The following is a 113,253-nucleotide window of genomic DNA, read 5'->3' on the forward strand; positions in this document are numbered from 1 at the left end:
CCTGGCCTTCCTGCGGGAGTACGAGGACGACCTGGTGCTGTGCGTGAACAACTTCTCGCGTTTCGCGCAGCCCACGGAGCTGGATCTGAGCGCCTTCGAAGGGCGCCACCCGGTCGAGCTGTTCGGCGGGGTGCGCTTCCCGGCCATCGGCGAACTGCCGTATCTGCTCACCCTCGGTGGCCACGGCTTCTACTGGTTCCGGCTCCGCAAGGACGCCGCGTAGAACCCCGGGGCGGGGCGGTTTCCCCCGCCCCGCCCCGGGGCACGCGACAGTAACACCGCGCCGACCCGGGGAAAGGACGCGACACCCATGTCGGAAGCCGCCACCCCTACCGTCACCGCTTCGCCCGGCCTCCTGGCGTCACTGGATCCCCTGTTGCGCGAGTGGCTGCCGCGGCAGCGCTGGTTCGCGGGCAAGGGCCGACCGGTCACCGGGTTCTCGCTGGTCGCGGCCACCGAGCTGCTGCCGTCCCCCAGGCTCCCGGCGCCGCTCGGGCAGGGCGGCGCCCCCGTCTCCCGCCTGGGCCTGTACCACCTGCTGGTGCGCGCCCACCAGCCGCTCGTGCCCGCCCCCGGCGCGCCCGAGCAGCCCGGCGACTGCTACCAGCTGCTCATAGGCGTGCGCGAGGCGCTGCCCCCCAGGCTGGCGCCCGCGCTCATCGGCCATGTGACCGAGGGACCGCTGGCCGGACGGACCGTCTACGACGCCCTGTACGACGCCCGGCCCGCCGAGGTGCTCCTGGAGGCGCTGCGCACCCGGGCGCGCATCGGCCGGCTGCGTTTCGAGCGGGAGACGGACCAGGAGATCCGCACCGGTCTGGTGCCCCGCCTGATGACCGCCGAGCAGTCGAACTCCTCGGTCGTCTACGGAGATACGTTCATCCTCAAGCTGCTGCGCCGGATCGTGCCCGGCGTCAACCCCGACCTGGAGCTGCCGCTGGCGCTGGCCCGCGCGGGCTGCCCCCGGGTCCCGGCGCCCACCGCGTGGATGACGGCGGACCTGGCGGGCCGGCCGTGGGTCCTCGGCGTGCTCCAGCCGTACGTGCAGGGCGCGACGGACGGCTGGGAGCTGGCGCTGCGGGAGCTGGCCAAGGGCGAGGACTTCGCCGCGGAGGCGCGGGCGCTGGGGCGGGCCACCGCCGAGGTGCACACCGCGCTCGCCCGTGCCCTGCCCACCGTCACCCTGGGCCACAGCCAGTTGCGGCAGCTGGTGGAGGGCATGGTCGAGCGGCTGGAGGCGGCCGTCCAGGCGGTGCCCGTGCTGCGGCCGTACGCGCCCGGGCTGCGCTCGGCGTTCACGGCGCTGGACGACCTGGCCGCCGAGGGGCACACCTGGACCGCCCAGCGCGTGCACGGCGACCTGCACCTCGGCCAGTGCCTGCGCTCCCCGTCCGGCGAGTGGTCCCTGATCGACTTCGAGGGCGAGCCGGCCCGGCCGCTGGCCGAGCGGCGCATGCCGCAGCCGCCGGTGCGGGACATCGCGGGCATGCTCCGCTCCTTCGACTACGCCGCGCACTCGGCCGAGTCGCCCGTGCCGGGCTGGGCCGAGACGTGCCGGGCCGCGTACTGCTCCGGGTACGCGGAGGTGAGCGGCCGGGATCCGCGCACCGACCCGGTGATGCTGCGCGCCTACGAGACGGACAAGGCGATCTACGAAGTCGTGTACGAGGCGCGGCACCGCCCCGACTGGCTCCCGGTCCCGCTGTCGGCGGTGCGCCGCCTGGCCACCGCCGGCGTCTGACCCGATCCACCCGACCCGATCCTCGCCGAGGAGGCTCCGTCCGTGACCCCCCGCCCTCCGTCCAGCGGTCCGCACCCGAAGAAGACGGCCGAGGAGGCCGGCGCCGAGCAGCCGGCGGCCACGAAGAAGACGGCAGCCGCGAAGAAGACGGCAGCCGCCGCCGGGAAGACGGCGCAGAAAGCGACGCGGAAGACGGCGGCGAAGGCCGCGGAGGCCGCGCCGGAGGCCGCGCTGCCGGAGCAGGCCACGACCAGGAGGACGGCGGCGCGGAAGACCGCCGCGCAGGGGGTTCCGGCCCAGAAGGCCGCCGCCGGGAAGACCGCGGCGAAGAAGACCGCGGCCAAGAAGACGCCGGCCAAGAAGACCGCGGCGCAGCGGACGGCGGCGGAGAAGACCGTCGCGAAGAAGGCCGCGGCCGAGGAGACCGCTGCCAAGAAGGCCACCGCGAAGAAGACCGCCCAGAAGGCCGCCGCGGGGAGGACGGCGGCCCGGCAGGCCGCGGTGCGGGAGCCGGTGGCCGCGGAGACGACGGCCGGGAGGACGACGGCGAGGAAGACGACGGCCAAGAAGGCACCGGCCAAGAAGGCGGCCGCGCGGAAGGCCACCGCGCCGGCGAAGGCGGCCGCGGCGGCGGAGCCCGTCCTCGCCGAGCCGCTGGAGGTCGCCGTCTCCCCCGCTCTCGACGCCGGTGACCGGGAGCGGCTGCTGCACGGCACGCACCACGATCCGCACTCCGTGCTCGGCGCCCACCCGGTGCCGGGCGGGGTCGCCTTCCGGGCGTTCCGGCCGTACGCGCGATCGGTGACCGTCGTCTCCGGGGAGGTGCGGGCCGAGCTGCACGACGACGGGGACGGGTTCTTCTCCGGGCTGCTGCCACTGACGGAGGTCCCGGCCTACCGGCTGCTGGTGGAGTACGAGGGGACGGTCCTGGACACCGAGGACGCGTACCGCTTCCTGCCCACGCTGGGCGACTTCGACCTGCACCTGATCGGTGAGGGCCGGCACGAGCAGCTGTGGCGGGCGCTCGGCGCGCACCCGATGACCCACCAGGGCGTGACCGGCACCCGGTTCGCGGTGTGGGCGCCGAACGCGCGCGGGGTGCGGGTGGCCGGCACCTTCAACTTCTGGGACGGCACCGGCTTCCCGATGCGGTCGCTCGGCTCCTCCGGCGTGTGGGAGCTGTTCGTGCCCGGCATCGGGGAGGGCGAGCTGTACAAGTTCGAGATCACCCGCCCCGACGGCTCCAGGACGCTGCGCGCCGACCCGCTGGCCCGCCGCACCGAGGTCCCGCCGGCCACCTCCTCCATCGTGCACGCCTCGCACTACGAGTGGGGCGACGAGGAGTGGCTGGCCGAGCGGGCCGGGACCCCGGCGCACGAGGCGCCCCTGTCGGTGTACGAGGTGCACCTGCCGTCCTGGCGCCCCGGGCTGACGTACCGCCGGCTGGCCGAGCAGCTGCCCGCCTACGTCAAGGACCTGGGGTTCACGCACGTGGAGCTGATGCCGGTCGCCGAGCACCCCTTCGGCGGCTCCTGGGGCTACCAGGTCACCGGTTTCTACGCCCCCACCGCCCGGCTGGGCACCCCCGACGACTTCAAGTACCTCGTGGACCGCCTGCACCAGGCCGGGATCGGCGTGATCATGGACTGGGTGCCGGCCCACTTCCCGCGCGACGACTGGGCGCTCGCCGAGTTCGACGGCCGCCCCCTGTACGAGCACGCGGACCCGCTGCGCGCCGCCCACCCCGACTGGGGCACCCTGGAGTTCGACTTCGGCCGCAACGAGGTGCGCAACTTCCTCGTCGCCAACGCCGTGTACTGGTGCGAGGAGTTCCACATCGACGGGCTGCGCGTGGACGCCGTCGCCTCGATGCTCTACCTCGACTACTCGCGCGAACCGGGCCAGTGGACCCCCAACGAGCGCGGCGGCCGGGAGAACCTGGACGCGGTGGCGTTCCTGCAGGAGATGAACGCGACCGTCTACCGGCGGTGCCCCGGCGTGGTGACGATCGCGGAGGAGTCCACCGCCTGGGACGGCGTCACCCGGGCCACCCACCACAAGGGCCCCAGCGGCTTCGGCGGGCTCGGGTTCGGGCTGAAGTGGAACATGGGCTGGATGCACGACTCGCTGCAGTACATGAGCCACGAGCCGGTCCACCGCAAGTACCACCACCACGAGATGACCTTCTCGATGGTGTACGCCTACAGCGAGAACTACGTGCTGCCGATCTCCCACGACGAGGTCGTGCACGGCAAGGGCTCGCTGGTGTCGAAGATGCCGGGCGACTGGTGGCAGCAGCGCGCCGACCACCGCGCCTACCTGGGCTTCATGTGGGCGCACCCGGGCAAGCAGCTGCTGTTCATGGGGCAGGAGTTCGCGCAGGGCGCGGAGTGGTCCGAGGCGCACGGCCCCGACTGGTGGCTGCTCGACCCGGGCTACGGCGCCGAACCGGACCACCGGGGGGTCAGGGACCTGGTCCGCGACCTCAACACCGTCTACCGCGCCACCCCCGCCCTGTGGCAGTACGACACCGACCCGGCCGGCTTCCAGTGGGTGGTGGGGGACGCCGCCGAGGACAACGTCCTCGCCTTCCTGCGGTTCGACGCGGACGGCGCCCCCCTGCTGGCGGTGTCGCACTTCTCCCCCGTGGTCCGCCACGACTACCGTCTCGGCGTCCCCGACGACGTGCCGGCCTGGCACGAGGTCCTGAACACCGACGCCGCGCGCTACGGCGGCAGCGACGTGACCAACCCCGACCCGGTCAAGCCCGAGCCGCAGGGCTGGCACGGCCGCCCGGCCAGCATCCGTCTGACGCTGCCGCCGCTGGCCACGGTGTGGCTGCGCCCGGCCTGACGGGCTCCGCTACCCCTCGGTCCCGGAGCCGTCCGCGAAGGCGTCCGCCAGCGCCTTCGGCAGGTCGCCGGTGTGCAGCACGCCCAGCCGCTGGGTGGCCCGCGTCAGCGCGACGTACAGGTCGCTGGTGCCGTACCGGCCGGGTTCGACGACCAGGACGGAGTCGAACTCCAGGCCCTTGGCCTGGCGCGGGTCCAGCAGGACGACCGTGCGGGTCAGGTCCGGCTCCGCACCCGCCGTCACGCCGTCCAGCCGGGCCGCCAGCCGCCGGTGGAGGTCGCGCGGCGCGATCACCGCGAGCCGTCCCTCGGCGGGGGTCAGCTCCTGCACGGCCTCGGCGACGGCGCCCGGAAGGTCGTCGGCGGCGCGGACCCAGGGCCGCACCCCCGCCGAGCGCACGGAGCTCGGCGGTTCGAAGTCCGGGTGCTCGGCACGGACCACGGCCGCCGCCACCTCCATGATCTCGGCGGGGGTGCGGTAGTTGACGCCGAGGCGGGTGTGCTCCCAGCGGTCCTCGACATAGGGTTCGAGGATCTTCGCCCAGGAGCCGACGCCGGCCGCCTCGGCCGTCTGCGCGGGGTCGCCGACCAGGGTCATCGAGCGGGTCGGGCAGCGCCGCATGAGCAGCCGCCACGCCATCGGCGACAGCTCCTGCGCCTCGTCGACGATGATGTGCCCGAACGCCCAGGTGCGGTCGGCCGCCGCGCGCTCGGCGGCGCTGCGGTGGTCCTCCTCCTCCTGGCGCTCGGCGAACCGCTCGGCGTCGATGATGTCGTGCGCGGACAGCACCTCCGACGCCTCGGGGTCGTCCTCCTCCTTGTCCTCGAACTCGTACGTCCGGGACGCGTACGACACGTCCAGCACGCCCTGGGCGTAGGCGATCCGCTCCCGCCGTTCCCGTTCCGCGCGCTCGCGCGCCGCCCGGTCGTCCTCGCCGAGGAGTTCGGCCGCCTCGTCGAGCAGGGGCACGTCCGCCACGGTCCACCGCCGGGTCACCGGGCGGCGGACGGCGTCCGCGTCCTCGGCGGGGAGGAAGTCCTCGGGGGCGGCGAGGAAGTCCGCGACGAGCTGCTGCGGGGTGAGTCTCGGCCACAGCTGGTCGATGGCGGCCCAGACCTCGGGGTTCTCGGCGAGTTCGTCGCGGATCTGGGTGAGGTCGCTCGCGTCGAGCAGGCTGGAGCCGTCGTAGGGGTCGGTGCCGATGCGTTCGGCGTACAGGTCGGTGAGCGTGTTGAGGATGTGGCCCTCGAAGTGCTCGCGCGCGAGGTTGTGCGGCAGCTTCGCGGCGCGGGCGCGCTCGCGGGCCACGCGCACCAGGCCGTCGTCCAGCATGAGGATCTCGCGGTCGTGCTCGATCGCGATGACCGGGTCGGGCAGCGCCTGCCGGCTGCGGACGACCTCGGCGAGCACGTCGGCCATCTCCGCGCGGCCCTTCACGGCGGCGGCCTCGGGGGTGTCGGCGGCCGTCGCCTTCACGCCGGGGAACAGCTCCCCGACGGTCGCCAGCAGCACGCCCGTCTCGCCCAGCGAGGGCAGCACCTCGCCGATGTAGCCGAGGAACGCCGGGTTCGGGCCGACGATGAGGACGGCCCGCTTGGCGAGCAGTTCCCGGTGCTCGTAGAGGAGGTAGGCGGCGCGGTGCAGCGCGACGGCCGTCTTGCCGGTACCGGGGCCGCCCTCGACGACCAGCACGCCGCGGTGCGGGGCGCGGATGATGCGGTCCTGGTCGGCCTGGATGGTCCGCACGATGTCGCCCATGCGGCCGGTGCGCGCGGAGTTCAGCGCGGCGAGCAGCACCGCGTCGCCGCTGGGGTCCTCGTGGCCGGTGCGGGTCGCGTCGCCGAGGTCGAGGATCTCGTCGTGCAGGGCGGTGACCCGGCGGCCGTCGGTGGAGATGTGGCGGCGGCGCCTCAGCCCCAGCGGGGTGTGGCCGGTGGCCAGGTAGAAGGGGCGGGCGACCTCGGCCCGCCAGTCGATCAGGATCGGGGTGTGCTCGGCGTCGTCGGCGCGCAGCCCGATGCGGCCGATGTGGTGGCTGGCGCCCGAGGCGAGGTCGATGCGGCCGAAGCACAGGGAGCCGTCCACCGCGTTCAGCGCGGCGAGCAGCCCCGAGCGCTCGGCGACGAGGATGTCCCGTTCCAGCCGGGCCTGCATGGGCGTGTGGCCCTGGGCGAGCGCGTCCGTGACGCCGGCCTCGGTGTCGCCGCGCAGCGCGTCCACGCGCGCGTACAGCTCGTCGATGAATTTCTGCTCCTGCCGGAATTCATCGTCCGGAAATTCGGTGTTTGACAATTCCGCTCCCGCCCGGATATACTATGCGTACTGAACTTCTCCGCGCCGCGGTCGACTTCTCGGCCGACTCGAAGTCGCGAATCAATGAGAATACGCAAGGAAATCCCCCGGGCGCAATTTCCGGGGGATTTCTTCGTGTCCGGGCGTCCGGAGCCGGTGAGGCCCCGCTACAGCACCTCGGCCACTTCCTCCAGCAGCCTGCGCTTGGGCCGCGCCCCCACCATCGACCTCACCGGCTCCCCGTCCCGGAACACCATGAACGTCGGCATCGACAGCACCCGGTAGGCGTTGGTGGTCGCCGGGTTGCGGTCCACGTCCAGCTGGACCACCTTCAGGCGCCCGTCCTCCTCGGCCGCGAGGGCGCTCAGCACCGGCGCCATCTGGCGGCACGGCGGGCACCAGTCGGCGGTGAACTCCACCAGTACCGGCAGCCCGGAGCCGATCACCTCCGCCGCGAAGTCCGCGTCGGTCACCTCCGTCACGCCCGCAGCCCTGCTCACAGCTTCCGCCCTCCCAGTTCGCACACCGGTTCCGGACCTCCCGGAACCGTCGCCCCGGCCGCCAGTTCGGCCTTCGTCAGCTGCGCCGCGACCTTGTCCCGCGCGGCCCTCAGCTCCTCGATCAATCCGTCCAGTTCCGCCAGCTTGCGCCGGTAGACCGCGAGCGACGCCGGGCACGAGTCGCCCTGCGGGTGCCCGGCCCGCAGACACTCCACGAAGGGCCGCGTCTCCTCCAGGCCGAACCCGACGTCCTGCAACGCCCTGATCTGCCGCAGCAGCCTCAGGTCGGACTCGTCGTACCTGCGGTGTCCGTTCTCGCCGCGCCGCGCGGGCAGCAGCCCCCGCGACTCGTAGTAGCGCAGCGCCCGCGTCGTGGTCCCGGCCCGTGCGGCCAGCTCACCGATTCGCATGCCGACGACCGTAAGCCTTGACGTCGGCGTCAGGGCAAGGGCGGCGGACCGGCCGGGGCCGCCTTCCGTCCGCCGCCCGCCGTTCCGGCTCCGGCGGCATAACGCGCGCCGGCAGGCCGTTCCCGGCGGCCCGCCGGGAACGCGGAAAGGCGGGTCCGCCCGCCGCGGTCGCATACCGACCGCGGCGGGCGGACCCGCCTTTCCGGCCACCGGGCTGGTGGCGGAGCCGGGCGGCCGAGCGACGGGGGGAGCGTCTCGGCCGCCCGGGGCATGTCCGGGCCGAAGCTTCTCAGGCCTTGGCCAGTTCCTTCTCGCCGCCCCGCTCCGGCGCCTCGGCCGGGGTCTCGCCGCCGTGGCCGTCATGACCGTCGTGGCCGCCGTGGCCGTCGTCCAGGAGGGTCTTCTCGTCGAAGGGGATCCGCCCGGCGAGGACCTGCTCGACCCGCGCCTTGTCGATCTCCTTCGTCCAGGTGCCGATCAGGACGGTGGCGACGGCGTTGCCCGCGAAGTTGGTCAGGGCGCGGGCCTCGCTCATGAAGCGGTCGATGCCGACGATCAGGCCGATGCCGTCCACCAGGGCCGGCTTGTGCGACTGCAGACCGCCGGCCAGGGTCGCCAGGCCCGCGCCGGTGACGCCGGCGGCGCCCTTGGAGGCGACCAGCAGGAAGAGCAGCAGCGGGATCTGCTCGCCGACCGACATCGGCGTGCCCATGGCGTCGGCGATGAACAGCGAGGCCATGGTCATGTAGATCATGGTGCCGTCGAGGTTGAAGGAGTAGCCGGTCGGGACGGTGATGCCGACCACCGGCTTGCTGACGCCCAGGTGCTCCATCTTCGCGATCAGCCGCGGCAGCGCGGACTCGGAGGAGGAGGTGGACAGGATCAGCAGGAACTCGCGTCCCAGGTACTTGAAGAGCGAGAAGGCGTTCACGCCGGAGACGATCCGCAGCAGCGCGCCGAGCACGACGAAGACGAACAGCACGCAGGTGACGTAGAAGCCGAGCATCAGCACGGCGAGGCTCTTGAGCGCGTCCACGCCGGCCGAGCCGGTGACGGCGGCGATCGCGCCGAAGGCGCCGATCGGGGCGGCCCACATCACCATCGCCAGGATGCGGAAGACGAGGCGCTGGATGTGCTCGATGCCGCGCAGGACCGGCTGTCCGGCCGGGCCCATGGCCTGCAGCGCGAAGCCGGCGAGCAGGGCGATCAGCAGGGTCTGCAGGACCTCGCCCTGGGTGAAGGCGGAGACGATCGTGGTCGGGATGATGCCGAGCAGGAACTCGGTGGTGTCCTTGGCCTCCGCGTCGACCTGCGCGTGGCCCGTCTCGCGCACGGCGTCGGTGACCGCCAGGCCCGTGCCGGGCTCCAGGACGTTGCCGACGACCAGGCCGATGGCGAGCGCGACCAGCGACATCACCAGGAAGTAGACCAGGGCGATACCGCCGACGGCCCCGACCTTGGCGGCTTTGCGCACCGAGCCGATGCCGAGCACGATCGTGCAGAAGATGATCGGCGAGATCATCATCTTGATCAGGTTCACGAAGCCGGTGCCGATCGGCTTCAGCTCGACCGCGAAGTCGGGCGCGGCCAGCCCGACGGCGATACCGAGGGCGACCGCGACGATCACCGCGATGTAGAGATAGTGCGTGCGGTCCCGTCCGGCACGGGGTGCGGCAGGTGCCGTATCGGCTGCGCTGGTCACGGCGGCCCTCCTTGACGACGTCGTCGGCATCACCGGCGTGCGGCTCACGTCCGGGGGTGTCCGGGAGCGGGTGCTCCCGGGGGATGCGGTTCGGGGAATGCCGTGACTATCTCCCGTCCTGTGAGCGCGGTCACCCTTCCGTTCATTTAGTTCACAATCAGCCAAGAGGCAGACTGACGACATGCGCATCCCGATCCCGCGCCCCCGCAGTCTGGCGGGCCAGCTCTTCGCCATGCAGGCCGTGCTGATAGCGGTCGTCGTGGCCGGGTACGCGCTGTTCACCTACCTCAGCGACCGCAGCCAGGCCGAGGAGGCCGCGGGCCGGCAGGCCGTGGCTGTGGCCCGCGCGGTCGCCGACTCGCCCTCCGTGCGGGAGGCGATCCGCACCCCGGACCCGACCGCCGAGCTCCAGCCGTACGCGCTGCGCGTGATGCGGGACACCGACGTGGACTTCGTCACGATCATGAGTCCGCGGGGCATCCGCTGGACCCACCCCGACCGGGAACGGATCGGCGGGCGCTTCCTGGGCCACACCGAGGAGGCCCTGCGCGGCCGGACCTTCACCGAGACCTACACCGGCACGCTCGGCCCCTCGGTCCGCGCGGTCACCCCGGTCCGGGACGGGGAGCGGATCGTCGGCCTGGTCAGCGCGGGCATCCGGGTCGAGGCGATCACCGAGCGGGTGCGGAGCCAGGTCGTCGCGCTGACCGGCGTCGCGGCGGGCGCGCTCGCGCTGGGCGCGGTCGGCACGTACGTCGTCAACGCCCGGCTGCGCCGCCACACCCACGGCATGAACGCGGCCGAGCTGAGCCGGATGCACGACTACCACCAGGCCGCGCTGCACGCGGTGCGCGAGGGGCTGCTGATGCTGGACGGGCAGTACCGGGTGGCGCTGATCAACGACGGGGGGCGGGAACTGCTGGGGGTGTCCGGCGACGTGGTGGGCCGGTCGGTCACCGAGCTCGGCCTTCCGGGGCCGCTGACCGGGGCGCTGCTGTCGTCCCGGCCGCGGGTGGACGAGGTCCATCTCACGGCGGACCGCGTCCTGGTGGTGAACACCTCGCCGGTCTCCGGCGGCGAGCGCCGCGGCACGGTCGTGACCCTGCGCGACGTGACCGAGCTGCAGTCCCTGATGGGCGAGCTGGACTCGGAGCGCGGCTTCACCCAGGCGCTGCGCTCCCAGGCCCACGAGGCGGCGAACCGCCTGCACACGGTGGTCTCGCTGATCGAGCTGGGCCGCGCCGAGGAGGCGGTGGAGTTCGCGACGGCGGAGCTGGAGCTGGCGCAGGCGCTGACCGACCAGGTGGTGGCGGCGGTGAGCGAGCCGGTGCTGGCCGCGCTGCTGCTCGGCAAGACGGCCCAGGCCAACGAGCGGGGCGTGGAGCTGGAGGTGTCCGGGGACAGCCGCCTGGACGACGGGCTGCTGACCGAGGCGCTGCCCGCGCGGGACCTGGTGACGATCCTGGGCAACCTGATCGACAACGCGGTGGACGCGGCGCAGGGCAGCGTCCGGGCGCGGGTGACGGTGACGGCATACACCGAAGACGCCGAAGACGCCGAAGACGCCGAGGCGGGCGCGGAACTGGTGCTGCGCGTGTCGGACACGGGCGACGGCGTCGACCCCGCACACGCCGAGGCGGTCTTCCGGCGCGGCTTCTCCACCAAGCCGGCGGGCCCGGGCGGCCGGGGCCTGGGCCTCGCGCTGGTCCGCCAGGCGGTGCACCGGCACGCGGGGACGCTGACGGTGACGCGGGCCGACGAGGGCGGGGCGGTGTTCGAGGCGCGGCTGCCGCTGCGGGCCGGGGGCGGGCCCGCGGCGGCGGGGCGGCCCCGGCCGGAGGGCGCGGTCCGTGGGGGCGGAGGCGGCAGATGACGACCGAGCAGCCCATTCGCGTCCTGGTCGTGGAGGACGACCCCGTGGCCGCCGACGCGCACGTGATGTACGTCGGCCGGGTGCCGGGCTTCACCGCCGTCGGCACCGCCCGTACGGGCGCGGAGGCGCGGCGCGTGCTCGACCGCACGGCGGTGGACCTGCTGCTGCTGGATCTGCACCTGCCGGACGTGCACGGGCTGCAGCTGGCGCGCTCGCTGCGGGCGGCCGGGCATCACGCGGACGTCATAGCGGTGACGTCGGCGCGGGACCTGGCGGTGGTGCGGGAGGGCGTGTCGCTGGGGGTCGTGCAGTACGTCCTGAAGCCGTTCACGTTCGCGACGCTGCGGGACCGGCTGGTGCGGTACGCGGAGTTCCGCGCGGCCGCGGGCGAGGCGAGCGGCCAGGACGAGGTGGACCGGGCGCTGGCGGCCCTGCGCGCGCCGGGACCGGCCGCGCTGCCGAAGGGCCTGAGCGCGCCGACGCTGGAACGGGTCACGGGCGCGCTGCGGGAGGCGGAGGAGGGCCTGACGGCGGCCGGTGTCGCGGAGGCCGTGGGCATCTCCCGGATCACGGCCCGGCGGTATCTGGAGCACCTGGTGGACGCGGGCCGGGCGGGACGGAACCCGCTGTACGGGCAGGTGGGGAGGCCGGAGCTGGTGTACCGGTGGGTGCGGGCGCCGTCCCGCTGAGCGGCGCGGTCCCCGCGGGCCGGCCCGAGAGCCGGGGACCGGCCCGAGAGCCCGGGGACCGGCCCGCACGTCCTGGAGCAGCGGCCCGCGGGACCGGTCCGCGGGACCGGGGGCCGGTCTAGAAGACCGACTCCGTCTCGTCCATGCGGTTCTCGGGCACCGTCTTCAGCTCGGTGACGGCCTCCGCGAGCGGCACCATCACGATGTCCGTGCCGCGCAGCGCCGTCATGTGCCCGAACTCGCCGCGGTGCGCGGCCTCCACCGCGTGCCAGCCGAAGCGGGTGGCGAGCACCCGGTCGTACGCGGTCGGCGTGCCGCCGCGCTGGACGTGACCGAGGATGACCGGCCTGGCCTCCTTGCCGAGCCGCCGCTCCAGCTCGCGGGCGAGGGCGGTGCCGATGCCCTGGAAGCGCTCGTGGCCGTACTGGTCGATCTCGCCGTGGCCGTAGTCCATGGTGCCGTCGGCGGGGTGGGCGCCCTCGGCGACGCAGATCACCGCGAACTTCTTGCCGCGGGCGAAGCGCTCCTCGACCATCTTGACCAGGTTGGCCGGGTCGAAGGGACGCTCGGGCAGGCAGATGCCGTGCGCACCGGCCGCCATGCCGGACTCCAGGGCGATCCAGCCCGCGTGCCGCCCCATGACCTCGACGACCATCACCCGCTGGTGGGACTCGGCCGTGGTCTTCAGGCGGTCCATCGCCTCCGTGGCGACGCCGACCGCCGTGTCGAAGCCGAAGGTGCGGTCCGTGGAGGAGATGTCGTTGTCGATCGTCTTCGGCACGCCCACCACCGGCAGCCCGGCGTCCGACAGCATGCGCGCCGCCGTCAGCGTGCCCTCGCCGCCTATCGGGATGAGGGCGTCGATGCCGAACTCGTGGATCATGTCGGAGGCGTTCTCGCAGGCCTCGCGCAGCCGGTCGCGCTCCAGCCGGGAGGAGCCGAGGATGGTGCCGCCGCGGGCCAGGATGCCGCTGACGGCGTTCAGGTCGAGGGGGCGGTAGCGGCCGTCCAGCAGGCCCGCGTAGCCGTCCTCGAAACCGATGACCTCGTCGCCGTAGTTGTCGACCGCTCGGTGCACGACCGACCGGATCACTGCGTTCAGGCCGGGGCAGTCGCCGCCTGCGGTGAGAACTCCGATACGCATCGTGCTGTGTCTCCTGCTCGCTGTGGATACCGGTGAGCCAGTGTCGATTCTGTCACGTCCCCGGGCCCGTCGCCGCCCCGACGCCAACGGCCGCCTTATCCATCGGCGGAGGTATTGTCAAGAGGGTTCTGCTCACCCCGGTGGGCGATTTCCGTGACCCGGAGGGGGACTTCACCGGCCCCGTCCCGGGCACGCGAGGACCGGCCGCGCCGGCCGGAACACCCTGTACAGCCCGGCGGACCCGCCGCCGGCCGGCCCCGACAGACGGAACGGAGAGCACGCGTGACGCGCAGCGTGTACGTGACCGGTATCGACCGCGGCGACGGCCGCCAGGTCGTCGAGCTGGGGGTCATGGAACTCCTGACCCGGCAGGTCGACCGGGTCGGTGTCTTCCGTCCCCTCGTCCACGACGGGCCCGACCGTCTCTTCGAGCTGCTGCGCGCCCGCTACCGGCTCGCCCAGGACCCGGCGACGGTCTACGGCATGGACTACCACGAGGCGTCCGCCCTCCAGGCCGAGCAGGGCACGGACGAGCTGGTGTCCGCCCTGGTCGGCCGGTTCCACCTGGTCGCCCGCGACTACGACGTCGTCCTGGTCCTGGGCACCGACTTCGCCGGCACCCAGCTGCCGGACGAGCTCTCCCTCAACGCCCGGCTCGCCAACGAGTTCGGCGCCTCCGTGATCCCGGTGGTGGGCGGGCGCGGGCAGAGCGCCGAGTCGGTGCTCGCCGAGACCCGCAACGCCTTCCGCGCCTACGACGGGCTGGGCTGCGACGTCCTCGCCATGGTCGCCAACCGGGTCGCCCGCGAGGACCGGGACGAGATCGCCGGGCAGCTCGCCGGCCGGCTCCCCGTCCCCTGCCACGTGCTGCCGGACGAGCCCGCGCTGTCCGCCCCGACCGTCGCCCAGGTCGTGCACGCCCTCGGCGCCAAGGTGGTGCTCGGCGACGACTCCGGGCTCGCCCGGGACGTGCTCGGCTTCGTCTTCGGCGGCGCCATGCTGCCGAACTTCCTGGGCGCCCTGACCCCGGGCTGCCTGGTCGTCACCCCCGGCGACCGGGCCGACCTGGTCGTCGGGTCGCTCGCCGCGCACAGCGCCGGCACCCCGCCGATAGCCGGCGTGCTGCTCACCCTGGGCGAGGTGCCGGGGGACGACATCCTGACCCTCGCCGCCCGCCTCGCCCCCGGCACCCCGGTGATCTCGGTGCCCGGCAACAGCTTCCCGACCGCCGAGCAGCTGTTCTCCCTGGAGGGCAAGCTGAACGCGGCCACCCCGCGCAAGGCGGAGACCGCGCTCGGCCTGTTCGAGCGGTACACCGACACCGCCGCCCTCGCCCGGCGCGTCTCGGCGCCCAGCAGCGACCGGGTCACGCCGATGATGTTCGAGCACAAGCTGCTGGAGCGGGCCCGCGCCGACCGGCGCCGCATCGTGCTGCCGGAGGGCACCGAGGAGCGGGTGCTGCACGCGGCCGAGGTGCTGCTGCGCCGCGGGGTGTGCGACCTGACCCTGCTCGGCCCCGCCGACCTGATCCGCAAGAAGGCCGCCGACCTCGGCGTCGACCTGGCGGGCTCCGAGCTGATCGACCCGGCCACCAGCGAGCTGCGCGACTCCTTCGCCGAGAAGTACGCGGCCCTGCGCGCCCATAAGGGCGTCACCGTCGAGCTGGCCTACGACGTCGTCTCCGACGTGAACTACTTCGGCACCCTGATGGTGCAGGAGGGCCTCGCCGACGGCATGGTGTCGGGGTCCGTGCACTCCACGGCCGCGACCATCCGCCCCGCCTTCGAGATCATCAAGACCAGGCCGGACTCCTCGATCGTCTCCTCCGTGTTCTTCATGTGCCTGGCGGACAAGGTCCTCGTCTACGGCGACTGCGCCGTGAACCCCGACCCGGACGCCGAGCAGCTCGCCGACATCGCCATCCAGTCGGCGGCCACCGCCGCGCAGTTCGGGGTCGAGCCGCGGATCGCGATGCTGTCGTACTCGACGGGCACGTCCGGCTCCGGCGCCGACGTCGACAAGGTGCGCGAGGCGACCGGCATCGCCCGCTCCCGGCGCCCCGACCTGAAGATCGAGGGGCCGATCCAGTACGACGCCGCCGTCGAGCCCTCCGTCGCGGCGACCAAGCTGCCGGACTCCGAGGTCGCCGGCCAGGCCAGCGTGCTGGTCTTCCCCGACCTCAACACCGGCAACAACACCTACAAGGCCGTGCAGCGCTCGGCCGGCGCGATCGCCGTCGGCCCGGTGCTGCAGGGCCTGCGCAAGCCCGTCAACGACCTGTCCCGGGGCGCCCTCGTCCAGGACATCGTCAACACCGTCGCCATCACCGCGATCCAGGCCCAGCAGTCCCCCAGCGAGAAGGCAGCCGCCCAGTGAGCCCTCACCCGTCGCCCGCCGTCCCGTCCGACGAGCCGCGCCCGGACTCCCTCGCCCCCCGCGTCCTCGTCCTCAACTCCGGCTCCTCGTCGGTGAAGTACCAGCTGCTCGACATGCGCGACCGCAGCCGGCTGGCCGTGGGCCTGGTCGAGCGGATCGGCGAGGAGACCTCCCGGCTGAGGCACACCCCGCTCGGCGGCCGGAGCCGGGAGTGGACGGGCTCCGTCGCCGACCACGAGGCCGCGCTGAAGGCCGTCGCGGAGGAGCTGGCCAGGGACGGGCTGGGACTGGACTCGCCCGAGCTGGCCGCGATCGGGCACCGGGTGGTGCACGGCGGCAAGCGGTTCACCGAGCCGACCGTGATCGACGACGCCGTGCTCGCCGAGATCGAGCGGCTGATCCCGGTGGCGCCGCTGCACAACCCGGCCAACCTGACCGGCATCCGCACCGCCCGGGCGCTGCGGCCCGACCTGCCGCAGGTCGCCGTCTTCGACACCGCCTTCCACACGACGATGCCGGAGGCGGCTGCCCGCTACGCCATCGACGTCGAGACCGCCGACCGGCACCGCATCCGGCGCTACGGCTTCCACGGCACCTCGCACGCCTACGTCTCCCGGGCGACGGCGGAGCTGCTCGGCAAGGCGCCGGAGGAGGTCAACGTCATCGTGCTGCACCTCGGCAACGGGGCGTCCGCCTCCGCCGTGCGGGCGGGCCGGTGCGTGGACACCTCCATGGGGCTGACGCCCTTGGAAGGGCTCGTGATGGGTACGCGCTCGGGAGACATGGACCCGGCCGTCATCTTCCATTTGATGCGCGTTGGCGGAATGTCCGCCGACGAGATCGACACTCTTCTCAACAAGAGGAGCGGCCTGATCGGCCTGTGCGGCGACAACGACATGCGGGAGATCCGGCGGCGTATCGACGAAGGGGACGAACGGGCCCGGCTGGCCTTCGACATCTACATTCACCGCCTGAAGAAGTACATAGGCGCCTATTACGCGGTGCTCGGCCGGGTGGACGCCCTCGCGTTCACCGCGGGGGTCGGCGAGAACGCGGCGCCGGTGCGGGAGGCCGCCGTGGCGGGCCTGGAGGGACTGGGCCTGGCGGTGGACCCCGAGCTCAACGCCGCGCGCGGCGACGAGCCGCGGATCGTCTCGCCCGCGCATGCGCGGGTGGCGGTCGCCGTGGTACCGACGGATGAGGAACTGGAGATCGCTGCGCAGACCTATGCACTGGTCGGAAAGAGGAACGGAAAGGCGTGACTCGCCTGAGCGTGAAGCCGCCCATTTGTATCTTCCGCCAGCCGGAATATTCCGTAGCGAAACAAACCGATAGGATCGCCCCATGCGCCGTTCGAAAATCGTCTGTACTCTCGGCCCCGCGGTCGACTCCCACGAGCAGCTCGTAGCGCTGATCGAAGCCGGCATGAACGTGGCCCGCTTCAACTTCAGCCACGGCACGCACGCCGAGCACCAGGGCCGGTACGACCGGCTCCGGGCCGCCGCCAAGGAGACCGGCCGGGCCGTCGGTGTCCTCGCCGACCTGCAGGGCCCGAAGATCCGCCTGGAGACCTTCGCCGAGGGCCCGGTCGAGCTGGTGCGCGGTGACGAGTTCACCATCACCACCGAGGACGTCCCGGGCGACAAGACGATCTGCGGCACCACCTACAAGGGCCTGCCCGGCGACGTGTCCAAGGGCGACCAGGTCCTCATCAACGACGGCAACGTCGAGCTGAAGGTCACCGAGGTCGACGGTCCCCGGGTGAAGACGATCGTCATCGAGGGCGGCGTCGTCTCCGACCACAAGGGCATCAACCTGCCCGGCGCGGCCGTGAACGTCCCGGCGCTGTCCGAGAAGGACGTCGAGGACCTGCGGTTCGCCCTGCGCATGGGCTGCGACCTGGTCGCCCTGTCCTTCGTCCGCGACGCCAAGGACATTCAGGACGTGCACCGCGTCATGGACGAGGAGGGCCGCCGCGTCCCGGTCATCGCCAAGGTGGAGAAGCCGCAGGCGGTGGAGAACATGGAGGACGTCGTGCTGGCGTTCGACGGCGTCATGGTCGCCCGCGGCGACCTGGCCGTCGAGTACCCGCTCGAGAAGGTCCCCATGGTGCAGAAGCGCCTGATCGAGCTGTGCCGGCGCAACGCCAAGCCGGTGATCGTCGCGACCCAGATGATGGAGTCGATGATCACCAACTCCCGGCCGACCCGCGCCGAGGCCTCCGACGTGGCCAACGCGATCCTGGACGGCGCCGACGCGGTCATGCTGTCGGCCGAGTCGAGCGTGGGCGCGTTCCCGATCGAGACCGTCAAGACGATGTCGAAGATCGTCCGGGCGGCCGAGCAGGAGCTGCTGTCCAAGGGCCTGCAGCCGCTGGTGCCGGGCAAGAAGCCGCGCACGCAGGGCGGTTCGGTGGCCCGTGCGGCCTGCGAGATCGCGGACTTCCTCGGCGGCAAGGGCCTGGTGGCCTTCACCCAGTCCGGTGACACCGCGCGCCGGCTGTGCCGCTACCGCGCCGCCCAGCCGATCATCGCGTTCACCACGGACGAGTCCACCCGCAACCAGATGACGCTGAGCTGGGGCGTGGAGCCGTACGTCGTGCCGTTCGTGAACAGCACCGACGAGATGGTCGACCTGGTCGACCAGGAGATGGTCAAGATGGGCCGCTTCAACGAGGGCGACATCGTGGTGATCACGGCCGGTTCGCCGCCCGGCGTCCCCGGCACCACCAACATGGTCCGCGTCCACCACCTGGGCGAGGGCAGCACCCGCCACTGAGCCGCCGCGGGCGCCCGTACGGCGCCGCGGGCGCACCCTGCCGGCCCTTCCGGCCAGGGGGCGCCCGCGGCGGTGCGGCTCCCGAGCGGGCTTCGGGTACGCGCGCCGGCGGATCACCGGCCGCGGAGCGTCACCCGGTGTCGTGACGGCGCGTCACCTGGTGTTGTACACGTGCATCCCGGGGATGTGCAGGGTGCCGCCGAACTGCGCGGCCTGCGTGACCCTCACGTCGGTGAAGTAGATCAGCGGGATGTTCAGCGGCGGCGGGTTCTCCGGGCTGAACGTGATCGGGATCAGGCCGAACAGGTTGCCGGAGATGCTCTCCGTGTACATCACGGTGTCGCCGTCGCGGATGGTCGACGTCGAGCCCTTGGCCCCCTGCACGTGGTAGGTGACCCCGGACTGCTCGTCCTTCACCAGCTGGTGCAGGTCGCCGATGTCGGTGCCGCCGGATATGACGTACTTCAGGACCTTCTTGCGCATCCCGCCCGCCGTCCGCACCTCGACGACGCCCTGGTAGTCCGCGTCCTTGAGCAGCAGCGAGCTGGCCTCCAGGTACCACGGGGCGTCCGCCACGGGGATCGGGTTGTCGACACCGCCCTCCGCGTCGGTGGCGACCGGGCAGTCCTCCGGGCCGGCGGTGGGGCTCGCCGAAGGGCTGGGCGTGGCCGTGGGCTCCGCGGCGGCCCTGCCGACGGCCTTCTCGACCGCCTCCTCCACCGCCTCCATCGCCTTCGCGGTGTCCCCGGTCGCCTCCCCGAGCTCCTTCGCGGTGTCCTCGCTCCCCTTGCCGGCGGGGTTCCCGGCCGCGTCCCCGGCCGTGCCGGCGACCTCGCCGGGGTTCTTCCCGGCGGGGCCGGAGGGCGGCGCGTCCCGGTCCGTGCCGGTGCCGTCCTCGGCCTCCGGGGCCGACGGCGCGGGGCTCGCACCCGGCACGGGGCTCGCACCCGGCACGGGGCTCGCACCCGGCACGGGGCGCGCGCCCGGCGAGGGCGGCGCGGTGCCGCCCCGGCCGCCGGTGAGGATGCCCGTGATCGTGTCGCCGATGTCCTCCAGCAGGTTCCCGTCGCCCGCCGGCTCCGCCGGGGCGGGCGTCGCCGTGCCGCCGGACCCGGCGGAGGTGCCCGCGGGGGCCGGCGGAGCCGGAGCGGACCCGGCCTCGTCGTCGGAACCTGAATCCGACGAAGAGGCCTTGCCGTCCGGGGCGCCCGGAGAACCCGAGGAACCGGCCGAACCGGAGGAACCGGCGGAGTCGCCCACGCCCGAGGAGCCCGAAGGGCCTGCGGACCCCGAAGGGCCCGCGGGATCCGAGGAGCCCGAGGGGTCCGAGGAGTCCGAGGGGCCCACCGTGGCCGAGGGCGACGGCGTCGCGTCGTCCGCCCCGTCGTCCGCCCCGTCGCTCGCGGAGGCCGACGGGGAGGGCGTGGCCGAGGCGCTCCCGCTCGCCTCCGGGTCCAGCGCCGCGACGCACTTCTCGTACTCGTCGGCCGTCAGCGTCCTCGACGGCGACGGCGTGTTGTTGTCGGCGACGGCGAGGGAGGCCGTGAAGCCCATCCCCATGAGGACCGCCGTCGGCATCGCGGCCATGGCCATCGCCTTGCCGGCGGGCATGTGGAACCTGGTGAACAGCGGCTTCCTGGGTGCCGCGTGGCGCGGCCCGGTTCTCGCACGGGGCGTCTCCGCGTCAGCCCCGTGCGTCACCTCGTCAGTCGGCACTGTGCCTCCCGTTCGCCCCGTTGGCCGGGCTCGTTCCTGACAGATCGTTCGGCTCGCCCGCCCCGTTCCCGGTGCTCCCGGCAGCGCCGTGCGCGCCCCCCGTGCCGTCCGTGCCCTCGGCGCCGTCCTTCGCCGGTTCCGGCGCGGGTGCCTCGCCCGGCGCCCACGACACGGCCATCGCGCCGCCGATGAGCGCGAGCAGGAAGCCGATGACGAAGCCGCCGAAGTTGGACACCGGGAGGGACACCAGCCCGAGCAGGATCGCCGCGACGCCCGCGAAGACCCGGATGTGCTTCTGGAACCACAGGCTGACGCCCAGGACGACCAGCAGCACGCCGATCACCAGGGAGCTGGCGCCCGCGGTGGTGGACATCGCCAGCGTCAGGTGACCGATCTGGAGGTGGGCGTACGGGAAGTACATGATCGGGAAGCCACCGAGCATGACGAACAGGCCGGCCCAGAACGGCCGCGTGCCCCGCCAGGCGCGGAACTGCAGCCTCCGGCGAGTGAACTGGCCGGATGCGGCAGGAGTCTCGGCGCTCATGGAAAAACAGCTCCCTGGTGCGGCGTTGCTGTGGTGAGGGTGTGTGAGGTGGATGTGGGGGGTGTGTGCACGGGCGGGCGAAGAGGGGACGGGCGGGGGCGCCTCAGGCTCCCCCGCCCGTCATCGAGTGCCTAGTAGCACTCGTGCACGCCCTTCTTCAGCGACATCTTCAGGCCCGGGAGCTTGAAGGTTCCGGCGGTGGTCGCCCACGCCGTCTGCTTCACGTCCGTCAGCCGGGCCGTCTCCGCCTGCTGGGCGAAACCGAACGGGTTCGCCTGCTTGTTCTGGACCTCCCCGGCCTTCATGCCGGGGCCGCGGCTGATGTCCTTGCCGGCCACGCCGATGTCGATGTTGCCGAACTCGGCGTCCGCGCCGAGGTCCTCGACGTCGATGTACAGGTTCTTGGCGTAGACCTGCCGGTCCGGGTTCGAGCTGTCACCCGCCGTCAGCTGCAGGCTGACGGACCCGAGCACCGGGATGCCCGGAGTGACGACGGACTGGCACATCTTCTGGATCCGGGCGGTCTCGAACACCGAGACCGCCACGGGGTGCTTCACCTCGTCACCGGTGAGGGTGTACCCCTGGTCGATCGCCCCGTACTGCGAGAAACCGGTGCCGTTGAGCTCCTTCGCCGTGACCTTGAACGACTGGCCCGACACGCTGAACGACGCGGCGAGAGCACCCTGCGCCAGGGCGACGCCTATCGCGGCCGTGGCGGCCACACTGGGCACCATCACGACGGCGAACCGCTTCCATCTGGTCCCGCCACGCACCTGGGACTCCATATTTCCTCCTTCTCGGACGTACATCTCCTGGCCCCGACGCGCCCCCGGACGGCGGCTCGGCCGGGCAGGGATGGGAGAAGTGCTACGTCCTCGGGAAGGAGAGCGCCCGCGCTCGGCGGCGCTGGACAGCGCCCGAATCACCGGCGATCACCCCCGAGCGACAACCACTGGTCGCGCCTGACACGCATCACGCACAACCTTGCTGGACAGGCTTCACCGAAGGGCGAAGACCCCCCTGTCCAAGAGCCGGCGTCACGGCCGCCCGCTCTGCTCGGTGGGGACCCAGAAAGTCCCGTGACCCGACCGGCTGCCGGGGGACGGGAATGGACCGAGCGTGGCCGATCGTGGTGCATTCTCGGCGCAGGCACAAGGGGGTTCGTTACTCACTGGTAACGACCGGATAACCGAACGACGACCCGCAGGCCTCGACCGGCGACGCTGGGTGTCAGCCGAGGTCAGAACAAAACCATCACTCAACGGACAGAACCCGACAGGCCGGAACCCTCGACTTACTCGCAGTAACAGCGGCCGCGATTGCCAAGATTTGGCAAAGCGCGGCCGCGTCCACCACCTGTCGGCAGATGTTCCACTCGGGTCTCAGCGGTCCGCCCCGTACGGGAACGGCCGGAACCGGGCCGTCGCCCCGGTCAGAACAGCGCCCGGGCGAGCGCCCGGCGCGCCGCGATCACCCGCGGGTCCTCGGCGCCGACCACCTCGAACAGCTCCAGCAGCCGCATCCGCGCGGCGTCCCGGTCGTCGCCCGCGGTGCGCCGCACCGTCTCGATGAGCCGCCCGAACGCGTCCTCGACGTGTCCGCCCACCAGGTCCAGGTCGGCGGCGGCGATCTGCGCCGTCACGTCGGCCGGCTTCTCGGCCGCCTCCGTGCGCACCCGCTGCGGGTCCAGGTCCTGCACCCGCTGCAGCAACTCGGCCTGGGCCAGGCCCAGTTTGGCCTCGGGGTGCGCGGGGTCCTCGGCGAGCACGTTCTTGTACGCCTGGATCGCGCCGCCGAGGTCGCCGGCGTCCAGCGCCTGCGCGGCGGCGTTGAGGGCGGCGTCGTACGGGCCGGCCGGCTGGGCGGGGGCCTGGCCGCCGGGCTCGGCCTCCGGGTCGACGGTGAGGCCGGTCAGGCCGAAGCGCTGCTCGGCGACCGCCACCAGCTGGTCCAGCGTCTGCCGGATCTGCGCCTCGCCGGCGGCGCCCTGGAAGAGCGGCAGCGCCTGGCCGGCGACGACCGCGAACACGGCCGGGATCCCCTGGATGCCGAACTGCTGCATCAGCATCTGGTTGGCGTCGACGTCGATCTTGGCGAGGAGGAAGCGCCCGTTGTACTCGACGGCGAGCCGCTCCAGGACGGGGCTCAGCTGCTTGCAGGGCTGGCACCACTCGGCCCAGAAGTCGATGACGACCGGGACCTCGGTGGACCGCTGCAGGACGTCGCGCTCGAAGGTGGCCTCGCTGACGTCGATGACGAGATCGGCCGGGGAGACGGCTCCCGGCCCGCCGCCCTGCCGGGCCGCTTCGGCGCGCGCCTGCTCCGCCTTCGCCTTGGCCTCCTGGGCCGCCTTCACCGCGGCGAGGTCGACGACTCCGCTCATGGACATGTTCCGTGGCTGCATGCGCCTATCCTCCCCCGTTCCGCGCGCGCATGTGAAAAGCGGTGTGAAAGCCGGTCCGTTCCGGTGGCGCCGGCCGGGTCCGGGCGTGTGACGAGCCGGGCCCCGGTGGTCGGGCGGGGCCGGCCCGTGCGGTCGAGCCGGATCGCGCCCGTGGTGTCACGGCCGGGCGGCCCCGTCTCGGTCGGCGCCGGGTCCCCACCCCGCGCCCGTGGTCGTCGCTCGCGTGCGCCGCGCGCGTACGTCGGTCACGTACGCCGCCGCCCCGCTTTCGCTACGAGTCGTAGCGTAATCCGGGGGCGGTCCTCCGGAACACCACTTTCCGGTGATCTCCCTCACGGCCACACGGAAACCGCCGGTTATGGTCGGGGGATGCAGAGCCGCACCCCCGCCGGCCGCGCCGGGCGTCCCCGCAGTGCCGCCGCGGACGCGGCGATCCTGGCCGCGACCCGGGCGGCCCTGGTCGAGCTGGGCTGGTCCGGGCTCACGCTGTCGGACGTGGCGGCGCGCGCCGGGGTGGCGAAGACGACCCTCTACCGCCGCTGGGCGGGCAAGAACGAGCTGGTGGTCGACGCGGTGGCGGAGCTCTTCGACGAGCTCCGGCTGCCCGACCGGGGCTCGCTGGCCGCCGACATCGAGGGCGTGGTCCTCCAGTTCGCCGCGATCCTGGCCCGCCCGGAGGCCGGCAGCGGGCTGATGGGGGTGGTGGCGGAGTCGACGCGGGACGACGCGCTGCGGGAGCGCATCCGCGCCTCGATCGTGCGCCGTCAGAAACGCCTCGTCCTGGCGGGCCGGGCCCGCGCCGAGCAGCGCGGCGAGCTGCCCCCGCAGGCGGACCCGGAGGCGGCGGCCCGCACGGTGGACCTGATCTTCGACATGGTCGCGGGCGCGGTGGTGCACCGCGCCCTGGTGAGCGCGGAACCCGCCGACGAGGCGTGGGCGCGCGACTTCACCAGGGTGCTTCTGCGAGGACTGACGGCCGCCGGGTGACGGCGCCCGGACCCGGAACCGGCCGAGTGGCGGTCCCGGGCCCGGGACGGCCGGGCAGCGGCCCAGGCCCGGGACCGGGCCGGTGGCGGTGTCAGAACCCGGCGGGCTCGGTGTAGACGCCCCACTCGTCGCGCAGCGCCCCGCAGATCTCGCCGAGCGTCGCCTCGGCCCGCACGGCCCGCAGCATCGGCTCGATCATGTTGGCGTCGGACCGGGCGGCGGCGACCATCGCTTCCAGGGCGGACCGTACGGCCGTCTCGTCCCGCGCGGCCCTGCGCTCGCGCAGCAGCCGGACCTGCTCGCGCTCCACCTCGTGGCTGACCCGCAGGATCTCCAGGTCTCCGGTGACGGACCCGGTGTGGACGTTGACGCCCACCACCTTCTTGTCGCCCTTCTCCAGCGCCTGCTGGTACCGGAAGGCGGACTCGGCGATCTCGCCGGTGAACCAGCCGTCCTCGATGCCCCGCAGGATCCCGGAGGTCATCGGCCCGATCGGGTGCCGTCCGTCCGGGTGGGCCCTGAGCCCGCGCTCCTTGATCTGCTCGAAGATCTTCTCGGCGTCGGCCTCGATCCGGTCGGTGAGCTGCTCGACGTACCACGAACCGCCCAGCGGGTCGGCCACGTTGGCGACGCCGGTCTCCTCCATCAGCACCTGCTGGGTCCGCAGGGCGATCTCCGCCGCCTGCTCGGAGGGCAGTGCGAGGGTCTCGTCCAGGGCGTTGGTGTGCAGGGAGTTGGTCCCGCCGAGCACGGCGGCGAGCGCCTCCACGGCGGTGCGCACGACGTTGTTGTACGGCTGCTGGGCGGTGAGCGAGACACCGGCGGTCTGCGTGTGGAAGCGCAGCCACTGCGCCTTCTCGCTCCTGGCCCCGTACACGTCCCGCATCCAGCGGGCCCAGATCCGCCGGGCCGCGCGGAACTTGGCGATCTCCTCGAAGAAGTCGACGTGCGCGTCGAAGAAGAAGGACAGGCCGGGCGCGAACACGTCCACGTCCAGGCCGCGGCTGAGCCCCAGCTCCACGTACCCGAAGCCGTCCGCCAGCGTGTACGCCAGCTCCTGCGCGGCCGTCGCGCCGGCCTCGCGGATGTGGTACCCGGAGACGGACAGCGGCTTGTAGGCGGGGATGTTGGCGCTGGTGTACTCCATCAGGTCGCCGATCAGCCGCAGATGGGGCTCGGGCTGGAAGAGCCACTCCTTCTGCGCGATGTACTCCTTGAAGATGTCGGTCTGCAGCGTGCCGTTGAGCGCCGCCGGATCGACGCCCTGCCGCTCGGCGGCGACGAGGTACATGCAGAAGACGGGCACGGCCGGCCCGCTGATCGTCATGGAGGTGGTGACGTCCCCGAGCGGGATGTCCCGGAACAGGACGTCCATGTCGGCCGCCGAGTCGATCGCCACCCCGCAGTGCCCGACCTCGCCCAGCGAGCGCGGGTCGTCGGAGTCGCGCCCCATGAGCGTCGGCATGTCGAAGGCGACGGAGAGCCCTCCGCCGCCCGCGGCCAGGATCATCTTGTAGCGCTCGTTGGTCTGCTCGGCGTTCCCGAACCCGGCGAACTGCCGGATGGTCCACGTGCGCCCCCGGTAGCCGGTCGGGTACAGCCCGCGCGTGAAGGGGAACTCCCCGGGCCAGCCGATCCGCTCGAACCCCTCGTACCGGTCCCCGGGCCGGGGCCCGTACACCGGCTCCACCGGATCACCGGAGAGCGTGGTGAAGTCCGCGTCGCGCTTGCGCGCCGCGTCGTACCGGGCCTGCCACCGCCGGCGGCCCTCCTCTATGGCGTCAGCGTCCATGCCTTCGAATTTACTAGGACGTCCTAGTAATTGTCGATGGCGGACCGCCGTACGGGTGCCCGTACGGCGGTGCGGGCCGCTTACGCCTTCGCGGCCGCGGGCGCGTCCTCGGCGACCTTGGCCTGAAGCTCGTGGCTGATCCGGCGCTCCACGAAGAAGGCGGCCGTCGGGATCGTCCCGGCCAGCAGCACCCACAGCTGCTTGCCGACCGGCCACTTCGCCTTGGAGCCCAGGTCGAAGGCGAAGACCAGGTAGAGGACGTACAGCCAGCCGTGCGCGATGCCGACGATCCGCGTGAAGCCGTCCGCGCCGTCGAGGTCCAGGACGTACTTGCCGATCACGCCCAGGGTCAGCAGGACCAGCAGGACACCGGTGACGTAGGCCATGACGCGGTAGCGGGTCAGCACGCTCTTTTTCATGCCCACGAGCCTAACCACCCGCTTGCGCGATCTTCCGGCGGGCCCGGCCCCGCCGTCAGTCCTCCTCGAAGTCCCCCGCCGCCAGCCGCAGCGGGCGGAGCATGGCGAAGATCTCCGCGCATTCCTCGGCGTCGTAGCAGCCGAGGCCGAAGTCCATGGCCATCAGGTCGCGGGTGGCCGCCTCGACGACCTCGCGGCCCTTGTCGGTGATGGTGGCGAGCGTGCCGCGCCCGTCGTTGGGGTTGGGGCGCTTGGCCACCAGGCCCGACCGCACCAGGCGGTCGACCGTGTTCGTCACCGAGGTGGGATGGACCATCAGCCGCTCGCCGATCTTGGACATCGGCAGCTCGCCGGACTTGGAGAAGGTGAGCAGCACCAGCGCCTCGTAGCGCGCGAACGTCAGTCCGTACGGCTTGACCACCGCGTCGACCTCGGCGAGCAGGATCTGCTGCGCCCGCATGATGGAGGTGATCGCCGCCATGGACGGCACGCTTCCCCAGCGCTGCTTCCACAGTTCGTCGGCGCGGGCGATGGGATCGAAGGAGAGACTGAGGGGCTTCGGCACGCCCCCGACCTTACCGACTGGTCATATGCCGGTCAGCCCTGTCTCGCCTTTCGGTCCCGGCCCCGCCTGCGCCCCGGTGCGCGCCGCGCCCGCGCGGCCGGCGTCCCGCGGCACGCCGCGGCCCGGCGGGGCGCGGGCGGCGGCGCGGCGGCGGGCGGGGCCGCGCGGGCGCCCCGGCCTATCCGGCGAGGTGGCGTTCCACCGTCTCCACCTTGGACGTGAGGCCGTCCGTCACTCCGGGGCGGATGTCCGCCTTGAGGACCAGGGAGACGCGCGGGGCCCGTGCCTCGACCGCGGCCACCGCCCGCCGGACGACGTCCATCACTTCGTCCCACTCGCCCTCGACCGAGGTGAACATCGCGTCCGTGCGGTTCGGCAGGCCCGACTCGCGGACCACGCGGACGGCGTCGGCGACGTACTCCCCCACGTCCTCGCCGACGCCGAGCGGCGTCACGGAGAAGGCGACGATCATGCGTTCACGATCCCTTCCTTGCGGGCGCGGGAGGCGATGACCGCGTCCTCGGCCTCACGGCGCAGCCTGCGGTCGGCGAAGAAGCCGCCGGTCGGCAGGACCGACAGGACGAAGTAGAGGGCGGCGGTCCGCAGCGGCCACTTGGCCCGGTTCCAGGCGTCGGCCCAGAAGATCACGTACAGGATGAACAGGATGCCGTGGACCGCGCCCATCACCGGCACGGCGTTGAAGTCCGTGGTCCGCTTCAGCACCGAGCAGACGAGCAGGAGGAGGAAGGAGATCGCCTCGGGGCCCGAGACCAGGCGGAGGCGGCGGAGGGCGGTGGCGGTCTTGATGTCCACGGGTCACCTTCGGAGGGGAGACGGTCTGGAGGTTTGTGAACGCAGGCACAAGCGTTCGTCCATTGTGGCAAACGCGGACCCGCCCCGGGCGCAGGGGGCCGCCCCGACGCCCCCGGGGGCGCGCTCGGGGACGGTCTCCCCCGGTGGGCCCTGTCGGCCGCGCCGGCCGGCGACTACCGTCACAGGCGTGGCGATGTTCCGACTTCAGAGCAGCAGAGTGCTCGCCGTCGACCTGGCCGGGGACGCCGTGAAGGCGAAGAACGGCTCGATGGTGGCGTACGACGGGGAGATGGCCTTCAAGAAGCTGAGCGGCGGCGGTGAGGGCCTGCGGGGGATGGTGACCCGGCGGCTCACCGGCGAGCAGATGACGGTGATGGAGGTGAAGGGGCACGGGACCTGCTGGTTCGCCGACCGGGCCAGTGAGATCAACCTGGTCGGCCTCCGGGGCGACAAGCTGTACGTGGAGTCGAGCAACTTCCTGGCGGCCGACGCCGGGCTGCGGACCGGCACCTCCTTCACCGGACTGCGCGGGGCCTCGCAGGGCAACGGGCTGTTCACCACGACCGTCGAGGGGCACGGGCAGGCGGCGATCCTGTCGGACGGGCCCGCGGTGGTGCTGCGGGTCGGCCCGCAGCACCCGCTGACCGTGGATCCGGGGGCGTACGTCGCCCACCAGGGGAACCTGCGCCAGTCGTTCCAGTCGGGTGTGACGTTCCGCACACTGATGGGCGAGGGCGGTGGCGAGGCCTTCCAGATCCGGTTCGAGGGGGACGGGCTGGTGTACGTCCAGCCGAGCGAGCGGAACACGATCGCGGGGGATGTCTGAGATGCCGTTCCGGGAGATCAACGCGAAGATGGTCGAGGCGACCGTGGCGCCCGGGCAGCGGCTGTTCAGCCAGCGCGGCGCGATGCTCGCCTACCGGGGTGAGGTGTCCTTCACCCCCAACACGGCCGGTGGACAGGGCGGGCTGATGTCGATGATCGGGAGGCGGGTCGCGGACGAGGACACGCCGCTGATGACCGTCGAGGGCGACGGCACGGTCCTGTTCGGGCACGGCGGCCACCACGTCCAGGTGATCCACCTCGCCGGCGACACCCTGTACGTCGAGGCGGACCGCCTGCTCGCCTTCGAGGGCACGCTCCAGCAGGGGACCGTGTTCCTCGGCGCGCAGGGCGGCGTCATGGGCATGGTGCGGGGGCAGGTCAGCGGGCAGGGGCTGTTCACCACCACCCTGAAGGGGCACGGCTCGGTGGCCGTGATGGCCCACGGCGGGGTGTTCGAGATCCCCATCACCCCGCAGCGCCCGGTGCACGTCGACCCGCAGGCGTACGTCGCCCATCACGGTGACGTCCGCAACAAGCTGTCCACGGCGCTGGGCTGGCGCGACATGGTCGGCCGCGGCTCGGGCGAGGCGTTCCAGCTGGAGCTGAGCGGCAGCGGCGCGGTGTACGTCCAGGCCTCGGAGGAGAAGCTGTGAACGCGTACGGAACCCCGGGCGGGCCGGTGGTGTTCGACCCCGTGACGCTGCCGTCCGACGACAACGTCAACCCGTACACCTTCTGCGTGGAGCTCAAGGGGAGCCAGTGGTTCCTGCAGAAGGGGAAGATGATCTCGTACTACGGGTCGATCGAGTTCGACGGGATCGGGCACGGCCGGCTGGACCGTCTGGTGCGCACGTCCTTCCATTCGCCTCTGCACGCGAGCGACTGGGTGGTGGCCCGGGGCTCGGGCAAGATGCTCCTCGCCGACCGGGCCTTCGACGTCAATTCCTACGACCTGGACGACGGCAACCTGACCATTCGCTCGGGCAACCTGCTCGCTTTTCAGCCAACCCTGTCGCTGAAGCAGTCGATCGTGCCGGGCTTTCTGACCCTCATCGGAACCGGAAAGTTCGTCGCCGCGTCCAACGGCCCGGTGGTGTTCATGGAGCCCCCGATCCGGGTGGACCCCCAGGCGCTCGTCGGCTGGGCCGACTGCCCCTCCCCCTGCCACCACTACGACCACGGGTACCTGACCGGCGTACTGGGCGGTCTGCGTGCGCTGACGGGTCTGGGCGGGGTCTCCGGGGAGGAGCACCAGTTCGAGTTCGTGGGGGCGGGGACGGTGCTGCTGCAGTCCAGCGAGACCCTGCGGGCGGAGCAGGACACGGGGGCGGTCCCGCAGGCGGCGGGGGTGCCCGGCGGCGGGGCGTCCGGCGGCCCCGGGCAGCAGTCCGGGACACCGCGCCTTCCCGGCCAGCTGGGGGACCTCCAGCGTCGCTTCGGGCTGTGAGCGGTAACCTGCGGAGTGTGACGTCGAACGCGTGCGCACTGCCCCAGGACAACCTTCATTAGTTCGCCTTTCAACTTCTTAGGTAGACTTCATTCATGGAGACCGAGACGGCCACGCGCTGGCTGACCGATACGGAGCAGGGTGCCTGGCGCGCCCACCTGGAGGTCAACAGGCTGTTGACGTACCAGCTCGAAAAGGATCTGCAGCCGTTCGGCCTGACGATGAACGACTACGAGATCCTGGTGAACCTCTCCGAGTCGGAGGACGTGCGGATGCGGATGAGCGACCTCGCGGCCGCCACCCTGCAGTCCAAGAGCCGCCTCTCGCACCAGATCACGCGCATGGAGAACGCGAACCTGGTCCGGCGGGAGAACTGCGAGTCCGACCGCCGCGGGCTCTACGCCGTCCTCACCGAGCACGGCAGGGAGACGATGAAGAAGGTCGCCCCGCACCACGTGGCGTCCGTGCGCAGGCACTTCATCGACCTGCTGTCGCCCGAGGCGCTGGTGGAGCTCGAGAAGGCCCTCAAGCCCATCGCGGAGCACCTGCGGGGGCAGCGCGGCCGGCCCTGACCCGGGCGGCCCTCACGGCCGGGCGAGCGGCAGGCGGAGCTCGAACAGGGCTCCGCCCGCCGGCGCGGCGCGGACCGTGAGCGTGCCCCCGTGCCGTGCGGCGACGTCCCGGGCGATGGCGAGGCCCAGCCCCGCCCCGCCGTCGTCGCGGCTGCGCGCGGCGTCGAGCCGCACGAACCGCTCGAAGATCCGCTCCCGGTCGGCCTCGGGCACCCCGTCCCCGTCGTCGGCGACCTCGACCACGGCGTGCTCCCCCGCCCGCCGCACCGTCACCTCCACCGCCGAGCGGGCGTGCCGCTGCCCGTTGTCGAGCAGATTGACCAGCACCCGCTCCAGCTGCCCCCGGGACCCGGTCACCCGCACGGCCTCGGCGCGCACGGTCACCCCCGTCCGCCCCGCGGCCGCCTCCCGCGCCAGCGCGGCGAGGTCGACGCGCGTGTCGGCGGGCCGCTCCCCCGCGTCCAGCCGGGCGAGCAGCAGCAGGTCGGCCGCGAGGCGCTGCAGTCGTACGGTGTCCTCGACGGCGCCGTCCAGGTCGAGCAGCTCCGGGTGGGCGGCGGCCACCTCCAGCTGGGTGCGCAGGGACGCGATGGGGCTGCGCAGCTCGTGGGAGGCGTCGGCGACGAACCGCCGCTGCCGTTCCACGGACGTCTCCAGCGCGGCCAGCGTCTCGTTGGTGGTCCGGGCGAGCCGGGCGACCTCGTCGTGCGTGCCCGGCACCGGCACGCGCCGCGCGAGGTCCGCGGAGGCCGTGATCGCGGCCATCTCGCGGCGGATGGACTCCACCGGGCGCAGCGCCCGCCGGGTGACCAGCCAGGTCACCGCCGCGACGACGCCGAGCAGCAGCGGGAAGCCGATCAGCATGGCGGTCAGCGCGGTGCGCACCGCACTGTGCTCGGCGGACAGCGGGGCGCCCGCGTACACGGTGAACCCGTCCCCGGCCGGGGTCCGCACGGGCACGGCGGCGAACCGGTAGTCCTCGGTGTCGCCGTCGAGCGTCGCGGAGCCGTTGGTGAAGGTGGTCCGCTCGCCGATCCCGCCGGGGTCCAGGGACTCGCCGGCCTCGGCGGAGTCGTCGCCGTCGTCGCCCTCGTCGTCCCCGGCATCCTCGCCGGCGGGCGCCGGCCGCGGCGTCACCGCGTCGGTGTCCGTGCCGCTGATCCGCTCCAGGTCGTCGCTGGCCGCGGCCAGCCGCCCGTCCTCGTCCACGACCTGCACCGGCCGGTCCTCCACGTCCAGCGACAGCTCGCCGTACGGCGTCCCGGCGGCCAGCTCGGCGGCGACCGCCCGTGCGGAGCGCTCCGCCTGGGTGCCGGCCTCGCCGATCAGGTTGGACCGCAGGGACAGCAGGACGGCGGCGCCGGCCGCCACCAGCGCCACGGCGACCACGAGGGTGGCGCCGAGCGTCGCCCGGGCCCGGACGGAGCCGAACAGGCGCCTCACGGTGCCGTCTCCAGCCGGTAGCCGGCGCCGCGCACGGTCCGGATCAGCCCGGCGCGCAGCTTGCGGCGCAGCGTGCTGACGTAGACCTCGACGATGTTCGGGTCGCCCTCGTAGGCGAAGTCCCAGACGTGCTCCAGGATCTCGGTCTTGGACACCACCTCGCCGGCCCGCACCACCAACTGCTCCAGGACGGCGAACTCCTTGGCGGTGAGGGTGACCTCGCTGCCGCCGAGGAAGACGCGGCGGGCCGCGGTGTCCACTCTCAGGTCGCCGTGCACATGGACCGGCGGGGCGCCGGCGCCCCGGCCGCGGCGCCGGAGCAGGGCTTTGACGCGGGCCACCAGGACGACGTACGAGAACGGCTTGGTGAGGTAGTCGTCCGCGCCCGTGTCGAGGCCCTCGGCCTCGTCGTACTCGCCGTCCTTGGCGGTGAGCATCAGGATCGGCACCTCGTGGCCGGCGGCGCGCAGGGCGGCGCAGACCCGGTAGCCGTTGAGGCCGGGCAGCATGATGTCGAGGATCACCAGGTCGTAGGCGCCCTCGGTGGCCCGGTGCAGGCCCTGCCGCCCGTCGTGGACGACGTCCACGGCGTAGCCCTCGGCCGTCAGGCCCCTGGCGAGCGACAGGGCGAGCCGCTTCTCGTCCTCCACGATCAGCAGTCGGAAGGGGCGGCGCGGGGCGCCGGCGGCGGGGTGGTGGGTGACGGGCGGGCGCATGGGTCCAGGGTGGCAAAGGCAAGCTGAAGATCCCTTCAGGTGGTTTCAGGTTCCTCTCAGCGTCGGTGGGCGACGGTGGTGGCGTCGCGGAGGAAACGACTGTGGAGGAACTCGTATGAAGCGCAACATCGTGATCGCCGCCGTCACGGCCGCCGCCCTGATCGGGGGCGGCACGGCCACGGCTCTCGCGGTGGCGGGGGACGACGGGGGGACGACGGCGCGGCAGGCGGACGTCCGGGAGGCGGACGACGACGGCCGGGACGGCGAGCGGGACGACGACCGCGGCCGGGAGGACGAGCGGGACGACGACGCGGCGCGGGCGGCGTCCGCCGGCGTGAGCGCGCCGGACGCCATCGCCGCCGCGCTGAAGCACACGCCGGGTACGGCCGTCTCCGCCGAACTGGACGAGGAGGACGACGGCGGGCGGACCGTCTGGGAGGTCGGCGTGCTCTCCGGGGGCGGCGACCGGCACAGCGTCCGGGTGGACCCGGGCAGCGGGAAGGTCCTCGGCTCGCACGCCGAGGACGAGGACGAGGACGACGCGGCCGGGGCGCGGGCCGCGCTCGAGGGGGCGTCGGTGACGGCCGCGGAGGCGGCGAAGGCGGCTGCCGGGCGGGGCGCGGTGACGTCCGTGGACCTGGACGACGACGGGACGGCGAAGGCCTGGGAGGTCGAGACGCGCCCCGCCTCCGGGCAGGAGGAGCGGGACTGGCGGGTCGACCTGAGGACGGGCGAGGTCACGGCGGACCGGCCCGACGACGACGCCGCCGACGCCGCCGCCGACGACGACTCGAACGGTTCGGCGGACTCCGGCGACGCCGACGACTCGGACGGCTCCAGCGGCTCCGACGACGACTGACCGGAGCCGCCTGCCGGGACCGGGACGGGACCGGGACCGGGGTGCGCCGCGTCCGCCCCGCCCGTCCCGTCGCCGCCGGTGGGTCAGTTCCCCTCCGTCAGCCCCGCCACCAGTTCGTCCGCCGCCCGGTAGGGATCCAGCTCGCCGGCGATGATCCGTTCCGCCAGCGCGCCGAGGCGGCGGTCGCCGTGGAGGTCGCCGATGCGTTCCCGCAGGGCCGTGACGGCGATGGTCTCCACCTCGCGGGCGGCGCGGGCCAGGCGGCGCTCGGCCAGGACGCCGCGCTCCTCCATCCACGCGCGGTGCTTCTCCAGGGCCTCGACCACCTCGTCGACGCCCTCGCCGCGCGCGGCGACCGTCTTGACGATCGGCGGGCGCCAGTCGCCGGGGGCGCGGGCCTCGCCGAGGCCCAGCATGTGGTTCAGCTCGCGGGCGGTCGCGTCCGCGCCGTCCCGGTCGGCCTTGTTGACCACGTACACGTCGCCGATCTCCAGGATGCCCGCCTTGGCCGCCTGGATGCCGTCGCCCATGCCCGGGGCCAGCAGGACCACCGAGGTGTCGGCCTGCGCGGCGATCTCCACCTCCGACTGGCCCACCCCGACCGTCTCCACCAGGATCACGTCGCAGCCCGCCGCGTCCAGCACGCGGATCGCCTGCGGCGCGGCCCACGCGAGGCCGCCCAGATGCCCCCGTGTGGCCATGGAGCGGATGTACACGCCGGGGTCCGACGCGTGCTCCGACATCCGCACCCGGTCGCCCAGGAGGGCCCCTCCCGAGAAGGGGGACGACGGGTCCACCGCCAGGACGCCGACCCGCCTGCCCTGCCTGCGGTACGCCGTCACCAGCGCCGACGTGGACGTCGACTTGCCGACGCCCGGCGAGCCCGTCAGACCGACGACGTACGCGTTGCCGGCCAGCGGCGCCAGGGCCGCCATGACCTCTCTGAGCTGGGGGGACGCCCCCTCCACCAGGGAGATCAACCGGGCCACGGCGCGTGGCCGGCCCTCCCTGGCCTGGGCCACCAGCGTGGGGACGTCCTGCATCACAGCTCCGTTCGCGGAAGGGGGCGGGTCGGGGACAACCGGGCCGGTTACGCCTCGGGCACCCGGAGGATCAGCGCGTCGCCCTGGCCGCCGCCGCCGCACAGCGCGGCCGCGCCGATCCCGCCGCCGCGCCGCTTCAGCTCCAGCGCCAGGTGGAGGACGAGACGGGCGCCGGACATCCCGATCGGGTGGCCCAGGGCGATGGCGCCGCCGTTGACGTTCACCTTTTCGGTGGAAACGCCCAGATCTTTCATCGACTGCACGGCGACCGCCGCGAACGCCTCGTTGATCTCGATGAGGTCGAGGTCGGAGACCTCCAGGCCCTCCTTCTTCAGGGCGTGCCGGATCGCGTTCGACGGCTGCGACTGGAGGGAGTTGTCCGGGCCCGCCACGTTGCCGTGCGCGCCGATCTCCGCGATCCAGTCCAGGCCGAGCTCCTGCGCCTTGGCCTTGCTCATCACGACCACGGCCGCCGCGCCGTCGGAGATCTGCGAGGACGAGCCGGCCGTGATCGTGCCGTCCGCGGAGAACGCGGGGCGCAGCCGGGCCAGGGACTCCACCGTGGTGTCGCCGCGGATGCCCTCGTCCTGGCCGAACAGCACCGGGTCGCCCTTGCGCTGCGGGATCTCCACCGGGGTGATCTCGGCCTCGAAGACGCCGTTCTTCTGCGCGGCGGCGGCCCGCTGGTGGGACAGGGCGGCGATCTCGTCCTGCTCCCGGCGGCCGATGCCGAGCCGCGTGTTGTGCTTCTCCGTCGACTCGCCCATGGCGATGCCCTCGAAGGAGTCGGTCAGGCCGTCGTGGGCCATGGCGTCGAGCATCTGGACCGCGCCGTACTTGAAGCCCTCGCGGGACTTCGGCAGCAGGTGGGGGGCGTTGGTCATGGACTCCTGACCGCCGGCGACGACCACGTCGAACTCACCCGCGCGGATCAGCTGGTCGGCCAGCGCGATCGCGTCCAGGCCGGACAGGCAGACCTTGTTGACCGTGAGTGCCGGGACGCTCATCGGGATGCCGGCCTTGACCGCGGCCTGGCGCGCCGGGATCTGCCCCGCCCCGGCCTGGAGCACCTGGCCCATGATCACGTACTGCACCTGGTCGCCCCCGATCCCCGCACGGTCGAGGGCGGCCTTGATCGCGAAGCCGCCGAGGTCGGCCGCGGAGAAGGACTTCAGCGAGCCGAGCAGCCGTCCCATCGGGGTCCGGGCACCCGCGACGATGACGGACGTCGTGCCGTTCGTTGCAGAAGACATGAGCTGCGATCCCCTTACCGGCCTGCGCGGCCGAGGAGTGAACGAGGGTTTACTTCGAATGTACTGAGGGGCGGTTCACACCGTCATCCAGCTGTCGGTGTGATCGCGCGCACGTTGCGTGACCACCTCCGGAGCGCTCCACTTGATCCATGCTGACGCGAATCGACCACATCGGGATCGCCTGCTTCGACCTCGACCGGACCGTCGAGTTCTACCGGGCCACCTACGGCTTCGAGGTGTTCCACACCGAGGTCAACGAGGAGCAGGGCGTGCGCGAGGCCATGCTCAAGATCAACGATACGTCCGACGGCGGTTCCTCGTACCTGCAGCTCCTCGAACCCACCCGGGAGGACTCCCCCGTCGCGAAGTGGCTCGCGAAGAACGGGGAGGGCGTCCACCACATCGCCTTCGGCACGGCGGACGTGGACGGCGACGCGGCCGCCGTCAGGGACAAGGGCGTACGCGTGCTGTACGAAGAGCCCCGGCGCGGCTCCATGGGGTCACGGATCACCTTCCTGCACCCCAAGGATTGTCATGGCGTACTGACAGAACTGGTCACTTCGGCCCCCGTTGAGTCACCTGAGCACTGACTCCCGCAGATAAGGGCCGGTAGGGTTGGGGGCGGTCGCCGCGCCCAACGGGCGACCGATGCCGGGGTCCGGGTCTCGGGGGACGAGCGTCGGGGCAGCAGCCCATGCTCCGCCGCCCATCTGACACCATTCCCCGGGGGCACCGTCCGGCGGATGGACGGAGCTCGTGTGGAGAGACTTGCGACCAGGGGACGGATGGGACCGCGCAGTGCGGGGCTACGAGAGCCAGGAGCGAGAGCCGGCGGCTGACGTCGACCACCTCTCTCGGTTCGAGGCCGAGATGAAACGGCTGAGGACCGAGCGGGAAAAGGCGATCCAGCACGCCGAGGACCTCGGCTACCAGGTCGAGGTGCTGCGCGCCAAGCTGCACGAGGCGCGGCGCACCATCATGTCCCGGCCCGCCTTCGACGGCGGCGACCTCGGCTGGCAGGCCGAGCAGTTGCTGCGCAACGCCCAGATGCAGGCCGACCAGATCCGGGCGGACGCCGAGCGCGAGCTGAGCCAGGCCCGCGCCCAGACCCAGCGGATCCTCCAGGAGCACGCCGAGCAGGCGGCCCGGCTCCAGGCCGAGCTGCACCAGGAGGCGGTGACGCGCCGCCAGCAGCTCGACCAGGAGCTGGCCGAGCGCCGGCAGACCGTCGAGTCGCACGTCAACGAGAACGTGGCGTGGGCGGAGCAGCTGCGCGCCCGCACCGAGCAGCAGGCCCGCCGCCTGCTGGAGGAGTCCCGCGCCGAGGCCGAGCAGGCCCTGGCGGCCGCGCGCGCCGAGGCCGAGCGGCTGACCGCCGAGGCGCGGCAGCGCCTGCGGAGCGAGGCCGAGGCGGCCCGCGCGGAGGCCGAGCAGATCCTGCGCCGGGCCCGCGCGGACGCCGAGCGGCTGCTGAACGCCGCCTCCACGCAGGCCCAGGAGGCCACCGACCACGCCGAGCGGCTGCGCACCTCCACCGCCACCGAGGCGGAGGCCGCGCGCCGTCAGGCCCAGGAGCTGAGCCGGGCCGCCGAGCAGCGGATGGCCGAGGCGGAGACCGCGCTGCGCGAGGCGCGCGCCGAGGCCGACAAGCTGCTCGCCGAGGCCAAGGAGGCCGCCGCCAAGGCGCTCGCCGGCGCCGAGTCGGCCAACGAGCAGCGCACCCGCGTGGCCAAGGAGCAGGTCGCCCGGCTGGTCCAGGAGGCCACGAAGGAGGCCGAGGCCACCAAGGCGGAGGCCGAGCAGCTCGTCGCCGACGCCCGCGCCGAGGCCGAGAAGATCGTCGCCGAGGCCGCCGAGAAGGCCCGGACGATCGCCGCCGAGGAGACCGCCACCCAGCTGTCCAAGGCGGCCAGGACCGCCGAGGACGTGCTCAACAAGGCGTCCGAGGACGCCAAGCAGACCACGCGGGCCGCCGCCGAGGAGGCCGAGCGGATCCGCACGGAGGCCGAGGCCGAGGCGGACCGGCTGCGCGCCGAGGCGCACGACATCGCCGAGCAGCTCAAGGGCGCCGCGAAGGACGACACCAAGGAGTACCGCGCCAAGACGGTCGAGCTGCAGGAGGAGGCCCGCCGGCTGCGCGGCGAGGCCGAGCAGCTGCGCGCCGAGGCGGCCGAGGAGGGCGAGCGGATCCGCGCCGAGGCCCGCAAGGAGGCCGTGGCGCAGATCGAGGAGGCCGCCAAGACGGCCGAGGAGCTGCTCGCCAAGGCCAAGGCGGACGCGGACGAGCTGCGCACCACCGCCCAGGCGGACAGCGAGAAGGTCCGCACCGAGGCCATCGAGCGGGCGACGGCGCTGCGCCGGCAGGCCGAGGAGACCCTGCAGCGCACCCGTCAGGAGGCCGAACGGCACCGCGAGGAGGCCGCCGAGCAGGCCGAGGCGCTCAAGGCGGACGCCGAGCGGGCGGCGCGCGAGCTGCGCGAGGACACCGAGCGGGCCCTGGCGGCCCGGCAGGAGGAGGCCGCCGGGGAGCTGGCCCGGCTGCAGCAGGAGGCCGAGGAGCGGCTCGCCGCCGCCGAGCGGGCGCTCGCCGAGGCCCGCGAGGAGGCCACGCGCCTCCGCCGCGAGGCCGCCGAGGAGACCGAGCGGCTGCGCGCCGAGGCCGGCGAGCGGATCCGTACGCTCCAGCAGCAGGCCGAGGCCGAGGCCGAGCGGCTGCGCACCGAGGCCGCCGCCGACGCCTCCGCCTCCCGCGCGGAGGGCGAGGCCGTCGCCGTGCGCCTGAGGTCGGAGGCCGCGGCCGAGGCGGAGCGGCTGAGGTCGGAGGCGCAGGACACCGCCGACCGGGTCCGTGCGGAGGCCCAGGCCGCCGCCGAGCGGCTCGCCGCCGAGGCGTCCGAGACGCTGGCCGCCGCCCAGGAGGAGGCCGCCCGGCGCCGCCGCGAGGCCGAGGAACTCCTCGGTTCCGCCCGGCAGGAGGCCGACCAGGAGCGTGAGCGGGCCCGCGAGCAGAGCGAGGAGCTGCTGGCCTCCGCCCGCAAGCGGGTGGAGGAGGCCCAGGCCGAGGCCGTGCGCCTGGTCGAGGAGGCCGACCGGCGCGCCGCGGAGCTGGTGTCCGCGGCCGAGCTCCACGCCCAGCAGGTGCGGGACTCGGTGGCCGGGCTGCACGAGCAGGCCCAGGAGGAGATCGCCGGGCTGCGCAGCGCCGCCGAGCACGCGGCGGAGCGCACCCGCCGGGAGGCCGAGGAGGAGGCGGACCGGGTCCGCTCCGACGCCTACGCCGAGCGGGAGCGGGCCGGCGAGGACGCGGGCCGCCTCCGGCGCGAGGCGCGGGAGGAGTCGGAGGCCGCCAAGGCGCTCGCCGAGCGCACCGTCTCCGAGGCGCTGGCGGAGGCCGAGCGGATCCGCGCGGACGTCGCCGAGCACGCCCAGCGGGTGCGCACGGAGGCCTCCGACACCATCGCGGAGGCCGAGCAGAGCGCCGCCCGCACCCGCGCGGACGCCCGCGAGGACGCCAACCGCATCCGGTCGGACGCGGCGACGCAGGCCGACACCCTCATCAGCGAGGCGCGCGCCGAGGCGGAGCGGCTCACGACGGAGACGGTCGCCGACACCGACCGGCTGCGCGCGGAGACGGTCGCCGAGGCCGAGCGGGTCCGCACCGAGGCCCTCGCCGAGGCCGAGCAGGTGCGGTCCGAGGCCCGTACCGAGGCCGAGCAGGCCCGCACCGAGGCGCGTACCGAGGCCGAGCGGGTCCGCACCGAGGCCGCCACCGAAGCCGAGCGGGTCCGCACCGAGGCCGCCACCGAGGCCGAGCGGGTGCGGTCCGAGGCCCGCACCGAGGCCGAGCGGCTGCTCGCGGACGCCACCGGGGACGCCGAGCGGCTGCGGGCCGAGGCCGCCGAGACGGTCGGCTCGGCGCAGCAGCACGCCGAGCGGCTGCGCGGCGAGGCCGAACGCGTCAAGGCCGACGCCGAGGCGGAGGCCGAGCGGCTGGTGGCCACCGCGCGCGAGGAGGCCGAGCGCACCCTGGACGAGGCCCGCAAGGACGCCAACAAGCGGCGTTCGGAGGCGGCCGAACAGGTCGACAAGCTCATCACGGAGACCACGGCGGAGGCCGACAAGCTGCTCACCGAGGCCCAGGCGCAGGCCCTGAAGACCACCGCGGACGCGGAGGCGCAGGCCGACACGATGGTCGGCGCGGCCCGCAAGGAGGCCGAGCGGATCGTCTCCGAGGCCACCGTCGAGGGCAACTCCCTGGTGGAGAAGGCCCGTGCGGACGCGGACGAACTGCTCGTCGGCGCCCGCCGGGACGCCACCCAGATCCGGGAGCGCGCCGAGGAGCTGCGCGACCGCATCACCACGGAGATCGAGGAGCTGCACGAGCGCGCCCGTCGCGAGGCGGCCGAGACGATGAAGTCCACCGGCGACCGCTGCGACGCGCTCATCAAGGCCGCCGAGGAGCAGCTCGCCAAGGCCGAGGCGAAGGCCAAGGAGATCGTCTCGGAGGCCAACTCCGAGGCCGGCAAGGTGCGCATCGCCGCCGTCAAGAAGGCCGAGGGGCTCTTGAAGGAGGCCGAGCAGAAGAAGGCCCGTCTCGTCAAGGAGGCCGAGGAGCTCAAGGCCGAGGCGATCCGCGAGGCGCGGCGCACGGTCGAGGAGGGCAAGCGCGAACTGGAGATCCTGGTGCGGCGCCGCGAGGACATCAACGCCGAGATCTCCCGTGTCCAGGACGTGCTGGAGGCGTTGGAGTCCTTCGAGGCCCCGCCCTCCGGCAAGGACACCGGGGTCAAGGCCGGCGCCGCCGCCGGCGCTACCCGTTCGGGTGGCAAGTCGTCGGAAAGCTAGCGAGGAGGGCCGATTCCGGTGTCTGCTGGATCCTTTGACCAACTGTTTGGCAAGCTGTCCGTCGGTTAGCCACCCAAAAGAGGTGTCATTCTCCAGATCAAACACGCATCCGCTCGATGACACGCCGCTTTGACCCCTAGGATTCCCCTTATCACCTCACCGGTCTCATTCGACAGGAACCCCATGAGCGACACTTCCCCCTACGGCTTCGAGCTTGTGCGGCGTGGGTACGACCGCGCTCAGGTGGACGAACGTATCTCCAAGCTCGTCTCCGACCGTGACCAGGCGCTCGCCCGCATCACCGCTCTGGAGAAGCGGATCGAGGAGCTCCACCTCGAGACGCAGAACGCCCAGGCCCAGGTCACCGACGCCGAGCCGTCGTACGCGGGCCTCGGCGCACGGGTCGAGAAGATCCTGCGTCTCGCCGAGGAAGAGGCCAAGGAGCTGCGCGAGGAGGCCCGGCGCGCGGCCGAGCAGCACCGGGAGCTCGCCGAGTCGGCGGCCCAGCAGGTGCGCAGCGACGCCGAGACGTACGCGGCCGAGCGCAAGGCGAAGGCCGAGGACGAGGGCCTGCGGATCGTCGAGAAGGCCAAGAGCGACGCCGCCCAGCTGCGGGCCGAGGCCCAGCGGGACGCGCAGTCCAAGCGCGAGGAGGCGGACGCCCTCTTCGAGGAGACCCGTGCCAAGGCCGCGCAGGCCGCAGCCGACTTCGAGACGAACCTCGCCAAGCGCCGCGAGCAGTCCGAGCGCGACCTGGCGTCCCGTCAGGCCAAGGCCGAGAAGCGGCTCGCCGAGATCGAGCACCGCGCCGAGCAGCTGCGCCTGGAGGCGGAGAAGCTGCGCACCGACGCCGAGCGCCGCGCCCGCCAGACCGTCGAGACGGCGCAGCGTCAGGCCGAGGACATCGTGGCCGACGCCAACGCCAAGGCCGACCGCATCCGCTCGGAGTCCGAGCGCGAGCTGGCCGCGCTGACCAACCGCCGCGACTCGATCAACGCGCAGCTGACCAACGTGCGCGAGATGCTCGCCACGCTCACCGGTGCCGCGGTGGCCGCCGCCGGCACGTCGAGCGACGACGAGTCGGTCTCCCGCGGGGTGCCCGCGCAGCAGTCCCGGTAACGCCCGGGCGTACAGCGGCTGAGAAGAGGCGGAGCCCGCTGCCACCGGGGTGGCAGCGGGCTCCGTCCCGTTTTAGCGTGTCGGCATGATCGAGCTGGCGGGACTGACCAAGCGGTACGGCGAGAAGGTCGCGGTCAACAACCTCACCTTCGCCGTCAGACCGGGCATGGTCACGGGCTTCCTGGGCCCCAACGGCGCCGGCAAGTCGACCACCATGCGGATGATCCTGGGCCTGGACCGGCCCACCGCCGGCGACGTGCGCGTCGACGGCAGGCCCTACGACCGGCTCAAGGACCCGCTGAAGTCCATCGGGGCGCTGCTGGAGGCCCGTGCGGTGCACGGCGGGCGCAGCGCCTACCACCATCTGCTGTGCCTGGCGCAGAGCAACGGCATCCCGAAGCGGCGGGTGCACGAGGTGCTCGACACCGTGGGCCTGACGGCGGTCGCGCGGAAGAAGGCCAGGTCGTTCTCGCTCGGCATGTCGCAGCGCCTCGGCATCGCCGCCGCGTTGCTGGGCGATCCGCGGATCCTGATGTTCGACGAGCCGGTCAACGGCCTCGACCCCGAGGGCATCCACTGGATCCGCACCCTGATGAAGTCGCTGGCCGCGCAGGGCCGGACGGTGTTCGTGTCGAGCCACCTGATGAGCGAGATGGCGCTGACCGCCGACCACCTCGTCGTCATCGGCCAGGGCCGGCTGCTCGCCGACACCTCCATGGCCGGCTTCATCGAGCAGAACTCGCGCAGTTGCGTCCGGATCCGCACCCCCCAGCCGGAGCGGCTGCTGGACGTGCTGCACGCGGCGGGGATCACGGCCGTGGCGACCGGCACCGGCGCCTTCGAGGTCGACGGCGGCAAACCCGAGCACATCGGCGAACTGGCCGCGCGGCACCAGGTGGTGCTGCACGAGCTGAGTCCCCGGCAGGCCTCGCTGGAGGAGGCGTTCATGCGGCTGACCGCGGAGTCGGTGGAATACCACGCCCACACCGGGACCCCGCCCGCCGCGCAGCGGTGGGGCGACGGCGGGGGAAGGAGCTGAACATGGCGGTCACCCAGGTCGTCCGGTCCGAATGGACCAAGATCCGGTCGGTGGCGTCCACCGTCTGGACGCTCTCCGTCGCCGTGGTCGTCACCGTCGCCCTCGGCATGCTGATCTCGGCGCTGTCGAGGAACGAGTTCGCCTCCATGAGCACGCGGGACAGGCTCTCCTTCGACCCGACGTTCACCAGCTTCGCGGGCATGAGCCTCGGCCAGCTGGCGATGATCGTGTTCGGGGTGCTCGTCGTGTCGAACGAGTACAGCACCGGCATGATCCGCACCTCGCTGGCCGCGGTCCCGCAGCGCGGCACCTTCCTGTTCGGCAAGATCGCGGTCGCCACCGCGCTGGCCCTCGTGGTCGGCCTGACCACCGCTTTCCTCGCCTTCTTCGTCGGGCAGGCGGTGCTCGGCGACCTCCGGGCGTCGATCGGGGACCCGGGCGTGCTGCGCGCGGTGATCGGCGGCGGGCTCTACATGACCCTCATCGCGACGTTCTCCATGGGCGTCGCCGCGATGCTGCGCTCGCCGATGCTCTCGCTCGGCGTCCTGATGCCGTTCTTCTTCCTCGTCTCCAGCATCCTGGGCAACGTCTCGGCGACCGAGGAGGTCGGCCGGTTCCTGCCCGACCAGGCCGGCAGCACGATCATGCAGGTGGTTCCCCCGGTCGGCGACGACACCCCGTACGGCCCCTGGGGCGGGCTCGGGATCATGGTGCTGTGGGTGGCCGCCGCCCTCGCCGGCGGTTACGTGCTGGTGAAGAAGCGGGACGCGTGAGGTTCTGCTCGCCCTTGGGCGGAACCGTCAGCGCCCCGATATCCTCCTAACCCTTACGGGGGGGCGTGTGCCCCGCTGTCCTGAGAACCTTCGCTGGGTACCTTCCGACGGGTGGGGAGCATGATCGAGGCAGTCGGCCTGACCAAGCGCTACGGCGACAAGACCGCTGTGCACAACCTGTCCTTCCAGGTACGGCCCGGCGCCGTCACCGGCTTCCTCGGGCCGAACGGCTCGGGCAAGTCGACGACGATGCGGATGATCCTCGGCCTGGACAACCCCACCGCCGGGCACGTCACGATCGGCGGCTACCCGTACCGCAAGCTGCCCAACGCCCCCCGCCAGGTCGGCGCCCTGCTCGACGCCAAGGCGGTGCACGGCGGCCGGTCCGCCCGCAACCACCTGCTGAGCCTCGCCCAGCTGTCCGGCATCCCGGCCCGGCGCGTGGACGAGGTGCTCGGCGTCGTCGGCCTGCACGACGTGGCGAAGAGACGGTCCAAGGGGTTCTCCCTCGGCATGGGCCAGCGGCTGGGCATCGCCGCCGCGCTGCTCGGCGACCCGCAGGTGCTGCTGTTCGACGAGCCGGTCAACGGCCTCGACCCCGAGGGCATCCTCTGGGTGCGGAACCTGATGAAGGCGCTGGCCGCCGAGGGGCGGACCGTGTTCGTCTCCAGTCACCTCATGAGCGAGATGGCGCTCACCGCCGATCACCTGATCGTCATCGGGCGCGGACAACTGCTCGCCGACATGAGCGTGAAGGACTTCATATCGGCCAATTCCGCCGACTTCGCGCGGGTGCGCACGCCCGGCACCGAGCCGCAGCAGCGCGAGAAGCTGTCGGGCGCGCTCACCGAGGCCGGCGGCCAGGTGCTGCCCGAGCAGGACGGCGCGCTGCGGGTGACGGGCCTGCCGCTGCCCCGCATCAGCGACATCGCGCACGAGGCCGGCGTACGGCTGTGGGAGCTGTCGCCGCATCAGGCCTCGCTGGAGGAGGCGTACATGCGGATGACGCAGGGGGTGGTCGACTACCGCTCGACCACCGACCAGAAGGAAGGGCTGCATCAGCCGCTGCCGCCCGGCGCGCAGCCGCCGGTGCCGGTGCCCGGGCAGGGCCAGCCGGGCTGGTACGCCCCGCCGCCGCCCCAGCCGGGCGGGCAGCCGTTCGCCGGGCCGCAGGGCGCGCCGGACCGGACGGGGCCGTACGGCGCCCCGGGCGCCCCCGCGGACGCGCCGGCCGCGCCCAACCCGTACGCGCAGCCCGCTCCCCCGGCACCGGCCCCGCAGCCCGCCGCCCCGACGACCGACGTGACCGAGCCCGAGGACGCCCGATGAGCACTCCGCAGCCCCCGATGCCGCAGGCCGCGCCCGCACCCCGGTGGCAGGCGGCGCCCGGCTCCCCGTTCCCCGTCTACACCTCGCCGATCCCGGTGGTGCGCACACACCTCGGGCACGCCGTCGCCTCCGAGTGGACGAAGATCCGCTCGGTGCGCTCGACCCTGTGGACGCTCGGCGTGTTCGTCCTGCTGGTCGTCGGCATCGGTCTGCTGACCGGTGTCGTGGTGGCGAGCTCCTCGTCCGACCTGTCCGGTGAGAACGCCCTGTCGCTGGGCTTCTTCGGGCTGCTGCTGGGCAGCATGTGCGTCATCACGCTCGGCGTGCTGACCACGGCCTCGGAGTACGGCACCGGCATGATCCGCACCACGATGACCGCCTGTCCCACTCGCGGCCGGGTGCTCGCGGCGAAGGCGATCGTGTTCTTCCTGACGGCGTTCGTGGTGACGCTGGTGTCCGTGTCCGTCGTCGCCTTCCTGCACGTGGCCATGCTGGGGGGCAACGGCGCCCGGGAGCCCTCCGGCGGGGAGTGGCTGAAGGGCACGGTCGGCGTCGCGCTCTACGTCGCGCTGCTCGGGATGCTCTCGCTCGCCGTCGGCTCGGTCGTCCGGCACTCGGCGGGCGCCATCACCATCATGATCGGAGCCGTGCTCGCGCCGCTGGTGATCGCGCTGTTCATGTTCTCCTCCTCGCTGGAGGACGTCCGCCAGGCCCTGTTCGAGTACTCGATCCCCAACCAGCTCAGCGTCTTCTACGCCAACTCCCTGAGCGAGTCGGGCCCGTCCGGCTGGGACCCGCTGTGGATCATGCTCGGCGTGACGGCCGTGGTGTTCGCCGGCGCCTTCGCGCTGCTGGAGAAGCGGGACGTGTAGGACGGGCGGACCCGGCTCAGAACCGGGGCGCGTTCCGGGACCGCTGCACCCGCGTGGTGCGGCGGTCCTTGGCGTTCCAGCACGCCTTGTGCCAGTGCCGGCGGTCGTCGACGCCCACGTACGACGGCCAGGCCACCACGTGCGGCACGCCGTCGGGGATCAACTGGTCGCAGCCGGGGCAGCGGTACGCCTTGCCCCGGGCGCTCGCGCCGGCCACGTGCCGCACGTTCCACTCCTCGCCCTGCCAGCTCTCCGTGGACTCCCAGCCGCCGTAGCGGCCGGGCCGGTCGTCCTCGGCGCTCCGGCCTGACCGGCCGACTCCCTTGGGTCGGTTGCGACGCGGGGACACAGGACACCTCACGGGGCTCTACGGGATGCACGGGCCCTGTCCAGCCTACGCGGCGCGGACAGGGGTACGCGTACACCACCGGCCGCCGAAGGTCCCCTCGCGGACCGGCGCGGACGCCCTCCGCGGCGTCCGGATCTCCGGACAATCCGCAAATCCCTTCGCAGAGCCGTGTCCTCGGCACGTGTCGGCCGGTTATGCCCGGTGGGGAGCTCCGTGTCGGAGCCGAGGAAGCAGGAAAAACGATGCGCGTAGGAAGTTTCGTGTTGGCGGCCCGGTTCCCCGGGCAGGGCGAGGGGGAGGCGCTGCACCGCGCGGTCCGCTCCGCCGAGGTCGCGGAGGAGGCGGGACTCGACACGGTCTGGCTGGCCGAGCACCACTTCGTGCCCTACGGCACCTGTCCGTCGGCCGTCACCCTGGCGGCGTTGCTGCTCGGCCGGACCCGCCGCCTCCGGGTCGGGACGGCGGTCAGCGTCCTGTCCACCACCCACCCCGTGACGCTCGGCGAGCAGGCCGCGCTGCTGCACGTGACGAGCGGCGGGCGGTTCTCGCTCGGCGTGGGGCGCGGCGGGCCGTGGGTCGACCTGGAGGTGTTCGGCGCGGGCCTGGAGGCGTACGAGAAGGGGTTCCCGGAGTCGCTCGACCTGCTGGTGCGCTGGCTGCGCGAACCCGTGGTCGGGGCTTCGGGGGAACGATTCGGCTTCCGTGAGGTGCCCGTCGTCCCCCGCCCGTCGGAGGCCCTGACGGACGCCGAGGGACCCGAGGTCGTCGTCGCCTGCACCTCCCCGGCGAGCGTGCGGCTCGCGGCCGAGCGCGGGCTGCCGATGCTGCTCGGCATGCACGTCGGCGACGAGGAGAAGGCCGAGATGGCCGCCCTGTGGCGGCGGCAGGCGCGGGCGGCCGGGCGGCCGGCGGAGGAGATCCACCACGCGGCCCATGTCTCGGCCGGCGTCTGCCAGATCGCGGACCGGCGCACGGACGCGGTGGAGACGCTGATGAAGGCGATGCCGGGCTGGCTGAAGCAGGGGCTGGACGCCCATGTCACGGTCGACGGCCGCCCCCGGCGGATGCGCGATCCGCTGGCGTACACCGAACTGCTCTGCGGGCTGCACCCGGTGGGCCCCCCGCGGCTCTGCGTCGACCGGCTCGCGGCGACCAGCGAACGGACCGGAATCTCCCGTTTCGCCCTGCTCGTCGAGGGCTCCGGGGATCTGGCGGCGACCGAGGAGAACGTACGGCGGCTGGGGGCCGAGGTCCTCCCGCACCTGAACTGACCGGGCCTTCCGCCGGGAACCACGGTGTCCCCCACGGAAGACCTGCCGCACCGGTACGAACCGCGCCCCCGTGTACGGGACGGCGACCCGAGGGCCGACCGCGTCAGCAGTCCCGGAGCTCCGGCGACTGGTTCAGCAACTGGCTGCGTACCGAGGTGAAACGCGCCAGCGTCTCGTCGACCGAGGAGTCGAGCGGGAACACCGCCACCCGGTGGCAGTTCTGGAAGGCCAGCCGCACACCGAAGTGTCTCTGCAGCGCGCCGCGTATCGCGTCGCTCGCGAGCGCACGCAGCAGCTGACCACGTGCCTGCTCGTCCGGCGGGGGCGTCTGGTTGTCGGCGAACTGGCCGCCGTCCACCTTCAGCTGTGCCACCAGAGAACTGATCATCTCCCACGCGTAGGGCAGGGAGGTCCGGACGCAGTCGACGAAGTCGGCTTCGTCGACCTCGCCTCGCTCGGCCTGTTCGAGCAGGGCCGGTGAGACGTCGAGCGACATGGGTTCTCCTCTCGCACCCCCGACCAGCAGGGGCTGCCTGACAGTAAGGGAAGCCCGCGATGCAGAACACGCTGTGTAAACATTCCGCGCCCTCCCGTTCAATACCGTAAGCAACGGGCGGTGGCCGCACCAGGCAAATGCCCGGATGCGCAAAGGTCGTTGGGCACACAATCGGCCACGGCGCGAACGAGGTCCTTCCGGCACAAGAGGGGCGGTCCGGCGCGCCTCCACCAGGGTGGCCGCGGTGGTCCGCCCGGCCTCCCGGGACCGGGCGGCGGCGGGTGCCGGGAGGGCGAATCGCGCTCACCGGGGCCCGTCGAGTAGCGTTGCCGACCATGCGTCTCGTCATTGCCCGCTGCTCCGTGGACTACGTCGGGCGGCTCACCGCCCACCTTCCCCCGGCCCCCCGCCTGATCCTGGTCAAGGCGGACGGCAGCGTCTCCATCCACGCCGACGACCGGGCCTACAAGCCCCTGAACTGGATGTCGCCGCCCTGCACGCTGAAGGAGGAGGCCGGTGGCTCCGACGGCGCCGCGGGGGTGTGGACCGTCGTCAACAAGGCGGGTGAGAAGCTCATCATCACGATGGAGGAGATCCTCCACGACTCCACGCACGAACTGGGCGTGGACCCCGGCCTGATCAAGGACGGTGTGGAGGCCCACCTCCAGGAACTGCTCGCCGACCGCATCGAGACCCTCGGCGAGGGCTACACCCTCATCCGCCGCGAGTACCCGACGGCCATCGGGCCGGTCGACATCCTGTGCCGGGACGCCGCGGGCCAGACCGTCGCCGTCGAGATCAAGCGGCGCGGCGAGATCGACGGCGTGGAACAGCTCACCCGCTACCTGGAGCTGCTGAACCGCGATCCCCGGCTCGCCCCGGTGCGCGGCATCTTCGCCGCCCAGGAGATCAAGCCCCAGGCGCGGGTCCTCGCCACCGACCGGGGCATCGGCTGTCAGGTGCTGGACTACGACGCGCTGCGCGGCATCGAGGACGACAAGCTGCGGTTGTTCTGAACCGGCGGCGCGGTCGCCCGGGGCGGCCGTACGACGACGAGGGCCGGGTCCGGCGTGCGGACCCGGCCCTCGTGCGTCGGCGCGATGCCTCAGATCACCGTGCCCGTGCCGCTGGGGCCGCCCGTCCCGCCGCTCCCCGGGGCGCTCGCCGAGGTGCTCGTCTCGACGGGGGCGCTCGACGTGACCGGGCCGCTGGCCGAGTTCGAGGTGGACGGCGAGGACGGCTGCGGCGCGGGCGTCGACGGCTCGGAGGCGGACGGTTCCGGCGACGACGGCGCGGAGGTGGACGGCCCGGGCGACGACGGCTTGGACGGGACGGGCGGCTTCGCGGTCGTGGGCGGCCTGGACGTCGGCGACTTCGACGGCGGCGGCGACGTCGACGGCCCCTCGCTGCCGCTGGGGTCGTCCGACGGCCGGGACGAGCCCGTGCCGGTCGGCGTCGGGTCGTCGGTGGTGCCGAAGGTGCCGTCCGGGCCGGGGCCGACCGGCCGGCTCGTCGCCGCGCCGGTGTCGCCGGAGCCGCCGCCGTCGTCCTGCGGCACGTCGGCGCCCAGGCTGCCGTCCTCGACGCCCCGACTGGCGGAGGGGTTGACCCCGACCTCGTCGGACGGGCGGTTGGCGTCGTTGTCGGACGTGGCGCCGAGGGTCACCACCGTGCCGAGCACGGCGACGAGCAGCGCGCCCGCGCCGGAGGCCACGAGGTTGCGCCGGGCGAAGCCCTTGATGCCGCCGCCGGCCTTGCGGGACGGCCCGGCGGACGGGGCGCGGTGGGCGACCGGGGCCGGGACGTCGGCGGGCCGCTGCAGCGGCGGGAACGCGGCGGGCGCCCCGCCCGGCGGCGAGGCGGACTCGTCGTGCCGCGCCTCGGGCGCCTCCTCCCCCGCGGTCGCCCCGAACGCGCCCGCGACGGCGCCGAGGCCGGGCGCGGTCCCCGAGCGGTCGGCGACCAGGGCGAGGGCACGGCGGCCGGCGACGGTGCCGCGCTTGTCGGCGAGCGCGCCGCGCAGGCCGATGGAGGCCTCCAGCTCGGCGCGGGCCCGGTCCAGCTGTCCGCCGCACAGCGCGAGGACGCCGAGCTCGTGGTGGAAGTAGGCCTGTTCGGCGACGTCCCCGGCGAGCCGGGCGGCCTCGGTGCCCGAGCGCAGCGCCCGTTCCCAGGCGCTCCAGTGCAGCCCGGCGGCGAACGCGGGCGCCGCCGTACGGGCCAGCCGGACGGCGGGGCGGTCCCCGCCCTCCTCGTCCTCCTCGGCCGGCGCGGTCGCCGGCGTCAGCACGGCGAGGGCGGCGAGCACCGCGTCGGCCTCGGCGCACACGCGTTCCGGGGTGACCGAGGGGTGCCCGGCCCACCAGGCGTAGTGCCGGGCGACGGCGAGGGCGTCGGCCTGGACGTCGTCGGCGTATCCGGCGGCCTCCAGCTGGGTCAGCACCCCGGCGGCCAGCCGGTAGCGGGCGCCCACCGGGGAGACCAGGCCGCAGCCGGCCAGCTCGCCGAGGGCGGCGTCCGCGTGGGTGTCGCCGGCCAGGGCGGGCAGGTGCGCCTGGTGCGGCACCTCGCCGCCGAGCGCGACGGCGAACCGCAGGGTGGCGCGGGCCGCGGCGCTCAGCCGGGAGGCGAGCAGCGGCGCGGGCGCGGCGGCCTCGCCGAGCGACGGCAGGGGGACGTCCTCGTCCTCGCCGGCGTCGCGGGGGGTGTCCGCGGGCGGCGCGTCCGCGAAGACGCCGAACTCGTCGACGGCCTCGGCGCCGGCCCGCAGCCGGTCGCGCTGGCGCAGCAGGGCACCGGCCTGGACGAAGCGCAGCGGCAGGCCCTCGGACTCGAACCAGAGGTCCCCGGCCCAGGTGGCCTCCTCCTCGGTGAGGGCGCGGCCGGCGGCGCGTTCGAGGAGTTCCAGGCTGTCCGCGCGGTCCAGGCCGCCGAGGACGACCTCCTCCACGGCCGAGTCGGCGGAGGGGGCCGGCACGTCCGGGGTGGCGGCGATCAGGAAGGCGCACTCGGGGGTGGCGTCCAGCAGGTCGTCCAGCGCGGCGCCGCCGAATTCGATGTCGTCGAGGACGACGACCGCGCCGATCTCCCGGACGTGGGCGAGCAGTTCGTCCCGGTCCGGGCGGTACCGGGGGGCGCGGTGGACGGCGTGGAAGAGGTCGTGGAGCAGGTCGTCGGCGGTGCGGCGGAAGCCGTTCAGGCGGACGACGCCGTCGGGGGCGAGGTCGGCGCAGTCCTCGGCGACGACGTCGAGGAGGCTGGTGCGGCCGGAGCCGGCGGGGCCGGTGAGGCGCACGGAGCGGCCGCGGGCGAGCAGCCGTACCAGCTGTTCGCGTTCGTCCTGGCGGGCCAGCAGCGGCAGCGCGGGCTGCGCGGGGCCGGGCGGGACGGGCGGCCGCGCGGCGCGCTCGGTCCCGGCGCGCTCGGCCGCGGTGAGCTTCTCGGGGCGGCCGGGCCGCTCCCCGGGCGGGCAGACCTCGATCTCGCTGCCGTCCACGGGGTTGACGGTGAGCAGGAAGTCGCCGGAGACGAGCTGCACCGTGCGGGCGAGCGCGGGCGCGTGCTGTCCGAAGTCGGAGGTGAGGGATTCCCTGGGCGGGCGCTGGCGCGGCGCGTGGCCTCCCCCGGTCTCGCGTTCGCTCGACCGGGAGGCGCCTCCACCGGCGTGGCCGTACTCCTCGGGTCCGCGGGTGTTCGGGTCCATAGGTCCAAGCCCCCCAAAAGCGTCCTGTGCTCTTCCAGCCCCTCCCGGCCTTGCCGCACACCGCGCTGTCGCTTCTGGTCCGGGCCCGCTAGAGGGTCGCATGGCAGCGGGCAGCCGAACCCTAAACCTTCGCTCAGTATCCCCGACAGCCCGGGGTGCCGCGCCGTCCGAGACGTCACAGTCTCGTGAGGATTGGGCGCGTCGTACGTTTCGCCGAGGGGTGTCCGGGTCCCCCCGGTACGCCGGGCCACACCCGTCGCGAGAGCCCGGGGGGTCACACCCTGGGCAGCGTCTCCACCCCGAGGCCGCCTTCGATGGCCAGGATCCGGTACAGCCGGGTGGCCACCAGCAGGCGCTGCATCTGCGGCGGTACGCCGCGCAGCACGAGCCGCCGGCCGCAGCGGCCGGCCCGCCGGTGGGCACCCATGATCACCCCGAGTCCGGTGGCGTCCCAGGAGTCCAGCTCTGACAGGTCGAGCACCAGGTCGCCGACTCCGTCGTCGACGGCCGAGTGCAGGACCGTGCGGGCGTCCGCCGCGCTGCGAACGTCGAGGCGGCCCCCGACGACCAGCTCGGCGTGGTCGCCCCTGATGTGCATATGCGCTCCCCGTGCGTGCGTCTCGTGCCTCGCGTCGTGGTGTCCTGCTGACGTGCCGCGGCGTTCCACCGATGCGCCGTGACGCGCGCTGACGCACTGTGGCGTTCTGCTGTCGCGCCGTGGCGTTCCGCTGTCGCGCCGTGGCGTTTTGTTGCTGTCCAGTGATGCAACCTCTGACTGCTTCGAACGGCCGGAGGTTGCCGTACGTAAGCGAACCGATACCGAATTCACCCCGGCGTGTGACGTTTCCGGGGGCTGACGCGCGGTCAGTGGGTGTAGAAGCCCTGCCCGCTCTTGCGCCCGATGTCACCGGCGTCCACCATCCGGCGCATCAGCTCCGGCGGGGCGAACTTCTCGTCCTGGGACTCGGTGTAGATGTTGTCGGTGGCGTGCAGCAGGATGTCGACGCCCGTGAGGTCGGCGGTGGCCAGCGGGCCCATGGCGTGACCGAAGCCCAGCCGGCAGGCGAGGTCGATGTCCTCGGCGCTCGCCACGCCCGACTCGTACAGCTTGGCGGCCTCGACGACGAGCGCGCAGATCAGCCGGGTGGTCACGAAGCCGGCGACGTCCCGGTTGACGACGATGCAGGTCTTGCCGACCGACTCGGCGAACGCGCGCGCCCTGGCGAGCGTCTCGTCGCTGGTCTTGTACCCGCGCACCAGCTCGCACAGCTGCATCATCGGGACCGGCGAGAAGAAGTGGGTGCCGACGACGCGCTCCGGGCGCTCCGTCACGGCCGCGATCTTGGTGATCGGGATGGCGGAGGTGTTGGAGGCGAGCACGGTGTCCTCGCGCACGAGCTTGTCGAGCGTGCGGAAGATCTCGTGCTTGACCTCGAGCTTCTCGAAGACGGCCTCGACGACGACGTCCGCGTCGGCGGCGGCGTCCAGGTCGGTGGTCGCGGTGATGCGGGCGAGGGCGGCGTCGGCGTCGTGCGCCTCCAGCCTGCCCTTGGCGACGAACTTGTCGTACGAGGCCTTGATGGCGTCGGTGCCGCGCCGGAGGGCCTCGTCGGTGACGTCGCGCAGGACGACGTCCCAGCCCGCCTGCGCGGAGACCTGGGCGATGCCGGAACCCATCAGGCCGGCTCCGATGACGGCGAGCTTCCGTGCCACTGTGCGACTCCCCTGATACGCGCTGTCCTTGGGACCTGGCGTCACATCCCCGCCGGCGCCCGCGGGGCGGGTCCGGCGGTGTCCGGTACGGCGGGAATGCGAGGCCGCGGTCACTGCCTCTCGGGCGGACACTAGCGCCCGGAAGAGCCCGTGTGACCGGTAAGTAACGCGCGTCACGTCTCACATGACGGACATCACACCGGCACGGCTCACTCCGCACCCCGGACGGCGTAGTTGAGCACTTTCTCGCTCAACAGTCCCTCCATCTCGTCCAGCAGCAGGAGCACCTCGCGGGAGACCTCGTTCGGCTCCCCGCCCGCGAGCATGCCCCGGCCGACGGCGGCCCGCACCGTGCTGTGCAGCCAGCCGATCTGACCGGCCATCAGGGAGGGCACGGGGTCGTCGTCCGGGGCGCCGGTCTCCTCGCGCAGGGTCCGCTCCAGGTCGTCGAGCACCTCCTGGCCGATCGCCCACAGCCGGGACCGCAGCGCGGACGACTCGTCGACGACCTTCATGAACTGCGCGTATCCGGCGAACAGGCCGGCGCGGGGCGAGACGGACTCGACCTCCTCGCGCAGCTCGCGCAGGACGGCCCCGGCGGCCGACTCCCCGTCGCGCCGCCCGCGCACCCAGCGCGAGAGCTGGTCGACGACGCCCTTGGAGCGGTCGAGGAACAGGTCCTCCTTGGCCGGGAAGTAGTTGTACACGGTGTTCACGGAGACGTTCGCGGCCTCGGCGATCTCCGCCACGGTCACCGCCTCGAAGCCGCGCTCGAGGAACAGGCCCGTGGCGACATCGGAGATGTACTGCCGGGTCTGCCGCTTCTTCCGTTCCCTGAGTCCCTCGGCCATGCCCCCATCCTAACTTCCTTGGTGCCTCCTAAAATTTGGGGCCATTGCAAAATTGCAGTGGATCTGTTTTTCTTGGGCCATGGCAATCATCAGCACGGCCGGCCTGGCCCGCACCTTCGCCACCAAGCACGGACCGGTCGAGGCGGTGCGCGGCATCGACCTGACCGTCCGCGAGGGGGAGATCCTCGGCTTCCTCGGCCCCAACGGCGCCGGCAAGACCACCACCCTCCGGATGCTCACCACCCTGCTCGCCCCCACCGGCGGCACGGCCACGGTCGCCGGGCACGACCTGGCGACCGACCCCGCGGGGGTGCGCGGGGCCTGCGGGTACGTGGCGCAGTCCGGCGGGGTGGACCCGCAGATCACCGTGCGGGAGGAACTGGTCACCCAGGGGCGCCTGTACCGCCTGACCAGGGCCCGGGCGAGCGAGCGCGCCGAGGAGCTGGCCCACGACCTGGACCTCGCCGGCCTCCTCGACCGCAAGTGCGCCGCGCTCTCCGGCGGCCAGCGGCGCCGCCTGGACATCGCGATGGCGCTCACCCACCGCCCCCGGATCCTCTTCCTCGACGAACCGACGACCGGTCTGGACCCCGGCAGCCGCGCCGCCCTGTGGGACCTGGTCCGCCGGCTGCGCGACGCGCACGGCACGACCGTCTTCCTGACCACCCACTACCTCGACGAGGCCGACGCCCTCGCCGACCGCCTGGTGATCGTCGACCGGGGCGTGGTGGCGGCCGAGGGCACCCCGAGCGCGCTGAAGCTCCGGTACGCGGGCTCCGTCGACGCGACCCTCCAGGACACCTTCCTCGCCGTCACCGGCCGCAGCGCCTCCCCCGCCGACACCGCCCCCGCAACCGTGTGAGGATCCCTGATGCTGTTGTCCGACACCGCGCTCGTCTACGGCCGCTACCTGCGCCAGTCCCTGCGCTCCCGCTTCGCGCTGCTCTTCGGCGTGCTGATGCCGCTGCTGTACCTGCTCTTCTTCGGTCCGCTCCTGACGGACCTGCCGCTCGGCGCGGAGGGCAGCTCCTGGCAGGTCCTCGTCCCCGGCCTGCTGCTGCAGCTGGGGCTGTTCGGGGCGTCGTTCGCGGGCTTCTCGATCATCATCGAGAAGGGGCACGGGGTGGTCGAGCGCATGCGGGTCACGCCCGTGAGCCGTCTGGCCCTGCTGCTGGGCCGGGTGCTGCGCGATGCCACCGTGTTCGTCTTCCAGGCGGTGCTGCTGGTGCTGGCGGCCGTCGCGATGGGGCTGCGGGCACCGCTGCCCGGCGTCCTGATCGGCTTCGGGTTCGTCGCCCTGCTCACCGTCTCGCTCGCCTCGCTGTCGTACGCGCTGGCCATGCGGCTCAGCACCCCGCAGGGGTTCGGCCCGACCGTCAACGCGCTGACCATGCCGTCGATGCTGCTGTCCGGCCTGATGCTCCCGATGACCCTGGGCCCCGCCTGGCTGGACGCGCTGTCCCGCCTCATGCCGTTCCGCTATCTGGTGGACGCGGTCCGGGACGCCTACGTCGGCTCCTACACGACGCCCGCCATGCTGTACGGCGTCCTGGTGGCCGTCGGTCTCGCGGCGCTGTCCGTGACGGTGGGCACACGCGTGTTCCGCGGCCCCGGAGCGTAACTAGGCTGGGCGCATGGTCAATCTGACGCGCATCTACACGAGGACCGGCGACCAGGGCACCACCGCCCTCGGCGACATGAGCCGGGTCGCCAAGACCGACCTGCGCATCGCCGCGTACGCCGACGCCAACGAGGCCAACGCGGTGATCGGCACGGCGATCGCGCTGGGCGGCCTCGACCAGGAGGTCGTCGAGGTCCTCACCCGCGTGCAGAACGACCTGTTCGACGTGGGCGCGGACCTGTCCACGCCGGTCGTGGAGAACCCCGAGTACCCGCCGCTCAGGGTCGAGCAGTTCTACGTCGACCGGCTGGAGGCGGACTGCGACCGCTTCAACGAGCGGCTGGAGAAGCTGCGCTCCTTCATCCTCCCGGGCGGCACGCCGGGCGCGGCCCTCCTCCACCAGGCCTGCACGGTCGTGCGCCGGGCGGAGCGCTCGACCTGGGCGGCGCTGGAGGTGCACGGCGAGACGATGAACCCGCTCACCGCGACCTACCTCAACCGCCTGTCCGACCTGCTGTTCATCCTCGCGCGCACGGCCAACAAGGACGTCGGGGACGTGCTGTGGGTGCCGGGCGGCGAGCGCTAGGCGCGGCCCCGCACCCGCCGGCACGGGCCGGCCGCCGCCGGCGCCCCGCCGACGCACATCAGCACCACGCCCACCTCGGTGGGGGCGACGACCGGCACCTCCACGTCGCCGGCGAACAGCCGCAGCGCCGGCCCGGCGGCGAAGGCGGCGGCCCTCTCCAGCAGGGTCCGGGACGCCTCGCGCATCACCGGACTCCCTCCTTGGTGAGCGCCGGTCCGCTCTCCTCGCCCGCCCCGGCGGGGGCCTTCTTCGGCCAGACGAAGTAGGCCAGCGCGACCAGTCCGTGGATGCCGGCGGCCCGCAGCGCCGTCCACTGGAAGGCGCGCAGCGAGGAGATGTCGCCCTCGTCGCCGACGTACCAGACCGCGCCCTGGAGCAGGCCGCAGGCGACGGCCGCGGCGAGCAGCGTGCGCAGCCACAGCCGGGCCTCGTGGCGGGCGCGGGCCATGCCGTAGCGGGGCGCGCCGGCCGGTTTCGGCGCCCCGCCCAGGCGGTGCGCGGCGTGGCCGTCCAGCCAGCGGATCGTGTAGTGGCCGTAGGCCACCGTGTAGCCGATGTACAGCGCCGCGAGGCCGTGCTCCCAGCCCGGTTCGGCGCCGTTCCTCAGGTCGACGGCCGTCGCCGCGAACAGCACCAGCTCCAGGACCGGCTCGCACAGCAGCAGCACCACGCTCGTACGGCGCCAGTTCAGCAGGTAGCGGACGGCGAGGCCGAGCGCGAGCAGCACCCAGAAGCCGACCTCGCAGGCGATGATCAACGCGACGATCACGACGTGCTCCCTTCGGTCACCCCTCCAGGGTCCCGGCGGAAGCGGCGCCGTTCGTCGTCGGCGGTGACGAACTCGCGGTACATCGAACGATGCAGCCGCGGACCGTTCCCGGGGATCAGGCGTGCGCGTCCGGCGCCGTGTTGGATGGGACCATGGCCGCTCCGCGACTCCCCCGCCCGCACCGCTTCGACGCGTACGCCGCGCTGGCCGGACTGCTCGGCGGGCTGCTGCTGTGGGGCTTCGGTCTGGCCACCCGGCCCGGGGACGAGCCGATCGTGCTCCTTCCCGGCGCCTGGCCGGTCCTGGTGCCGCTGGCGGTGATGGCCTGCTGCGAGCTGGCGCGGCGGGCCGCCCCGCGCGCCGCGCTGCTGACCGCCACCGCCACGCTGGTCCTGGACACCGTCACCCAGGGCAACCTGGTCACGCTGGTGATGTACACCGACGTGATGTACGCGGCCGTCCTGTACGGCACCCCGGCCTCGGCCCGCCGCCTCCCCTGGATCACCGGACTGCTGTCGGTGGTCGCCACGGTGGCGTCGTTCGCGGCGTGGCGGGTGCCCGAGGCGCTGCTGATCGGCGCGGCCGTCGCCATCATGACGTTCACGCCCGCCTCCACCGGCCTGATCGTCCGCAACCACCGCGACGCCGCCGAGGCCGCGCGGCTGCGCGCCGAGCAGACCGCGCTGCTCGCCGAGCTGGACCGCGCCCAGGCGGTCACCGCCGAGCGCGCCCGGATGGCCCGCGAACTGCACGACATGGTCGCCAACCACCTGTCGGCGATCGCCATCCACTCCACGGCCGCGCTCTCCCTCGACGACCCGGCCACCACCCGGCAGGCCCTCGGGGTCATCCGGGAGAACAGCGTCGAGGGGCTGGCCGAGATGCGGCGGCTGATCGGGATCCTGCGGGACTCCAGCGGTGACGTCGAGCCCGTCGCCGCGCCCACCCTGGACGGCCTAGGCGCGCTCGTCGACGGTGCCCGCGCCAACGGGCTCGACGTCGTCCTGGAGGCCGACCCCGGCGAGGGGCTGCCCGCGCCGGTGGAGCTGGCGGCGTACCGCATCGTGCAGGAGTCCTTGACCAACGCCCTCAAGCACGCGGCGCCCGGGCAGGTCACGGTCGTGCTCGGCCGGCGGGACGGCGCGCTGCACATCACCGTGACCAGCCCGTACGGCGAGGACCGGGACGGCCCGCGCGCGCCGGGCTCCGGCGCCGGGCTGGTCGGCATGCGGGAGCGGGTCGCGCTGCTGCGCGGCAGTTTCGCGGCGGGCCCGGAGGTTTCGCCCGACGGCAGGGTCTGGGCCGTACGGGCTGTTCTGCCCCTCATCGAAGCCGAAGGAGCAAGCGCATGATCCGCGTCCTGGTCGCCGAGGACCAGTCCGCCGTCCGCGCCGGTCTCGTCCTCATCCTGCGCAGCGCGCCCGACGTCGAGGTGGTCGGCGAGGCGGCGGACGGCGAGCAGGCGGTGGCGCTGGCCCGCGCACTGCGGCCGGACCTGGTGCTGATGGACGTTCAGATGCCGCGCCTGGACGGGGTGTCGGCGACCCGGCAGGTGGTCGCCGAGGGCCTGGCCGACGTCCTGGTGCTCACCACCTTCGACCTCGACGAGTACGTCTTCGGGGCGCTGCGCGCGGGCGCCGCCGGGTTCCTGCTGAAGAACACGGAGGCGAAGGATCTCGTCGACGCCGTCCGCACGGTGGCGCGCGGCGAGGGCGTCGTCGCCCCGGCGGTCACCCGGCGCCTGATCGCCGAGTTCGCCGCGCGGTCCGCCCGGCGGACCACGGCCGACCCCGCGGTCCTGGACACCCTCACCCGGCGCGAACGCGAGGTGCTGTCCTGTCTCGGCGAGGGTCTGTCCAACGCGGACATCGCGGTCCGGCTCGACATGGCCGAGGCGACCGTGAAGACGCACGTCAGCCGGTTGCTGGGGAAGCTGGGGCTGCGCAGCCGGGTGCAAGCGGCCGTTCTGGCGCAGGAGTGGGGGATCTAGGACGGCACCGAGCAGTGGTCCAGACCTATTGACCTATGGTCCAGACCTTTCTATTCTCGCCGCACTGCGGGCCTGATGGCTCAGTCACGCCCCGACAACCCCACGAGGAGGCGCAGCATGCGCTTCAGACACAGAGCCGCGGCGGGGTTCGCGACCCTGCTGCTCCCCTTCGCCGGCCTGATCGGCCTGGCCGGCCCCGCCCAGGCGGCCACCTCCGCGACCGCCACCTACGCCAAGACCCAGGACTGGGGCTCCGGCTTCGAAGGCAAGTGGACGGTGAAGAACACCGGCACCACCACCCTCACCTCCTGGACCGTCGAGTGGGACTTCCCCGCCGGCACGTCCGTCACCTCCGCCTGGGACGCCGACGTCACCGGCTCCGGCACCCACTGGACCGCCCGGAACAAGTCCTGGAACGGCACCCTCGCCCCCGGCGCCTCGGTCTCCTTCGGCTTCAACGGCAGCGGCACCGGCTCCCCCACCGGCTGCAAGCTCAACGGCGGCGGCTGCGACGGCGCCTCCGTCCCCGGTGACGCCCCGCCCTCCGCGCCCGGCACCCCCACCGCCTCCGGCGTCACCGACACCTCGGTCAAGTTGACCTGGTCGGCCGCCACCGACGACAAGGGCGTCAAGAACTACGACGTCCTGCGCGACGGCGCCAGGGTCGCGACGGTGACGGCCACCTCGTACACGGACACCGGCCTGAGCGCCGGCACCGACTACTCGTACTCCGTCCGGGCCCGCGACACCGCCGACCAGACCGGCCCGGCCGGCGGCGCGGTGAAGGTGCGCACCACGGGCGGCACCGGGGAGCCGCCCACCGGTGACAAGGTCAAGCTCGGCTACTTCGCCGAGTGGGGCGTCCACGGCCGCAACTACCACGTCAAGAACCTGGTGACCTCCGGTTCCGCGTCGAAGATCACCCACATCAACTACGCCTTCGGCAACGTCAAGGACGGCAGGTGCGTCGTCGACGACACCTACGCCGCCTACGAGAAGGCCTACACCGCCGACCAGTCCGTCAGCGGCACCGCCGACACCTGGGACCAGCCGCTGCGCGGCAACTTCAACCAGCTGCGCCAGCTGAAGGCGAAGTACCCGCACATCAAGGTGCTGTACTCCTTCGGCGGCTGGACCTACTCCGGCGGCTTCGCCCAGGCCGCGGCCGACCCGTCCGCCTTCGCCGCCTCCTGCAAGGCGGTCGTGGAGGACCCGCGCTGGGCCGACGTCTTCGACGGCATCGACATCGACTGGGAGTACCCGAACGCCTGCGGCCTGACCTGCGACACCAGCGGGCCCGCGGCCTTCCGGGACCTCTCCCGGGCCCTGCGCGCCGAGTTCGGCCCCGACTACCTGGTCACCGCCGCCATCACCGCGGACGCCACCGACGGCGGCAAGATCGACGCGGCCGACTACGGCGGCGCCGCGCAGTACCTCGACTGGTACAACGTGATGACGTACGACTACTTCGGCGCCTGGGACAAGACCGGCCCGACCGCCCCGCACTCGCCGCTCACCTCGTACACCGGCATCCCGAAGGAGGGCTTCACCTCCGCCGCCGCCATCGCCAAGCTCCGGGCCAAGGGCGTTCCGGCGAGCAAGCTGCTGCTCGGCATCGGCTTCTACGGCCGCGGCTGGACCGGCGTCACCCAGTCCGCCCCCGGCGGCACCGCCACCGGCCCGGCGAGCGGCACCTACGAGGCGGGCATCGAGGACTACAAGGTCCTCAGGACCGCCTGCCCGGCCACCGGCACCGTCGGCGGCACGGCGTACGCGCACTGCGGCAGCAACTGGTGGTCGTACGACACCCCGGCGACCATCGGCACCAAGATGACCTGGGCCAAGAACCAGGGCCTGGGCGGCGCGTTCTTCTGGGAGTTCAGCGGCGACACCGCGAACGGCGAACTCGTGAGCGCGATCGACAGCGGACTGAGGTAACCGCCGTACGACGCCGGCGCTCCCCCGGACCCCGTCCGGGGGAGCGCCGTCGCGATCACGCCACGTTCACCCGCTGTCCGGGCGGCGCCGCCTCCAGCCACGCCAGGAAACCGGTCAGCGCGTCCTCGCTCATCGCCAGCTCCAGCCGGGTCCCGCGGTGCAGGCAGGCCAGGACCACCGAGTCGGAGAGCAGCGCCAGCTCCTCCTCCCCGTCGGGGACGCGACGGCCGGCCACCTCGATCGCGGAGCGCTCCAGGGCGCGGCGCGGGCGGGGCGAGTAGGAGAAGACCCGGAACCACTCGATGCGGTCACCGTTGTAGCGGGCCACCCCGTAGGCCCAGCCCTTGCCGCCGGCGTCGCCCTCCTCGGGGGCGTCCCAGCGCAGGGAGCAGTCGAAGGTGCCTCCGGAACGCTGGATCAGCCGACGCCGCAGACCGAAGACGAACAGCCCCAGCACCACGAGGGCCACCACGATTCCGCACGCAGTCAGAGCGAGGACCATCGGCACCGACCTCCTCGTCTCCTAGGTAACGGAACGGAAAAAACATCCAGATCTGCCTCAGCCGCGACCGGCTCCGGATCACTCCGGTGCCGGCCGCGGCTGAGGCACATCACCATACGGCGCGCAGGGTCAGCGCGCCGCCGTCGCCGCACGCAGTCGGACGTCCGCACGGCGCTGGGCCGCCACGTCGTCCTCCGCCTTCGCGCGCTCCAGCTCCTGCTCCGCGCGCTGGACGTCGATCTCGTCCGCCAGCTCGGCGATCTCCGCCAGCAGCGACAGCTTGTCGTCCGCGAACGAGATGAAACCGCCGTGCACCGCGGCGACGACCGTCCCGCCATCACTCGTACGGATGGTCACCGGGCCCGACTCCAGCACACCGAGCAGCGGCTGGTGACCGGGCATGACGCCGATGTCGCCGGAGGTGGTGCGCGCGACGACCAGGGTGGCCTCGCCGGACCAGACCTGGCGGTCGGCGGCGACCAGCTCGACGTGCAGCTCAGCAGCCAAGGGTGGCTCCTCGGGTCACCACCCGGCGGGAGTGCCGGGTGTTGGTTACAAGTCTAGTGGGCGTGGAGGAGGGGGCGGGACGAACCCCGCCCCCTCACCGTGAGCACGGGCTCAGGAGACGCCCAGCTCCTTCGCGTTCTTCTTCAGGTCCTCGATACCGCCGCACATGAAGAACGCCTGCTCCGGGAAGTGGTCGTACTCGCCGTCGCAGATCGCGTTGAACGCGGCGATCGACTCGTCCAGCGGCACGTCCGACCCGTCGACGCCGGTGAACTGCTTGGCGACGTGGGTGTTCTGGGACAGGAAGCGCTCCACGCGACGGGCACGGTGGACGACGAGCTTGTCCTCCTCGCCGAGCTCGTCGATACCGAGGATCGCGATGATGTCCTGGAGGTCCTTGTACTTCTGCAGGATGTTCTTCACGCGCATGGCCGCGTTGTAGTGGTCCTGCGAGATGTAGCGCGGGTCCAGGATGCGGGACGTGGAGTCCAGCGGGTCCACGGCCGGGTAGATGCCCTTCTCGGAGATCGGACGGGACAGAACCGTCGTCGCGTCGAGGTGGGCGAAGGTGGTGGCCGGGGCCGGGTCGGTCAGGTCGTCGGCGGGGACGTAGATCGCCTGCATGGAGGTGATCGAGTGACCGCGGGTCGAGGTGATGCGCTCCTGGAGGATGCCCATCTCGTCGGCCAGGTTCGGCTGGTAGCCCACCGCGGAGGGCATACGGCCGAGCAGGGTCGACACCTCGGAACCGGCCTGGGTGAAGCGGAAGATGTTGTCGATGAAGAACAGCACGTCCTGCTTCTGGACGTCGCGGAAGTACTCCGCCATCGTCAGGCCGGCCAGCGCCACGCGCAGACGGGTGCCCGGCGGCTCGTCCATCTGGCCGAAGACCAGCGCGGTCTTGTCGATGACGCCCGACTCGCTCATCTCGTCGATGAGGTCGTTGCCCTCACGGGTGCGCTCACCGACGCCCGCGAACACCGACACACCGTCGTGGTTGTTGGCGACGCGGTAGATCATCTCCTGGATCAGCACGGTCTTGCCGACGCCGGCGCCACCGAACAGGCCGATCTTGCCGCCCTTGACGTACGGGGTCAGCAGGTCGATGACCTTGATGCCGGTCTCGAACATCTCGGTCTTGGACTCGAGCTGGTCGAAGTTCGGCGCCTTGCGGTGGATCGGCCAGCGCTCGCCGTCGTAGCTCTCGTCGACGTTGAGCACCTCACCGATGGTGTTGAACACCTTGCCCTTGGTGAAGTCGCCGACCGGCACGGAGATCGGGGCGCCGGTGTTGACGACCGGGGCCTGGCGGACCAGGCCGTCGGTGGGCTGCATGGAGATGGCGCGGACCAGGCCGTCACCCAGGTGCTGGGCGACCTCCAGGGTCAGCGTCTTCTTCTCGCCCGCCTTCGCCGGGTCGGCGACCTCGACGTGGAGGGCCTGGTAGATGTCCGGGATCGCGTCGACGGGGAACTCCACGTCGACGACCGGGCCGATGACCCGGGCGACGCGGCCCGTAGCCGTCGCGGTCTCAACAGTGGTGGTCATTTATCGGTCACTCCCCGCGGTCGCGTCGGCGAGAGCGCTGGCGCCACCGACGATCTCGCTGATTTCCTGGGTGATTTCGGCCTGGCGGGCCTGGTTGGCAAGCCGGGTGAGCGTCTCGATGAGCTCTCCGGCGTTGTCGGTGGCCGACTTCATCGCGCGCCGGGTGGCGGCGTGCTTCGAAGCGGCCGACTGGAGCAGCGCGTTGTAGATGCGGCTCTCCACGTAGCGCGGCAGCAGGGCGTCCAGGACGTCCTCCGCCGAGGGCTCGAAGTCGTAGAGCGGGAGGATCTCGTCCTTGGACCGCTCCTCCTGCGCGACCTCGTCGAGGCTCAGCGGCAGCAGCCGGGCCTCGACCGCCGTCTGCGTCATCATCGACACGAACTCGGTGTAGACGATGTGGATCTCGTCCACGCCGCCGTCCGCCGCCTCCGTCCCGATCGCCTCGATCAGCGGCGCCGCGACCTTCTTGGCGTCCGCGTACGACGGCTCGTCGGTGAAGCCCGTGAACGACTCCGTGACCTTGCGCTCACGGAAGTTGTAGTGGGCCACACCGCGCCGGCCGACGATGTACGTGTCGACCTGCTTGCCCTCGCGCTCGAGCCGCTCGGTCAGCTGCTCCGCCGTCTTGATGGCGTTGGCGTTGAAGGCGCCGGCCAGACCGCGGTCGCTCGTCAGGAGCAGGACCGCGGCGCGGGTCGGGTTCTCCGCCTCCGTGGTCAGCGGGTGCCGGGTGTTGGAACCGGTGGCGACCGCCGAGACCGCGCGGGTGAGCTCGGTCGCGTACGGCGTGGAGGCCGCCACCTTGCGCTGCGCCTTGACGACGCGCGAGGCGGCGATCATCTCCATCGCCTTCGTGATCTTCTTGGTCGCGGTGACGGATCGGATGCGACGCTTGTAGACCCGGAGCTGGGCTCCCATGAGTCAGGTCCCTTCCTTACGTCACTTGGCGGCGGCAGCCGGGGTTTCCTCGCCGAGCAGCTTGCCGTCCGAGGTCTCGAACTGCTTCTTGAACTCCGCGATCGCGTCCGCGACGGCCTGGAGGGTGTCGTCGGACATCTTGCCGCCCTCCCGGATGGAGGTCATGAGGCCCTGCTCCTTGCGGTGCAGGTACTCCAGCATCTCCCGCTCGAAGCGGCGGATGTCGGCGACCGGGACGTCGTCCATCTTGCCGGTGGTGCCGGCCCACACGGAGACGACCTGGTCCTCGGTGGCCATCGGCTGGTACTGGTCCTGCTTCAGCAGCTCGACCATGCGCTGACCGCGCTCCAGCTGGGCCTTGGAGGCCGCGTCCAGGTCGGAACCGAAGGCGGCGAACGCCTCCAGCTCACGGAACTGGGCGAGGTCCACGCGCAGCCGGCCCGAGACCTGCTTCATCGCCTTGTGCTGCGCGGAACCACCGACTCGGGAGACGGAGATACCGACGTTCAGCGCGGGGCGCTGACCGGCGTTGAACAGGTCCGACTCCAGGAAGCACTGGCCGTCGGTGATGGAGATGACGTTGGTCGGGATGAACGCCGAGACGTCGTTGGCCTTGGTCTCGACGATCGGCAGACCCGTCATCGAGCCGGCACCCATGTCGTCGGAGAGCTTCGCGCAGCGCTCCAGCAGACGGGAGTGCAGGTAGAAGACGTCACCCGGGTAGGCCTCGCGGCCCGGCGGGCGGCGCAGCAGCAGGGAGACGGCGCGGTAGGCGTCGGCCTGCTTCGACAGGTCGTCGAAGACGATCAGGACGTGCTTGCCCTGGTACATCCAGTGCTGGCCGATGGCGGAGCCGGTGTACGGCGCGAGGTACTTGAAGCCGGCCGGGTCGGACGCCGGGGCGGCGACGATGGTCGTGTACTCCAGGGCGCCGTTCTCCTCCAGCGCGCGGCGCACGCCGGCGATGGTGGAGCCCTTCTGGCCGATGGCGACGTAGATGCAGCGGACCTGCTTGTTCGGGTCGCCCGAGCGCCAGTTGTCGCGCTGGTTGATGATCGTGTCGACGGCCAGGGCGGTCTTGCCGGTCTGGCGGTCGCCGATGATCAGCTGGCGCTGGCCGCGGCCGATCGGGGTCATGGCGTCGACGGCCTTGTAGCCGGTCTCCATCGGCTCGTGCACCGACTTGCGCTGCATGACCGTGGGGGCCTGCAGTTCGAGGGCGCGGCGGCCCTCGGTCTCGATCTCGCCGAGGCCGTCGATCGGGTTGCCGAGCGGGTCCACCACGCGGCCGAGGTAGCCCTCGCCGACGGCGACGGACAGGATCTCACCGGTGCGCTGCACCGGCTGGCCCTCCTCGACGCCGCTGAACTCGCCGAGGACGATGGCACCGATCTCGCGCTCCTCGAGGTTGAGGGCGAGGCCGAGGGTGCCGTCCTCGAACTTCAGCAGCTCGTTGGCCATGGTCGAGGGCAGGCCCTCGACCTTCGCGATGCCGTCACCGGCGAAGGTGACCGTACCGACCTCCTCGCGCGAGGCCGCGTCCGGCTTGTACGCCTGGACGAAGTTCTCCAGCGCGTCCCGGATCTCCTCCGGCCGGATCGTGAGCTCCGCCATCTGGGTTCCCTGCTCTCCTTGTTGGGCCCGAAGTTTCACTTGGGGGGATGGGGACTCCCCCCTTTAGGAGGTGAATCCTCTGCACGGCCCAACGAGGGCCGTAAGTACGTACTGCGTGTTCAGTTGCCGTGTCCGTCGCGTGGCCGTCAGCCCGCCAGGCGGCGGCTGGCGTCCTCGATCCGGTCCGCGATGGAGCCGTTGATGACCTCGTCGCCGACCTGCACCCGGATCCCGCCGAGGACCGCGGGGTCCACGTCGAGGTTGAGGTGCATCTGACGGCCGTAGAGCTTCGCGAGGGCCGCGCCCAGGCGCTGCTTCTGCACGTCGCTCAGCGGTACCGCCGAGGTGACGACGGCGACCATGCGGTTCCGGCGCTCGGCGGCGAGCTTGGACAGGGACTCCAGTCCCGACTCCAGGCTACGTCCCCGCGGCGCGGACACGAGGCGCGTCACCAGACGCTCGGTGGCCGGCTTGGCCCGGCCGCCGAGCAGGCTGCGCAGCAGCTCGCCCTTGGCCGAGACGGTGGCCTTGCGGTCGGTCAGCGCGGCGCGCAGCTCGGTGCTGCCGGAGACGATCCGGCCGAACCGGAACAGCTCGTCCTCGACGTCGTCGAGCGTGCCCGCCCGCTGGGCGGCGGTGAGGTCGGCGAGGTTCGCCAGCTCCTCCAGCGCGTCCACCAGGTCGCGGGACTGCGACCAGCGGGAGCGCACCATGCCGGCCACCAGGTCGGCGGTCGGACCGCTGACCTGGGCGCCGAGCAGGCGCTGGACCAGCTCGGCCTTGGCCTCACCGGCCTGCGCCGGGTCGGTGAGAACCCGGCGCAAGCCGACCTCGCGGTCGAGCAGCGCGGTGACGGCGGCCAGCTCGTCGGCGAGCCGCCCGGCGTCCACGGCCGTGGAGTCCGTCAGCGCGTCGAGACGCTCCCGTGCGGCGACCAGGGCCTCGCGGCTCGCTCCGTGCACGGTCATCGCGCCGCCTCGGCCTTGTCCTCGAGCTCGTCGAGGAAGCGGTCGATGACGCGGCTCTGCCGGGCGTGGTCCTCCAGGGACTCGCCGACGAGCTTGCCGGCCAGCTCGGTGGCGAGCTTGCCGACGTCCTGGCGGAGCGCGGACGCGGCGGCCTTGCGGTCGGCCTCGATCTGGGCGTGACCGGCGGCGATGATCTCCTCGCGCTGCCGCTGCCCCTCCGCGCGCATCTCGGCGATGAGCGCGGCGCCCTGCTCCTGCGCCTCCTGGCGCAGACGCGCGGCCTCGTGCCGGGCCTCGGCGAGCTGGGCCTTGTACTGCTCAAGGACGCTCTGAGCCTCGACCTTCATGGCCTCGGCCTCTTCGATACCGCCTTCGATCGCCGCGCGGCGCTCCTCCAGAACCTTGTTGATGTTCGGAAGCAGCTTCTTCCAGAAGAAGAAGAACACGATGGCGAAGGCGATGGTGCCGACGAGCAGCTCGGGGCCCGGCGGGATGAGCGGGTTCTGCTCCTCCTCGGCCGCCAGCTGTACCAGGTTGGCGATCACATCAGTGCCTTTCGTCGAAAGGTTTCGATCGTCGAGGTTCGTCAGTTGTAGACGAACGGCATGACGATGCCGATGAGGGCGAGCGCCTCACAGAACGCGAAACCGAGGATCTGGTTGGCACGGATCAGACCGGCCGCCTCGGGCTGGCGGGCCAGAGCCTGGGTGCCGTTGCCGAAGATGATGCCGACGCCGACGCCGGGGCCGATGGCGGCGAGGCCGTAGCCGATGGAGCCGAGGTTGCCGTCGACAGCAGCGAGGGTCTCAAGGGCAGCCATGCTGAATCTTCCTTCTCTTTCAGGACCGGTGGGGGTTGGCCACCGGACGTCTTGGGGCTTGGTGCGGGGAGGGGCTGGCTCAGTGGTGCTCGGCGAGAGCGCCCTGGATGTACGAGCAGGCCAGCAGTACGAAGACGTACGCCTGGACGGCCTGCACGAAAAGCTCGAAGAGGATCATGACGACGGTCATGACGAAGGAGACGCCGGCCGCCGGGATCATCCAGCTGTTCAGCAGGTACCAGGAGGCCACGGTGAACATGACCAGCATCAGGTGACCGGCGAACATGTTGGCGAAGAGTCGCACCGCGTGTGTGAACGGCCGAACCAGCAGGTTCGAGAAGAACTCGATGACCACGACGAGCGGCAGCACCGCACCCAGCGACTTGTCGTATCCGGTGACGTTCTTGAAAAAGCCGACGAAGCCGTGGCGCTTGAAGGTCAGCGACACCCAGACCACGTAGACGATCGCGGCCAGCACCGCCGGGTAGGCGATGATCGACGACACCGGGAACTGGGCCAGCGGGATCACGGACCAGATGTTCATGATCCAGATGAAGAAGAACAGCGAGACCATGAGCGGGACGTACTTCTCGCCCTCACGCTTGCCGAGGGTCTCGTAGACGATGCCGCGACGTACGAAGTCGTAGCCGGCCTCACCGATCATCTGGAGCTTGCCCGGCACCACCTTGGCCTTCCCGAAGGCCGCCCAGAAGAAGCCGATGACGAGGACGGTGGTGATGAGCGCGAGCAGCATCACCTTGTTGAACTCGAAGCCACCTACCGTGGTGATCGGCTTGAACAGGAACGAATGAAGGCCCGGAGCCGGAAAGCCACACCCGTTGTCGGACATGATCCGACAGCTCCAGTCAAAGGCGAGCTGGGTCTGGTCAGCACTCACCGCGGGCTCCTTCGGCGTGACGCATGGGTACGGCAACCTCGTTGTGTCGGCGCGGCACGCAGCCGCGGTTCGGCACGGGACTGGTGTTACGGATGTGGGGGCGGCTGGGGGACATCCCACCTCGCGATCGAGCAGGCGTCAGCTCGGATGTCCGCGCCCGCGATGCCGCAGTTGGCACCGGACGATAGCAGGATCTCTCATGCCTCTTTGTCCCGGCCCTACCCCTCACGATGAGTGCCCCGACTTTTCGGGCTTCCCGCCCGTCGTCGGCTCGGGCTCGACGTAGAGGATCTTGGACTTCATGTGGGCACGCGTCTGCGCGGCGATCCAGGCGAGGGTGCCGGCGACCAACGTGAACGCGAAGGCCTTGGGGTGGAACAGGGTGGTGTTCTTGAACGCGGCCATGAAGATGAACAGCAGCAGGATCTGCGCCGCGTACAGCATCAGGCCCATCGCCTGGAAGAGATGCGGAAGCGATTTGGCGGTGCGCTGCAGGACATAGAGGCCGATCCCCATGAAGAGGATCACCACGAGCGTCGCGACGACCGCCCCGACCGCCCCCTTGCCGCCCGCGACCACGCCGCTGACAACGGCGGCGATCACGCCGACGGCGGCCGTGGGCACAGCGGCCTGGGCCAGGTTCCGGACGTCATGGGACGGCATGGCGGCAACTCCGCTTTCGCAGGGGGCAGGGTGTCGTCATGGACGAGCGTAGTCCCGGGCTGAGTGGAGACCTCACACCAATGGACCGTCGCACTACGGTCCTCTTGGCTCTATCCGGGAGGTTCTCGTGAACCGTATCACAAACTATTTGATGCAGTCTTTACCTGTAGGTGTGCCAACCGTCACACATGAGAGTGACTCTGCGCGTCTGTGCAGTTTCAGTGGTGACTTGTCTGGTATTAGGGCGCTTCGCCACCCCACGAGACTCCCACGACTTGGCAATGCTCTAGTCAGATTCTTACCTGGGGCCTCTTACCCGGTGCCCCGCCGGCGCCCGGGCGTCAGCGTGACGAGCCGGCTCTCCCCCGGTCCAGGGGACGCGAACGGGGGCCGACGGCGGTCGCCCCGTTGACGTGCGCGGCGCCCGCGGCCACCGGCGCGCGGTGCTCCTGGTCCGCCGGGGCGGAGGCCGGCGCGGCGGCCGGCGCGGATTCCGCCACGGCCCGGCGCCGGTAGCGCGGCGGCACGAAGCGCTCCGCCCACCGCGGGGCGCGCGGGGTGAAGCGGGGCAGCAGGAGCAGCACCAGGCCGACCGCGCTGAAGAAGACGACGCCGAGGACGATCCACATCGACGCGGAGTTGACGGAGTAGGCGAGCGCGCCGAAGGCGATCAGCGCCGACCAGAAGTACATGATCAGCACGGCCCGGCTGTGCGAGTGGCCGATCTCCAGCAGGCGGTGGTGCAGGTGGCCCCGGTCGGCCGCGAACGGCGACTGGCCGCGCCAGGTGCGCCGCACGATGGCGAGGACCAGGTCGGCCGCCGGGATCGCGATGATGGTCAGCGGCATCAGCAGCGGGATGTACACCGGCACCATCTGGTGCACCGTCTCGCGCACCGAGCCGGAGAACAGGTTCATCACGTCCGGGTCGACCTGTCCCGTCACGGAGATCGCGCTGGCCGCGAGCACCAGGCCGATGAGCATCGACCCGGAGTCGCCCATGAAGATGCGGGCGGGGTGCATGTTGTGCGGCAGGAAGCCCAGGCACATGCCCATCAGGACCGCCGCGAACAGCGTGGCCGGGGCGGCGGCCTCGATGCCGTAGCTGTACCACAGGCGGTAGGCGTACATGAAGAACGCCGCCGAGGCGATGCACACCATGCCGGAGGCGAGGCCGTCGAGGCCGTCGACGAAGTTGACCGCGTTGATGGTGATGACGACCAGGGCGACCGTCAGCAGGGTGCCCTGCCACTGGGTCAGCGCCACGTTGCCGACGCCCGGGATGGGCAGCCACAGGATGGTCAGGCCCTGGACCACCATCACGCCCGCGGCGATCATCTGCCCGCCCAGCTTGATCAGGGCGTCGATCTCGAACTTGTCGTCCAGGACGCCGATCAGCCAGATCAGGGCCGCTCCGGAGAGCAGGGCGCGCGGCTCGTTGGAGTTCTCGAAGACCTCGTTGAGGTTGGTCAGGTGGTCGGCGACCAGCAGACCCGCGCACAGCCCGAAGAACATGGCGATGCCGCCGAGCCGCGGGGTCGGTTCCCGGTGCACGTCCCGGGCCCGGATCTCCGGCATCGCCCCCGCCACGATCGCGAACTTCCGCACCGGCCCGGTCAGCAGGTACGTCACCGCGGCCGTGATGCAGAGCGTCAGCAGGTATTCACGCACGGGCTTCCCCACAGGTCTCGCTGGCCATTCCAGCCTCACACCCTAGCGACGCACGCATACGGGTGAGGACTTCCGGGTAGCGACGATGGTTGCACGCGTGGCTGTGCGCACGGGAGCGGCTCCCCCCGCTCAGCGGGGATACGGCGGAAATCCACCGGCCAGCTCCCGTACTTCCGCACGGGCCCCCGCCGGCTCCACGTCGCCCCGGAGCACCCCGGCGAGCAGCGCGGCGATCTTCGTCATCTCGCCCTCCCCCATGCCCTGGGTGGTCACCGCCGCCGTGCCCAGGCGCAGCCCGCGGGCGTCGCCGTGCGGCAGCGCGCAGCAGTCCAGCACCATCCCGGCGGCCGCGAGCCGTCCGCGCGCGGTGCGCCCGTCGACGCCGAGCGGCCCGGGGTCGGCGGTCAGCAGGTGGGTGTCCGTCCCGCCGGTGGTGACGACGAGCCCCTCCGCGGCCAGCGCCGCCGCCAGCGCCCGCGCGTTGGCGACCACCTGGTGGGCGTACGCGGCGAACGCCGGGGTCGCCGCCTCGCCGAAGGCGACGGCCTTGGCCGCGACGGTGTGCATCTGCGCCCCGCTCTGCGTGAACGGGAAGACCGCCCGGTCGATCCGCGCGGCCAGCTCGTGCCCGCACAGGATCATGCCGCCGCGCGGTCCGCGCAGCACCTTGTGCGTGGTGGCGCAGACGACGTCGGCGTACGGCACCGGGCTGGGCGCCGCTCTCCCGGCGACGAGCCCGATGGGGTGCGCGGCGTCGACGATCAGGTAGGCCCCCACCTCGTCGGCGACGTCGCGGAAGAAGGCGTAGTCGATGTGGCGCGGATAGGCGATCGATCCGCACACGATCGCCTTCGGCCGGTGCGTACGGGCCAGGGCGCGCACCTGGGGGTGGTCGATGAGCCCGGTCTCCGCGTCCACCCCGTAGCCGACGAAGTCGAACCAGCGGCCGGAGAAGTTGGCGGGCGAGCCGTGCGTGAGGTGGCCGCCGTGGGGCAGGCCGAGGGCGAGGACGGTGTCCCCGGGGCGCAGCAGCGCGGCGTACGCGGCCAGCACCGCCGAGGAGCCCGAGTGGGACTGCACGTTGGCGTGCTCGGCGTCGAACAGCGCCCTGGCCCGCTCCACGGCGATGTTCTCGGCGACGTCGACGAGTTCGCAGCCGCCGTGGTACCGGGCGCCGGGGTAGCCCTCGGCGTACTTGTTGGCGAGCGGCGAGCCGAGCGCGGCCAGCACGGCCGGCGAGGTGAAGTTCTCGGCGGCGGTCAGCTGCAGCGTCGTCGACTGCCGGACGAGCTCCCCGAGCAGGATCTCGGCCAGCTCGGGGTCCTGGCGCCGCAGGACATCGGCCTCGAGGGCAGGGGTGACCGACATGGTGCGCTCCGGGCGTCGACGGTGGCGTACGTCCAATGTAGGCCGGGGACGCCCGGGGCGCCCGGTGTCGACGGCCGGCGCCGGTGCGGGCCGCCGCACCGGGTGACGCCGCCGGGCGGCTACGTGTGCGCCGGCACCCCCGTGAGCGCCGTGACGACCGGGTCCAGCGCCTGGTGTATCTCCTCCCCGATCGACCGGAAGAACGTCAGCGGCGCCCCGTACGGGTCGTGCACCTCGTCCGCCTCCGCCGTCGGCGCCAGCAGCCACCCGCGCAGCGCCGCGGCGGCCCGGACCAGGGCGCGCGCCCGCATCACCACGCCCTCCTCCAGCGGCGGCAGGGTGGCCGGGTCGATCGCCTTCACCAGGCGGGTGAACTCCTTCAGCGTGAAGGTGCGCAGGCCCGCCGAATGGCCCATGGAGATGACCTGGGCGCGGTGGTCGCGGGTCGCGGTCAGCACCAGGTCGGCGCGGATCACGTGCTCGTCGAGCAGTTCGCGGCCGACGAAGCCGGAGGCGTCCGCGCCGAACTCGGCCAGCACGGTCTCCGCGTTGGCCTCCATCGGCGCGCCCTCGTGCCCCCAGGTGCCCGCGCTCTCCACGATCAGCCCGCCCCCCAGGACGCCGAGCCGCTCCTGCACGAAATGGCGGGTCAGCCGCTCGGTGATGGGCGAGCGGCACACGTTGCCGGTGCTGACGTGGAGGATGCGGAAGCTGTCGCGCGGAAACCCGAACGTCGTCGTCTCCTCCGCGGCACGTTCCCCGCCGCCTATGCCACGCCCCGCGTCAGGGGCCGTCAATTCGCCACCTCAAGGTCGGGTACGACCTTGCGCAGTTCGTCCGCCGACAGGGCGCCCTGGCGCAGCAGCAGCGGCACCTCGCGGGTGACGTCGACGATCGACGACGGGACGTTGCCGGGGGTCGGGCCGCCGTCCAGGTAGACGGAGACGGAGTCGCCGAGCATCTGCTGCGCGGCGTCGCAGTTCTCCGGGGCCGGGTGGCCGGTGAGGTTGGCGGAGGAGACGCCCATGGGGCCGACCTCGGTGAGCAGCTCGATGGCGACCGGGTGCAGCGGCATGCGCACGGCGACCGTGCCGCGGGTGTCGCCCAGGTCCCACTGCAGGGACGGCTGGTGCCGGGCGACGAGCGTCAGCGCGCCCGGCCAGAAGGCGTCGACCAGCTCCCAGGCCTGCTCGGAGAAGTCCGTCACCAGGCCGTGCAGGGTGTTCGGGGAGCCGATGAGGACGGGTGTGGGCATGTTGCGGCCCCGGCCCTTGGCCGCGAGCAGGTCGGCGACGGCCTCCTTGGAGAACGCGTCGGCGCCGATGCCGTACACCGTGTCCGTCGGCAGCACCACGAGCTCGCCCCGGCGGACGGCGGACGCGGCCTCACGCAGACCGGTCACGCGGTCGGTCGCGTCGTTGGTGTCGTATCGCCGTGCCATCTAGCGGGCCTCCTCGTACACGTACTGCGGGATCGAAATCTGGGGCGTGCTCATGGCAACGCCTTGCGGGCGGTGGCGAACCGGGGCCGGTTGTTGAGGTCGGGGTGGTCGGCCGCGTCGGTCCAGCCCCGGTCGTCGGCGAAGATCCACGGCACCTGGCCGCCCTGGGTGTCGGCGTGCTCGACGACGACGACCCCGCCGGGGCGCAGCAGCCGGTGCGCGGTGCGCTCGATGCCGCGGATCAGGTCGAGGCCGTCCTCGCCGGAGAACAGGGCCATCTCCGGGTCGTGGTCGCGGGCCTCGGGGGCGACGTACTCCCACTCGGTGAGCGGGATGTACGGCGGGTTGGAGATGACCAGGTCGACCTGGCCGTCGAGGTCCGGGAAGGCCGTCAGGGCGTCGCCCTGGCGCAGCTCGACCCTGGACCCCTCCATGTTCTTGCGGGTCCACCGCAGCGCGTCCTCGCTCAGCTCCACGGCGTACACGCGCGAGCGCGGCACCTCCTGCGCCAGGGCGAGCGCGATGGCGCCCGAGCCGGTGCACAGGTCGACGATGCAGGGCTCGACGACGTCCATGGCGCGCACCGCGTCTATGGCCCAGCCGACCACCGACTCGGTCTCCGGGCGCGGCACGAACACGCCGGGGCCGACCTGGAGTTCCAGGTAGCGGAAGTAGGCGCGTCCGGTGATGTGCTGGAGCGGTTCGCGGGCCTCGCGGCGGGCGATCGCCTCCCAGTACCGGGCGTCGAAGTCGGCGTCCTTGACGGTGTGCAGCTCACCCCGCTTGACGCCGTGCACGAACGCGGCGAGTTCCTCGGCGTCGGTGCGCGGCGAGGGCACGCCGGCGTCGGCGAGCCGCTGGGTGGCCTGCGCCACCTCCGCGAGCAGCACGCTGCGGGTGCTGGGGGGTCGCCCCCCGGGGGGTTGCCGCACGCTCGTCCTCCGGTGCTCCGTACGTCGTCCTGGGTGCCTTACGCGGCCGCGAGCTTGGCCGCCGAGTCCGCGTCGACGCAGGCCTGGATCACCGCGTCGAGGTCGCCGTCCAGGACCTGGTCCAGGTTGTAGGCCTTGAAGCCGACGCGGTGGTCCGAGATGCGGTTCTCCGGGAAGTTGTAGGTGCGGATCTTCTCGGAGCGGTCGACGGTGCGGACCTGGCTGCGACGGGCGTCGGCGGCCTCCCGCTCCGCCTCCTCCTGCGCCATGGCGAGCAGCCTGGAGCGCAGGATACGCATCGCCTGCTCCTTGTTCTGCAGCTGGCTCTTCTCGTTCTGGCAGGAGGCGACGACTCCGGTCGGAAGGTGCGTGATGCGCACCGCGGAGTCGGTGGTGTTGACGGACTGCCCGCCCGGCCCGGAGGACCGGTAGACGTCGATGCGCAGATCGTTGGGGTTGATCTCCACGTCGACCTCCTCGGCCTCCGGCGTGACCAGCACGCCGGCCGCCGAGGTGTGGATGCGGCCCTGGGACTCGGTGGCGGGCACCCGCTGCACGCGGTGCACGCCGCCCTCGTACTTCAGCCGGGCCCACACGCCCTGGCCGGGCTCGACCTGGCCGCGGGCCTTGACCGCGACCTGGACGTCCTTGTAGCCGCCCAGCTCGGACTCGGTGGCGTCGATGATCTCGGTCTTCCAGCCGACCCGCTCGGCGTACCGCAGGTACATGCGCAGCAGGTCGCCGGCGAACAGGGCCGACTCGTCGCCGCCCGCGCCCGCCTTGATCTCCAGGATGACGTCCTTGTCGTCGCTGGGGTCGCGCGGGACCAGCAGCAGGCGCAGCTTCTCGGTGAGCTCCTCGCGCTGCCTCTCCAGGTCCTTGACCTCGGCGGCGAAGTCGGGGTCGTCGGCGGCCAGCTCACGCGCGGTCTCGATGTCGTCGCCGGTCTGCCTCCAGGAGCGGTACGCGGCGACGATCGGGGTGAGCTCGGCGTAGCGCTTGTTCAGCTTGCGCGCGCCCGCCTGGTCGGCGTGGATCGACGGGTCGGCGAGCTTCTTCTCCAGGTCGGCGTGCTCGGCGACGAGTTCCTCGACGGCCTCGAACATCTTGGGGCTCCTGATACAGCGGTGAGGGCAAGGGCGGGCGACCAAAAACGCCGGTCCCGGCGCACGCCTCGTACGGGGCGCGGCCGTGGACCGGCGAAAGAGGGGCTCGCTACTTCTTGGAGCCGACGGCGGCCTTGCCGAAGCGGGCCTCGAAGCGGGCCACACGGCCACCGGTGTCGAGGATCTTCTGCTTGCCCGTGTAGAACGGGTGGCACTCGGAGCAGACCTCGGCCCGGATGGTGCCGGACTCGATGGTGCTGCGGGTGGTGAACGACGCGCCGCAGGTGCAGCTGACCTGCGTCTCGACGTACGCGGGGTGAATGTCGCGCTTCAAGGTGTCTCCTAGGTTTCGGGAGGGCGCCGGGTCGCCGCCGCGGGATGCGGGGGCGTGAACCGGAGCCGACGTACCAGTCTGCCAGGACTGGCGCCATCACCCAAAACCGGGGGGCGGCACGGTCTATTCCCCGGGGCGCGGGGACGGGGGCGGGAGCGCGGGGAGGGCGCGGCTCGGGCTCCGTGGCCGGCCCGTGGCCGGCCCGTGGGCGGCGCGGCGGCGTGCCGGTGGGGGCTCCGCGCCCGTCACGGAGCGCTGACGACGTCCCCGGCTTCCCCGGTGGCCGTTCCCTCCGTGGCCGACCGCGGGATCGGCCTGTCGTCCCTCAGGGCGGCCCACACCTGCCGGGCCCTGGCCTCCCGGACGACGACGCGGTTGGGGTCGGACGGGTGGTAGCGGACCGGCACGGTGACCATGCGCAGGTCCGAGGCGTCGATGCCCCGCAGGCCGTTCGCGAAGGCCACCAGCCTGTCCACCGAGCCCAGGCCGGAGTCGGTCGTGACGGCCCGGGTGGCGGTGTCGGCGAGGTCGTAGAGCTTCTTGGGGCTGGTGAGGACGCCGATGTCCTCGACCCGGTCGGCCAGGGCCTTGACGAAGGCCTGCTGGAGCTGGATGCGGCCGAGGTCGGAGCCGTCGCCGACGCCGTGCCGGGTGCGGACCAGGCCGAGGGCCTGCCTGCCGTCGAGCCGGTGCGTGCCGGCCTCCAGGCTGAGGTGGCTGCCGGGGTCCTCGATGTCCTCGGTGGTGGTGACCTCCACGCCGCCGAGCTCGTCGACGAGCTTCTGGAAGCCGCTGAAGTCGACCTCCAGATAGTGGTCCATGCGGATGCCGGTCATGGTCTCGACCGTCTTCACCGTGCAGGGGGCGCCGCCCGTGGAGTAGGCGGAGTTGAACATCACCCCGGACGCGGCCGGGTGGTCGGTGCCGTCGGCGCCGGTGCACTGGGGCCGGTCGACGACGGTGTCGCGGGGGATGGAGACCACGGCGGCCTTCCGGTGGCCCTCGTAGACGTGCACGATCATCGCCGTGTCGGAGCGGGCGCTGCCGTCGTCGTCGCCGCCGCCGAGCTCCCGGTTGCCGCCGGAGCGGGTGTCGGAGCCGAGGACGAGGATGTTCTCGGAGCCGCCGTCGGTCCTCTTCGGGCGGTCGGCGCCGAGGACCTGGTCGATGTCGACGCTGTGCAGGTTGCCGTTGAGCTTGACGTACAGCCAGCCCGCCCCGCTGCCGCCCAGGACGACGATGCCCGCGGCGGTCCAGGCCATGACGAGCATGCCCGTGCGCCGCCTGCCGCGGGACGCGCGGCGGCGGTCCCCGGTCCGGCGCGCGCCGCCGGTGCCGGACCCTCCCGGAGGCGCGGGCTCCGGTGGTGTGCTCTGGGCAGGCATGGGCTCCTCGGTTCGTTCCCGGACGACTACCCCCTGCGGCCGGCGTCAGGCCCGGGTCCGCCGTCGCGGCGCGTGCCGCCCGTCGCCGCTCTGCCGGCCGGGCGCGGGAACGCGGCGCCGGGACGTGCGACGTCCTGCGCCCACCGGTGGACCGGTGGGCGCCGGAGGGGGCCGTCCGGCCGGGCGGGGCCCGCCGCACCCGTGGGCTCAGCCCCAGATGTCGTACTGCTGGTAGCCGGTGCCGATCTCGATCCGCGTGGCGAAGATCTCGCTGGTGGCCTTGCCGGTGCCCTTGTACAGGTAGAGCGTGCCGCCGGGCGTGCGGGCCAGGAAGTCGGCCCTGCCGTCGCCGCTGACGTCGCCGACCGCGTCGAAGGCGTTGTACGTCGTGCTGCTCCAGGTGCGCACCTTGACCCGGGCGGCGAAGGCGCCCGTGCCGGCCTTGCCGGTGCCCTTGTAGAGGTAGAGGGAGCCGTCGGCCTTGCCGCGGGCGATCAGGTCGGCCCTGCCGTCGCCGTTGAAGTCGCCGTGACCGCGCACGGAGTTGTACTGGTTCCAGCCGGAGCCGGCCTTCACCCGGGCGGCGAAGGTGCCGTTGCCCTTGCCCGGGTAGATCCACAGCACGCCCGCGGAGTCGACCGAGAGCAGGTCGGGCAGGTAGTCGCCGGTGACGTCCCCGGGGGTGACGATGCGGGTGCGGGTCTTCCAGTTGTCGGCGAGCTGCTTGGTGGCCCAGCTGCCGCTGGAGGCCACGTAGTGCGTCCAGTGGACGTCACCGGTGGCGGTGGACCGGTACAGCAGGTCCTGGTGGCCGTCCCGGTCGAGGTCGGTCTGCAGGACGACGTCGACGCCGCTCCAGCTGCCCCAGGACTCGCGCGCGGCGAACGAGGAGCCCTTGGAGTCGAGCGAGTAGCCGGCCTTGCTGGAGGAGTTGCGCACCCACAGGTCGGCCCTGTGGTCGCCGCTGACGTTGGTGTCGTCGATGCGCGGGTAGGCCGCGCCGACGTACGTGGTGACCTTCGCGAAGACGCTGTAGGCGCCGCGGGCGACGCAGTCCTGCACGCCCCAGGAGACCACGCCGACGATGCGGTTGCCGACCACCAGCGGGCCGCCGGAGTCGCCGTTGCAGGCGGAAGTGGTGCCGGTGTCGCTGCCGGTGGCGGGCTTGCCCGCGCAGACCATGTGGCCCTTGACGAAGTCGGCGCCGTAGTAGTTCGCGCAGGTGGTGTCGGACTGGATCGGCAGCGTGGCCGTCTTCAGCGTCCCGGAGACGTTCTGGCTGGTGGAGGTGGTGCGACCCCAGCCGTAGACCTTGGCGCCGGTGCCGGCGGCGTAGGAGGCGGTGTCGCCGGACGTCGTCATGCGGATCGGCGTCGCCCTGACGCGGCTCGGCAGCGTGAGGACGGCGATGTCGTTGTCGATCCTCGTCGAGCTGTACGACGGGTGGTTCCACTGCCGCCACACGCCGGAGACGGTGCCGCCGTGCAGGTCGGTGTCGCCGGCGCCGTCGGTGGCCGGCAGCTGGGCGGTGCCGGTGACGACGGCGCCGTGGGTGTGCCAGTCGTAGCCCTTGACGCAGTGCGCGGCGGTGAGGATCTTCGTCGGCGCGACGACCGCGCCGCCGCAGAAGAAGCCGAGGTCGTCGCTCTCGTCGGCGGTGCCCCGGTCGTCGTGGTACCAGAGCTGGGCCATCCAGGGCGCCGAGGTGATGCCGGTGGTCGTACCGCCGATGACCTTGGCGTCGACGGTGGCGGCGCCGGTGGGCGCGCTCAGGGACGACTTCCTGGTCGTCTCCCCGGCGGTGTCGTCACCGGCGACCGCGCCCGCGACGCGCCTCTCCAGCTCGCCGAGCGACGGCGCGCTGGTGGCGGGCCCGGCCGTCGGCTGCGGCAGCGCGGAGGCGGCGCCGGCGGACGAGGTCAGCAGCGCGGCGGTGACGGCCGCGGCGATGCCGACGGCGGCGACGGGCAGGCCGATGCGTATCCGGCGTCTGTGCCGGCCGCTCCCGGACACGGGTGTACCCACTCAAGTCCCCCCTGGAGATCAGAAGTTCGGAAGACCGAACATTCGAACATCAAGTTCGAAAGAAAGTCCGAAGGGCGTGATCGTACACCGGCCCGGGCAGCACAAAGGCCGCCCCCGTGGCGGGAGCGGCCCTTGCGACGCTTCGGAGGACGCGGGTGCCTCAGTCGCCGTTGCCCGGCGCCGGGGTCGTCTTCTGGATCTGCATCAGGAACTCGACGTTCGACTTGGTCTGCTTCATCTTGTCGAGGAGCAGTTCGATCGCCTGCTGCTGGTCGAGCGCGTGCAGCACCCGGCGCAGCTTCCAGACGATGCCCAGCTCCTCGGCGCCGAGCAGGATCTCCTCCTTGCGCGTACCGGACGCGTCGACGTCGACGGCCGGGAAGATGCGCTTGTCGGCGAGCTTCCGGTCGAGCTTGAGCTCCATGTTGCCGGTGCCCTTGAACTCCTCGAAGATCACCTCGTCCATGCGGGACCCGGTGTCCACCAGGGCGGTGGCGAGGATGGTCAGCGAGCCGCCGTCCTCGATGTTGCGGGCCGCGCCGAAGAAGCGCTTCGGCGGGTACAGGGCGGTCGAGTCGACACCACCGGACAGGATGCGGCCGGAGGCCGGGGCGGCGAGGTTGTACGCCCGGCCCAGACGCGTGATCGAGTCCAGCAGGACGACGACGTCGTGACCCAGCTCCACCAGGCGCTTGGCGCGCTCGATGGCGAGCTCGGCGACCGTGGTGTGGTCCTCGGCCGGGCGGTCGAAGGTCGAGGAGATGACCTCGCCCTTGACCGACCGCTGCATGTCGGTGACCTCTTCCGGACGCTCGTCGACGAGGACGACCATCAGGTGGCACTCGGGGTTGTTGTGGGTGATCGCGTTGGCGATCGCCTGCATGATCATGGTCTTGCCGGTCTTCGGCGGGGCCACGATCAGCCCGCGCTGGCCCTTGCCGATCGGCGACACCAGGTCGATGATCCGCGTGGTCAGCACGCCCGGGTCGGTCTCCAGGCGGAGCCGGTCCTGCGGGTACAGCGGGGTGAGCTTGTTGAACTCCGGGCGGCCGCGGCCGTGTTCGGGCGCCATGCCGTTGACGGAGTCCAGGCGCACCAGCGCGTTGAACTTCTCGCGGCGCTCGCCCTCCTTGGGCTGGCGCACGGCGCCGGTGATGTGGTCGCCCTTGCGCAGGCCGTTCTTGCGGACCTGGGCGAGGGAGACGTACACGTCGTTCGGGCCGGGCAGGTAGCCGGAGGTCCGGATGAAGGCGTAGTTGTCGAGGATGTCGAGGATGCCCGCGACCGGGATCAGGACGTCGTCCTCGGTGATCTGCGGCTCGGAGGCCATGTCGTCGCGGCCGCGGCGGCCCCGGCGGTCGCGGTAGCGGCCACGACGGCCCCGGCGGCCGCCCTCGAAGTCGTCGTCGTCCTGCTGGCGGTCCGGCCGGCCGCCGCCCTGCTGGCTCGGCTGCTGGCGCTGCTGGCCGCCCTGGTTCTGCTGCTGGTCGTCGCCCTTGCTGCGGCGGTCGCGGTCCCGGCCGCGCTCGCGGCGGTCGCGGCGGCGGCCCTCGCCGCCGTCGCCGGCGTCGGACCGGGTCTCGCCCTGCTGCGGCTGCGCGGGCGTCTCGGCCCTCGGCTCGCTCTTCGCCTCGGCGGCGACCGTCTCGGGGGCGCCGGCCTCGGCGGTGGCGCGGCGACGGCGGCGCTCGGCGGGGGCGTCGTCACCGGAGGTGGCGCCCTGCTCGGAGAGCTTGGGGGAGGGCTGGCCCGGGATCTCGATCTGCTGCTGGGCCGCGGCCTTGTCGGCGGGGGCCTCGACGGCCTGGTCGGCCTTCTTCGCGGCCTTCTCGGCGGCGGGGGCCTCGTCGCCCGTACGGGTGCGGGAGGTGGCGCGGCGCTTCGGCTTGGTCTCGGCGGCCTCGGCCTTGGCGGCCGGGGCGGCGCTTCCCCCGGCCGCGGAAGCGGCCTGGGGGGCGCCGCCGGCCTGCGCCTCCTTGATGACCTCGATCAGCTGGCTCTTGCGCATGCGCGCGGTGCCCCTGATGCCGAGGCCGGATGCGACCTGCTGCAGCTCGGCCAGCACCATGCCCTCGAGGCCGGTACCGCGGCGCCGCCGGGAGCCGGCACCGGTGGCAGGCGCGGAAGCGTCCGTGGCGGGCGCGGCAGCGGTCTCCTCGACACGTGCGCCCATCAGATCGGTGGTGTCGCTCACGAAGGGTCCTTCCCTGGAGCGGACGTCGGCCTGTCTGGCTCGGCGACCGGTTGTGCTGTCCGGCTTCGGTCCTTGCTGTGTGGACCGTGCCGGGGCGGTGTTCCGCCTGAGCGGCGGAGGAAATATCTGGTGATGGCGCTTCCTTGAGCCGTGGCACCCAGTGTCTGTGTCACTCGGCGTGGTCGCACCGGTTCCGGAGCGTGCCCGTCAGCCCGCTCGGTGTCCATGTACGGCGTACTGCCCGCGTGCGACGTACGGAACACAGTGCGGCTTGGGGAGCTCCCGGAAGAATGTCTGTCCCGGACGGGGACACGAGGCACCTCGCCATGGTGGGGTCGGGTGCAGACTTGAGGTTAACACTACCGGATCCAACAAACATTCCCCCTCTCCAAATCCGGCAACCGGGTGTCAGGGCGCGAGCGGCAGCACGCTCGCGCCCTGCAGATCGAGGCTCAGCCGGTTCGCGGCCCAGTCCTCGCCCGCGAGGGCCTCGACCTTGTCGGCGGTGCCCGCGTCGGCCAGCGCCATGACCGTGGGTCCGGCACCGGAGATCACCGCGGGGATGCCGTCCGCCCGCAGCCGCTCCACCAGCGCCGCGCTCTCCGGCATGGCCGGGGCGCGGTACTCCTGGTGGAGGCGGTCCTCGGTGGCCGGCAGCAGCAGCTCGGGACGCCTGGTCAGGGCCTCCACGAGCAGGGCGGCGCGGCCGGCGTTGACCGCGGCGTCGACGTGCGGCACGGTGCGCGGGAGCAGGCCGCGGGCCGTCTCCGTCAGCACCGGTTTTCCGGGGACGAAAACCACCGGAACGATGGAATCGGCGGGCTCCATCCTGATCGCCCGGGCCGCGCCGGCCTCCATCCAGGACAGGGTGAAGCCGCCCAGCAGGCAGGCCGCGACGTTGTCCGGGTGGCCCTCGATCTCGGTGGCGAGCTCGAGCAGCGCGGCGTCGTCGAGCCGGGCCTCGCCGCCTATGGTCACGGCGCGGGCGGCGACGATGCCGGCACAGATCGCGGCGGAGGAGGAGCCGAGGCCACGGCCGTGCGGAATGCGATTGGCGCAAACGATCTCCAGGCCGCGCGGCTGCCCGCCCAGGGAATCGAAGGCGGTGCGCAGGGAGCGGACGAGAAGGTGACGCTCGTCCCGCGGGAGCGTCTCGCTGCCCTCGCCCGCGATGTCGATGTGCAGCCCGGAGTCGGCCACCCGGACGACCACGTCGTCGTACAGCCCCAGCGCGAGGCCGAGGGCGTCGAAGCCCGGGCCGAGGTTGGCGCTGGTGGCGGGGACGCGCACCCGGACGGCGGCGGCGCGGAACGCTGGACCGGCCATCGCTCGATGACTCTCCTTGAGCTGCGTGAGGGTCGAATGGCATTCGACGGCGTACGAGAACCCGGGGCCGCTGCCGGCCGCCCGCTTCCGGGCCACAAAGACGGCGCGGCCCGTGCCGTATGCGTGGCATATGCGGCGGGCGGGTTCGGTACAGCCTATCGAAGGAAGGTTCTGTGGCGACATAGGGCGCACAGGAGGCGCACGATGCGTGTCGTAAGCCCCCTGTGCATCCGCCATAGGGAATGTCCCCGGGTACGCGTCCTCTTACGCCCGCTCGTGCGGAACCGAGGCCCTCGTCGTACCGGCTCGCTCACACCAGGCCGAGGCGCTCGGCCGCCGTCGCCGCGTCGACCGGGACGGTGACCGGCTGCGGGGCGCCGGCGACGGCCCAGTCGGGGTCCTTCAGGCCGTTGCCGGTGACGGTGCAGACGATGCGCTGCCCCGGGTCGACCTTGCCCTGCTCGGCGGCCTTCAGCAGGCCGGCGACGGAAGCGGCCGAGGCCGGCTCGACGAAGACGCCCTCCTGCGCGGCCAACAGGCGGTAGGCACGCAGGATCTCACGGTCCGTCACCTCGTCGATGAGGCCGCCGGATTCGTCCCGCGCCGCGAGCGCGAACTGCCAGGAGGCCGGGTTGCCGATGCGGATGGCGGTGGCGATGGTCGACGGGTCCTTGACGACCTCGCCGCGCACGATCGGGGCGCTGCCGGAGGCCTGGAAGCCCCACATGCGGGGGGTGCCGGTGGCGACGCCGTCGGCGGCGTACTCCCGGTAACCCTTCCAGTAGGCCGTGATGTTGCCCGCGTTGCCGACCGGCAGGACGTGGATGTCGGGGGCGTCGCCGAGCATGTCCACGATTTCGAAGGCGGCCGTCTTCTGCCCCTCGATGCGCACCGGGTTGACCGAATTGACCAGTGCCACGGGGTAGTTCTCGCTCAGCGCGCGCGCGAGCGTGAGGCAGTCGTCGAAGTTGCCGTCGACCTGGAGGATCTTCGCGCCGTGCACGAGGGCCTGGCCCATCTTGCCGAGCGCGATCTTGCCCTGCGGCACGAGCACGGCGGAGACCATCCCGGCCCGCACGGCGTACGCGGCCGCGCTGGCGGAGGTGTTGCCGGTGGAGGCGCAGATGACCGCCCGGGCCCCCTCCTCCTTGGCCCTGGTGATGGCCATGGTCATGCCGCGGTCCTTGAAGGACCCCGTCGGATTCGCGCCCTCGACCTTGAGGTGGACCTCGCAGCCGGTGCGCTCGGAGAGCACCTGCGCGGGCACGAGGGGCGTGCCGCCCTCGCGGAGCGTCACGACCGGCGTGGTGTCGGAGACCGGCAGCCGGTCCCGGTACTCCTCGATGATTCCGCGCCACTGGTGGGTCATTGCTGGTTACTCTCCTTCAACCCGCATCATGCTGGCGACACCCCGCACGGTGTCGAGCTTGCGCAGCGCCTCGACGGTCCCGCTCAGGGCGGCGTCGGACGCGCGGTGGGTGACGACGACGAGGGAGGCCTCGCCGTCCTGGTCGACGGCGACCGCGTCGCCACTGCTCTGGTTCCTGCCCTGCTGGCGGACGGTGTCGATCGACACGCCGTGCTCGGCGAACACGGTGGCCACCTGGGCGAGGACGCCCGGTTTGTCGGCCACGTCCAGGCTGATGTGGTAGCGCGTGACGACGTCGCCCATCGGGGAGACGGGCAGTGCGGCGTACGCCGACTCGCCCGGCCCGGTCGCGCCGCTGAGCCGGTTGCGGCAGACGGCGACCAGGTCGCCGAGCACGGCGGAGGCGGTCGGGGAACCGCCGGCGCCGGGGCCGTAGAACATGAGCTGCCCGGCGGCGTCCGACTCGACGAAGACGGCGTTGTAGGCGCCGCGGACGCTCGCCAGCGGATGGCTCAGCGGGATCATCGCGGGATGCACGCGCGCGGTGACCGACTGCCCGTCCGCGGTCCGCTCGCAGATGGCGAGCAGCTTGATGGTGCAGCCCATCTCCTTGGCGGAGGCGAAGTCGGCGGCGGTGACCTCGGTCATGCCCTCGCGGTGGACGTCGTCGAGGCGCACGCGCGTGTGGAAGGCGATCCCGGCGAGGATGGCGGCCTTGGCGGCGGCGTCGAAGCCCTCGACGTCGGCGGTCGGGTCGGCCTCCGCGTACCCCAGGGCGGTGGCCTCGTCGAGCGCCTCCTGGTATCCGGCCCCCGTGGAGTCCATCTTGTCGAGGATGAAGTTGGTCGTCCCGTTGACGATGCCCATCACCCGGTTGATCTTGTCGCCGGCGAGGGACTCGCGCAGCGGCCGGATCAGCGGGATGGCGCCGGCGACGGCGGCCTCGTAGTAGAGGTCCTGGCCGTGCTCCTCGGCGGCGGCGTGCAGGGCGGCCCCGTCCTGGGCGAGGAGGGCCTTGTTGGCGGAGACGACGGAGGCGCCGTGCTCCAGGGCGGTGGTGATCAGCGTCCGCGCGGGCTCGATCCCCCCGATCACCTCGACCACGACGTCGATGTCCCCGCGTTTGACGAGCGCGGTGGCGTCGGTGGTGACGAGGGCGGGGTCGATGCCCTGCCGGACCTTGCTGGGCCGCCGCACGGCCACGCCCGCGAGTTCCACCGGGGCGCCGATTCTGGCGGCGAGGTCGTCGGCGTGCGTCGTCATGATGCGTGCCACCTCTGAGCCGACCACTCCACAGCCCAGCAGCGCCACCTTCAGCGGACGCGTACGCATCATCCGACCTCGTTTCCTCATACCTTCTACGGTGCCCTCAGTCTCACTCACCGGACGGGACTTTCTGCCCCTCGTCCGGATCGTGAGACATCGATTTCATCTCCGCGGAGCTGGAAGACCGAAGATCTTCCAGCCCCGAAGCTCCGGATCTCTTCTCCCCCGCTCACCCGACGTCGAGGCGGAGCAGGTCCTCCTCCGTCTCGCGGCGGACGATCGCCCGCGCCTCCCCGTCCCGCACCGCGACGACGGGCGGCCGCAGGACGTGGTTGTAGTTGCTGGCCATGGAACGGCAGTACGCGCCGGTGGCCGGCACCGCGATCAGGTCGCCCGGCGCCAGGTCGGCCGGCAGGAACGCGTCCCGCACCACGATGTCGCCGCTCTCGCAGTGCTTGCCGACGACCCGCACCAGCATCGGCTCGGCGTCGGAGGCGCGGGAGACCAGGGCGACGCTGTACTCGGCGTCGTACAGGGCGGTCCGGATGTTGTCCGACATGCCCCCGTCGACGGAGACGTAGGTGCGCAGCCCGTCGAGCGGCTTGACGGTGCCGACCTCGTAGAGCGTGAAGGCGGTGGGCCCGACGATGGCCCGCCCGGGTTCGACGGAGATCCGCGGGGTGCGCAGCCGGGCGGCCTCGCACTCGCGGGTGACGATCTCGGTGAGCGCCTTGGCGATCTCGTGCGGCTCGCGCGGATCGTCGTCACTGGTGTACGCGATCCCGAGCCCGCCCCCGAGGTCGATCTCGGGCAGCTCGATCCCGTGCTCGTCCCGGACGGCCTTCAGCAGCCCGACGACGCGGTGGGCGGCGACCTCGAACCCGGACATGTCGAAGATCTGCGACCCGATGTGGGAGTGGATCCCGACGAGTTCCAGCCCGTCGAGCTGCAGCGCCCGCCGCACGGCCTCGGCGGCCTGCCCGCCGGCGAGCGGGATCCCGAACTTCTGGTCCTCGTGGGCGGTGGCGATGAACTCGTGCGTGTGGGCCTCGACCCCGACGGTGATGCGGATCTGGACCTTCTGCCGCTTGCCCAGGGACTGCGCGATGTGGGCGACGCGGACGATCTCCTGGAAGGAGTCGAGGACGATCCGCCCGACGCCGGCGCGGACGGCCCGCTCGATCTCCTGCGCCGACTTGTTGTTGCCGTGGAAGGCGATCCGGTCGGCGGACATGCCCGCGGACAGGGCGGTGGCCAGCTCGCCGCCGGAGCAGACGTCGAGGTTGAGTCCCTCCTCGTCCAGCCACCGCACGACGGCCCGGGACAGGAACGCCTTGCCCGCGTAGAAGACGTCGGCGTCGGCCCCGAAGGCGGTGCGCCAGGCCCGGGCCCGGGCCCGGAAGTCGTCCTCGTCGAGGATGTAGGCGGGGGTGCCGAACTCCTCGGCGAGCGTCTTCACGTCGACGCCGCCGACGGTGACGACGCCGTCGGCGTCACGGCCGACGGTGCGGGCCCACACCTTCGCGTCGAGGGCGTTGAGGTCGGCGGGCGGCGCGGCGTAGTGCCCCTCGGGGAGGACATCGGCGTGGCGGGGCCCGGCGGGGTGCGCGGAACGGCTCATTTCTGGCGTGCTCTCTCAGAGGTGGTCGGGTGCGTGGATGCCGAGCAGGGACAGGCCGCCGGCCAGCACCGTCCCGGCGGCTTCGGCGAGGGCGAGCCGGGCACGGTGGGCGGCCGAGGGTTTCTCCGCACCGCGCGGGAGCACGCTGGGCAGGAGGGGCAGAAGGGCGTCGGCGACGGTGACGAGGTGCCGGGCGAGGCGATCGGGGCCGCGGTGCCGGGCGGCGGCGGCCAGGGCGCGGGGGTGGTCGGCCAGGGCGGGGAGGAGGCGGGCGGCCGGGCCGGTCGGAGGGCCGGGCTCGGGCCCGAAGCCGAGGTCGGCGGCGTTGCGGAGGAGCGCGCGGGTCCGGGCGTGCGCGTACCGGACGCGGAAGAGGGGGTTGCTCTCGCGCTGCACGAGGTGCGCGTCGGTGAGGCGGGGCCGGTCGTGCGGGGCGGGGTGGAGCAGGGCCCAGCGGGCGGCGTCGCGGCCCAGGACGAGCGGGTCGGCGGGGGCGGGGACCGGGCGTACGTCCTCGGCGGCGCCGCCGGGCGGAGCCGCCGGGGCCAGGGCGCCGTGGGCGTCGACGTGGACGCCGAGGAAGGCCTCCCACTCCGGCTCGGGACGGTCGTCGCAGGTGACGCGGACGGAAAAGCCCTGGGAGCGGAGGATGCGGGCGGCGGCGTCCGCGACGACGAGGGCGCGGACCTCGCGGGGGCAGCTGAGCTGCACGGCCCTGGCTGCCGCGGCGGCCCGGCCGGGACCGCCGCCGTGGGCGCGCTGCCCGCTCCCGGGACCGGGCGGGCCGTCGGCGTGCCCGTACCGGACCCCGCGCCGCAGGATCTCCTCGACCAGGGCGACGGGCGCGGTCCGCCGGAGGCTGATGTTGAGGAATCCGGGCCCGGTGACCACGACGTCGGCGATGCCGTCGGCCCCGGCGAGACGCGGCCGGAGGATCTCGGCGACGCGCCGGGGCGGCTGCCCGGCGGGACGGGCGAGCTGGAGGGCGATGTTGGTGGCGTAGTCACCGCAGCCACCGGGCCCGGGAGGCGTGACGACGGCTCGCGCAGGAACGGTGACGCTCAGCTCCCCCTCGTCGACAGCGCGACGCACCGCGCGCAGCACGGTGCGGGAGAGCTCGACGGGGGTCACGGGACAAGCGTAGGGGAGGAGGGGGGTGAGCAAGCGAACCGGTTTGCGCGAGCGTCCGGCATACGGACGACCCGGCGGACGACGGGGGCGGCCGCCGGGCAGGACCGCCGGCTGCGCCCCTGGTGGACGAGGGGGCGGCCATCGAGCGGGACCACGGGCTGCACCATCCCGACGGACGACGGGGGCGGCCGCCGTGCAGGACCGCCGGCTGCACCCCTGGTGGACGAGGGGGCGGCCATCGAGCGGAACCACGGGCCGCGCCGCCCCGGCGGACGACAAGTGCGGTCACCGGGCGGAACCGTCGGCCGCGCCGCTCTGGCACAGCCGGCGACTGCGGCGGGCGGGCGCGGCTCCGGGCGCCGGCTCAGGCGCCGGCCTGCCCGGCGCGCTCGGGGAAGTCGCTCCCCTGCTCGGGGAACCCGCTCCTCTCACCCTCGCCACCCGGCCCGCCGCTCCCGAGGACGTCCCCCGGGGCCGGACCGCTCCGCCCACCCCGCACCGGACCGCACACCGGCCCGTCCGCATCGTGCCGTCCCTCGACCAACTGCCGCACGAGCCGCACGAGCTCCGTCGGCTCGAAGGGCTTGGTGAGAAAGGCGTCGACACCGACATCGAGGCCGGTGTCGACCTCGTACTGGGTGCACGCGCTGACGATGACGACGGGAAGATCCCGCGTCCGGGGATCGGCCCGCAGCCGGGCCGCGGTCCTGAGCCCGTCCAGCCTGGGCATGACGACATCGAGGGTGACCGCGTCGGGCCGCACTTGGTGGACGACATCCAGACACTCGGCACCGTCGGCCGCGGTCACGACCTCGAAGCCCTCCAGTTCGAGATTGACCCTGATCAACTGCCGGATGACCTTGTTGTCGTCCACAACAAGCACCCGGCCGGAAGCGCCTGGCACAACTCGAGAGTAGGTCCGCACCGGCCACCGCGTCCGGGTTTTCCCCACTTCCGCCCCGTGCGAGCGACCCGCCGGCCACCAGGCTGACGCCGCCCTTCCCCGGCCCGCCCCCGACGCCCCGGCCCCGGCCGACACCCCGGCCCCAGCCCGCCGACGCGGCATACGACCGCACTCCCGCGCCGGCCTGCCGGAAACCCGTTCATGACCACCCCGCCGGAGCTGGTAATGTTCTACCCGTCGCCGCGAGAAGCGCCCGACACGCCCCCGTAGCTCAGGGGATAGAGCAACGGCCTCCGGAGCCGTGTGCGCAGGTTCGAATCCTGCCGGGGGCACCCTGCATGAGGTGCCTAAAGACCCCGTCACCAGCGGAAACGCTGAGGTCGGGGTCTTCGCGTATGTGCAGGCGTGTGCGGCCCGGAGCGGCTGCATGTCGGGGTCTGTGGACGAGGCGTGGACGGGATCTTGCAGCATCGCCGCAGGTGAGGTCCAAGAAAGGGCGAGGCCGCACCAACGCCGGCCAGCCCCGCCCGGTACGAATCGTCACGCCATGGGGGCCACCGGCAGGGTCTACGAGGACTGCCAGCACTACACTGGGCCACTGGCTCAGGCCTGGGCCCAAGCCTGACGATGACGAGCGACGCTGTACACCTGCTCCACCTGGTCGGCCGTGAGCACGCCTGAGAGCGGAGCGAGTGCCGCTACTTGGCGCTCCTCGTAGACCCGGACACTGAGCTGCGTAGCAACCACCTTCAGCTCGGAGACGCCGACGAAGACGAGCACCGGCTCCACCGGTACCGGGAAGTCGCAGTAGCGCTCAAGCACTCGGACGACTCGGTTGGCCTCCGCCCGGCTCTTGCGTGCGTAGGGTGCCGGTTTCCCGTGATCGACTTTCACGGAATCATCCCCGACCCATACGGCCCTCTTGTGGTGATGCTTCGTATTGATGCTGAACACCCCACCAGGCCCGATCAGTAAGTGATCGATGTCCACTTTGTTGGCCAAGGGGATGGAGTGCAGGACACGCCAACCGTGGCGCCCTAAGCGGTTCAGCTCGGCTCCCACTCGCCGTTCCCCCGCCAACCCCTTCCGCCAGGAGTCCCACTCCGTGGGTCGCCGAAGAACCCGCGAGATCACTCGCTCCATCAGTCCCGGGCCGGATTCATCGAGCAGATCACGCAAGGAGGCCCCGGGAAGGTTCACGGCCAGATCATCCGCCGGTGTCAGTGGGGGCAGCGTCGGACGCGCTGTAGCTCCCGGCGTCCTGTCTGGCAGGACCGACTCCATGAGCTTCTGGAGGTTCTGGGTGAGCACCGCGATCACGTCATCGTGGCACTCGGCCCGCAAGACCGTGATGTCCCCTGTGGTGACGTCCGCCCAACCGACCGCGGTGCCATCGGGCAGGTTGGCGTACAGGCGATCATGTCCGTACCGCTTCCACCGCGTGACGCGCAGCTCCACAAGGCCCCCTGTGCTCTCGCGTTGACGTTGCCGACATGCCAGCAGCAAGCGAAAGAAGACCACAAGACCGCAGGGAAAGCAGCACGGCCGAGCCCACCTTTTCCAAATGAAGCACCGCCGCAGGTGGGACACGAAACGACTGAGGCCCCAGGCGGTACGCCTGGGGCCTCAGTGTGAGTGTGGGGTGTCTCACTCGTACTCGCGGAGCAGGTCCTCGATGCGCCGGTTGGCGACGTCCTGCCGTCCGTCGAGGCACTTCGCGTAGCGGGTCAGCAGCACCTCGACGCTGTTGCCGGCGCGCTCGGCCACCTCGGTCGGGTCGACACCGGCGTTGAGCCACGTCGACAGCGCCGAGTGGCGGAGGTCGTACGGCCGACTCGCGAGCGGCGAGGCCGCAACGGCCGGCGGAAGCGCGAGGAGCCGGGCTTCCTGCCACACGCGGTAGTAGGTCGAGGACGGGACGACCGAACCCTTCTCGGTGAAGAAGAGCCGTCCGTCGTCCGCCGTGCCGAAGGTGGCCAGATGCTCGCGGAGCACCGCGACGAGCTGGGGCGGGATGGGCACGCGCCGAACGTCCTCACTCGGCCGGTTCTTGAGCCCGCGGTCATCGTGGGTCTCCCCCGAGTCGGTCCACTGCTTGCCCACCGACGGGCGGGTCCGGTGAAGCAGTGCCGAGCCCCAACCCTGCTCGGGAAGGCTCAGGTCCGTCTCGACGAGGCCGACCGCTTCCGCCGGCCGGAGGCCGCCGAAGTACATGGCGGCGAACAACCCCACGAGGCGACGACCACGGGCACGCCGGTACCCACCTATGTAGGAAACCGCCGTCAGAAGGTTCCGGGCCTGCTCCGGGTTGGCGACCACCCGCGGATCGACCTGGTTGGACACCTTCGGCTTCTGCCAGCGGATAGCCGTAATGGGATTCTCCCGCAGCTCCCCCAGGTCGACGGCGTAGTTCGCGGCGTTGACGAGCGTCCGGCGCTTACGCCGCACGGTTTCCGCCGCTGCCGCCGTGCCGTCGAGCTTGAGCTTCAGCGAGTCGAGGACCGCGCGGGCCGTGGCAGGCTCAGCGAGATCGGTGAGCGGCCGGGACGCCTTGGCCACCCAGTGGAGAATGTTCCGCACATCGTCCGGTACTTCCCGTTCGTCAGGTCCCGGCAGCACGAAGGCCCAGTTGCGCAGTGCTTTGCGGATCGCCTCGTCGGACGGCCGCCCGGGACGCTCGTCGAGGAGCTCCAGCGTCACGCTGGTGAGAGATTCGTTGATGCCGTCCCGCGTGTTGGGGGCGGCATGGGGCCACTTCATGGCGAGGTACTTGAGAGCGAAGGCGTACCACGACACGGCCGACTTCTTCTCTTCCATCGAGGCGGGAAGACCCGACTTCGTGTCGAACTCCTCGCCGTCGCGCATCGCACGCATGAGCTTCGCGCGGTAATGGTCGGCAAGCGCCTTGGTCCGGAAAGACTCCGAGAAGACGTTGCCCGCAACAGACCAGCGAACCCCGTATGAGGGCGTCTTGGTGTCTCGCTTACGGACGCCCCACACCTTCACATCGAGGGACTTCACGCCGCCGCCTCCAACTGCCGCAGCCAGGCGGTGAAGTCACTCCGCCATATCCGGAGCTCCCCGTTGGGCAGCTTGAACGCAGCGGGCCCCTGCCCCAGTTCGCGCCACCGGTAGAAGGTACGGCGGGACACACCACCCAGCTCCGCGAGGACTTGCGGGACGGTCATCAGTTCGTCGTGTCGGTGCTCCACGCTGGTTCTCCTTCCGTGTCGTCGTCCGTCGGGGCTACGGGCGAGGGGATGCCGTGAGCGATGAGGTGTTCTGCGGCGGTGAGGCCGGTGCCGGCGAAGACCCAGTGGGAGAGGACGAGGACGGTGTCCGGGTCGGGCAGCGGGTGGCCGGACTCGGCCGCGCGTTCGCGGGCCAGGGCTTCGTTGTGGTCGGCGCGCTCCTGGCGGAGGGCGCCGAGGGTGACGGAGTAGGCGCGGGACTTGGTGGAGAAGTGGCCGCGGAAGCCGAGCATGTGGGCCCACTTGCGCAGGCGCAGGTCTTCGAGTTCGGGCCGGGCGCCGAGGTGCCAGCAGGTGAGGATCATGCGCCGGGCGTGGTCGGTGACGCCGGAGCCGATCAGGTCGGTGATCGGGTTGCGGATGGGGCGGTCCAGGGTGCCCGCGGCCTCGGCGCCCTTGGTGGCGTACTTGGCGATGTAGGCGGCCACGGCGCGGCTGGACAGTTCCGAGGTGCCCGCGAAGTCGGCCGAACGGATGGGGCGGATGTCGAGCTGCTCGCCGAAGCGGAAGGCGTACACGTGGTCGTCGAGGACGGGGCCGGGTGCCTCAGCGAGGCGGGCCGCGGAGCGGATCGCGTCGGTGAGCAGTTCGGTGGTGGCCCAGGCCGGCGGGGCGTCCTCGGCGCCGTCCGGACCGTCGAGGCGGATGACGGCATGGAAGTGGACGGCGCCGCGCCGCTGGTACTCGGCGACCTTGGCGTAGGAGACCTTGAGGCAGTGGCGCAGCGCCGAGCGGCTGACGCCCGCGCGGGAGGCGAGGTGCTGGCGCAGGTAGGTGGTGAAGCGGCCCCACAGGGCTCCGGCGTGCGCGTTCCACAGGACGGCCGCGCGGTAGTCGTAGCGGTCGGGGTCCAGGGGTGTGCCGAGGGCGGGGTCGTCGTCCGGGTGGAGGCGTCCGCAGCGACACCGGCCACCGCCGGGGCGGTTGTGGACGGGGCCGAAGGATGGAGCAGTGAAAGTGGCGAAGACCCGCGGATGTTCGGCGACGGCCGGACCGATGCCCTTGCCGCCGCTCAGTCCGGCCGTGATCAGGTGGAAGGTGTCCTTGCGGTAGATCTCGGCGCAGGCGGCGCACCGGGTGGCGCGGCGGTTGTTGCAGCGGATGAGGAGCTGTCCGGCCGGAAGGTCGCGGTCGGTGATCTCGCGGACGATCTCACCGGTTGCGGCGTGGACGTCGAGCCGGTGGCCCTCCATTCGTACCGGTTGCTCGCAGCCGCCGAGACGCTGGATCTGGTGGGCGTAGGCGCCGAGGTCGCCGTGCCGGGCGAGCGCTGCCAGCTGGCGGATGGCTCCGGTGGGAGCCGCAGAGCGCATGTGCGGGTTCCTCCTCGCAAGGGGTGGGCGTTCGGTGCACGCACCCGACCTGTCCAGGGGGCTAGACAGCATGGGCAGGCCGGGTGCGATGGAGCGATGAGGTCAGCGGCGGCTGAGGACCGAGCGGAGGGCGACTGCGCACACGGCCACGGACGTGGCAGTGAGGGCGACGGCGAGGAGCATGGAGACCAGGACAGCACCGACGACCAGAACCGCGGAGGCACCGCCGCCGACAAGGGCGAGCGCGGTACCGGGCGTGAGTCGGGCGGCCGGGCGGGCCGGACGGGCCGGGACCGGGGCGACGGAGGCCGGCGGCGAAGCCGGGACGCCCGGCGTGAGGGCGGTCGGTTCGACGACGGCGGGCGGGGCGGTCAGGCCGGTGGGCTGCGGCATGGTCGGGACCTTCGGTCGGAACATGAGTGCTCTCCTTTCGCGGGTCACTTGAGGAAGCTGTCGATGACGGGAGCAAGCAGGCTGTCGGCGAGGAGGTAGCCGCCGACGAGCAGGACGGCGACGAGCCACCAGGGCGGGCGGATGAGCTTGACGCCCAGGACCCCGACGACGAGCAGGGCGAGCCAGAGGGGGACGTCCATGGCGGTGTTCTCCTGTCAGGCCGGGCAGCGGTGGGTACGGGCGGCGAGTTCGGCGGCGGCGCGGCTGTCGTACTCGGCGGAGAAGTCGCAGCGGGGCGCGGTGCAGGCGGCCAGGTGACGGTTCCGGCCGCGGTCGACGTACGAGGCGACGTTGACGGGGCCGATGCGGCGGACGTTGCGGAAGCGCCGGTGCATGGTGGTGCTCCTCTCAGAGGTGGGGGGCGACGGACGGAGTCATGGACGGGGGCAGGCCGAGCCGGGCGCGTACGGCGTCGGGGTCGGCGGGGCGGCCGGTGGCCGAGCGATGTTCCTCGGCCAGGGCCCGGACGCGGTCGACGAGGACGGGCGGCAGAGCGGCGGAAGCGGTCACCGCGGCCGGAGGGGCGGCCGGTTCGGTGGTGGGCTCCGGAGCCGGTTCGGGGTCGGTGGAGGTCGCCGGAAGCGCCTCGCGGTCGGGCTGGTCGACGGCAGCCGGAGCAGGGCGCGGCTCCGCTTGCGTGTCCGCTGCCGAGGGGGCCGGGGTCGCCGGCGTTTCCGGGGCGTGCGGTGCGTGGGCCAGCAGCGTGCCGCCGAAGAAGGCGACGGCGGGCCAGCCCGCGACCGTCACGCGGAGCCAGGCCGGTACGTCATCCAGGTCGAGGAGCCCGGCGGTGGCGACGTTGGCGCCGAGGGATGCGGTCAGGGCCACCAGGAACCACAGCCGCGGTCCGCCGGTCGCCTGTCCCGCCCGCTGCTGCTGGCGCATCCGGCGCCAGGCGGCGACCAGCAGCAGGTCGACGCTCACGGGGTAGGCCCACGCCTTCCAGCCGCTCTGTCCGGCCGCCGCGGCGAGGTCGTGCAGGTGCGAGAAGGACAGGGCACCTGCGATGACGGCCTGAATGATCACGGCGTCCACGCGGACCAGGTGGGCACGCATCGGCTCGGGTTCCCTTCCGTGCGATCAGTCGGCGGACTTGAGCGCGTCGGCGCGTTCACGGGCGAGGCGGGCCGCCTCGGCGGCATCCGCGTCGCCGGGCGTGTGGGCGGCGATGCGCTCCAGCAGGTCCGCCTTACGGGCCATGAGCGCGACGTACTCGGCGGAGGTGCGGTCCTGGCGGAGCACGGCCAGGTCCGCGATGAGCGCGCTCACCTCGGCGACGGTGGGGCGTGGCATGGGGCTTCCTTCCGGGTCCGGGCATGGGAGGGGTAGGGACGTGGCGCGAGGCGGTCACGCCGGCCGTGGGGAATGGAAGTGCGGTTACTCGGTCACCGGGCGAGCAGTGGGAACGGCAGCGGTGGAAGAGGACGGCCCGGCCGGTTCGGCAGCGGCGACGGACCGGGAGGGATCGAGCCGGGGCAGTTCCGGCACAAGGGCGGCGGTGTCGCGGCAGACGGCCGCCGCGTCGTCGAGGGTGAGGTGGGGCGAGCGGACGCGGGACCAGCCGCCGGAGGAGTCGCCGGCGATGGCGATGCCGGGCCGTTCGGCCGGGATGGAGGTGGCGGCCAAGGCGGCTTCCGGCGCGATGTCTCCGAGCGCCATGTTGGCGGAGGTCTCGTCGTTGACCCGGTGGCAGACTCGGCCGGTCAGCTGGGCGCGCAGCATGGTCGCGCCCTTGCCGAGTTCGGCGCCGAAGCGCTGTCCGCACACCTCCAGGTAGATGCCGGCCGCGCGGCCGAGTTGGGCGAGGCGGATGAGCTTGGTGACCATGGCGTCCCGCCGCTTCTCGTCCTCTTTGCTCGCCGCGAGGAAGAGTTCGGCGACCTCGTCGACGACGACCACGACCGGCACCGGCCGCACCTTTTTCGACAGGCCCCAGACGTCCGAGGTGAGCACGGTGCCCGGACCGGCCCCGCTCGTCACGCCGATCAGGCGGAACCGCGCCTCCATCTCCTCCAACAAGACCTCCAGGAGGTCGTTCGCACGGTCCGGCGTATCGGCGAGCGCCGACAACCGGGGCGCGAACGGTGCCAGTTCGACGCCCCATTTGCAGTCGATGCCGACGAGCGCGACGGGTTGGCCAGCCAGTCCGCACAGCAGATTGCGCAGGTACACGGACTTGCCGGACTGGGTGGCGCCGAGGATCAGTTCGTGCGGCACGGTGCGGAAGTCCCGGACGTGCCAGTGCCCGTCTTCGCGCAGCGCCAGCGGCAGGGACAGCGGTTCGGTACGCAGCCAGCGCCGAGCGGGTCGGACGTCGGCGAGGACGTCCCAGCCGACCAGCCGCAGCTCCAGCCGCCCCGGCTTGGTGGGCCGGACGTGCACGGCGTGCGCGCCCCAGGCATGCCGCAGCCGGTCGGCCGAGGCGGTGAAGTCCTCGGGCGCCTGCCCGGCCGCCATGCGCAGCCGCATCACGAGTCCGGACCCGGTCGGCAGCGGCAGCGACCGGCGAGGCGGTACGGGCGCCGCCTGCCGCCCCATCATCCGGGCGGTGGCCCGGCGCACGGCCGAAGCGGGAACCGTCAGGCCGCAGGCGTCCATCGTCGCCCGGTACGAGGTGAGCACCCGCAGCGCGACGACCGGGTACCCGACCAGCCACCAGAACAGGACCGGCAGGCGACGGCGCATCGCGGCCAGCGCGGCCACCGCCAGCAGTGCCGGTACCAGAACCCGCAGGGCATCGGTCATGGCGCTCAGCCCTGCGCAGTTGCCGGGGTGCCGACCATGACGGCGTCCGCACGGTAGGCGATGCCGTGCCGGACACGGCCGCCGAACTCGCTCTCCCAGGGCCGTGCCACCAGGCCGGACAGGAAGACCGGAGCGCCCATGACCAGGCCCTCGCCGATGCCCTTCTCGGGGACGGTGACCTTGATCATGTCCGAGCCGCCCGCGGCGATGAACACCAGCTCCAGGACCATGAGCCGGTCGTTGGTCACCGGGTCCACGGCCACCTCACCGGTCTGCCGGTCCCTCACCTTGACCTCGGGCAGCTTCGTGACCAGCAGAGTGGCGGACGAAGTGTCCACGGGGATGACACGCATTCTGTGAACCTCACTTGATCGGGCGCCCGTTCTGGACGCCGAGCCGAGCTGAATACCCCCCTAGACAGCACGGGGAGCAACCCACCCAACTGTCTAGGGGGGTTGACGATTACCGTAACGCGGCACCTCGGCAACTGTCTAGGGGGGTATACGAGTGTCGAGTCGGCGAGACGACCCGTGCTCTACGAGAGCGCCCAGTGCAGGACTGTGGCGTCGTCGTGCGCCTTGCCCCGAGGCCAGCGCCGGCCGTCGGGATCACTGTCCTCCGCTTCACGGGTCCGACGGATCAACTCGTCCGGTCCGGCGGAGTCGAGGACGGCCAGAGCCTCGTCCCACGAGGCGAGTCCGAAGCGGTCCACCAGGCGCGTCGCCCCGTCGCTCAGCAGCGTCACAGAGGCCAGGGAGTCCAGCGCTACCGTGCCGGTCAGCGCATGCTCGGCCGCGAGCGGATCGGGGCCGGCGATCCAGAAACCATCCGGCCGGTTCCGGAGAGACGTCAGCGCGTCCCGGTACTCGGCCAGTGCGGCGGCGTGTTCCGGGGAACCGGTGGGCAGTTCGTCGACCGCCCCGCGAAGCCGCGCGCCGACCTCGTCCAGCCGCCGGTCAGTGACCACGGAGGAGTGTCCGTCTCGTTCCGCGAGGAGCAGTGAGTACGAGGTGTTCGAGCGCCCCGTCACGGGCTCGGACGGCGACGACTGTACTGGTCGGACTGGCCCGGTACTCCAGGTCGCAGACGCCCTCGTGAAGCGAGCGGACGACGCGGAGGGAGTCGGCCAGACATTCGGCGAGCGACCAGGCCGGGCGCGCGGTGAGAGTGTGGAGCAGCAGCGCTCCCAGCGTTCCGGAGAACCAGGCGACGCCGTGCACGCACCCGGTTTCCGCGCCCGCTACGCCGGCACCGTCGAGGAGTACGGCGGCGCCGGAGGCGGCCAGCGGCGAAGTCCTCGTTCTCACTGCCCAGCGCGGACGGCGAGGCGCCGAGGGCGGACCTCACCCTGCCGTCTCCTCGTCGTGCCGATAGAGCGGGCAGACCAGTTCGACGGACCGCGGCTCACTGGTCTCCGGGTCGTACTCGACGCCCACCAGCGTGGAGAACCGGCGATCTCCCACCTGCCCCCACAGGGAGTTGAGTTCGGAGGCCAACAACTGGACCACGCCGAGGGAGCCTTGCGTGTGGATACCGGCGATGGCGAGAAGCGAGCCCTTGCCGTCCGGGCGCGGCAGCCGGCCGAGATAACCGACGTCGTACGGCCGGGCCGGATCACTGTCCTGCCCCGACCGGTACATGGTCCCGGTGAGCCGGTCCACGACCGTCCAGGGCCCGTCTTCCGCCTTCTCCCAGCGCAACACGGGATCCTGGGCGTAGGTGTTCCACATGTCCTGAGACATGCGCGGGTCGCAGACGACGACCAGGCCGTCGCGGTTCAGGTCGATCTCTCCGCTCACCGGCACGTGCTCGGAGGTGACGTCGAGCCCGTACGACCGCGCCAGGTCTTCCAGCCGCTTGCCGGAACTGACGTCGTCCACCGCGACGACCGTGCGTCCCCGTTCGTCGTCCCGTCGCAGCGGAGTAGCGACCGTGACGGCACCCGACCCGAGGAACGCTCCCTCGGGAGCCGGGCCGGTGTGGCGGATCTGGTGGATGCGCCCGCGGCTGAGGCCGGCCTTCGCCGCGATCTGCGCGTACGACAGCCCTTGTGCGTGGAGGTCCTGCACCACACGGCGCCGCAGCCGAGCGAGTTCGGTGACCTCCTGTTGCGCCTCGGCCAATCGGGTCGTGACCTCACGCAGGAGCAGGTACGGATCATCGATCGCCATGATCCGCTGCAACTCGTCCGACATGCCCTCACCTCCTTGCCTCAGCCACGAGTCTAGGCCCCTAGACGAAACGGGCGGGAGTCGCCGTCCCGACCGGACGCCTACCGCATAGAGGCCAGACCGACGCCGGGGTACCCCACAAGGGGTCACCCCCCGCCGCCCGTGAGAGGGCCGAGGCAGGGCAGGCCGGGCGCGTTCACGCCTCCTCCCGCACCAGGTCCGCCCACACCGAAGAACCCTGCGGCAGCACCTTGGCACCCCAGTCCTTCGCACAGGCCGCCACCAGCATCAACCCGCGGCCGCCCTCTTCCAGGCTGCTCGCATCCCGCATCGTGGGTACACCGTCGCCGCCCTGGTCGATCACCTCGATCCGCACGAAGTCCGCACCGAAGCCGACGACCACGAGGAACCAGCCGCCGGCCTTGCCGCTCAGCGTGTGACGTACGGCGTTGGCCGCCAGCTCCCCGACGATCAGAGCCGCCTCGTCGACGCGGCCCCACTCCCGGAGTAACCCGGCCACGAAGTGGCGAGCTTCGGCAACTTGTTCAGGCAGGCCAGGGAAGGCACGACCCCACTTGGTGAGCACAGGAAGACTCCTCGTCTAGAGGGCTAGACAGCACGAGAAGCAGAGTATTCCCACGATCAACGTCGATCCAGGCATGTAGAGGAATTATTCCTCTACTGGGTGACGGTGGCTGTCATCTCGCGGAACTCCTTCATCACCTGCACCAGTAGGTCCCGCGCCTCACCGCCGAAGACGGCCGCGCCCTCGAAGCGGCTGAACATCTCCTCATGGAAGGCGAGGTCATCCGCCTCGGTCGAGACCCGCTCACCGGGGAACCCCTCAATCACAACGGCCCGCCGGTCGCAGAGCGTGAAGCCGTGACGAGGCAGCACCGGCACCGGTCGACGCCACGGGATGACCCCGAGCCGTACCGTGTCCAGGCTCTCGACGGCCAACAGTCGATCGAGCTGGGCGAGCATCAGCGACGGCGCCCCCGGCCACGTCCGCAACACCGCTTCCGTCAACACGAACACCGACTCGCGCCCCGGCTCGTACAACAGGCTCTGTCGGTCCACGCGAGCAGCAACGGCCCGGCCCACCGCCGCAGCGTCCAGGCCCGGCGAAGCCAGGAAGACGTACCGGGCATACTCGGCGCTCTGAAGCATGGCCGGCAGGACCACACACTGAAAGGAGCGCACCAGCCGAGCCCCGCGGACCGCCTCATCCACGACGAGGCTCGCGGAGACGTTCTCTTCGGGCTCAGGGCCGGTCACCACCGCAGCCTCAACCGCGGCCAGCAACTCGCGGACCTCCCCGGCGGTCGACTCGTCGAGCCCGAGCGCCCGAGACAGCCGGTCCAGCACATCAAAGCTCGGGACCATACGCCCGTTCTCCACCTTGGAGACCGTCGGCTGACCTACACCGGCCCGCTGCGCCAGAGCAGCACCCGTCAGACCGGCATCCGCACGCAGAGCCCGAAGACGCGCCCCAAGCACCCTCATCCGCTCGCGCCGTTCACTCCCCATACCCAGGGTTCTACACCACGAGCCAGCAGCCACCGGGCACAGGAGCAGCATCAACGACCAGCAGTACGAGCGTGATTCAAACTCTCCCTACTGGTTCAAGCACCCGTCGTCGCTTCGCTCCTCCGGGCGAGCGCGGGCGGCCGGCGGCGCCCGCGCTCATGTCTCCGCCCCGCTCGGCACCGCCACCCACCCGCTCCCGCCCAAGAGGCAGGCACACAGTGCACGAGTTCAGAACACGTCGTGGCTGGGGCGGTCGGCTACGTCCGGTATGAGACGGGCCGACGGCTGGTGGCCCGGGCCCGAAGCATCCACCCGCACCGGCCACATCAGTGCCCAGGCGAGGGAATCACGTGATCCGGCTGTCTGTCGCGCGTATTCGGCTTCCGGTACGCCGACAACCGTGACCTACGAACACGCTGAGTCACCACTCGGCGAGCATGCGGATACGCCGGCCGCTCAACTTCCCGCAAATCCTCGCCTCGGATCGGGCACAAGCCTGGCTTCTCAAGCGTTACCGCGTTGGACAGGATCGATCACTACCCATAGGGGGAGACAGCATGGCAACGGACTACGACACCCCACGCAAGACCGATGACGACCTCAACGAAGACAGCATCGAAGAGCTGAAGTCTCGGCGCAACGACAAGTCGATCTCAACGGTGGACATTGATGAGTTCGATGCCGCAGAGGGCCTGGAGCTACCAGGCGCCGACCTCTCGAATGAAGAACTGGCCGTCCGGGTACTGCCAAAGCAGCAAGATGAGTTCACTTGTATGAGCTGCTTCCTGGTACACCACCGCAGCCAGCGAGCGCGAGAGGAGAACGGCCAGCCGATCTGCCGCGACTGCGACTGATCAGAGGTGACCGTTACATAGCCAACTCGCTGCGTCGAAGCGGACACTGGCCAACCTGACGCCGCTGGAAGCCGACAACATCTGCCGTTCCTACTGGCCAGTGAGGCCGGTGTCCGATGACACACGAGGAATCATGAGCTACATCAAGCACATGAACCTGCTGCGACGGTTTTTTGCGACAGCCAGGCTGGCCAGGGCATCGAGGCAGACCAACGGGCGCCGCGCTTCGGACACCTCGATTACACACCTCCCCGTCCGCCCCGTCCACCACTTTTGCGTGCGTTAGCCGCACGTCTAGCGAAGGAATCGCTACGGACAGCCTGCATTTCATAGTGCGCTCGCTCCCGCGCGCGCCTTTCCTTTGCAGGGTCATTGGCCGCGCGCTCCTCGTCGTACATAATGAGGGCCAGGCTCTCAACTCGGGTACGTATCACCTCATCCCCCTTCACCATGACCACCCATACGTCGCCGTCTTGAAGCAAAGCCACTCCAGCCATCCGGCTTTCCTTTACCACGTTCAAGGACGACCTCCTGTCACATCGTATTCAAATAGCGCCTTGTTGCTATTGCGCTTCCGAATAGTAACAATCTTGACGTCGCAGTAGCCGAGCTCTTTAAGCATATCCGCATACCACTCATGCGCGGGCACCTCATGCCCATAGAAGGTGCTATTACCGACAATATAGGACACTGATCCACCCTGCTTTACAACAGGAGTGATCGATTGGAAGTGGAGCCACATGTCGTGATGGTACTTATGGACGTAGCTTGCAAGCAGAGGACCATTCTTTCCGCCATCTTCCGCAATGCGCGCACAAACCGTGCGAATAGCATCATCGACGGGTGTCTCTGTCATAGGAGACCAGGTTTTCAGCTTTGACGTCGCCGTGCCCCACGTCCCGCCAATAGCCCGCCAGTCAAGATCCCCAGCATCGCTAGCTAGATCCAAATATCGAAGCCAGTACATGTAAGGCCGCAGTTCCCTAATGTATGACATGCGATTTACGTAGGGGGGCGAGGTCAGAACAAGGTCCGCTTCCTTTAGACCTTGGACACCGACGCGCGAATCTCCCTCGTGGATGGAAGCCGAGCCAAGCAAGTCATAGCGAGCAGACTCGATGATCGACGACATTTCACTACTGAAGGTGCTGAACGCCTGCGTGGCGTCATCCATTTCAAACAAGGCCGGCTCACCTGAGCCGTCCTTAAAGGACATGGATTGATGATCGAAAGCCGCATTCGAAACTGAGATCAAGGAGCGGCAGAGGGAGATCTCAAGCAGGTCCTTGACCTGCCCTTCATACCGATCGATTGATGCCCTAAGGGCCTTCAGAGCATGAAGCGCCCCAGGACTCCACCATTTTTCGATCTTGAACAGGTTAGGCTGCCACAAATTATCGTCTCGGTGGTGTGCCTGAGCCGACGCCACGACTTCTTGAGCAGCCTCGACGGCAGCAATAAGGGTCGCTGAAGAATAGTGGGCCGTCTTAACCCTTCCGAGCCAAATCAGGAAGGGATTGACATCAACAGATTGACCATAATGCCCCAATTCAGCTGCAGCAAGGGGGGTCGTTCCCGTCCCGGAGAATGGGTCGGTGATCACGCTTCCCTCAGGCAGAGGGGAAATGCGGTCCCTAACCAGTCGGACGCCATAGGCCGGAGTAAGTCGAAGCCAACCGTGGCGCCCCACTCCCATGTTTGCTCGGAACGTCATGTGTTCGTTACGAGCCAGCGCAGCGCGATCGACCGATGTACTCACTTGGCCTCCAGGAGAGCGGACAGGATGTCTTCCATGCTGGCACGAAGGGTCTCTGTGTTGCGTTCAAAAAATGCCCGCAGATCATAACCGACCACTTGGTGCATAAAGTCGAAGGTGCTATGCAAAGAATCATCCGCACTTACGGTTCCCATGAGCACAGACCAGTTGCCAGTGGCATATCGGGCACGTACGGCATGGTTGATCTGAGTACTCATAATGGTGAGCACTGGCAGATAGCCGTGCCCCAGCGCTTGCGCCGCGTTAGCCAAGTCGGCGTTCTGACGCTTAGAATCTGCGGACTTATACCCTTGTCGTACCTCAAAGACTGCACCCTTGAGTGGGGCGGAAATGTCAAGTTCCTCCCTCTGACGGTCTATCCATGCTCTAACTCGGGCTGCGGCAGCCGCGTCTTGCACGTCGTCGACATTCACACGGCCATCAAGCGACAGTATACGCGGTTTAACCGACTTGCCGGCGTCTTCAGGTTCACCATCGGAAATAATTTCGTATGACCATGTCACTTGTTCTTCCGTGAGAGAAAACTGGTCACGCAAGACGCGCCGGAAAAGCCTTTCACATCCAATGCCCAGCTGGCGATAGATAGAGGTCATTCCCCCTGCCGCCTTATGTGCAGCGAACATTAGAGGAGAATCGAATCCCATCCAGTGATAGAGAGGATCCACGCCATATATGTGCGTGAAACCATCGAGGTCCACCTCCCCCTCTCCCCCCATCTTGGGAAGATAGTCAGCGCACTTACGAAGTGGAGCCAGAATCATTTCTCGGTACAGCTCATCTCGATTTTGCAGTTCACCCACGCCTGGCCTCACCAATGTCGCCACCATTAAACTCTCATCCCGTACGCTCCCGAGAGAGCCCAGCGTAGCCCCTCACGGGGAAGCCTGTAACAGGACTCAACTGTCTGCAAGCATGGCCGCCCAATTTGTCCCATTTTTCCAAAATGGGACTCGTAGTGCCGCAGCAACCGCTGCGGATGCAAACAGCATGCCGCGCGTCTCTTGCAGAAGCCCGTATGGAGCGACCAGAACCACGGGGATTGCACACGGAGGTATGGCGGACCACCACGGCATCAAGCGCCTCTCGACGCGCTTGATCAAGAAGTACGCGGCACCGGAGAGAGAGCGGGTCATCGCGGCACTGCGCGAGCGGATCAGCAGGGAGCTTGCCGCCTAGAGGCTGATGACGCTGCCCTCGACGCTTCCGCCGTCCAAGAACGAGTTCGTGTTTGTCATCAAAAGGGGCAGTCAGCTTGGGCAGGCATGGAGAGGTTGGGCGTGACGTCGTTCCCGCCCGGCATATTCAACAACTTCACAGCGGCGCTGCAGCAAGCACCTCACGTGACATCAACGGTGATGAACGCCAGTGTATCCCCACAGCCAAGCGCAGCCGGTGCGCCACACTGATAGGTGACAGGGCCGGTCCGTGATCGAACTCCTCAAGAGGTTGTCGGCTGACTCTGGACTATCCGTGGACAGGAACGGCCTAAGTCAGTGCCCGTGAGGCGCTGACCAGCTGCTTTCCCTAGGACCGAAGCGCCCTCCGGAGCCGTGTGCGCAGGTTCGAATCCTGCCGGGGGCACTTTGCAGGAAGTGCCGGAAGACCCCGTGACCAGCGGAAACGTTGGGTGCGGGGTCTTTTTGTCTGTGCAGGCGGATGCCGCCCGAAGCAGCTGTGTGTCGGGGTCTGTGAGCTGTTCGCGGGTTGGTGGCGGGAGAGGGACGTTCAGGTCGGTGGGGGTTTCTCATGTCGTGGTCCGAGCTTCCGCGAGCGACCGTTGCACGTCGCTCACCAGGTTCCGGAGGCGTCCGGGCCGCACGCCCTCGTGGTCCATCCACTCGTCGAGGCGCGGGCGCAGGTGCCGCGCCATACCCGTCCCGTGGCGGCGCAGCACCGAGCGGTTGACGGAGATCTCTTCCTGCAGCTCTCGCCGGAGGTCGTCGGTCCAGCCCTGCGCCCGGTCGTCCTCTCCCAGGGGAGCCTTGAGAGCGGCCACCGCTTCGTCGAGGATCGTGAGCAGGCCCATGGCATCTCCTGGAGATCAGCAAGAGGTGGTCCTCCCCGGCGACCGCCACGGGAGCCGAGTCCGGCCAGGACGCCGGGAGCAGTCCACCCAACGTTGTCTGCGAGTGGGCAGAGGGGCTGTCACCGGTCCCAGCCGACCCTCGGTGAGAAGGGCTTGGGACGGGTTCGGGCTTGAAGCCTAGCTGTTCCGTCCGGGAAGTCGTGGGCGGTGAGGCGGTGCCGGGCGAGGGGTGCTGGATCTGGTCCGGGCGGTCGGCGGTCGGCAGCGGGCTGGGTGTGTCCGGCGGCGGACCGGGTGTGCAGGGCTCGCGGAGGGTGGGGCGGCCGGGGCGGCTGGTCCTTCCCGGGTTCCTCGCCATGATCTTTCCCGTCGGCTGGTCCGGTTCCGGCGGCGGTCTGTGGTGGACACGAGCGGGTGGCGGGGGTGGGTGGCGTGCCGTGGTGCCGTGCGGCTCACAGGCCGTGTTCGTCCATCAGGCGCATCAGGTTCCGCTTGCGTTTTCGGGCGGTGCGCAGGCCGGTGACGTACGCGGTGAACTCGCCCTCCGTGCCCAGGTGGCGGTGGCAGTCCCGGATGCTCAGCAGGAGGCCGACGAGCTGCTCGTAGACCGCGTTGCCGGTCTGTCCGGTCAGCGGTTCGGCCAGGCGCAGGTAGACGCCGAGCGCGTCAGCGGGGCGGGTGGCCCGGACCCGGTCGGCGAGGGCGAGCCACTGCCGGTCGTCGGCGCCGGTGTCGGTGGCGGCCTGCCAGGCGGCGTCGACGTCCTCGTCGTCGAGCAGGGCGTCGACCAGGACGGGGCCGCCGTACCGGCCTGGTCGACGCCGCTGCGCATCGGCGCGCAGCAGGGTCAGCGCTCCCTCGCGCTCGGCCGGCCAGCGGCCGGCGGCCCGGGCGGCGTCGCGCAGCCGCTGGTACGCGAGCAGGGTGCGGCGGGCGCCGAAGTGGTCGCGGCGCAGGGTGACGGCGTCGGCGAGCCGGTCCGTCTGCGTGTAGCGGTCGCAGAGGTGGTCGACGAGGGCGGTGTCGACGGCGGAGAGTTCCCGGGCGTCCCGGAGACCGCGCTCCGCCCAGTTCAGGGCTTCGTCGGGGCGTCCGGCGGCTTCCAGTTCGCGGGCGATGAGCAGATGGGTGTGACCGTTCGGGGCGAGGGCGGCCGCGTGCACGGCGATCACCGTGTCGATGTCGCCTCCCGCCTTGGCGAGACGCTCCAGCAGGTGTTTCTCCGCCCAGCCGCGGCGGTTGCCCCGCCATGCCTCGACCGCCAGTTTCCGCACCAGGGCCATGCCCTCGTCGCCGAGGACGTCCGCGTAGTCGAGCGGGTCCACGTCGGTGAGGCCGTCGTCCGAGTCGCCGAGCACGTGGCCGACGATCCAGCGCGCCAGTTCCTCGGGGTCGGGGCGGGCCGCGCGACACGCTTCGAGGTGGGCTTCGGCGAGGTCGGCGCCCACCTGTCCGAGCCGGCCGTCGGAGTCGTCGACGCTCTCGACCGCCTCGGCCAGCAGCCGCATGGCCTCCCGTGCCAGGGTGACCGCGTCGGCGGCCCGGCCCGAGCCGGTGAGCGCGCCGATCGCGGACACGGCCTGCCCGGCCTGGTCGGCGTAGGCGCGGGCGTCGGCGTACTCGACGTACCCGTACCGGGCGAACGGGCTGATGTCCAGCAGTTCACGGACGCGGGCCCGGACCGCGGCGAGGTCTCCACGAGCGCTCGCGGCCCGCAATTCCAGGCGGCGCCGCAACTGCCGGTCCTCGCCGATCTGCTCCCGCACCAGAGCGACCAGTTCGTCCTTGGACAGGGCGGACAGCCACGTGTCGAGGGCCTGTGCCCGGTCGCGGGCCGCCTTCCGCTGCCGCGGCAGGCTCTCCCGCCGGGCGAGCACCGTCAGGCCGAGGGCGACCAGGTGCTTGCAGAAGTTGCCCTCCAGGCCGTACGGGCAGTCGCACGCGCCGGACAGCCCGCCGGGGCCGTCCAGCGTCAGCTCCGCCTCGTACCGTTCCGTGCCGTGGACGCTCGCGGTGACCCGGCCGTCGCCGACCTCCACCCCGGTCACCGCGTCCAGGTAGCCGAGTCCGCGCTCGTAGGAACGGGGGCCGGCCAGTGCCTTGAGGTCCGCCTCGGTGAGGCCTCGCATGGCTCCTCCGTTCTGCCGGGGACACGCACTTGGCGTTTCGTCAGCCTAGGGGAGGCGGGGCGCGCGGGCCGACCGCCCCCGTACGGCAGGCCGCGGCCGCCCCTGTCCGCTCACGGGGCTCGGGCAGCTCGCGGCGCGGGTCGTTTCACCCCTGCGGGGGAACGGGGTACGGATCGTTTCCGGCTCCGCGGCACGCGGGGGCCCCGCCGGTGAACCGGTGCCGCGGGGCGTCCCGGGGCGATCGTCGTGCCGCCGCTCCGCGGGGGCACGGTCGCGGGGCGCGCACGGCGTGCGGCGCCGTTCGCCGTCCGCGGGGGCGACCGCGACGCGTTCCCCGTCGTCCCCGGCAGGGCCCGTCCCGGCGGCAGCCGGTCGCCCACGGCCGTGCGGTGCGGGCGCCCACCGGTGTCCGGGGGGCTTCCGCGGACAGGCGGGTTATCGCCGGTTCGGCACGGTCACCGGACGGCGTCGGCGGCGAGCGGGTCGTCCGAAGAGGTGGGCCGGTCGTGGCGAGGGCTGGGGTCGGCCCTCGCCACGACCGGCCGCGCGCCCGGGCTGGGCCTCGGTACCGCGCGGACGATTCCCCTGGGCAGAGTCATGACATCGGCGTCCGGGCACCGGACCGGTGCTTCCGGCCGGTGGGGCGGCCGCTCACAACCGCGTCCACGTGTTCCGGTCCCGCGCCATCGCGTGCAGTGCCTCCACGTCCGCCGGCTTCAGCAGGCCCCCGAGCCGGGCCAGGCCCACGATCTCCGTGTCCCGCAGGACGCGGACCTCGCGCGGCGGGATCTCGACCGTCACGTCCGCCGGGCCGGTCAGGGCCAGGACGGGGCGGACCTCGGCCGTCAGGGCGTAGGAGGCGCGGTCGGCGGCGGCGCGGACACGGCGCAGCAGCGGCTGCGGGTCGTGGCGGCCCAGGGCGACCAGGGGGTCGGCGATGCGGACCCGCTGCTTGCGGGCGTACAGGGTGTGGACGGCGAACAGGCCGCCGGGGCCGATCGCCAGGTGGTGGATGCGGTCGCCGCCGGGGAGCGGGACGGAGTGCAGGGTGTGCCAGCCGGCGCCGTCGATGCGGTCCAGGGCCTCCCCCACCGTCTGTTCCGCCTCCAGCGCCCGGCGGCGCGGGTCCGGGCGGAGGAGGCGGGCCGGGCCGGGGTCGCGGTCGAGGGCGACCAGCAGGGCCTCGCCGGGACGGTTGGGCGCGAGGTCGTCGTCCGGGTGCAGGGAGAGGCGGGCCAGCTCCGCGGGGGTGGGGACGGGGGGCGGCCCCACCGCGACCGGGCCGGTGAGGAAGGGGCGCAGCGCTCGGAGCACGTCCTCCCTGCGGTCCTCGCTGAGCAGGTTGACCCGGGCCGCCTCGCGGTCGTACCAGGCGACGTTCCGGCCGTCCGGGTGGCAGACGTAGAGCCGCTCCCGGCCGTGGCGCCAGGTCGGTATGACGCGCAGTGCGCTCATACGGCATCACCCCATGACCATGGGAACAGGCGGGGTGCTCCGGGTGCAAGGACCCGGCTGTCCTTCGGGGGCGGCCGGGCAGCGGTGCGCGGTCCGCTCGGCGGCACCCCGGACGCGGGGAAGGGGACTTCCCCGCGAATAAGGTGTACGGGATCTCCGGTCGCCCCGGTTCGCCGGGCCGCCGGCTCAGCAATCCGGCGGGGCAGCGGGCCGACGGGCAGCGGGCCGGCGGGCCGGCAGCACGACAGGGCAGTCGGACGACAGGACGACAGGACGAAGGTCGACAGGAGCACAGTACCGTTGAGCCGCCTCTTCCACGCCGGCCGTGCCGGTACCGCACTCGCCGTCGCCCTTCTCCTGGCGGCCGCCGCGGGCTGCGGCGACACCGGAGGGCTGCGGAACGCCGGGGCGACACCGGCCGCGACCGGTCCGGCGCGGCTGTGGCCGGAGCTGACGCCGGCGTCGAGCCCGGCCTTCGAGATCGGCGAGGTGGACACCGAGGTCGTCGAGGGCGTCGCCGTACCGGGCGACGGCATCCGCGCGGTGGACCCGGTGGCGGTGGTACGCGCCGAGATCGCCGCGCGGCCGGACGAGTACGGCGGCCCCGGGGCGCCGTACCGCGGGACGGCCGAGCGGATGGACGACTGCGCCGGGGGCCGCGCGGGGTGCCCGGTCCTCGATCCGTACTACCGGGATCTGACCGGCGACGGGCGGGACGATCTCACGCTGGGCTTCCGGCTGCTGCCCGGCAGCACCACCGCGGTGCGCGTCTACACCGCCGACCGGCACCGGCTGGTGCAGGTGATGGCGTGGGAGGACGCGGTGAGCGGGGTCGAGCTGACCGGCCGGTCCCTGATCATCCGCTCGCCGTCGGAGGTGGCGGGGTACGAGTACCGGCTCACCTGGACCTGGGACCCCGACCAGCGCGCGATGCTCCTCACCCACGACGAGATGCTGCGCACCGGTCCGCGCACGCACCCGCCCCGGCCCTCCGCGAGCGCCCGGTGAGACGGCCCCGGGCGCTCGCGCTGCCCCGGTGGGCGGGCCGGCTGGCGGTGCGGGCCGCCGGCCTCGTCACGGTGATGTGCTGCGCGCTCGCCGCGCTGCTCGGCGTCCTCGTGCACGTCTCGGTGACGAACCAGACCGTCGGGCAGGCCCGCGAGCTGGCGCTGCAGCGGCTGGCGCGGGCGACGGACGCGTTCGAGGCCGGGGACGCGCTGGGGCCGGGCGCGGGCCTCGACCCGCCGGGACTGCCCCGGCCGCTGCGGGAGCTGGCCGCGGCCGGGGACCGCGGCACCATGGTCGCCGACCACGACGGGCGCCCCACGATGTGGGCGGCGGGCCCCGCCGACCGCGGCCGGGTCCTCGCGGTCGAGGTCGACTACGCGCAGGGCGAGCGCACCATCGACGGCCTCGACCGGGCGATCGTGTGGTCGTCCGCGCCGGCGATCGGGGCGACGGTGCTGGTGGGGGCGTTCGCGGTGACGCGGGTGACGCGGCGGCTGCACGCCACGGCCCGGGTGGCCCGGCGGATCAGCGCGGGGGACCTGGACGCGCGCGTGGACGATCCCCGTACTAAGGACCCGGCGCGCCCGCAGGACGAGGTGGCCGCGGTCGCCGCCGCACTGGACTCCATGGCGGCGTCGCTGCAGGGCAAGCTGCTGGCCGAGCAGCGGTTCACCGCGGACGTGGCGCACGAGCTGCGCACCCCGCTGACCGGGTTGCACGCGGCGGCCGAGCTGCTGCCGCCGGGCCGCCCGACGGAGCTGGTCCGGGACCGGGTGGCGGCGTTGCGCACCCTCACCGAGGACCTGCTGGAGATCTCCCGGCTGGACACCGGGCGGGAGCGGCTGGAGGTGGGCACCGAGCGGCTGGGACCGCTCGCCGAGCGGGTGGTGCGGGCCTCGGGGACCGGCACCGGGGTCAGGGTCGTCCGGGACGTGGCGGTCGAGACGGACCGGCGGCGGCTGGAACGGGTGCTCGGCAATCTGGTCGCGAACGCGCACCGGCACGGGCGGGCGCCGGTGGAGCTGACCGTCGACGGACCGCGGGTCACGGTGCGGGACCACGGGGACGGGTATCCGGAGTACCTGCTCGCGCACGGACCCCAGCGGTTCCGCACCGAGGGCGGGGCCAAGGGGCACGGGCTCGGACTGACCATCGCGCTGGGGCAGGCGGAGGTGCTGGGCGCCCGGCTGGAGTTCGCGAACGCGCCGGACGGCGGGGCGGTCGCCACGCTGACACTGCCTCGGACACCTCCCGCCGGCGGGCTTCTCCCTGATGGCGCAGTGTGACGGGCGCCGTCCGGACGTCGCTCCTAATGTGGCGATGAGTCACCTTTGACTTCTTCGTCCTCTTCCGGAGGTACTCCCATGACTCTGCGCTCTCCCTTCACCCGCCGCATCGCCATAGTGGCCGCCGTCGGCGCCCTCGCCGCCGCGGCCACCGTCACCCCCGCCGTCGCGGGTGACGGCCGGGGCGGCAATCCCTACGCCAACGGCTTCAACGGCGGAAACGGCGGCTTCAACGGCGGCGGCAACGGCAACTTCACCGGCGGGAACGGCGGCTTCAACGGCGGGAACGGCGGCTTCAACGGCGGGAACGGCGGGGGCTTCACCGGCGGGAACGGCGGCTTCAACGGCGGCGGCAACGGCGGGCACGGCGGCGGCAACGGCGGTGGGAACGGCAACTTCACCGGCGGGAACGGCGGCTTCAACGGCGGAAACGGCGGGGGCTTCAACGGCGGCGGCAACGGCGGCTTCACCGGCGGAAACGGCGGCGGGCACGGCGGAAACGGCGGAAACGGCGGGGGCTTCAACGGCGGCGGCAACGGCGGCTTCACCGGCGGAAACGGCGGCTTCGCCGGCGGCGGAAACGGCGGGCACGGTGGCGGAAACGGCGGGGGCTTCAACGGCGGCGGAAACGGCGACTTCGCCGGCGGCGGAAACGGCGGAAACGGCGGCGGAAACGGCGGCGCCCACCACGACTCACGCTTCACCAGAGGCGTCGTCACGGCGAGCACGCTGGTCCTGCGCAGCGCCCCGAACCGCGGCTCCCAGACCATCCGCTACGCCCACCGGGGCGAGGTGGTCAGGATCTACTGCATGACCGGCGGCGAGTCAGTGGAGGGCAACCGCCTGTGGTATCTGCTCGCGGACGGCACCTGGGCCTGGGGCTCGGCCCGCTACATCGACACCGCCGGACACAAGCCACGCTGGTGCTGAGCCACACCGTACGCACCCCCCACCAGGTGAGCGGGTTCCGGACATGACCAGGGTCGGAACCGCTCCCGCTCCGGTACGGGCGGGCGCCCCCGCCCGCGCCGTGCGTCTCCCCCGGCGCCGCGGCGTCGAGCTCGCCCTGATCGTCCTGGCCGTGCTGCTGCCGGTGTACGGCTACTGCGCCGTCGGCCTGGCCACCCGGGGCGCCGTTCCGCCCGGCGCCGTCGGTTACGGTGCCGGGCTCGGCGTGCTCGCGCTGGTCGCGCACGGCGCGGTGCGCCTGCGGGCCCCGTACGCCGATCCGGTGCTGCTGCCGATCGGCGTGCTGCTCAACGGCCTCGGCCTGGTGCTGATCTACCGGCTGGACCTGGGGACGCCGGGCGACCGGGCGGCGCCCGCCCAGCTGGTGTGGTCGACGCTGGGCGTGGCGCTGTTCATCGTCGTGGTGCTGCTGCTGCGCGACCACCGCCTCCTGCAGCGCTACACGTACGTCTGCGTGGCGGCCGCGCTGGCCCTGCTCACGCTGCCGATCTTCTTCCCGGCCGTGAACGGGGCCCGCCTCTGGGTCCGGATCGCCGGGTTCTCCATCCAGCCGGGCGAGTTCGCGAAGGTGCTGCTGGTGGTGTTCTTCGCCGCGTACCTGGCGGCGAACCGCAACGCGCTGGCATACGCGGGCCGCCGCGTCGGGCGGCTGCAGCTGCCGACCGGCCGCGTGCTGGGGCCGATCCTCACCGTCTGGCTGGTGAGCGTCGGCGTGCTGGTGCTGGAGCGGGACCTGGGCACCTCGCTGCTCTTCTT

106 protein-coding genes, 1 tRNA gene and 1 pseudogene (1 of these 108 only partly in view) are annotated in these 113,253 nt (G+C 72.0%); 36 read left to right on the top strand and 72 right to left on the bottom strand.

Going from position 1 to position 113,253, the window contains the following annotated elements; translation table 11 throughout:
- The 3 genes from ABD363_RS14890 to glgB form a co-directional block, all read left to right on the top strand.
- On the top strand, positions 1 to 223 hold a 223-nt coding region (locus tag ABD363_RS14890; protein ID WP_344603485.1), incomplete at its 5' end, for an alpha-glucosidase C-terminal domain-containing protein.
- An 87-nt stretch (positions 224 to 310) separates the two neighbouring features.
- Positions 311 to 1,741, top strand: coding sequence for a maltokinase N-terminal cap-like domain-containing protein (locus tag ABD363_RS14895; protein ID WP_344603487.1), 1,431 nt, complete (start codon positions 311 to 313; stop codon positions 1,739 to 1,741).
- A 42-nt stretch (positions 1,742 to 1,783) separates the two neighbouring features.
- Positions 1,784 to 4,594, top strand: a complete 2,811-nt coding sequence (gene glgB, locus ABD363_RS14900) for a 1,4-alpha-glucan branching enzyme (RefSeq protein ID WP_344603489.1) — start codon at positions 1,784 to 1,786, stop codon at positions 4,592 to 4,594.
- A gap of 9 nt (positions 4,595 to 4,603) precedes the next feature.
- Here glgB and ABD363_RS14905 read toward each other — a convergent pair whose 3' ends face one another.
- The 4 genes from ABD363_RS14905 to ABD363_RS14920 all read right to left on the bottom strand — a co-directional run bounded on the left by ABD363_RS14905 (position 4,604) and on the right by ABD363_RS14920 (position 9,498).
- The gene (locus ABD363_RS14905) at positions 4,604 to 6,904 is read right to left on the bottom strand and encodes a HelD family protein (protein WP_344603702.1); all 2,301 of its coding nucleotides are present in this window, start codon (positions 6,902 to 6,904) and stop codon (positions 4,604 to 4,606) included.
- 149 nt (positions 6,905 to 7,053) lie between these two features.
- Positions 7,054 to 7,368 (bottom strand): thioredoxin family protein, encoded by a 315-nt coding sequence (locus ABD363_RS14910; protein WP_344603704.1) that lies wholly within the window; start codon positions 7,366 to 7,368, stop codon positions 7,054 to 7,056.
- A 14-nt stretch (positions 7,369 to 7,382) separates the two neighbouring features.
- Entirely contained in the window at positions 7,383 to 7,796 is a 414-nt protein-coding gene (locus ABD363_RS14915) for a MerR family transcriptional regulator (protein WP_344603491.1), read from the bottom strand.
- A gap of 289 nt (positions 7,797 to 8,085) precedes the next feature.
- On the bottom strand, positions 8,086 to 9,498 hold the full coding sequence (locus ABD363_RS14920; protein WP_344603493.1) for a cation:dicarboxylate symporter family transporter: 1,413 nt from the start codon (positions 9,496 to 9,498) through the stop codon (positions 8,086 to 8,088).
- 181 nt (positions 9,499 to 9,679) lie between these two features.
- Here ABD363_RS14920 and ABD363_RS14925 point away from each other — a divergent pair, with 181 nt between their 5' ends.
- Positions 9,680 to 11,371 (top strand): sensor histidine kinase, encoded by a 1,692-nt coding sequence (locus ABD363_RS14925; protein WP_344603495.1) that lies wholly within the window; start codon positions 9,680 to 9,682, stop codon positions 11,369 to 11,371.
- The gene (locus tag ABD363_RS14930; RefSeq protein WP_344603497.1) at positions 11,368 to 12,060 is read left to right on the top strand and encodes a response regulator; all 693 of its coding nucleotides are present in this window, start codon (positions 11,368 to 11,370) and stop codon (positions 12,058 to 12,060) included. The genes ABD363_RS14925 and ABD363_RS14930 overlap by 4 nt, the downstream gene beginning before the upstream one ends.
- A 118-nt stretch (positions 12,061 to 12,178) precedes the next feature.
- Here the strand turns inward: ABD363_RS14930 and ABD363_RS14935 are convergent, their stop codons facing one another.
- Entirely contained in the window at positions 12,179 to 13,204 is a 1,026-nt protein-coding gene (locus tag ABD363_RS14935; RefSeq protein WP_344603499.1) for an ATP-dependent 6-phosphofructokinase, read from the bottom strand.
- Positions 13,205 to 13,486: 282 nt separating this feature from the next.
- Here ABD363_RS14935 and pta point away from each other — a divergent pair, with 282 nt between their 5' ends.
- From pta to pyk, 3 genes are all read left to right on the top strand, one after another.
- A complete protein-coding gene (gene pta / locus ABD363_RS14940; RefSeq protein ID WP_344603501.1) occupies positions 13,487 to 15,580 on the top strand; it encodes a phosphate acetyltransferase in 2,094 nt (697 codons plus the stop codon).
- Complete coding sequence (locus tag ABD363_RS14945) at positions 15,577 to 16,842, top strand: acetate kinase (RefSeq protein WP_344603503.1); 1,266 nt, start codon at positions 15,577 to 15,579, stop codon at positions 16,840 to 16,842. The genes pta and ABD363_RS14945 overlap by 4 nt, the downstream gene beginning before the upstream one ends.
- An 82-nt stretch (positions 16,843 to 16,924) precedes the next feature.
- On the top strand, positions 16,925 to 18,358 hold the full coding sequence (pyk, locus tag ABD363_RS14950) for a pyruvate kinase (protein ID WP_344603505.1): 1,434 nt from the start codon (positions 16,925 to 16,927) through the stop codon (positions 18,356 to 18,358).
- A gap of 153 nt (positions 18,359 to 18,511) precedes the next feature.
- Here pyk and ABD363_RS14955 read toward each other — a convergent pair whose 3' ends face one another.
- The 4 genes from ABD363_RS14955 to ABD363_RS14970 all read right to left on the bottom strand — a co-directional run bounded on the left by ABD363_RS14955 (position 18,512) and on the right by ABD363_RS14970 (position 23,022).
- On the bottom strand, positions 18,512 to 19,969 hold the full coding sequence (locus ABD363_RS14955; protein WP_344603507.1) for a hypothetical protein: 1,458 nt from the start codon (positions 19,967 to 19,969) through the stop codon (positions 18,512 to 18,514).
- A 94-nt stretch (positions 19,970 to 20,063) separates the two neighbouring features.
- Positions 20,064 to 20,618, bottom strand: coding sequence for a DUF6114 domain-containing protein (locus tag ABD363_RS14960; protein WP_344603509.1), 555 nt, complete (start codon positions 20,616 to 20,618; stop codon positions 20,064 to 20,066).
- Positions 20,619 to 20,749: 131 nt separating this feature from the next.
- Positions 20,750 to 21,403 (bottom strand): DUF6230 family protein, encoded by a 654-nt coding sequence (locus ABD363_RS14965; protein ID WP_344603511.1) that lies wholly within the window; start codon positions 21,401 to 21,403, stop codon positions 20,750 to 20,752.
- Between the two features lie 647 nt (positions 21,404 to 22,050).
- On the bottom strand, positions 22,051 to 23,022 hold the full coding sequence (locus ABD363_RS14970; protein ID WP_344603513.1) for a tetratricopeptide repeat protein: 972 nt from the start codon (positions 23,020 to 23,022) through the stop codon (positions 22,051 to 22,053).
- 369 nt (positions 23,023 to 23,391) lie between these two features.
- On the opposite strand from ABD363_RS14970, the gene ABD363_RS14975 reads away from it, so the two are divergent.
- A complete protein-coding gene (locus ABD363_RS14975; RefSeq protein ID WP_344603515.1) occupies positions 23,392 to 24,009 on the top strand; it encodes a TetR/AcrR family transcriptional regulator in 618 nt (205 codons plus the stop codon).
- Between the two features lie 91 nt (positions 24,010 to 24,100).
- On the opposite strand, the gene icmA is transcribed toward ABD363_RS14975, so the two are convergent.
- From icmA to ABD363_RS15000, 5 genes are all read right to left on the bottom strand, one after another.
- Positions 24,101 to 25,801 (bottom strand): coenzyme B12-dependent isobutyryl-CoA mutase large subunit, encoded by a 1,701-nt coding sequence (icmA, locus tag ABD363_RS14980; RefSeq protein ID WP_344603517.1) that lies wholly within the window; start codon positions 25,799 to 25,801, stop codon positions 24,101 to 24,103.
- A gap of 80 nt (positions 25,802 to 25,881) precedes the next feature.
- On the bottom strand, positions 25,882 to 26,220 hold the full coding sequence (locus ABD363_RS14985; protein WP_344603519.1) for a DUF3817 domain-containing protein: 339 nt from the start codon (positions 26,218 to 26,220) through the stop codon (positions 25,882 to 25,884).
- A 55-nt stretch (positions 26,221 to 26,275) separates the two neighbouring features.
- Positions 26,276 to 26,785, bottom strand: coding sequence for a MarR family winged helix-turn-helix transcriptional regulator (locus ABD363_RS14990; RefSeq protein WP_344603521.1), 510 nt, complete (start codon positions 26,783 to 26,785; stop codon positions 26,276 to 26,278).
- A gap of 178 nt (positions 26,786 to 26,963) precedes the next feature.
- Complete coding sequence (locus tag ABD363_RS14995) at positions 26,964 to 27,257, bottom strand: MTH1187 family thiamine-binding protein (RefSeq protein ID WP_030187368.1); 294 nt, start codon at positions 27,255 to 27,257, stop codon at positions 26,964 to 26,966.
- Positions 27,254 to 27,598 carry a DUF3817 domain-containing protein gene (locus tag ABD363_RS15000; RefSeq protein ID WP_344603524.1) on the bottom strand — a complete coding sequence of 115 codons (345 nt, stop codon included), beginning with the start codon at positions 27,596 to 27,598 and terminating at the stop codon, positions 27,254 to 27,256. The genes ABD363_RS14995 and ABD363_RS15000 overlap by 4 nt, the downstream gene beginning before the upstream one ends.
- 193 nt (positions 27,599 to 27,791) lie before the next feature.
- Here ABD363_RS15000 and ABD363_RS15005 point away from each other — a divergent pair, with 193 nt between their 5' ends.
- The 4 genes from ABD363_RS15005 to ABD363_RS15020 all read left to right on the top strand — a co-directional run bounded on the left by ABD363_RS15005 (position 27,792) and on the right by ABD363_RS15020 (position 30,442).
- Complete coding sequence (locus ABD363_RS15005; RefSeq protein WP_344603706.1) at positions 27,792 to 28,424, top strand: AIM24 family protein; 633 nt, start codon at positions 27,792 to 27,794, stop codon at positions 28,422 to 28,424.
- Position 28,425: 1 nt separating this feature from the next.
- Positions 28,426 to 29,076 (top strand): AIM24 family protein, encoded by a 651-nt coding sequence (locus ABD363_RS15010; protein ID WP_344603708.1) that lies wholly within the window; start codon positions 28,426 to 28,428, stop codon positions 29,074 to 29,076.
- On the top strand, positions 29,073 to 29,870 hold the full coding sequence (locus ABD363_RS15015; RefSeq protein ID WP_344603526.1) for an AIM24 family protein: 798 nt from the start codon (positions 29,073 to 29,075) through the stop codon (positions 29,868 to 29,870). The genes ABD363_RS15010 and ABD363_RS15015 overlap by 4 nt, the downstream gene beginning before the upstream one ends.
- Before the next feature lie 95 nt (positions 29,871 to 29,965).
- A complete protein-coding gene (locus tag ABD363_RS15020; protein WP_344603528.1) occupies positions 29,966 to 30,442 on the top strand; it encodes a MarR family winged helix-turn-helix transcriptional regulator in 477 nt (158 codons plus the stop codon).
- A 12-nt stretch (positions 30,443 to 30,454) separates the two neighbouring features.
- Here ABD363_RS15020 and ABD363_RS15025 read toward each other — a convergent pair whose 3' ends face one another.
- Positions 30,455 to 31,885 (bottom strand): sensor histidine kinase, encoded by a 1,431-nt coding sequence (locus ABD363_RS15025; RefSeq protein ID WP_344603530.1) that lies wholly within the window; start codon positions 31,883 to 31,885, stop codon positions 30,455 to 30,457.
- Positions 31,882 to 32,601: a response regulator transcription factor gene (locus tag ABD363_RS15030; protein ID WP_344603532.1), complete on the bottom strand. Its 720-nt coding sequence runs from the start codon at positions 32,599 to 32,601 to the stop codon at positions 31,882 to 31,884. The genes ABD363_RS15025 and ABD363_RS15030 overlap by 4 nt, the downstream gene beginning before the upstream one ends.
- 115 nt (positions 32,602 to 32,716) lie before the next feature.
- Here ABD363_RS15030 and ABD363_RS15035 point away from each other — a divergent pair, with 115 nt between their 5' ends.
- The gene (locus ABD363_RS15035) at positions 32,717 to 33,460 is read left to right on the top strand and encodes a PepSY domain-containing protein (protein ID WP_344603534.1); all 744 of its coding nucleotides are present in this window, start codon (positions 32,717 to 32,719) and stop codon (positions 33,458 to 33,460) included.
- 83 nt (positions 33,461 to 33,543) lie between these two features.
- Here ABD363_RS15035 and meaB read toward each other — a convergent pair whose 3' ends face one another.
- Entirely contained in the window at positions 33,544 to 34,503 is a 960-nt protein-coding gene (gene meaB, locus ABD363_RS15040; RefSeq protein WP_344603536.1) for a methylmalonyl Co-A mutase-associated GTPase MeaB, read from the bottom strand.
- 47 nt (positions 34,504 to 34,550) lie between these two features.
- The gene (locus ABD363_RS15045; protein WP_344603538.1) at positions 34,551 to 35,756 is read right to left on the bottom strand and encodes an acetyl-CoA C-acetyltransferase; all 1,206 of its coding nucleotides are present in this window, start codon (positions 35,754 to 35,756) and stop codon (positions 34,551 to 34,553) included.
- A 149-nt stretch (positions 35,757 to 35,905) separates the two neighbouring features.
- Here ABD363_RS15045 and mce point away from each other — a divergent pair, with 149 nt between their 5' ends.
- The 7 genes from mce (at position 35,906) to ABD363_RS15080 (ending at position 45,733) form a co-directional block, all read left to right on the top strand.
- Positions 35,906 to 36,346, top strand: coding sequence for a methylmalonyl-CoA epimerase (gene mce / locus ABD363_RS15050; protein WP_344603540.1), 441 nt, complete (start codon positions 35,906 to 35,908; stop codon positions 36,344 to 36,346).
- Positions 36,347 to 36,554: 208 nt separating this feature from the next.
- The gene (gene scy / locus ABD363_RS15055) at positions 36,555 to 40,601 is read left to right on the top strand and encodes a polarized growth protein Scy (protein ID WP_344603542.1); all 4,047 of its coding nucleotides are present in this window, start codon (positions 36,555 to 36,557) and stop codon (positions 40,599 to 40,601) included.
- Between the two features lie 183 nt (positions 40,602 to 40,784).
- A complete protein-coding gene (locus tag ABD363_RS15060) occupies positions 40,785 to 41,720 on the top strand; it encodes a coiled-coil domain-containing protein (protein ID WP_344603544.1) in 936 nt (311 codons plus the stop codon).
- Between the two features lie 85 nt (positions 41,721 to 41,805).
- Positions 41,806 to 42,759 (top strand): ABC transporter ATP-binding protein, encoded by a 954-nt coding sequence (locus ABD363_RS15065; RefSeq protein WP_344603546.1) that lies wholly within the window; start codon positions 41,806 to 41,808, stop codon positions 42,757 to 42,759.
- 2 nt (positions 42,760 to 42,761) lie between these two features.
- Positions 42,762 to 43,532, top strand: coding sequence for an ABC transporter permease (locus tag ABD363_RS15070; RefSeq protein WP_344603548.1), 771 nt, complete (start codon positions 42,762 to 42,764; stop codon positions 43,530 to 43,532).
- Between the two features lie 120 nt (positions 43,533 to 43,652).
- Positions 43,653 to 44,861: an ABC transporter ATP-binding protein gene (locus ABD363_RS15075; RefSeq protein ID WP_344603550.1), complete on the top strand. Its 1,209-nt coding sequence runs from the start codon at positions 43,653 to 43,655 to the stop codon at positions 44,859 to 44,861.
- Positions 44,858 to 45,733 (top strand): ABC-2 transporter permease, encoded by an 876-nt coding sequence (locus tag ABD363_RS15080; RefSeq protein WP_344603551.1) that lies wholly within the window; start codon positions 44,858 to 44,860, stop codon positions 45,731 to 45,733. Before ABD363_RS15075 ends, ABD363_RS15080 begins: the two co-directional genes overlap by 4 nt.
- A gap of 16 nt (positions 45,734 to 45,749) precedes the next feature.
- Here the strand turns inward: ABD363_RS15080 and ABD363_RS15085 are convergent, their stop codons facing one another.
- Complete coding sequence (locus ABD363_RS15085) at positions 45,750 to 46,082, bottom strand: ATP/GTP-binding protein (RefSeq protein WP_344603552.1); 333 nt, start codon at positions 46,080 to 46,082, stop codon at positions 45,750 to 45,752.
- Positions 46,083 to 46,324: 242 nt separating this feature from the next.
- Between ABD363_RS15085 and ABD363_RS15090 the strand changes: the two genes are divergently transcribed.
- A complete protein-coding gene (locus ABD363_RS15090; RefSeq protein WP_344603553.1) occupies positions 46,325 to 47,353 on the top strand; it encodes an LLM class flavin-dependent oxidoreductase in 1,029 nt (342 codons plus the stop codon).
- A 103-nt stretch (positions 47,354 to 47,456) separates the two neighbouring features.
- Here the strand turns inward: ABD363_RS15090 and ABD363_RS15095 are convergent, their stop codons facing one another.
- Positions 47,457 to 47,849 (bottom strand): SCO5389 family protein, encoded by a 393-nt coding sequence (locus ABD363_RS15095; RefSeq protein WP_265566588.1) that lies wholly within the window; start codon positions 47,847 to 47,849, stop codon positions 47,457 to 47,459.
- 335 nt (positions 47,850 to 48,184) lie between these two features.
- On the opposite strand from ABD363_RS15095, the gene nucS reads away from it, so the two are divergent.
- Positions 48,185 to 48,865 carry an endonuclease NucS gene (gene nucS / locus ABD363_RS15100; RefSeq protein ID WP_344603557.1) on the top strand — a complete coding sequence of 227 codons (681 nt, stop codon included), beginning with the start codon at positions 48,185 to 48,187 and terminating at the stop codon, positions 48,863 to 48,865.
- Between the two features lie 89 nt (positions 48,866 to 48,954).
- Here nucS and ABD363_RS15105 read toward each other — a convergent pair whose 3' ends face one another.
- The 4 genes from ABD363_RS15105 to ABD363_RS15120 all read right to left on the bottom strand — a co-directional run bounded on the left by ABD363_RS15105 (position 48,955) and on the right by ABD363_RS15120 (position 54,116).
- On the bottom strand, positions 48,955 to 51,552 hold the full coding sequence (locus ABD363_RS15105; RefSeq protein WP_344603559.1) for an ATP-binding protein: 2,598 nt from the start codon (positions 51,550 to 51,552) through the stop codon (positions 48,955 to 48,957).
- Positions 51,553 to 51,826: 274 nt separating this feature from the next.
- The gene (locus ABD363_RS15110; protein ID WP_344603561.1) at positions 51,827 to 52,150 is read right to left on the bottom strand and encodes an STAS domain-containing protein; all 324 of its coding nucleotides are present in this window, start codon (positions 52,148 to 52,150) and stop codon (positions 51,827 to 51,829) included.
- Between the two features lie 266 nt (positions 52,151 to 52,416).
- The gene (locus ABD363_RS15115; protein ID WP_344603563.1) at positions 52,417 to 53,265 is read right to left on the bottom strand and encodes a 3-hydroxyacyl-CoA dehydrogenase family protein; all 849 of its coding nucleotides are present in this window, start codon (positions 53,263 to 53,265) and stop codon (positions 52,417 to 52,419) included.
- 209 nt (positions 53,266 to 53,474) lie between these two features.
- Positions 53,475 to 54,116, bottom strand: a complete 642-nt coding sequence (locus ABD363_RS15120; protein ID WP_344603565.1) for a TetR/AcrR family transcriptional regulator — start codon at positions 54,114 to 54,116, stop codon at positions 53,475 to 53,477.
- A gap of 79 nt (positions 54,117 to 54,195) precedes the next feature.
- Here ABD363_RS15120 and ABD363_RS15125 point away from each other — a divergent pair, with 79 nt between their 5' ends.
- Genes ABD363_RS15125 through ABD363_RS15135 form a run of 3 tightly spaced genes read left to right on the top strand, consistent with a single transcriptional unit; the run spans position 54,196 to position 56,323 of the window.
- Positions 54,196 to 54,978 (top strand): ABC transporter ATP-binding protein, encoded by a 783-nt coding sequence (locus tag ABD363_RS15125; RefSeq protein WP_344603567.1) that lies wholly within the window; start codon positions 54,196 to 54,198, stop codon positions 54,976 to 54,978.
- Between the two features lie 9 nt (positions 54,979 to 54,987).
- Positions 54,988 to 55,737, top strand: a complete 750-nt coding sequence (locus ABD363_RS15130; RefSeq protein WP_344603569.1) for an ABC transporter permease — start codon at positions 54,988 to 54,990, stop codon at positions 55,735 to 55,737.
- Between the two features lie 13 nt (positions 55,738 to 55,750).
- The gene (locus tag ABD363_RS15135) at positions 55,751 to 56,323 is read left to right on the top strand and encodes a cob(I)yrinic acid a,c-diamide adenosyltransferase (RefSeq protein ID WP_344603571.1); all 573 of its coding nucleotides are present in this window, start codon (positions 55,751 to 55,753) and stop codon (positions 56,321 to 56,323) included.
- On the opposite strand, the gene ABD363_RS15140 is transcribed toward ABD363_RS15135, so the two are convergent.
- Together ABD363_RS15140 and ABD363_RS15145 are read right to left on the bottom strand one after the other, a co-directional pair.
- Positions 56,320 to 56,508: a DUF5708 family protein gene (locus ABD363_RS15140; RefSeq protein ID WP_344603573.1), complete on the bottom strand. Its 189-nt coding sequence runs from the start codon at positions 56,506 to 56,508 to the stop codon at positions 56,320 to 56,322. The genes ABD363_RS15135 and ABD363_RS15140 overlap by 4 nt on opposite strands.
- Positions 56,508 to 57,092 (bottom strand): hypothetical protein, encoded by a 585-nt coding sequence (locus ABD363_RS15145; protein ID WP_344603575.1) that lies wholly within the window; start codon positions 57,090 to 57,092, stop codon positions 56,508 to 56,510. The genes ABD363_RS15140 and ABD363_RS15145 overlap by 1 nt, the downstream gene beginning before the upstream one ends.
- A gap of 152 nt (positions 57,093 to 57,244) precedes the next feature.
- On the opposite strand from ABD363_RS15145, the gene ABD363_RS15150 reads away from it, so the two are divergent.
- From ABD363_RS15150 to ABD363_RS15160, 3 genes are all read left to right on the top strand, one after another.
- Entirely contained in the window at positions 57,245 to 58,444 is a 1,200-nt protein-coding gene (locus ABD363_RS15150; protein ID WP_344603577.1) for a sensor histidine kinase, read from the top strand.
- Positions 58,441 to 59,082: a response regulator gene (locus ABD363_RS15155; protein WP_344603579.1), complete on the top strand. Its 642-nt coding sequence runs from the start codon at positions 58,441 to 58,443 to the stop codon at positions 59,080 to 59,082. The genes ABD363_RS15150 and ABD363_RS15155 overlap by 4 nt, the downstream gene beginning before the upstream one ends.
- A 117-nt stretch (positions 59,083 to 59,199) precedes the next feature.
- The gene (locus ABD363_RS15160; RefSeq protein WP_344603581.1) at positions 59,200 to 61,020 is read left to right on the top strand and encodes a glycosyl hydrolase family 18 protein; all 1,821 of its coding nucleotides are present in this window, start codon (positions 59,200 to 59,202) and stop codon (positions 61,018 to 61,020) included.
- Between the two features lie 55 nt (positions 61,021 to 61,075).
- On the opposite strand, the gene ABD363_RS15165 is transcribed toward ABD363_RS15160, so the two are convergent.
- The 26 genes from ABD363_RS15165 to ABD363_RS15290 form a co-directional block, all read right to left on the bottom strand.
- Positions 61,076 to 61,522, bottom strand: a complete 447-nt coding sequence (locus tag ABD363_RS15165; protein WP_344603583.1) for a DUF2550 domain-containing protein — start codon at positions 61,520 to 61,522, stop codon at positions 61,076 to 61,078.
- Positions 61,523 to 61,651: 129 nt separating this feature from the next.
- The gene (locus tag ABD363_RS15170; protein ID WP_344603585.1) at positions 61,652 to 62,029 is read right to left on the bottom strand and encodes a F0F1 ATP synthase subunit epsilon; all 378 of its coding nucleotides are present in this window, start codon (positions 62,027 to 62,029) and stop codon (positions 61,652 to 61,654) included.
- Positions 62,030 to 62,140: 111 nt separating this feature from the next.
- Positions 62,141 to 63,577, bottom strand: a complete 1,437-nt coding sequence (gene atpD, locus ABD363_RS15175) for a F0F1 ATP synthase subunit beta (RefSeq protein WP_344603587.1) — start codon at positions 63,575 to 63,577, stop codon at positions 62,141 to 62,143.
- A complete protein-coding gene (locus ABD363_RS15180; RefSeq protein WP_344603589.1) occupies positions 63,578 to 64,495 on the bottom strand; it encodes a F0F1 ATP synthase subunit gamma in 918 nt (305 codons plus the stop codon).
- Positions 64,496 to 64,516: 21 nt separating this feature from the next.
- The gene (atpA, locus tag ABD363_RS15185; protein WP_344603591.1) at positions 64,517 to 66,109 is read right to left on the bottom strand and encodes a F0F1 ATP synthase subunit alpha; all 1,593 of its coding nucleotides are present in this window, start codon (positions 66,107 to 66,109) and stop codon (positions 64,517 to 64,519) included.
- Positions 66,110 to 66,255: 146 nt separating this feature from the next.
- Positions 66,256 to 67,071 (bottom strand): F0F1 ATP synthase subunit delta, encoded by an 816-nt coding sequence (locus ABD363_RS15190; RefSeq protein ID WP_344603709.1) that lies wholly within the window; start codon positions 67,069 to 67,071, stop codon positions 66,256 to 66,258.
- A 2-nt stretch (positions 67,072 to 67,073) separates the two neighbouring features.
- Positions 67,074 to 67,622, bottom strand: a complete 549-nt coding sequence (locus ABD363_RS15195; protein WP_344603593.1) for a F0F1 ATP synthase subunit B — start codon at positions 67,620 to 67,622, stop codon at positions 67,074 to 67,076.
- A 41-nt stretch (positions 67,623 to 67,663) separates the two neighbouring features.
- Positions 67,664 to 67,897, bottom strand: coding sequence for an ATP synthase F0 subunit C (gene atpE, locus ABD363_RS15200; protein WP_344603595.1), 234 nt, complete (start codon positions 67,895 to 67,897; stop codon positions 67,664 to 67,666).
- 79 nt (positions 67,898 to 67,976) lie between these two features.
- Positions 67,977 to 68,795, bottom strand: a complete 819-nt coding sequence (gene atpB / locus ABD363_RS15205; RefSeq protein ID WP_486388792.1) for a F0F1 ATP synthase subunit A — start codon at positions 68,793 to 68,795, stop codon at positions 67,977 to 67,979.
- A 225-nt stretch (positions 68,796 to 69,020) separates the two neighbouring features.
- Entirely contained in the window at positions 69,021 to 69,458 is a 438-nt protein-coding gene (locus ABD363_RS15210) for a Cg1360 family ATP-synthase-associated protein (protein WP_344603597.1), read from the bottom strand.
- 341 nt (positions 69,459 to 69,799) lie between these two features.
- Positions 69,800 to 71,128: an MraY family glycosyltransferase gene (locus tag ABD363_RS15215; RefSeq protein WP_344603599.1), complete on the bottom strand. Its 1,329-nt coding sequence runs from the start codon at positions 71,126 to 71,128 to the stop codon at positions 69,800 to 69,802.
- Between the two features lie 129 nt (positions 71,129 to 71,257).
- Positions 71,258 to 72,496: a serine hydroxymethyltransferase gene (locus ABD363_RS15220; RefSeq protein ID WP_344603601.1), complete on the bottom strand. Its 1,239-nt coding sequence runs from the start codon at positions 72,494 to 72,496 to the stop codon at positions 71,258 to 71,260.
- Between the two features lie 119 nt (positions 72,497 to 72,615).
- A complete protein-coding gene (locus tag ABD363_RS15225) occupies positions 72,616 to 73,293 on the bottom strand; it encodes an arsenate reductase/protein-tyrosine-phosphatase family protein (protein ID WP_344603603.1) in 678 nt (225 codons plus the stop codon).
- The gene (locus tag ABD363_RS15230) at positions 73,290 to 73,937 is read right to left on the bottom strand and encodes an L-threonylcarbamoyladenylate synthase (RefSeq protein WP_344603605.1); all 648 of its coding nucleotides are present in this window, start codon (positions 73,935 to 73,937) and stop codon (positions 73,290 to 73,292) included. Before ABD363_RS15230 ends, ABD363_RS15225 begins: the two co-directional genes overlap by 4 nt.
- Before the next feature lie 50 nt (positions 73,938 to 73,987).
- The gene (prmC, locus tag ABD363_RS15235; RefSeq protein ID WP_344603607.1) at positions 73,988 to 74,827 is read right to left on the bottom strand and encodes a peptide chain release factor N(5)-glutamine methyltransferase; all 840 of its coding nucleotides are present in this window, start codon (positions 74,825 to 74,827) and stop codon (positions 73,988 to 73,990) included.
- A gap of 80 nt (positions 74,828 to 74,907) precedes the next feature.
- Positions 74,908 to 75,975, bottom strand: coding sequence for a peptide chain release factor 1 (gene prfA, locus ABD363_RS15240; RefSeq protein ID WP_344603609.1), 1,068 nt, complete (start codon positions 75,973 to 75,975; stop codon positions 74,908 to 74,910).
- Positions 75,976 to 76,084: 109 nt separating this feature from the next.
- Positions 76,085 to 76,309, bottom strand: a complete 225-nt coding sequence (rpmE, locus tag ABD363_RS15245) for a 50S ribosomal protein L31 (protein WP_344603611.1) — start codon at positions 76,307 to 76,309, stop codon at positions 76,085 to 76,087.
- 245 nt (positions 76,310 to 76,554) lie between these two features.
- A complete protein-coding gene (locus ABD363_RS15250) occupies positions 76,555 to 77,694 on the bottom strand; it encodes an LCP family protein (protein WP_344603613.1) in 1,140 nt (379 codons plus the stop codon).
- Positions 77,695 to 77,901: 207 nt separating this feature from the next.
- Positions 77,902 to 79,719: a trypsin-like serine protease gene (locus tag ABD363_RS15255; protein WP_344603615.1), complete on the bottom strand. Its 1,818-nt coding sequence runs from the start codon at positions 79,717 to 79,719 to the stop codon at positions 77,902 to 77,904.
- A gap of 160 nt (positions 79,720 to 79,879) precedes the next feature.
- Positions 79,880 to 81,913: a transcription termination factor Rho gene (rho, locus tag ABD363_RS15260; RefSeq protein WP_344603617.1), complete on the bottom strand. Its 2,034-nt coding sequence runs from the start codon at positions 81,911 to 81,913 to the stop codon at positions 79,880 to 79,882.
- 408 nt (positions 81,914 to 82,321) lie between these two features.
- Positions 82,322 to 83,239 carry a homoserine kinase gene (thrB, locus tag ABD363_RS15265; protein WP_344603619.1) on the bottom strand — a complete coding sequence of 306 codons (918 nt, stop codon included), beginning with the start codon at positions 83,237 to 83,239 and terminating at the stop codon, positions 82,322 to 82,324.
- A 310-nt stretch (positions 83,240 to 83,549) separates the two neighbouring features.
- Entirely contained in the window at positions 83,550 to 84,608 is a 1,059-nt protein-coding gene (gene thrC, locus ABD363_RS15270) for a threonine synthase (RefSeq protein WP_344603621.1), read from the bottom strand.
- Between the two features lie 6 nt (positions 84,609 to 84,614).
- The gene (locus ABD363_RS15275) at positions 84,615 to 85,943 is read right to left on the bottom strand and encodes a homoserine dehydrogenase (protein ID WP_344603623.1); all 1,329 of its coding nucleotides are present in this window, start codon (positions 85,941 to 85,943) and stop codon (positions 84,615 to 84,617) included.
- A gap of 160 nt (positions 85,944 to 86,103) precedes the next feature.
- Positions 86,104 to 87,495 (bottom strand): diaminopimelate decarboxylase, encoded by a 1,392-nt coding sequence (gene lysA, locus ABD363_RS15280; RefSeq protein WP_344603625.1) that lies wholly within the window; start codon positions 87,493 to 87,495, stop codon positions 86,104 to 86,106.
- Positions 87,496 to 87,510: 15 nt separating this feature from the next.
- Entirely contained in the window at positions 87,511 to 88,626 is a 1,116-nt protein-coding gene (gene nrtL, locus ABD363_RS15285) for an ArgS-related anticodon-binding protein NrtL (protein ID WP_344603627.1), read from the bottom strand.
- Between the two features lie 364 nt (positions 88,627 to 88,990).
- Complete coding sequence (locus ABD363_RS15290; RefSeq protein WP_344603629.1) at positions 88,991 to 89,551, bottom strand: response regulator; 561 nt, start codon at positions 89,549 to 89,551, stop codon at positions 88,991 to 88,993.
- 239 nt (positions 89,552 to 89,790) lie between these two features.
- Between ABD363_RS15290 and ABD363_RS15295 the strand changes: the two genes are divergently transcribed.
- A tRNA-Arg gene (locus ABD363_RS15295) sits at positions 89,791 to 89,862 on the top strand.
- A 271-nt stretch (positions 89,863 to 90,133) separates the two neighbouring features.
- On the opposite strand, the gene ABD363_RS15300 is transcribed toward ABD363_RS15295, so the two are convergent.
- The 15 genes and pseudogenes from ABD363_RS15300 to ABD363_RS15370 form a co-directional block, all read right to left on the bottom strand.
- On the bottom strand, positions 90,134 to 90,988 hold the full coding sequence (locus ABD363_RS15300; RefSeq protein WP_344603631.1) for a nuclease-related domain-containing protein: 855 nt from the start codon (positions 90,986 to 90,988) through the stop codon (positions 90,134 to 90,136).
- Between the two features lie 189 nt (positions 90,989 to 91,177).
- Positions 91,178 to 92,551, bottom strand: coding sequence for a tyrosine-type recombinase/integrase (locus tag ABD363_RS15305; protein ID WP_344603633.1), 1,374 nt, complete (start codon positions 92,549 to 92,551; stop codon positions 91,178 to 91,180).
- The gene (locus ABD363_RS15310; RefSeq protein WP_344603713.1) at positions 92,548 to 92,718 is read right to left on the bottom strand and encodes a helix-turn-helix transcriptional regulator; all 171 of its coding nucleotides are present in this window, start codon (positions 92,716 to 92,718) and stop codon (positions 92,548 to 92,550) included. The genes ABD363_RS15305 and ABD363_RS15310 overlap by 4 nt, the downstream gene beginning before the upstream one ends.
- Positions 92,718 to 94,094, bottom strand: coding sequence for a replication initiator (locus tag ABD363_RS15315; RefSeq protein ID WP_344603635.1), 1,377 nt, complete (start codon positions 94,092 to 94,094; stop codon positions 92,718 to 92,720). The genes ABD363_RS15310 and ABD363_RS15315 overlap by 1 nt, the downstream gene beginning before the upstream one ends.
- A gap of 102 nt (positions 94,095 to 94,196) precedes the next feature.
- Positions 94,197 to 94,511 (bottom strand): SpdD-like protein, encoded by a 315-nt coding sequence (locus ABD363_RS15320; RefSeq protein ID WP_344603637.1) that lies wholly within the window; start codon positions 94,509 to 94,511, stop codon positions 94,197 to 94,199.
- 20 nt (positions 94,512 to 94,531) lie between these two features.
- Positions 94,532 to 94,687 (bottom strand): hypothetical protein, encoded by a 156-nt coding sequence (locus ABD363_RS15325; RefSeq protein ID WP_344603639.1) that lies wholly within the window; start codon positions 94,685 to 94,687, stop codon positions 94,532 to 94,534.
- A gap of 15 nt (positions 94,688 to 94,702) precedes the next feature.
- The gene (locus ABD363_RS15330; RefSeq protein ID WP_344603641.1) at positions 94,703 to 94,882 is read right to left on the bottom strand and encodes a mobile element transfer protein; all 180 of its coding nucleotides are present in this window, start codon (positions 94,880 to 94,882) and stop codon (positions 94,703 to 94,705) included.
- 13 nt (positions 94,883 to 94,895) lie between these two features.
- A complete protein-coding gene (locus tag ABD363_RS15335; protein ID WP_344603643.1) occupies positions 94,896 to 95,603 on the bottom strand; it encodes a DUF2637 domain-containing protein in 708 nt (235 codons plus the stop codon).
- Between the two features lie 24 nt (positions 95,604 to 95,627).
- The gene (locus ABD363_RS15340) at positions 95,628 to 95,840 is read right to left on the bottom strand and encodes a hypothetical protein (RefSeq protein WP_344603645.1); all 213 of its coding nucleotides are present in this window, start codon (positions 95,838 to 95,840) and stop codon (positions 95,628 to 95,630) included.
- Between the two features lie 84 nt (positions 95,841 to 95,924).
- Entirely contained in the window at positions 95,925 to 97,292 is a 1,368-nt protein-coding gene (locus tag ABD363_RS15345; protein WP_344603647.1) for an FtsK/SpoIIIE domain-containing protein, read from the bottom strand.
- Between the two features lie 5 nt (positions 97,293 to 97,297).
- Positions 97,298 to 97,645, bottom strand: a complete 348-nt coding sequence (locus ABD363_RS15350; RefSeq protein ID WP_344603648.1) for an SCO3933 family regulatory protein — start codon at positions 97,643 to 97,645, stop codon at positions 97,298 to 97,300.
- Positions 97,646 to 97,827: 182 nt separating this feature from the next.
- Positions 97,828 to 98,639, bottom strand: a pseudogene (locus ABD363_RS15355) (integrase).
- Entirely contained in the window at positions 98,636 to 99,487 is an 852-nt protein-coding gene (locus tag ABD363_RS15360; RefSeq protein ID WP_344603650.1) for a sigma-70 family RNA polymerase sigma factor, read from the bottom strand. Before ABD363_RS15360 ends, ABD363_RS15355 begins: the two are co-directional and overlap by 4 nt.
- Positions 99,488 to 99,659: 172 nt before the next feature.
- Positions 99,660 to 100,049 (bottom strand): ATP-binding protein, encoded by a 390-nt coding sequence (locus ABD363_RS15365; RefSeq protein ID WP_344603652.1) that lies wholly within the window; start codon positions 100,047 to 100,049, stop codon positions 99,660 to 99,662.
- A gap of 92 nt (positions 100,050 to 100,141) precedes the next feature.
- Positions 100,142 to 100,993: a helix-turn-helix domain-containing protein gene (locus ABD363_RS15370; RefSeq protein ID WP_344603715.1), complete on the bottom strand. Its 852-nt coding sequence runs from the start codon at positions 100,991 to 100,993 to the stop codon at positions 100,142 to 100,144.
- Between the two features lie 557 nt (positions 100,994 to 101,550).
- Here ABD363_RS15370 and ABD363_RS15375 point away from each other — a divergent pair.
- Positions 101,551 to 101,847, top strand: a complete 297-nt coding sequence (locus ABD363_RS15375) for a DUF4193 domain-containing protein (protein ID WP_344603654.1) — start codon at positions 101,551 to 101,553, stop codon at positions 101,845 to 101,847.
- A 517-nt stretch (positions 101,848 to 102,364) separates the two neighbouring features.
- On the opposite strand, the gene ABD363_RS15380 is transcribed toward ABD363_RS15375, so the two are convergent.
- Both ABD363_RS15380 and ABD363_RS15385 read right to left on the bottom strand, forming a co-directional pair.
- Positions 102,365 to 103,450 carry a TRM11 family methyltransferase gene (locus ABD363_RS15380; RefSeq protein ID WP_344603656.1) on the bottom strand — a complete coding sequence of 362 codons (1,086 nt, stop codon included), beginning with the start codon at positions 103,448 to 103,450 and terminating at the stop codon, positions 102,365 to 102,367.
- 152 nt (positions 103,451 to 103,602) lie between these two features.
- The gene (locus ABD363_RS15385) at positions 103,603 to 104,424 is read right to left on the bottom strand and encodes a hypothetical protein (RefSeq protein ID WP_344603658.1); all 822 of its coding nucleotides are present in this window, start codon (positions 104,422 to 104,424) and stop codon (positions 103,603 to 103,605) included.
- A gap of 253 nt (positions 104,425 to 104,677) precedes the next feature.
- Here ABD363_RS15385 and ABD363_RS15390 point away from each other — a divergent pair, with 253 nt between their 5' ends.
- On the top strand, positions 104,678 to 104,800 hold the full coding sequence (locus tag ABD363_RS15390) for a hypothetical protein (RefSeq protein WP_344603660.1): 123 nt from the start codon (positions 104,678 to 104,680) through the stop codon (positions 104,798 to 104,800).
- A gap of 568 nt (positions 104,801 to 105,368) precedes the next feature.
- On the opposite strand, the gene ABD363_RS15395 is transcribed toward ABD363_RS15390, so the two are convergent.
- The 3 genes from ABD363_RS15395 to ABD363_RS15405 form a co-directional block, all read right to left on the bottom strand.
- On the bottom strand, positions 105,369 to 105,650 hold the full coding sequence (locus ABD363_RS15395) for a hypothetical protein (RefSeq protein WP_344603662.1): 282 nt from the start codon (positions 105,648 to 105,650) through the stop codon (positions 105,369 to 105,371).
- 452 nt (positions 105,651 to 106,102) lie between these two features.
- Complete coding sequence (locus ABD363_RS15400) at positions 106,103 to 107,779, bottom strand: SWIM zinc finger family protein (RefSeq protein ID WP_344603664.1); 1,677 nt, start codon at positions 107,777 to 107,779, stop codon at positions 106,103 to 106,105.
- Positions 107,780 to 108,430: 651 nt separating this feature from the next.
- Positions 108,431 to 109,234, bottom strand: a complete 804-nt coding sequence (locus ABD363_RS15405; protein WP_344603666.1) for a nuclease-related domain-containing protein — start codon at positions 109,232 to 109,234, stop codon at positions 108,431 to 108,433.
- A gap of 300 nt (positions 109,235 to 109,534) precedes the next feature.
- Between ABD363_RS15405 and ABD363_RS15410 the strand changes: the two genes are divergently transcribed.
- From ABD363_RS15410 to ABD363_RS15425, 4 genes are all read left to right on the top strand, one after another.
- A complete protein-coding gene (locus ABD363_RS15410; protein WP_344603668.1) occupies positions 109,535 to 110,242 on the top strand; it encodes a hypothetical protein in 708 nt (235 codons plus the stop codon).
- Complete coding sequence (locus ABD363_RS15415) at positions 110,239 to 111,528, top strand: ATP-binding protein (protein WP_344603670.1); 1,290 nt, start codon at positions 110,239 to 110,241, stop codon at positions 111,526 to 111,528. Before ABD363_RS15410 ends, ABD363_RS15415 begins: the two co-directional genes overlap by 4 nt.
- A gap of 78 nt (positions 111,529 to 111,606) precedes the next feature.
- Complete coding sequence (locus tag ABD363_RS15420) at positions 111,607 to 112,458, top strand: SH3 domain-containing protein (RefSeq protein ID WP_344603672.1); 852 nt, start codon at positions 111,607 to 111,609, stop codon at positions 112,456 to 112,458.
- Between the two features lie 43 nt (positions 112,459 to 112,501).
- On the top strand, positions 112,502 to 113,253 hold the 5' portion of the coding sequence (locus ABD363_RS15425; RefSeq protein ID WP_344603674.1) for an FtsW/RodA/SpoVE family cell cycle protein. Its footprint extends 616 nt past the window's final position; only the first 752 of its 1,368 coding nucleotides appear in the window; it begins with the start codon at positions 112,502 to 112,504; its stop codon lies beyond the right edge, outside the window.

Source organism: Streptomyces glaucus (assembly GCF_039533365.1).
Classification (GTDB): Bacteria; Actinomycetota; Actinomycetes; order Streptomycetales; family Streptomycetaceae; genus Streptomyces; species Streptomyces glaucus.

Bases quoted from the DNA above. Each gene is read 5' to 3' on its own strand.
- ABD363_RS15120 (WP_344603565.1), bottom strand. From the start codon at position 54,116: ATGGCCGAGGGACTCAGGGAACGGAAGAAGCGGCAGACCCGGCAGTAC.
- ABD363_RS15220 (WP_344603601.1), bottom strand. From the start codon at position 72,496: ATGTCGGTCACCCCTGCCCTCGAGGCCGATGTCCTGCGGCGCCAGGAC.
- ABD363_RS15035 (WP_344603534.1), top strand. From the start codon at position 32,717: ATGAAGCGCAACATCGTGATCGCCGCCGTCACGGCCGCCGCCCTGATC.
- thrC (WP_344603621.1), bottom strand. From the start codon at position 84,608: ATGACCCACCAGTGGCGCGGAATCATCGAGGAGTACCGGGACCGGCTG.
- ABD363_RS15065 (WP_344603546.1), top strand. From the start codon at position 41,806: ATGATCGAGCTGGCGGGACTGACCAAGCGGTACGGCGAGAAGGTCGCG.
- ABD363_RS15135 (WP_344603571.1), top strand. From the start codon at position 55,751: ATGGTCAATCTGACGCGCATCTACACGAGGACCGGCGACCAGGGCACC.
- ABD363_RS15110 (WP_344603561.1), bottom strand. From the start codon at position 52,150: ATGCACATCAGGGGCGACCACGCCGAGCTGGTCGTCGGGGGCCGCCTC.
- ABD363_RS14925 (WP_344603495.1), top strand. From the start codon at position 9,680: ATGCGCATCCCGATCCCGCGCCCCCGCAGTCTGGCGGGCCAGCTCTTC.
- ABD363_RS14970 (WP_344603513.1), bottom strand. From the start codon at position 23,022: ATGCAGCCACGGAACATGTCCATGAGCGGAGTCGTCGACCTCGCCGCG.
- atpD (WP_344603587.1), bottom strand. From the start codon at position 63,577: ATGACCACCACTGTTGAGACCGCGACGGCTACGGGCCGCGTCGCCCGG.
- ABD363_RS14935 (WP_344603499.1), bottom strand. From the start codon at position 13,204: ATGCGTATCGGAGTTCTCACCGCAGGCGGCGACTGCCCCGGCCTGAAC.
- ABD363_RS14915 (WP_344603491.1), bottom strand. From the start codon at position 7,796: ATGCGAATCGGTGAGCTGGCCGCACGGGCCGGGACCACGACGCGGGCG.
- ABD363_RS15310 (WP_344603713.1), bottom strand. From the start codon at position 92,718: ATGACCGTCCCGCAAGTCCTCGCGGAGCTGGGTGGTGTGTCCCGCCGT.
- ABD363_RS15275 (WP_344603623.1), bottom strand. From the start codon at position 85,943: ATGATGCGTACGCGTCCGCTGAAGGTGGCGCTGCTGGGCTGTGGAGTG.
- ABD363_RS14975 (WP_344603515.1), top strand. From the start codon at position 23,392: ATGCAGAGCCGCACCCCCGCCGGCCGCGCCGGGCGTCCCCGCAGTGCC.
- ABD363_RS14965 (WP_344603511.1), bottom strand. From the start codon at position 21,403: ATGGAGTCCCAGGTGCGTGGCGGGACCAGATGGAAGCGGTTCGCCGTC.
- ABD363_RS15350 (WP_344603648.1), bottom strand. From the start codon at position 97,645: ATGCGTGTCATCCCCGTGGACACTTCGTCCGCCACTCTGCTGGTCACG.
- ABD363_RS15155 (WP_344603579.1), top strand. From the start codon at position 58,441: ATGATCCGCGTCCTGGTCGCCGAGGACCAGTCCGCCGTCCGCGCCGGT.
- lysA (WP_344603625.1), bottom strand. From the start codon at position 87,495: ATGAGCCGTTCCGCGCACCCCGCCGGGCCCCGCCACGCCGATGTCCTC.
- thrB (WP_344603619.1), bottom strand. From the start codon at position 83,239: ATGGCCGGTCCAGCGTTCCGCGCCGCCGCCGTCCGGGTGCGCGTCCCC.
- ABD363_RS14995 (WP_030187368.1), bottom strand. From the start codon at position 27,257: ATGATCGTCGCCTTCTCCGTGACGCCGCTCGGCGTCGGCGAGGACGTG.
- pyk (WP_344603505.1), top strand. From the start codon at position 16,925: ATGCGCCGTTCGAAAATCGTCTGTACTCTCGGCCCCGCGGTCGACTCC.
- mce (WP_344603540.1), top strand. From the start codon at position 35,906: ATGCTGACGCGAATCGACCACATCGGGATCGCCTGCTTCGACCTCGAC.
- ABD363_RS15420 (WP_344603672.1), top strand. From the start codon at position 111,607: ATGACTCTGCGCTCTCCCTTCACCCGCCGCATCGCCATAGTGGCCGCC.
- ABD363_RS15070 (WP_344603548.1), top strand. From the start codon at position 42,762: ATGGCGGTCACCCAGGTCGTCCGGTCCGAATGGACCAAGATCCGGTCG.
- meaB (WP_344603536.1), bottom strand. From the start codon at position 34,503: ATGCAGGACGTCCCCACGCTGGTGGCCCAGGCCAGGGAGGGCCGGCCA.
- ABD363_RS15230 (WP_344603605.1), bottom strand. From the start codon at position 73,937: ATGGCACGGCGATACGACACCAACGACGCGACCGACCGCGTGACCGGT.
- ABD363_RS15090 (WP_344603553.1), top strand. From the start codon at position 46,325: ATGCGCGTAGGAAGTTTCGTGTTGGCGGCCCGGTTCCCCGGGCAGGGC.
- ABD363_RS15210 (WP_344603597.1), bottom strand. From the start codon at position 69,458: ATGCCGTCCCATGACGTCCGGAACCTGGCCCAGGCCGCTGTGCCCACG.
- nucS (WP_344603557.1), top strand. From the start codon at position 48,185: ATGCGTCTCGTCATTGCCCGCTGCTCCGTGGACTACGTCGGGCGGCTC.
- ABD363_RS15340 (WP_344603645.1), bottom strand. From the start codon at position 95,840: ATGCCACGCCCCACCGTCGCCGAGGTGAGCGCGCTCATCGCGGACCTG.
- icmA (WP_344603517.1), bottom strand. From the start codon at position 25,801: ATGGACGCTGACGCCATAGAGGAGGGCCGCCGGCGGTGGCAGGCCCGG.
- ABD363_RS15395 (WP_344603662.1), bottom strand. From the start codon at position 105,650: ATGGGCCTGCTCACGATCCTCGACGAAGCGGTGGCCGCTCTCAAGGCT.
- ABD363_RS15335 (WP_344603643.1), bottom strand. From the start codon at position 95,603: ATGCGTGCCCACCTGGTCCGCGTGGACGCCGTGATCATTCAGGCCGTC.
- ABD363_RS15400 (WP_344603664.1), bottom strand. From the start codon at position 107,779: ATGCGAGGCCTCACCGAGGCGGACCTCAAGGCACTGGCCGGCCCCCGT.
- ABD363_RS15140 (WP_344603573.1), bottom strand. From the start codon at position 56,508: ATGCGCGAGGCGTCCCGGACCCTGCTGGAGAGGGCCGCCGCCTTCGCC.
- ABD363_RS15060 (WP_344603544.1), top strand. From the start codon at position 40,785: ATGAGCGACACTTCCCCCTACGGCTTCGAGCTTGTGCGGCGTGGGTAC.
- ABD363_RS15330 (WP_344603641.1), bottom strand. From the start codon at position 94,882: ATGCACCGGCGCTTCCGCAACGTCCGCCGCATCGGCCCCGTCAACGTC.
- ABD363_RS14960 (WP_344603509.1), bottom strand. From the start codon at position 20,618: ATGAGCGCCGAGACTCCTGCCGCATCCGGCCAGTTCACTCGCCGGAGG.
- ABD363_RS15250 (WP_344603613.1), bottom strand. From the start codon at position 77,694: ATGCCTGCCCAGAGCACACCACCGGAGCCCGCGCCTCCGGGAGGGTCC.
- ABD363_RS14985 (WP_344603519.1), bottom strand. From the start codon at position 26,220: ATGAAAAAGAGCGTGCTGACCCGCTACCGCGTCATGGCCTACGTCACC.
- ABD363_RS15360 (WP_344603650.1), bottom strand. From the start codon at position 99,487: ATGTCGGACGAGTTGCAGCGGATCATGGCGATCGATGATCCGTACCTG.
- ABD363_RS14895 (WP_344603487.1), top strand. From the start codon at position 311: ATGTCGGAAGCCGCCACCCCTACCGTCACCGCTTCGCCCGGCCTCCTG.
- ABD363_RS15095 (WP_265566588.1), bottom strand. From the start codon at position 47,849: ATGTCGCTCGACGTCTCACCGGCCCTGCTCGAACAGGCCGAGCGAGGC.
- ABD363_RS15010 (WP_344603708.1), top strand. From the start codon at position 28,426: ATGCCGTTCCGGGAGATCAACGCGAAGATGGTCGAGGCGACCGTGGCG.
- ABD363_RS14930 (WP_344603497.1), top strand. From the start codon at position 11,368: ATGACGACCGAGCAGCCCATTCGCGTCCTGGTCGTGGAGGACGACCCC.
- ABD363_RS15390 (WP_344603660.1), top strand. From the start codon at position 104,678: ATGGCGGACCACCACGGCATCAAGCGCCTCTCGACGCGCTTGATCAAG.
- ABD363_RS15320 (WP_344603637.1), bottom strand. From the start codon at position 94,511: ATGTTCCGACCGAAGGTCCCGACCATGCCGCAGCCCACCGGCCTGACC.
- ABD363_RS15165 (WP_344603583.1), bottom strand. From the start codon at position 61,522: ATGGTCCTCGCTCTGACTGCGTGCGGAATCGTGGTGGCCCTCGTGGTG.
- ABD363_RS15325 (WP_344603639.1), bottom strand. From the start codon at position 94,687: ATGGACGTCCCCCTCTGGCTCGCCCTGCTCGTCGTCGGGGTCCTGGGC.
- ABD363_RS15130 (WP_344603569.1), top strand. From the start codon at position 54,988: ATGCTGTTGTCCGACACCGCGCTCGTCTACGGCCGCTACCTGCGCCAG.
- ABD363_RS15405 (WP_344603666.1), bottom strand. From the start codon at position 109,234: ATGAGCGCACTGCGCGTCATACCGACCTGGCGCCACGGCCGGGAGCGG.
- atpA (WP_344603591.1), bottom strand. From the start codon at position 66,109: ATGGCGGAGCTCACGATCCGGCCGGAGGAGATCCGGGACGCGCTGGAG.
- ABD363_RS15045 (WP_344603538.1), bottom strand. From the start codon at position 35,756: ATGTCTTCTGCAACGAACGGCACGACGTCCGTCATCGTCGCGGGTGCC.
- ABD363_RS15080 (WP_344603551.1), top strand. From the start codon at position 44,858: ATGAGCACTCCGCAGCCCCCGATGCCGCAGGCCGCGCCCGCACCCCGG.
- ABD363_RS15160 (WP_344603581.1), top strand. From the start codon at position 59,200: ATGCGCTTCAGACACAGAGCCGCGGCGGGGTTCGCGACCCTGCTGCTC.
- ABD363_RS14955 (WP_344603507.1), bottom strand. From the start codon at position 19,969: ATGCCCGCCGGCAAGGCGATGGCCATGGCCGCGATGCCGACGGCGGTC.
- ABD363_RS15150 (WP_344603577.1), top strand. From the start codon at position 57,245: ATGGCCGCTCCGCGACTCCCCCGCCCGCACCGCTTCGACGCGTACGCC.
- atpE (WP_344603595.1), bottom strand. From the start codon at position 67,897: ATGGCTGCCCTTGAGACCCTCGCTGCTGTCGACGGCAACCTCGGCTCC.
- ABD363_RS15370 (WP_344603715.1), bottom strand. From the start codon at position 100,993: ATGGGGAGTGAACGGCGCGAGCGGATGAGGGTGCTTGGGGCGCGTCTT.
- ABD363_RS15075 (WP_344603550.1), top strand. From the start codon at position 43,653: ATGATCGAGGCAGTCGGCCTGACCAAGCGCTACGGCGACAAGACCGCT.
- ABD363_RS15030 (WP_344603532.1), bottom strand. From the start codon at position 32,601: ATGCGCCCGCCCGTCACCCACCACCCCGCCGCCGGCGCCCCGCGCCGC.
- ABD363_RS15375 (WP_344603654.1), top strand. From the start codon at position 101,551: ATGGCAACGGACTACGACACCCCACGCAAGACCGATGACGACCTCAAC.
- ABD363_RS15180 (WP_344603589.1), bottom strand. From the start codon at position 64,495: ATGGGAGCCCAGCTCCGGGTCTACAAGCGTCGCATCCGATCCGTCACC.
- ABD363_RS15345 (WP_344603647.1), bottom strand. From the start codon at position 97,292: ATGACCGATGCCCTGCGGGTTCTGGTACCGGCACTGCTGGCGGTGGCC.
- ABD363_RS15125 (WP_344603567.1), top strand. From the start codon at position 54,196: ATGGCAATCATCAGCACGGCCGGCCTGGCCCGCACCTTCGCCACCAAG.
- ABD363_RS15315 (WP_344603635.1), bottom strand. From the start codon at position 94,094: ATGCGCTCTGCGGCTCCCACCGGAGCCATCCGCCAGCTGGCAGCGCTC.
- prfA (WP_344603609.1), bottom strand. From the start codon at position 75,975: ATGTTCGAGGCCGTCGAGGAACTCGTCGCCGAGCACGCCGACCTGGAG.
- ABD363_RS15105 (WP_344603559.1), bottom strand. From the start codon at position 51,552: ATGGACCCGAACACCCGCGGACCCGAGGAGTACGGCCACGCCGGTGGA.
- ABD363_RS15020 (WP_344603528.1), top strand. From the start codon at position 29,966: ATGGAGACCGAGACGGCCACGCGCTGGCTGACCGATACGGAGCAGGGT.
- ABD363_RS15005 (WP_344603706.1), top strand. From the start codon at position 27,792: ATGTTCCGACTTCAGAGCAGCAGAGTGCTCGCCGTCGACCTGGCCGGG.